This window comes from Streptomyces sp. AC512_CC834, assembly GCF_019049325.1.
In the GTDB taxonomy this organism is placed as follows: Bacteria; Actinomycetota; Actinomycetes; order Streptomycetales; family Streptomycetaceae; genus Streptomyces.
The window spans coordinates 1-112,966 of the sequence record NZ_JAGMUO010000014.1; the positions used below are offsets into that span (position 1 = coordinate 1).

Below are 112,966 nucleotides of genomic sequence, written 5' to 3' on the forward strand. Positions count from 1 at the left end.
TCCCGATCTCCACTCAAGATCAGGTTCGTATGGATGCCACGAAGTGAGTCAGTTTTGATCCGCCGTCAGAGGGTCACGGTTCAAGCGACGCCGACACGTACGGGGACCGCACCGTTTGGCCCGCACCATTTGGTGCGGGCCTCTTCTCGTATCTGGCGGCACGTCTCGCCCCACGGTCCCCAGAAGCCCTCAGCGGCTCTCTCGCGGCCTTGACGGCGTCACATTCGCTCGGTACTCCAAAGACAGGGCACATCCCCCCGTGTGGCCCTTGGAGGTGGCGTATGGCGGCATCGGTCAGGCACGAGACGCGGGCCCTGCTCCGCGCGCATCTGTCGGCCGCGTCGTCATACGGTCACGTGACGCGCCACTGTCCGATCTGTCACCGGCTGTTGCGGCAGGCGCTGGACTCGCCGGCGCCACAGTCTCCGACAGGTCGTCAAGAGGGCGTCGAGGACGGGAGCGCGTCCACGGTGTGAACCCCGCGGGCCCCAACGTCCTTGCCACGCCGACCTCCTGGAGGCCACGCCTCCATTAGCGCACAGGTGCCCGGCCCAACAACCACCGTGCCGTGTGACGGGAGTCACCGCATGAGTTTTGGAAACCGTGGCACTTACGACTCCCCTACAACTGGTCAATTTAATATGTGCAATTGCACCCGGTTCCGCAGTGCTCGCACAGCCCGTCCGACGCCCCTCCCCAGACTCCGACAAGCCCGCTCACAGAACCGGCCGACCTCGCACCACCAGGCACAGGACCGGACACAAAAAGATCGCGCTGGACCCGGCGGAGTCCAGCGCGATCAACGACGCACCTCTGTTGGGGCAGGGACGGCGTCGCTTGGAGCTGTGGTCCGAGCGTCCCGGCAGATTGGGGGACCTGCCGTTTTGCCCGGCTATTCAGTTGTTCAGGCCTCGCTGCGCTGCTGCGGAATGCCCGCGAGCAGAGCGCGGACCTCGGCTTCGCGGTAGCGGCGATGCCCGCCGAGCGTGCGGATCGACGTGAGCTTGCCGGCCTTCGCCCAGCGCGTGACCGTCTTCGGGTCGACGCGGAACATGGTGGCGACCTCAGCCGGGGTCAGCAGCGGCTCGGCATCAGGGGTGCGAGCGGTCATGAGCGGCCTCCTCGGGAGAACCGAACCTTCTCGGTTCATTCCTCTAAATTCTGCACCTTGACCCGCGTTGCCCGAAATGGCGGACGCGAGTCGAGTCGGTTATAGGACGAACGGCTTGTCCTCGGCACTACAACTACACCATCTGTCCAGCCGCGTCGGCCAAACCGATGGAATTGCCCTCCCAGGTGTTCATCAGCGACGGAAGCCGATGGACCATGCCATAGCGGACAGTCACGCCCCTGTGACGATCAGTCACAGGGTGATCAGGGGTCACTCGACCTGCCATCAGACCCCCCAAAGCGTGCAATGCTGAGATTCCGCCCACAGTGCATCACAGCAGGACGGAAGGAGCCCTCCCCGGGCTCCTTGTCCTATTTTGGCATGAGGAGGGGGAAGGGGCGCAAGAGTGATGTACGTGCGGTCCGTCACGCTTGACGCATACGCCCGGAACGGGACCTACGTCCCTTGTCGACATGACATCAGCCCACACCGAACGAGTGTCTGAGCGGAAGACGAAACCCCACATCGGGCGGTACGTCAAACGTCAGTTCGCGGACCGCCGGTCCCGGACCGCCCGCCAGCGCTCGACCAGCCGCCCGTAGGCCGCCCCCGCCGCCGCCCCGTCGCCGTGGCGCAGCGCCTCGATTCCCTCGGCCACGTCCGCCGCGGAGTGGTCGGCCTCCAGCTCGCCCGCGGGCAGGGCGTGCACCAGTCCGCCGTAGTCCAGCTCCACCAGGGAGCGCGGGTGGAACTCCTCCAGCCAACGCCCCACGTCCACCAGGCCGTCGATGAGCGGCCCCTCGTCCACGGCCTCCCGCAGGGCCCGCAGCCCCCGGGCCACCCGCCGGCGGGCCTGCACCATCGGCGTCCGGTAGCGCAGCACCGGCGCGGCCGACCCCGCACCCTCGCCGCCCCGGTCGTACTCCCGCTCGTCGTCGGAGACCAGCACGAACCAGTTGATCGGCACCTGCCAGGTGGCCGTGCGGATCCAGGGGCGGGCGTCCGGGTTTCGCTCCAGCCAGCGCTCGTAGTCCTGCGAGGTCTGACGGCGTACGACCGGGGGGATCAGGGCGTCCAGAACGGGGTCCGGGAAGTCCTCGGCCAGTTCTTCCAGGGCCTGCCAGCCGCGCAGCCGGGTCCGCCAGGGGCAGACGCAGACCACGCCGTCGACCTCCGTCACGAAGGCGTCGGCGCTCTCGTGCACCGGCACCGCCACGGGCGGGGTGGGCAGCAGGTCGGCCAGGGAGCGGCGGAGTTCCTCCTGGTAGGAGGGCCGGTCCGGGCGGCGGGCGTAACGGGACCAGTGGGCGCGCTCCTCGTCGGGGAAGGCGGCCAGCGGTTCGTACACACGCAGGTACGCCGCGTACGGGACGATCACCGAGGACACCTTGGGCACGCCTGCTTCCCTCCCCCGCGCACCGACGCGAAAACCTGTGGAAACCCGTGGAAACGGATCACAAAAGCGCGAGAATCTCTGCGAATCGTCGCACGCCCGTACTCCGTGCGGAGGTGATCCTCGGCACTGTGCGGCGGGCGGGCACCACCAGGCTCTAATCTCGTGCCACAGTCCCCGCCACCCGCACGGGAACTGCCGCCCATCGCCGCAACTACACAGGAGTCACCACCGTGACCGACGTAACCGGCGCACCTGCTGATGTACTGCACACCCTGTTCCACTCGGACCAGGGGGGTCATGAGCAAGTCGTGCTCTGCCAGGACCGTGCCAGCGGTCTCAAGGCCGTCATCGCCATCCACTCCACCGACCTGGGCCCCGCGCTCGGCGGTACCCGCTTCTACCCGTACGCGAGCGAGGCGGAGGCCGTCGCCGACGCGCTGAACCTCGCGCGCGGGATGTCGTACAAGAACGCCATGGCCGGTCTCGACCACGGCGGCGGCAAGGCCGTGATCATCGGTGATCCGGAGCAGATCAAGAGCGAGGAACTGCTCCTCGCCTACGGCCGGTTCGTCGCCTCGCTCGGCGGCCGTTACGTCACCGCCTGCGACGTCGGCACCTACGTCGCCGACATGGACGTCGTGGCCCGCGAGTGCCGCTGGACGACCGGGCGCTCCCCGGAGAACGGCGGCGCGGGCGACTCCTCCGTCCTCACCTCCTTCGGCGTCTACCAGGGCATGCGGGCCGCCGCCCAGCACCTGTGGGGCGACCCGACGCTGCGCGACCGCACCGTCGGCATCGCGGGCGTCGGCAAGGTCGGCCACCACCTGGTCGAGCACCTGCTCGCCGAGGGCGCCCACGTGGTCGTGACCGATGTACGGGGGGACGTCGTACGGGCCGTCACCGAGCGGCACCCGTCGGTGGTCGCCGTCGCCGACACCGACGCGCTGATCCGGGTGGAGAACCTGGACATCTACGCGCCCTGCGCGCTCGGCGGGGCACTGAACGACGACACGGTGCCGGTACTGACCGCCAAGGTGGTGTGCGGCGCGGCCAACAACCAGCTCGCCCACCCGGGCGTGGAGAAGGACCTCGCCGACCGCGGGATCCTCTACGCGCCGGACTACGTGGTGAACGCCGGCGGCGTCATCCAGGTCGCCGACGAGCTGCACGGCTTCGACTTCGACCGGTGCAAGGGGAAGGCCGCGAAGATCTACGACACCACGCTGGCCATATTCGCACGTGCGAAGGAGGACGGTATTCCGCCGGCCGCGGCGGCCGACCGGATCGCCGAGCAGCGGATGGCGGAGGCACGCCCCCGGCGGTGATCGGCGGGACCGCACAGGTCCCTGCAGGGGGCTCACAGGGGTCCTCGCAGGTTTGACCGGTACCCGTCGGGGGGCAGTTGGAGAGAACTCTCACTTCCCCGGCGGGTCGACCGTCGAAAGGTGGTTAAAATCGCCGTTGACCAGCGAGGACGGGGCGCCTCGAGGGTCCTGGGCGTGGCCACGTCCTACGGGCGACGTACCGTATGGGCGTGGGCTCAGGTACCGTGGAAGCCCTACGGACCGGTCTCTCCACGGAGAGCCCGTTCCGGACCATGAACGCGTGTCAAGACTCTGGGGCCGTCGAGCCCCGTCGTTGAGGGGGTCGAGCCATGGGGCGCGGCCGGGCCAAGGCCAAGCAGACGAAGGTCGCCCGCCAGCTGAAGTACAACAGCGGTGGGACTGATCTCTCCCGCCTGGCCGAGGAGCTGGGCGCATCGCCGGCGAATTCGCAACCGCCGAATGGCGAGCAATTCGAGGACGATGAGCAAGACGATGACGTGTACGCGAAGTACGCCGACCTCTATGAGGACGACGACGAGGACGAGGACGGCCAGTCCCCGCAACAGCGACGCGGCGCTTGACCTTGCACTGAGCACCTTCCCGGTCGGTGGCATCTGTCACCGACCGGGTTCTGTGCTACCCGCAGGTCTCGGACGCGGCTGAGTCTCGGACTGCCAGGTCTCAGACGGCCGCAGGTCTCAGACGGCGTAGTCGCCCACCAGCGCCGCGCCGGTCTCGTGGTCGCCGCGGTCGGTGATCTCGCCGGCCACCCAGGCGTCCACGCCGCGGTCGGCGAGGGTCGTCAGGGCCACGTCCGTGGACTCCTCGGGCACGATGGCGATCATGCCCACGCCCATGTTGAGGGTCTTCTCCAGCTCCAGGCGCTCGACCCGGCCGGTCCGGCCGACGAGGTCGAAGATCGCGCCCGGGGCCCAGGTGGAGCGGTCGACCACGGCGTGCAGACCGTCGGGGATCACGCGGGCCAGGTTGGCCGCGAGCCCGCCGCCGGTGACGTGGCTGAAGGCGTGGACCTCGGCGGTGCGGATGAGGGCCAGGCAGTCCAGGGAGTAGATCTTGGTCGGCTCCAGCAGTTCCTCGCCCAGGGTGCGGCCCAGGCCGTCCAGGTGGGTGTCGAGCGCCAGGCCGCCCTCGTTCAGCAGGACGTGGCGGACGAGCGAGTACCCGTTCGAGTGAAGCCCGGAGGACGCCATGGCGATCACCGCGTCACCCGTACGGATGCGATCCGGGCCGAGCAGCCGGTCGGCCTCCACGACGCCCGTACCGGCGCCGGCGACGTCGAAGTCGTCCGCGCCCAGCAGGCCCGGGTGCTCGGCCGTCTCGCCGCCCACCAGGGCGCACCCGGCCAGCACACAGCCCTCGGCGATGCCCTTGACGATCGCGGCGACACGCTCGGGGTGGACCTTGCCGACGCAGATGTAGTCGGTCATGAAGAGCGGCTCGGCGCCGCACACCACGATGTCGTCCATGACCATGGCGACCAGGTCGTGGCCGATGGTGTCGTAGACGCCGAGCTGCCGGGCGATGTCGACCTTGGTGCCCACGCCGTCGGTGGCGGAGGCGAGCAGCGGGCGCTCGTAGTTCTTGAGGGCGGAGGCGTCGAAGAGGCCGGCGAAGCCGCCGAGGCCGCCGAGGACCTCGGGGCGCCGGGTCTTCCTGACCCATTCCTTCATCAGTTCGACGGCGCGGTCGCCCGCCTCGATGTCGACGCCGGCGGCTGCGTAGCTGGCACCAGTTGTGTCAGGCATGACGATGAGAACCTTCGTGTCGTACGGCAAGGCAGGGAGGCAAGGAGGCCAGGGAGGCGAACGGGGGCGACGAGGCGGTCGAAGCGGGCGGGTCGGGCGAGGCGGGCGGCTACGGGCGACGGATGGCGTCGGCGGCGGCCGTACCGGCGGGCCCGGCGGCCAGCTCGGTCTCCAGGAGCTGCTTGCCGAGCAGCTCGGGGTCGGGAAGCTCCATCGGGTACTCCCCGTCGAAGCAGGCGCGGCACAGGTTCGGCTTGGGGATGGTGGTCGCTTCGATCATGCCGTCGATGGAGATGTACGCCAGGGAGTCGGCGCCCATCGAGTTGCCGATCTCCTCGACGCTCATGCCGTTGGCGATGAGCTCGGCGCGGGTGGCGAAGTCGATGCCGAAGAAGCAGGGCCACTTCACGGGCGGGGACGAGATCCGGATGTGGATCTCGGCGGCGCCGGCCTCGCGGAGCATGCGGACCAGGGCCCGCTGGGTGTTGCCGCGGACGATGGAGTCGTCCACGACGACCAGCCGCTTGCCCTTGATGACTTCCTTGAGGGGGTTCAGCTTCAGTCGGATGCCGAGCTGGCGGATGGTCTGTGAGGGTTGGATGAAGGTGCGGCCGACGTAGGCGTTCTTCACCAGGCCGTTGCCGAAGGGGATGCCGGAGGCCTCGGCGTAACCGATGGCGGCGGGGGTGCCGGACTCCGGGGTCGCTATGACGAGATCGGCCTCCGCGGGGGCCTCCTTCGCCAGCTTGCGGCCCATCTCGACGCGCGAGAGGTAGACGTTGCGGCCGGCGATGTCGGTGTCCGGGCGGGCCAGGTACACGTACTCGAAGACACAGCCCTTGGGCTTCGCTTCTGCGAATCGGGAAGTTCGCAGCCCGTTCTCGTCGATGGCGACGAACTCGCCCGGCTCGATCTCGCGGACGTAGGAGGCGCCGCAGATGTCGAGCGCGGCGGACTCGGAGGCGACCACCCAGCCGCGCTCGAGGCGGCCGAGGACCAGCGGGCGGATGCCCTGCGGGTCACGGGCGGCGTAGAGGGTGTACTCGTCCATGAAGACGAGGCTGAAGGCGCCGCGCACCTGGGGCAGCACCTTGCCGGCCGCCTCCTCGACGGTCAGCGGCTTGCCGTCGTCGTCGACCTGGCCCGCGAGCAGCGCGGTGATCAGGTCGGTGTCGTTGGTCGCCGCGACCCGGGGGGAGCGGCCGTCCTGCTTGGGCAGGTCGGCGACCAGCTCGGCGAGCTGGGCGGTGTTGACGAGGTTGCCGTTGTGCCCGAGCGCGATGGAACCCTGCGCGGTGGCACGGAACGTCGGCTGGGCGTTCTCCCAGACGGAGGCTCCGGTGGTCGAGTAGCGGGCGTGACCGACCGCGATGTGACCCTGGAGCGAACCGAGCGAGGTCTCGTCGAAGACCTGGGAAACCAGGCCCATGTCCTTGAAGACGAGGATCTTGGAGCCGTTGCTGACCGCGATTCCCGCGGATTCCTGGCCCCGATGCTGGAGGGCGTAGAGCCCGAAGTAGGAGAGTTTTGCGACCTCTTCGCCAGGAGCCCAGACACCGAAGACGCCGCATGCGTCCTGGGGGCCCTTCTCGCCGGGAAGCAGATCGTGATTGAGTCGACCGTCACCACGTGGCACGCCACCGAGTGTAGGCGAGATCGACCACTGGTCCGAATTGGGGATATCGGCTCACGATCGGATCACTGGTCGGCGACGGCCCGGACGGTGGCACCGTCTTCGCTGGTCAGCGTGAGGGTTTCATGATCGATCCGGTACTCGACCGGACCGTCGAAGAGGCCCAGCATCCGCTTCTCGGCGTCCATGAGTGAGCCTTCGCACATCATTCGGGTGGTGGCCGGGGCGCCGAGGGTGATACGTCCGTCGCTGACCGTGGCCCTGGCGTTGACGTGGTTGCAGGGGAGGCGGCCGGAGACGGTCCTGGCGTCCTGGTCGAAGGTGAGGTGGGCGCGGCCCCGGTGGCCCGGGGTGGTCACCGTCCACTTCGTTCCGAACAGGGACGCGTCCGCCGGCCTGCTCAGCCGGACGGTGTCGCCGTCGGCGGTGGTGAGGGTCAGCTTCTCTCCCTCGTCCTCGCCCTCGTGCTTGTCCTCGTGCTTCGTGGTGAGCGGGCCGGTGGTGAGGGTGCGGCCGAGGGACTTCTCGAAGTCGACGGGGGTGTTCTCGCAGGCCTTCTCGGTGAACATGCCGTCACTGAGCCGGACGCTCCCGCCGTCGACGTCGGCACGGGCGCTGAAGGTGTTGCAGCCGGTGCTGCCCACCGCCTCGCCGGTGTCGTCGATACGGACCTGCGCCGCGTCCGGCGCCTGGTGGGTGGTGCCGTCGACGGTGACGCTGTCGATGCTCCACCGGACGCCGGTGATCGACTGCCCGTCCGAGCCCACGGAGGCGCTACCGGTGTCGTCGGCCCTCTCGCTGCCGCAGGCCGCGGCGAGCGGGACGAGCGCGACGACGGCCGCCACGGTCAGGGTCATGCTGCGCTGCTGCTTCTGCTGCTTCTGTTGCTTCCGCCTGTACATGGCGATTCGACGGAGACGGGGAAGATGCGGTTCCGTCCGTTTGCCCCTCGGCTCTCCCCTCAGCTCAGCAGGGGCAACAGCTCTCCCAGGTCGGCCCGCTCCCCGCTCGCGCTCACCTTGGCCGCGGCCACGGCGTCCTTCCAGGCCAGCCGTCCGCCGGCCAGCCGGACCCAGGTCAGCGGGTCGGTCTCGACGACGTTGGACGGGGTGCCCCGGGTGTGCCGGGGCCCTTCCACGCACTGCACGACCGCGTACGGCGGGATCCGCACCTCCGTCGAGCCGCCGGGCGCCTTCACGGCGAGCGCGTCGGCCAGCAGCCGGGTCGCGGCGGCCAGGGCCTGCCGGTCGTACGGGATGTCGAGGCCGGGCACGGCGGCGTTCAGGTCGTCGGTGTGCACGACCAGCTCGACGGTGCGGGTGACGACGTAGTCGGCCAGCGGCAGGGCGCCCGCGCTGGTGGGGAGCAGCCGACTGCCGGGGGAGTTGTCGAGGCGTTCGGTGAAGCGCCGCTCGACCTCGGACAGGTGGCCGTCGAGGTCGGAGTGTTCGGCGGCCAGCCGGCGGGCGGTCCCGGCGATGGCGTCCGCGTCGGCTGCGATGGCGAACGGCCAGTCGAGCAGCCGCCCGTCCTGCCGCACGGGCTCGGGTTCCCCGAGCAGCCGGTCCACGGCGGTCAGCGCCGTCCCGACGTGCGCGACCAGCTCCCGCACCGTCCAGTCCCCTAGCCGCGTCGGCAGCGCGAGCTGCTCGGGGGTGAGGGTGCGGACGGCCGCCCGTACGTTGCCGAACTGGGCGAGGACGGCGGTGCGGGTCCGGGCGGGGTCGTAGCTGCGGGGGCGCCTTCTGGCCGGGGGCATGGGGTGAGCCTATGCGGGCGTGGCGGTCGGCGAGGGCGTCTCCATGATCTCGCCGTTGCGCGGGACGCCGATGCCGCGCCAGGTGAAGGGGATGCCCCGGGCGGTGTCCGGGTCGGGGCCGTCCATGAGCTGGAAGTGCACGTGCGGCTCGGTGGAGTTGCCGGAGTTGCCGCACCGGGCGAGGACCTGGCCGGCGTGGACCCGGTCGCCCTCGCGGACGGCGAAGGAGCCGCGCCGGACGTGGGCGTACAGGGCGTGGGTGCCGTCGCCGAGGTCGAGGACGAGGTGGTTGCCGACGATGCGGCGGGCGCCGGCCATCTCCCGCGCCGAGCCCTCGACGAGCATCAGGTACAGCAGCGCGGGCAGCGAATTGCGGCTCAGGTGGTCGCGCTGGCCGTCGTCGACCCGTACGACCGTGCCGTCGGCCACCGCGAGGAGCGGGGCGCCGAACGCCGGGAAGTCGGGGTTGCGGCGGGCGAGTGGCCACAGCACGCGGAAGCCGGGGCGGGCGCCGGGCTCCGGTTCGGCGACGAGGTCGATGGCGAAGGTCTGGCCGTAGGCGTGGACGCCGTGGCTCGGGGTGCGGCTGGCGGGACTGTTCAGCGCGGACCAGCGGCCGGACACGGGCGGGGCGACCTCTACGGGCTCGCGGGTCTTGCCGGACGCGTTCGGGGCGCCGCCGTTCCACCGGTTGACCACGGTGATCAGGACGTAGGCCAGGACCAGCGGCACGAGGACGCACCACCACGGATACCCCGGGTCGAAGAGGACACTGACGGCCACCAGAGCGAGAAAGGCGACTTGCAGCACCCGGAAGGTGATCATGGCGAGCTTGCGTACGGACATCGTTCCCCCTTGATCGTGACGGTTCCGTGGGTCGTGACGTTCCCGGTCAGTTCCGGGCCGTCGACAGCGCCACCAGCAGCGGTACGACCCGCCCCGGCGGCACCTCGTGGCGGCCCCGGCCGGTCGTGTGCAGCCAGCCCGCGCCGGTGAGCTGGCGCAGATGGTGGTAGATCTGGCCCGTCGTGCCCATCCCGTCCAGCTCCGCCAGCTCGGCGGCGGTGCGCCGACCGCCGAGGACCTCGCGCAACAGCCGCAGCCGCACGGGATGACCGAGCGCGGCGAACACCTCGGCGGACTCCGCCCAGTCGGCGTCCATCAGTCCTTCGGTGAGCGCCCCGTGCTGCCAGCCGTACCGCTCCCCGGTCGGCAGCCGTACCGAGCCGGTGAACAGGACACCTCCGTCCGCCGCGCCCAGCTCGGCGAGCTGTTCCTTCAGCCCCTCCAGGGCCCAGAAGTCACCCTCACCGGGTCGGGGAGCCGGCCGGTCCCCGGCTTCCTCCAGTGCCGCCAGCCGCCGTTCGAGATCGGCGACGCGTTGTTCCAGTTGCTCCACTCTTTCGAGATTACGTAACTACGTAATCCCGCGCAAGGTCTGGGATCGCCCGGAAACACTGGCATCCCGCCTGGAAGGAAGAGCGACATGCCGGTTATGCCTGAGCACACGTCTCAGATGTTGGTGGAGGAGTTCGAAACGATCGCCTCTGGCGCTCCCGAAACCGTGACGTTGGAGTTCGTCAACGGACGGATCGGGGTCAAGAGGCCGTCCGACGGCAGTCACGGCACCATCGTGTCCTGGCTGACCAAGCGCTGTATTCAGGCCCGGCCCGACCTGGACCTGTACCAGACACAAGGCCTCCGCGTCGACGCGTACCGCCAGAGCAGGGCACGGCCGGACGCCGTGCTCGCGCCCGAGGCCCACTTCGCGGGGTATGGCGAATGGGCCGACCCGGCCGGAGCGCTCATGGTCGTCGAGGTCACCTCGTACGACTCGGACACGGACCGGCGGGACCGTCGCAAGAAGCCGGCCGCATACGGCGAGGCGGGAATTCCCGTGTACCTCCTGATCGACCGGGACTCCTGCACGGTCACCGTGCACAGCAGCCCGGACCGGCGAGTCGGTGGCTACCGGGACGTCCGCGTCGCGAAGTTCGGCGAGACGGTGGCGCTCCCCGATCCGGTGGGCATCGAGCTCGACACGGAGATCCTCAAGAACTACGTGCGCTGAAACGACGAGGTCGAACGACGAGGTCCCGCCCGGAAACAACCGGACGGGACCTCGGACTCTCAGGGACCGGCGACTACGCGAGCAGCGCCGGGATCGTCCCCTCGTGGGCCTCGCGCAGCTCGGTCAGGGGCAGGGAGAACTCGCCCTGGACCTCCACCGCGTCCCCGTCCACGACACCGATGCGGGTGACGGGCAGGCCGCGGGCGCCGCACATGTCGTTGAAGCGGAGCTCCTCCGAGCGCGGGACGGCGACGACCGCGCGGCCCGCCGACTCCGAGAACAGGAAGGTGAAGGCGTCGAGCCCGTCCGGTACGACCAGACGCGCGCCCTTGCCGCCGAGCAGCGCCGACTCGACGACCGCCTGGACCAGACCGCCGTCGGACAGGTCGTGCGCGGAGTCGATCATGCCGTCGCGGGAGGCGGAGATCAGGATCTCGCCGAGCAGGCGCTCGCGCTCCAGGTCGACCTTGGGCGGCAGGCCGCCGAGGTGGTCGTGGACGACCTGGGACCAGGCCGAGCCGCCGAACTCCTCACGGGTGTCACCGAGGAGGTAGAGCAGTTGGCCCTCCTCCTGGAAGGCGACCGGCGTGCGGCGGGCCACGTCGTCGATGACGCCGAGGACCGCGACCACCGGGGTGGGGTGGATGGCGGCCTCGCCGGTCTGGTTGTAGAGCGAGACGTTGCCGCCGGTCACCGGAGTGCCGAGCTGGAGGCAGCCGTCGGCCAGGCCGCGCACGGCCTCCGCGAACTGCCACATGACCGCCGGGTCCTCCGGCGAGCCGAAGTTCAGGCAGTCGGAGACGGCGAGGGGCTTCGCACCGGTCGTCGCGACGTTCCGGTAGGCCTCCGCCAGCGCAAGCTGCGCGCCCGCGTACGGGTCGAGCTTGGCGTAGCGGCCGTTGCCGTCGGTGGCGATGGCGACACCGAGGCCGGACTCCTCGTCCACGCGGATCATGCCCGAGTCCTCGGGCTGGGCGAGCACGGTGTTGCCCTGCACGAAGTGGTCGTACTGCTGGGTGATCCACTGCTTGGACGCCTGGTTCGGCGACCCGACCAGCTTCAGGACCTGGTCCTTGAGCTGCTCACTCGTCTCCGGCCGCGGCAGCTTGTTCGCGTCGTCGGCCTGGAGGGCGTCCTGCCAGTCCGGACGGGCCAGGGGGCGCTCGTAGACCGGGCCGTCGTGGGCGACGGTGCGCGGGTCGACGTCGACGATCCTGCCGCCGTGCCAGAAGATCTCCAGGCGGTCGCCGTCGGTGACCTCACCGATGACGGTGGCGATGACGTCCCACTTGTCGCAGATCTCGAGGAAGCGGTCGACCTTCCCCGGCTCGACGACCGCGCACATGCGTTCCTGCGACTCGCTCATGAGGATTTCCTCGGGAGACAGGGTCGAGTCGCGCAGGGGTACGTCGTCCAGGGTGACGCGCATGCCGCCGGAGCCGTTGGACGCCAGCTCGGACGTGGCGCAGGACAGGCCCGCCGCGCCGAGGTCCTGGATGCCGACGACCAGCTTCTCGGCGAACGCCTCCAGGGTGCACTCGATGAGGAGCTTCTCCTGGAAGGGGTCGCCGACCTGGACGGCGGGGCGCTTGGACGGCTTCGCGTCGTCGAAGGTCTCGCTCGCCAGGATCGACGCGCCGCCGATGCCGTCGCCGCCGGTGCGGGCGCCGTACAGGATGACCTTGTTGCCCGCGCCGGACGCCTTCGCGAGGTGGATGTCCTCGTGCCGCATGACGCCGATGGCACCGGCGTTGACCAGCGGGTTGCCCTGGTAGCAGGCGTCGAAGACGACTTCGCCGCCGATGTTGGGCAGGCCCAGGCAGTTGCCGTAGCCGCCGATGCCGGCGACGACGCCGGGCAGGACGCGCTTGGTGTCGGGGTGGTCGGCGGCGCCGAAGCGCAGCGGGTCGACCACGGCGACCGGACGGGCGCCCATGGCGATGATGTCGCGGACGATGCCGCCGACGCCCGTGGCCGCGCCCTGGTAGGGCTCGACGTACGACGGGTGGTTGTGCGACTCGACCTTGAAGGTGACCGCGTAGCCCTGGCCGACGTCGACCACACCGGCGTTCTCGCCGATGCCGACGAGCATCGCTTCGGACTCGGGGGCCTTCTCGCCGAACTGGCGCAGGTGGACCTTGCTGCTCTTGTACGAGCAGTGCTCGGACCACATGACGGAGTACATGGCGAGTTCCGCGCCGGTCGGGCGGCGGCCGAGGATCTCCACCACCCGCTCGTACTCGTCCTTCTTCAGGCCCAGCTCGGCCCAGGGCAGCTCGACGTCGGGGGTCGCGGTCGCGTGCTCGACCGTGTCCAGAGGCGTCCGGCTCATGCGTTGACCAGCTTCTTGAGGATCGAGGTGAAGAACGGCAGGCCGTCGGTACGGCCCGTACCGATCAGCGACTCGACGGCGTGCTCGGGGTGCGGCATGAGCCCGACGACGTTCCCGGCGGCGTTGGTGATGCCGGCGATGTCGTTGAGCGAGCCGTTGGGGTTCATGTCCAGGTACCGGAAGGCGACCCGGCCCTCGGCCTCCAGCTCGTCCAGCGTGTGCCGGTCGGCGACGTAGCGGCCGTCCATGTTCTTCAGCGGGATGTGGATCTCCTGGCCGGCGGTGTAGTCGCTGGTCCAGGACGTGTCCGCGTTCTCCACCCGCAGCTTCTGGTCGCGGCAGATGAAGTGCAGGTGGTCGTTGCCCAGCATGGCGCCCGGCAGCAGGTGGGCCTCCGTGAGGATCTGGAAGCCGTTGCAGATGCCGAGCACCGGGAGACCGGCCTTCGCCTGGTCGATGACGGTGTCCATCACCGGCGAGAAGCGCGAGATGGCACCGGCGCGCAGATAATCGCCGTACGAGAATCCGCCGCACAGCACCACGGCGTCGACCTGCTTGAGATCCTTGTCCTTGTGCCAGAGAGCGACGGGTTCTGCGCCGGCGACGCGGATCGCGCGCTGCGTGTCCCGGTCGTCCAGACTGCCGGGGAAAGTGACGACGCCAATACGAGCGGTCACTTCACGGCCCCCGCGACCACGTCTTCGGACTCGACCTTGACGGTGAAGTCCTCGATCACGGTGTTGGCGAGGAAGGATTCCGCAAGATCACGGATGCGGGCGAGGGTGGCGTCGTCGACCGGCCCGTCCACTTCCAGTTCGAATCGCTTTCCCTGACGGACGTCCGAGATCCCTTCGAAACCCAGTCGCGGCAGTGCGCGCTGCACCGCCTGGCCCTGGGGGTCGAGGATCTCCGGCTTGAGCATGACGTCGACTACGACGCGTGCCACTGGCACTCCCGGTGTGTGGTGCTGAGCAGGTTCCTTCAGACTACCCGCCCAAAATTTCTACGCGCGTAACCTTGGAGGAAACTACGTGACCCCAGTCACGATTCCGCATCGAGAGGAGATCGAGGGGAGGCGGTCACGAAAAACTTCGGGAAAGATCCCGGATCGAGCGTGGGACACCTATTGCGCGACGGACACGCCAGGAGATTTAGTCGGTCTTCCCATTGCAATGCCGGGCACTGTACAAATGAAATGTCATTAGCCGATACTTTGCCCAATTACAGGCGAACAGTCGGCATCATCGCGGCGTCCCGGCACGTTCGGGCACGTCATCGCGGAGATGCCGCACGAAGGGACCGATATTCGTGGCGCAGCGTGTCGTGGTCACTCTCTTTGACGACATCGACGGCTCGGAAGCGGCGGAGACGATCGCCTTCGGAGTCGACGGCCGGACGTACGAGATCGACCTGAACGAAACCAATGCCCGGAAACTGCGCAAGGCGCTCGAGCCGTACGTCTCGGCCGGCCGCAAGCGCTCCCGCTCCGGCAAGACGTACCGGCAGACGGAGGTCACCCCCGCCCCGGCGGCGGTCCGGGCCTGGGCCCAGGCGAACAAGATGGACGTGCCCGCGCGGGGCCGGATCCCGAAGAAGGTGTACGAGGCGTTCGCCGAGGCCCGGTGAGCCGCTCGGCGAGCCTCTCGGTGACCGATCGGTGAACCGCTCGGTGAGCCTCACGACGTGACCGGGGCCGACGGACGCTCAGCCGCCCCTCGCGGCAACCGACTTGCGCAGCACCCAGGGTGATCAGCTAAAGTCTGGAGCACGCCGAGGGGCGAGGCCGAAAAGGCCCAGCTCACGGAACATGCGGGTGTAGTTCAGTAGTAGAACATCCCCCTTCCAGGGGGAAGGCGCAGTGTGCAATTCCTGTCACCCGCTCTGCATCGCCGTACCGATGGTCCGATTGGATCAGGTAGGCTGGTGCTCGCACCGATCGGTGAAGGCCGGTCGGGGGCAATGCGGACGTAGCTCAGTTGGTAGAGCGCAACCTTGCCAAGGTTGAGGTCGCGAGTTCGAACCTCGTCGTCCGCTCGGGAATCAGACCCCGGTCCTCAGGACCGGGGTCTTTTCGTGCTCCCGAACCTGAGCGTCCGGCAGCCCGACCGCCCGGCCCTGACATTTGTCATGCGGGGTGATGACGGGCCGCACTGTCGGCGGGCCCCGTGTGCCGGAAGGCTTGAGGCATGCACTCAAACGGACACGAACACGTGATTGAGGTCACCGACCTGCGGCGTGTGTACGGGGGCGGGTTCGAGGCCGTACGCGGAATCGGCTTCTCCGTGCGCCGCGGCGAGGTCTTCGCCCTGCTCGGCACCAACGGCGCCGGCAAGACGTCGACGGTCGAACTGCTGGAGGGCCTCGCCGCTCCGGCCGGCGGCCGGGTGCGCGTCCTCGGACACGACCCGTACACCGAGCGGGCCGCCGTACGCCCCCGCACCGGCGTCATGCTCCAGGAGGGCGGCTTCCCGTCCGAGCTGACCGTCGCCGAGACCGCGCGGATGTGGGCGGGGTGCGTGAGCGGGGCCCGCCCGCCGGCGGAGGTACTGGGGCTGGTCGGGCTCGAGTCGAAGACCGACACCCGCGTCAAACAGCTTTCCGGCGGCCAGCGGCGCCGCCTGGACCTGGCGCTCGCGCTGCTCGGCGATCCCGAGGTGCTCTTCCTCGACGAGCCCAGCACCGGACTGGACGCCGAAGGCCGCCGCGACACCTGGGAGTTGGTGAGCGCGCTGCGCGACCGGGGCACCACCGTGCTGCTGACCACGCACTATCTGGAGGAGGCAGAGCACCTCGCCGACCGGCTCGCGATCATGCACGAGGGCCGGATCGCCGCGACCGGCACCCCGGCCGAGGTGACCGCCGCCCAGCCGTCCCGGATCTCCTTCGAACTGCCCGCAGGCTACTTCGTGGGCGACCTGCCGCCGCTCGGCGAACTGGGCGTCAGCGACCACGAGGTCGACGGCCGGATGATCAAGCTGCGCACCCGCGAACTCCAGCGCGCGGCCACCGGACTGCTGGTGTGGGCCGGACAGACCGGGGTGGAGCTGCGCCGCCTGGACGTGCGTTCGGCGTCCCTGGAGGAGGCCTTCCTCAGCATCGCCAAGGAGGTGTCCGCGAGGACGGCCGACGGGACGACGAAGACGGAGAAGGACACGGAGCAGGACACCGGGAAGAACACGGAGAAGGAGCACGCGGCATGAGCGCCACGGACGCCACGGACACACAAGCCCGCACGAAGCGCGCCGCCGCCGGTGTCGCGACCACCACGCCGATGAGCCGCATGACCGCCCTCGCCCGCGCCGAACTGACCCTGCTCGGGCGGAACAAGGGCACCGTCTTCGCCGCGCTGTTCATCCCTTTCGTGATGCCGTTCAGCGTGCGGGCGGGAGCCAAGGAGATCGACCTCGCCGGGGCCGGGCTGACCATCGGCACGCTCGTGCTGCCCGCCGCGATCGGCTTCTCCCTGCTGTTCGCCGTCTACTCGGCCCTCGTCGGCGTCTTCGTCGTCCGGCGTGAGGAACTCGTCCTGAAGCGGCTGCGCACCGGAGAGCTGCGGGACGTGGAGATCCTCGGCGGATCCGCCCTGCCGGCCGTCCTCAGCGGGCTCGTACAGTCCCTGCTGCTCGCCGTGGGCTGCGCGGTCCTGCTGGACCTGCCCGCGCCGTCGGCACTCCATCTGGCCGTCGTCGGCCTGCTGCTGGGCCTGGTGATGTGCGCCGCGCTCGCGGCGGCCACCGCGAGCTTCACCAAGACCGGTGAGAGTGCGCAGGTCACGCCGCTGCCGTTCACGTTCGTCTCGATGCTCGGCTCCGGCCTGTTCTTCCCGCTGGACCTGCTTCCCGACCGGCTCGCCGCCCTCTGCGAGCTGCTGCCGCTGACGCCCGTGATCACCCTGGTGCGCGGCGGCTGGACCGGCGACCTGTCCGGCGCCGAGGCGATGGGCGCCACGGCGACGGCGGTGGCCTGGACCGTTCTCGCGGTGTTTGCTGTACGACGGTGGTTCCGCTGGGAGCCACGGCACTGAGGCACGGGACGAGTGGGAGCGGCGGACGGATGCGCGGGCCGGACGGATGGTGGCGGGTCAAGAGCACGCCGGAGAAGGTGGAGACGTACACGCGGTGGTCGTTCCACTTCTTCGGGGTGAGCGAGATCGCCGGCATCGGACTGTCGACCTACAGTCAGACGGGTGCGCGACTCGCGACGGTGCTGTCCCTGCTGGTCATCACGCATGCCGTGATGTGCATGGTGACCGCCTCACGGGCGCTGGACTGGACCCTCGGACGCCGTGCGCAGCCGGTGCGGGAGCTGTGGGGGCTCGGTGCCGTCACCGCGGTCCTGGCGACCGTCGCGATCGCCATCGCGGAGCACGGCCCCGGGGGTACGGACGTCGACGGCGCGGCCGCCAGCGTCTTCGCGGGAGTGCAGGTCTTCGGCGTCGGCGTCCTGGTGCTCGGTGTGCACCGCCGGCGACGGCACGTCATCGCCCTGGTCGGCGGATTCGCGGCGGGTGCGGGAGTCGTGTCGTTCGCGGTCGGCATGCCGTGGCTCGCCGCACTGATCATGTCGTGCGTCCTGCTGGCGGCCGGGGCGTTCATCGCCTTCACCGCGGTGTTCTCCTTCTGGCTGCTCAACGCGGTCTACGCGCTCGACGACGCCAAGGAGACCCGGGCCAGGCTCGCCGTCGCCGAGGAACGGCTGCGGTTCGGCCGGGATCTGCACGACGTGATGGGGCGGAACCTGGCGGTGATCGCGCTCAAGAGCGAGCTGGCCGTCCAGCTTTCCCGGCGCGGACGGCCCGAGGCGGTGGAGCAGATGATCGAGGTGCAGCGCATCGCCCAGGAGTCGCAGCGTGAGGTACGGGACGTCGTACGCGGCTACCGGGAGGCCGCCCTGGAGGTCGAACTGGCCGGCGCCCGGGGTGTGCTCTCGGCGGCCGGCATCGTCTCGGAGGTCACCGGCGAGACGGCCGGCCTGCCCGCCGAGGTGCAGTCGGCGCTCGGCTGGGTGGTGCGGGAGGCGACCACGAACGTGCTGCGGCACGGGGACGCGAAGAAGGTCACCGTGATGGTGCGGATGTCGGAGGGGCGTGTAGTGCTGACGGTGGAGAACGACGGGGTGGCGGAGCCGACCGGGAAAGACCCCGTGGCGGGCCCGGACGGCTCGGGCGGATCGGCCGGCTCTGGCGGCTCGGGCGGCTCTGGCCTTGCGGGGCTGCGGGAGCGGCTGTCCGCCGTGGACGGCACGCTGGAGGCGGGCATCGCGGGCAAGGGCGTGTTCCGGCTGACGGCCGAGGTGCCGCTGCCCGCCCCCGCGGCCGGGGCCGCGCTGGAGGTCGCGTCGTGACGGCGACCGTGCGCGTACTGCTCGCCGACGACGAGCACCTCATCCGCGGAGCGCTGGCGGCCCTGCTGTCCCTGGAGGACGACCTGGTCGTGGTCGCCGAGGCGGCCACCGGCCCGGAGGCGCTGGCGATGGCGCGGGCGCACGCGCCGGACGTCGCCGTACTGGATCTCCAGATGCCCGGCGCCGACGGTGTGAAGGTCGCCACATCCCTGCGGACCGAGCTGCCCGCCTGCCGGGTGCTGATCGTGACCAGTCACGGCCGCCCCGGGCACCTGAAGCGGGCGCTCGCGGCGGGGGTGCGCGGGTTCGTCCCCAAGACGACCAGCGCCCAGCGACTCGCCGAGCTGATCCGAACGGTCCACGCCGGAAACCGGTACGTCGACCCCGAGTTGGCCGCCGACGCGATCTCCGCCGGTGACTCGCCGCTGACCGCTCGCGAGGCCGAAGTGCTGGAGCACGCCGCCGACGGGGCGCCCGTCGCGGAGATCGCCGAGCGTGCCGCGCTCGCCGAGGGGACCGTACGGAACTACCTGTCGTCGGCCGCGAGCAAGCTGGGAGCGGAGAACCGGCACGCGGCGGTGCGGCTCGCGCGGGAGCGGGGTTGGGTATAGTGGATGGCGCGCCACGGCGACGTCCCCGACGAAGTCCACGACGAAGCCCGCGCGCAGTGCGAACGTAGCTCAGTTGGTAGAGCGCAACCTTGCCAAGGTTGAGGTCGCGAGTTCGAACCTCGTCGTTCGCTCCGTGTGAGAAGCCCCCGGCTCCGGATGAATCCGGCCGGGGGCTTCTTCGTGTTCGCTCGGCTCGCCCGGCTCACCTGACTCGCCTTGGCGTGCCTACGACCAGCTCAGGCCGGTCAGGCGCTCGTAGGCCTCCACGTACTTGGCGCGGGTGGCGTCCACGACCTGCTGCGGCAGCGCCGGCGGCGGCTGTTCGCTCCCGCGGTCCCAGCCGGACTCGGGCGAGGTCAGCCAGTCCCGCACGAACTGCTTGTCGTACGACGGCTGCGCGCGGCCCGGCTGCCACTGGTCGGCCGGCCAGAAGCGGGAGGAGTCCGGGGTGAGGACCTCGTCGGCGAGGACGAGGTCCTCACCGCTCCCGCCCGCGAAGCCGAACTCGAACTTCGTGTCCGCGAGGATGACGCCGCGGTCGCGGGCGATGTCGCGGGCGCGCGCGTACACGGCGAGGGTCGCCTGGCGCAGGGCGGCGGCGGTGTCGGCGCCGACCTGGCGGGCGACCTCCTCGTAGGAGACGTTCTCGTCGTGCTCGCCGACCTCGGCCTTGGTGGCCGGGGTGAAGATCGGGGCGGGCAGCTCCGAGCCGTCGATGAGGCCCTCGGGCAGGGCGAGGCCGCACACGGTGCGGGTCTCTTCGTACTCGGCGAGCCCCGAGCCGGTGAGGTAGCCGCGGGCCACGCACTCCACGGGGACCATCCGCAGCGACTTGCAGACCAGCGCGCGGCCCTCCCAGTCGGCGGGGGCGCCGTCGGGCAGCTCGGTGCTCAGGACGTGGTTCGGTGCCAGGTCGGCGAGCTGGTCGAACCACCACAGGGAGAGCTGGGTGAGGACGCGGCCCTTGTCGGGGATCTCGGTCGGCAGCACCCAGTCGTAGGCGGACATGCGGTCGCTGGCGACCATCACGAGGTCGCCCGCCTCGTTCCGGTACAGCTCGCGCACCTTGCCGGTGTGCAGATGCACCAGACCCGGAACCTGGATCGGCTCGGGCTTTTCGACGAATCCGGACACGGTTCCTCCCCGTGGTTCTGTCTAGTACGTCGATTGTCCCGTACGTCGGGAGGAGGGCGGCGAGCGGGGCAGTCGGTGTGCGGGGTCAGTCCCGTTTGCAGATGCGGTCCAGGAGGTTGGCGGTGGCGCGCTGGACGCGCGGGTCGACGTGGCCGGGGCGGTCCAGGGCGGGGGACCAGGCGAAGGTTCCGGAAGCGAAGACCCAGGCGCCGGACGGGGCCCGGTACAGCGACGTCTCCTGGTGGCGCCGGGCGCCGTCCACGTCGGTGTACGGGGAGTGGGCGAGCAGGACCCGCTCGTCGTGCCCGGGGAGCGCGGTGCGCGGGAAGTAGCGGTCGGCCTCGCCCGCCACCAGGTCCTCGATCGCGTCGCCCTCGTGCGCTCCGGTGGCCTCCCAGAGCCAGTGGCCGGCGTTGCGGACGATCATGGGGTGCGGTTCGGGGACGCGGCCGGCGTACTGGACGCCGAGCAGTTGCTGCTCGGCGCGGTCGATCTCCCGCCACAGCGCGGGCCGGCCGGGTCCCCTGCGTTTGCGGCAGGTCAGCAGGCGGTCGGGGGCGCCGGACGGGGAGGGCGCCAGCTCCACCTGCCAGTACATGGTGTTGGCGGAGAGGAAGACCAGGGACGTGCCCTGCTCGCGGGCGAGTTCCGCGGTGCGGCGCATGGCCGTGGACCAGTACTCGTCGTGGCCGGGGAAGACCAGGCCCCGGTAGCGGGCCGGGTCGATGCGGCCGGAGTGCAGGTCGCGGGCGTCGGCGTAGGCGAGGTCGTAGCCGTAGCGCTCGGCGAAGCGGATGAAGTCGTAGGCGTGGCCCACATGCAGGGGCAGGCCCGCGCCCGCGTACGGGCGGTCGAAGGAGACGGTCGTCGCGGCGTCCGCCTCGCCCAGCAGGCGGCCCTCCTCGTCCCAGGCGTGGTAGAGGCTGGCGCCGGTGCGGCCGTCCTCGGGATAGAGGTTGTACGCCTGCCAGGTGACGTCCGGCAGGAGGAGGAGCAGGTCGGCCGGGTGGCTGTCGCGGACCGTGAAGGGGACGTGGGAGCGGTAGCCGTCGGCGGTGGTGAGGACGGCCACGTACGCGCCGATGTTCCAGTACGTGGGGATCTGGAGCCGCCAGGACAGCCACCAGTGGTGACAGGAGACCGTGCGGTCGGCCGTGAGCGGCGGCGGCTGGACGATGCCGGACAGGCGGGGACTGGTGGTGATCTTGGCGGCGCCGTCACCGCCGTAGTGGCCGATCCGGTAGACGTCGACGCTGAACTCCTGCGGCGGATCGACGGTGACGTGGAAGTCGATCGCCTCGCCGGGCGCGGCGGCTCCGGTCGCGGTGAAGCCCTTGATCTGGCGGCGGACGTCGTCGGCGGCGCGGGGGCCGCCGCCGGTGCCGGGGTGCCCGTCCGGGTCCTGGCCGGTGGCGTCCTGGTCCGCGTACCAGGCGACCACCTGGCCGGTGTCTCCGAAGTACGTCTCACCGCCGCGCAGCCACGGGACGGGCCCCTGTCCGAAGGGGTCCGTCACGGCATGCGCGAGTGCTCCCGACTCCCAGCGGCGGATCTGCTCGGGCCCCATGGGACAGTCCCCTCCCTCGTGCCCCCGTGGTCGTGCGTATGACGAACGCCCTTGCCATGTGCGCGATCGGTCCCAGCACATCACATTTCGCACGCGCGCTGTCACTGTTCGTTGCGAAGTGGCCGAAAGTGGAATGGGAGGATCCGATTCCCTCCGGCGCGAGGGGTCAGACCAGGCGCACCGGCTTTTCCGGACGAACGCCGAGTTCGGTCATCCAGGTGCGCAGCGGGCCCGGGTCGCCGGTCTCGACGAGGCTGAGCACGCTGGGGGCCAGGTCCGCGGCGCGGGCGCCGTTGAACAGGAGCGACGGTCCGTCGAGCCAGTCCAGGCCCGGCGCCGCGCCCGCGGTGTCCATCGCCGCGCAGCACACCATCGCCGTGATGTGCGCGGTGAGGATCTCGCGGCCGGTGCGCGGGGGCTGCAACGGGAGGAGGGGAAGCGCCCGGTCGTCCCAGAGAGCGGCGTCCGGCCCGGCCGACGGTCCCGGGGCGGACGGGGCCCCGACGCCGGCGGGCCGCGCCCTCGCCTCCTCGCGGGCCAACTGCGCACTGAGCCCGGCGGCGAGAGCCGCGCCACGGTCCGTGGTACCGGCCAGGTCGTCCTCGTCCTCGTCGTCGGCAGACGCGTCGGCGTCGGCGGACTCGGGGGCGTCGGCGAGGGCGGGGGTGCGGTGGTCGGGGTGGTCTTCGCCGGGACGGGCCGCGTGGGCGAGGGTGCGGTGGTCGGCGGAGGCGTCTTGGTCGCCGTGCGACGGGTGCGGGGCGCCGGTGCCAGCGTCCGGGGCGCCAGTGCCGGCATCAGTGCCGCTCCCGGGCTCGGTCCCGGTTGCGGTCTCCGCCCCGGTCGGTGTCTCCGACCCGGGCCCGCTCCCGGCCTCTACTCCGGTCGGGATCCCAGACCCGGCCTTGGTCCCGGGCTCGGTGTCGGCATCGGCATCGGCATCGGCATCGGCATCGGCATCGGCATCGGTCCAGGCCCTATTGCCCGCCCCTGCCTCAATCCGCGTCCCCGTCTCTGTCCCCGTACCAGCACCAGCACCAGCACCAGCACCAGCCTCGGCTTCGGCTTCGGCTTCGGTCGTGGTCCCGGGAACAGTCGCCGGGGAAACGTCGGGCACCGCGGGGTCCGGGGTCGTGAGGTGGTCCAGGACGCGGGCCAGGGTCGGGCCGTCCGTGCCCGGTGCGGCGGTGCGGCGGACGCCCAGGGTGTCCAGGACGCGGTGCAGGCGGGCCGCGTCCGTGCGCCAGGTCCGGTCGACGACCTCCTCGGGGTACTCGTCCCAGCCCACCGGCGACCAGTCCGGACCGGCCTCGGCGGGCCCGCCGTGGAAGAGGCGCGCGGCGAGGAGCGAGACCGCCTCGTCCATCGACCCGGGCTCCTCCAGCAGGTCGCAGGCGGGACGCTCGCCCAGGCGGGAGGCGAAGCCCTCGGCCAGGCGGTCGCGGCGGGACAGCTCCGTGAGGGCGGCGACGACGCCCACGTCCAGCCGGGAGGGCCAGCGGCCCATCCGCCAGGCGGGCAGCGCCACCCGGGTCAGCAGCCGGTCCCAGCCCGCGTAGGCGAGCCCGACCTGCTCCTGCGCGACGATCCGCAGACCGTAGTCCACAGCCTGTGCACGCTCGGCGGCCGCCACCGCGACCCCGCGCTCCATCTCGGCCGCATGACCGCGACAACTGCGCAGCAGAAGCCGGGACACCCAGCCGAGGCCCGCGCACGCCACGCGGGACAGCGGGTCGCGCCGGCCCGCCGAGGCCACCGCCACGGCGGCGTCCAGGCCCCGTATGAAGCGCCGGGCGGCGGCTATGTCGGGGTGTGCCGAGGGTCCCGTACCGGCGACGACCGGGGCGAGGACGGCGCGCAGCTCGCCCACCCGCATCCACCACAGGAAGGGGGAGCCGATGACCAGGACGGGCGCGGCGGCACTCCGGCGCCGGGCGGGTCCGTCCAGGCCGGCCAGGTCGTCGTGCTTCTCCTCGGGCGGCGGGCCGTGGGCCGGATGGGTACGGTCCTCCAGCCAACTGTCGCAGTCCGGGGTGAGGGCTATCGCGGAGGGGGCGGGGACGTCGAGCCGGTCGGCCAGGTCGCGCACCATCCGGTAGAGGTCCGGCGCGGACTCCTCGGCGATCGTGACCGTGGGCGTCACGGCGGGCCGGGAGCGGGCCACGACCAGGGCGACTGCGGCGGCGGCCGGCAGCACGAGCAGCGCGAGGACGGCCACGGCCCAGCGCAGGACGTCCCAGCCCCCGCCCGCGAGGTGCCCGGTGGAACCGCCGACGAGAAGGATCACGGCGGCGGCAGCGGGCAGCAGGGCCACGGCCAGCGCACGGCTGCGGACGCGCAGCACCGCCAGCGCCCGGGAACGCGCGGCCTGCACACCCATCTCCACACCACCGATAGCGGTCACGGCGGACCTCACCCCCTCATCGCTGTCCTGCCTGTCCTGCCTGTCCTGCCTGCCCTGCCTGTCCTGTCTGCCCTGTCTGTCCTGGACCGTCCTGCTGTTTCTTCTGGTCTTCCGCTCTTGCTCACTCCCCCCACTGTGGCACCCGGCACTGACATCGCAATGCCGGTGGGCCAAGTGCCGGAACGCTTGCGCGGCACCATAGTTGGGGCCCTCGCGCCCGTCAGCCGTATGGCCCATCGGTCACTCGATGGAATGGCTTTGGGGAAAGGTGGAGACGGACAGCAAGGGTCAGGCCCCGGTTCCTGAGACGGAGCCGGGGCCTGTCGCGTTCGGTGCGGAACGGGTGTTCAGGGAGTCCAGGGAGTCAGAGGACCCCTTTGGTCACGCGCCCGCCGCCTGCGCCGCGATGTCGGTGCGGTGCTGCGAGCCGTCCAGGCCGATGCGGGCGACGGCCCGGTAGGCGCGGTCGCGCGCCTCGGTGAGGTCGGCACCGGTGGCCGTGACGGACAGGACGCGCCCACCGGCGCTGACCACGGCGTCGCCCTCGGCCCGGGTGCCGGCGTGCAGGACGTAGGCGTGCGGGGCGTCCTTGGCAGCCACCTCGTCGAGGCCGGTGATCGGGTCGCCGGTGCGCGGGGTGCCGGGGTAGTTGTGGGAGGCGACGACCACGGTGACGGCCGCCTCGTCGCTCCAGCGCAGCGGCTCGAGGTCGGCGAGGTTGCCGGTGGCGGCTGCCATCAGCAGGCCGGCCAGCGGGGTCTTCAGACGGGCCAGTACGACCTGGGTCTCGGGGTCGCCGAAACGGGCGTTGAACTCGATCACGCGCACCCCGCGCGAGGTGATCGCGAGACCGGCGTACAGCAGTCCGGAGAACGGGGTGCCGCGGCGGCGCATCTCGTCGACGGTCGGCTGGAGCACGCTCTGCACGACCTCGTCGACCAGCTTGGGGTCGGCCCAGGGCAGCGGCGAGTACGCGCCCATGCCGCCGGTGTTGGGGCCCTCGTCGCCGTCGAGGGCGCGCTTGAAGTCCTGGGCGGGCTGGAGGGGGCGCACGTTCTCGCCGTCGGTGACGGCGAAGAGGGAGACCTCGGGGCCGTCCAGAAACTCCTCGATGACCACGCGGTCGCAGGCTGCCGCGTGCGTCCGGGCCGCCTCGACGTCGTCGGTGACGACGACGCCCTTGCCGGCGGCCAGCCCGTCGTCCTTGACGACGTAGGGGGCACCGAAGGCGGCGAGGGCCGCGTCGACCTCGGCGGGGTTCGTGCAGACGTAGGAGCGGGCCGTGGGTACACCGGCGCCGGCCATGACGTCCTTGGCGAAGGCCTTGGAGCCCTCCAGCCGGGCGGCCTCGCCCGAGGGACCGAAGACCGGGATGCCCGCCTCGCGTACGGCGTCGGCGACCCCGGCGACCAGGGGCACCTCCGGGCCGACCACGACCAGCCCGGCGCCGAGCTCTGTGGCCAGCGCGGTGACGGCCGCGCCGTCGAGGGCGTCGACCTGGTGCAGTTCGGCGACCTCGGCGATACCGGCGTTGCCGGGTGCGCAGTGCAGCGCGGTGACGTCGGGGTCGAGGGACAGGGAACGGCACAGGGCGTGTTCGCGGGCGCCGCCGCCGATGACAAGGACCTTCACGGGGGTCAGCCTAATGGGAACGGGCCGATGCGCTTTGTGCGGGCTTCCGAAGGCCCGGGGCGCGGCGGCTTGTGGCTTTCTCCAGTACGAGCGGTACGAGCGGTACGGGCACTACGAGCAGCACGGGGGAAACGCCCCGCCCCGCGCTGCCCCCGCCCCGTCTACTCGTGCGCGATCTCCTCGACCACCGTCGCGCCCAGCTCCCGTACCAGCAGTTCCCTGCCGGAGAGGGCGGTCTCGTCGAGGTCCGGGTCGTCGTCCTCGGGGATGTCGTCCTCGGGGGAGACCGGGCGCGGCTCGGGCGCCGAGGGGCGAGGCGCGGGGGCGGTCTCCGGGGCCGGTGCGGACGGCGCGGAGGGCTGGGCGGCGGGCGCGGGCGTTGAGGGCCTCGGTGCGGGCGCACCGCCCCCGAAGCCGCCGCCTCCTCCACCACCGAAGCCGCCGCCGCCGGATCCGCCCTGGCCACCGGAGGGGCCGGCGGGCGGCGGGGGTGCCGAACCGCCGGAGGGGTCGACCACCGCGTCGATCTTCCACTGCACGTTGAACTGCTCGGCCAGGGCCTGCCGCAGCACGTCCTCGCTGCCACTGCTCACGAAGTTGTCGCGAGCCCCGGCGTTGACGAAGCCGATCTGGAGTGAGGTGCCGTCGAAGCCGGTCACCTGGGCGTTCTGGCTGAGCAGGATCCAGGTGAACCGGCGCCGGTTCTTGACCGCCTCCAGGATGTTGGGCCAGATCGTGCGGGGGTCGACCCCGGCGCCGCCCGGCGGTGGCGGCGGAGAGGCGGGTGCGGGGGCGGCAGCGGCCGGCGCGGGTGCCGGGGCAGCGGCCGGAGCCGCGGTGGGCCCGGGCGCGTCCGGCGTCCGGGGCTGTCCACCGCCCGCCGACGCCGCTGTGGGCCACCCGCCGGGCCGACGCCCGCCACCCGCGGGAGCCGCGGTCGGCCAGGCACCCGGCGCGGGCGCCGACGGAGGCGCCGCGGCGGGCGGCGCGCTCGGCGTGGGCGCGGCATCAGGCCGCACGCCGCTGGTGGGACTGCCGCTTTCGTCAGAGTCGGGGGCGAGACCGGGACGGGAACCGGCACCGGCAATCGCATCGGAGGACGGTCCACCCCCCTGCCCGCCCACCGGAACACCGCCACCGCCGCCAGCTCCGACACCGGCACCGGCATCGCCACCGGAATTCCGGACCGCCGCCCGGGCCGCGGCGGGCCCGCCACCCGACGGAACCGGGGCCGGAGCCGCGGCGGGCGGAACCGGAGCGGCCGCTGCCGCCGCACCCCCCGCCCCGGCATGCGCCTCGGGCCCGGGCACGTACCCCATGGCAGGCGCACCCGCGCCCGCCGAGAACTGCACCCCGCGCTCGATCCGGTCCAGGCGGGCCATCACCGAACGCTCGTCGCCGTACGCGGCGGGCAGCATCACGCGCGCGCAGATCAGCTCCATCTGAAGGCGCGGCGAGTGGGCGCCGCGCATCTCGGTGAGCCCCTCGTTGACGATGTCGGCGGCGCGGCTCAGCTCGGCGGCGCCGAAGGAGCGGGCCTGGGCCTGCATCCGCTCGACCACGTCGGCGGGGGCGTCGATGAGCCCCTTCTCCGCGGCGTCGGGAACGGCGGCGAGGATCACCAGGTCCCGGAGGCGCTCCAGCAGGTCGGTGACGAAGCGCCGCGGGTCGTTGCCGCCCTCGATGACCCGGTCCACGACCTCGAAGGCGGCCGAGCCGTCCCCCGAGACGAACGACTCGACGACGGAGTCGAGCAGCGAGCCGTCCGTGTAGCCGAGCAGAGAGGTCGTCATGTCGTACGTCACACCGTCGGCACCGGCGCCCGCGAGCAACTGGTCCATGACGGACATGGAGTCACGCACGGACCCCGCACCGGCCCGTACGACCAGCGGCAGCACACCCTCCTCGACCGCGATGCCCTCCCTGCCGCACACCTCGGCGAGGTAGTCGCGCAGGGTGCCGGGCGGCACGAGCCGGAAGGGGTAGTGGTGGGTCCGCGACCGGATGGTCCCGATGACCTTCTCGGGCTCGGTGGTCGCGAAGATGAACTTCAGATGCTCCGGGGGCTCCTCGACGACCTTCAGCAGGGCGTTGAAGCCCTGCGGGGAGACCATGTGGGCCTCGTCGATGATGTAGATCTTGTACCGGCTGGAGGCGGGCCCGAAGAACGCCTTCTCGCGCAGGTCACGGGCGTCGTCCACGCCACCGTGCGAAGCGGCGTCGATCTCGATGACGTCGATCGACCCCGGCCCGTTCCTGGCGAGGTCCTGGCACGACTGGCACTCGCCGCAGGGGGTCGGCGTGGGTCCCTGCTCGCAGTTCAGACACCGCGCCAGGATCCGGGCGCTGGTCGTCTTGCCGCAGCCGCGCGGACCGCTGAACAGGTACGCGTGATTGACCCGGTTGTTCCGCAGCGCCTGCTGCAGCGGGTCGGTGACATGCCCCTGCCCGATGACCTCGGCGAAGGACTCCGGGCGGTAACGGCGGTAGAGCGCGAGAGACGACACGCATACGAGGTTATAGGCGACCGCTGACAACCGGACCGCCCGCAAAGGAGACGCCCCCCACGCACCCGCCAGAGCCGACCTACCCTTGCTGCCTTCCGGCCCTGGGGGAGTTCAGTCAGATAGCGCCGCGTGAGGGGCTGGGCCACACGTTACCCGATGTCGGGCCCTCAGAACGAGTTCGCAAGCACTCCCCGGCGTCATGTAATGTTCTCGGCGGAGGATTCGCCTAGTGGCCTAGGGCGCACGCTTGGAAAGCGTGTTGGGGGCAACCCCTCACGAGTTCGAATCTCGTATCCTCCGCCAGTGCCTCACCGGGCACGATGTCGAAGGGCCTCCTGGAAACAGGGGGCCCTTCGACGTTGTCCCTGCCTCCTTGAGCATCGGATCGGTCACGTGCAGGTACCGCGCCCCGCATCCTGGCGGCGCCGCCCGGCTCCCAACCCATGATCAGGTCGATCGTGAGTCGGACGGTTATCGACCTGGACGACGACCTGGACGACGGCCTGGTCGCGGACGTGGCCAAAGCCCTCGGGACGAGAACCAAGAAGGAGACGGTCAACACCGCTCTTCGCGAGGTGCTGGAGAGTCGGCGTCGCGCCCTGGCTCTCGCCCGGCTGCGAGCCGCGCCGGGGACGGCGCATTCGATCTGGAGCTGTTCGAGAACAAGGGGAACTACCGCTGGTGAACGCGGCCCAGTACGGCTGGGACCAGGCGGCAGCCGTCGGGCTCATCGCCGCCTGCCCGATCACCGAGCTCGAGTTCTTCTACAGCGCCCGGTCGGCCGCCGACAGGGCGCGCGGCATCGAGGACATGCGACTGATCTTCGGTTGGGTTCCCGTCGACGACCGGGCCTACGACCGCGCCTGGCAGGACCAGGAAGCTCTCCGAACAGGGAAGGCATAGCAGTGCGGGTGCGGTGGATCTCGTCGTCGCCGCGACCGGCCGAGTTGCAAGGGCTCACCTCACCCTCCTGCACCGCGACCACGACTTCGCCTGCATCGCGGCAGTGACCGGCCAGGCTCTCCAGTGGCCAAGTTCGCGGTGGGGCCCTTGGGACTGCCTCTCTCACGAGATGCGGTTGGCCAATCCCGTAGCGGTCGGTGTTTGGACAGTCTGTCCCGGCGACGTTGACGGTTTCCGGTCAAGCGTCACGTCGACGGCCGGGTGAGTTTGAGGGCCACGGCGTCGAGGACCCATTCCAGGCCGGTCTCGAACGATGTCTCGGCGTCCACGTCCGTGCCGTCGTACACGGCCTTGGCCAGCGCCGGGAAGCGGCCAGTGGCCAGCATCCTCGTCACATGCGGTCCGGAGGCCCGCTGCCACTCGTGCTTGGACAAGCCTGTGGCGCGCTCGGCCCGCAGATTCGCGATCTCGCGCCTGATCGCGCCGATGAAGTAGGCGCTGACAGTCTCCACCGCGCGCATGACGGTGTCGACGTCGGCGAGGCCGTCGAAGGCGGTCAGCGTGGCCTCGGTCACGGCAAGGCCGTTCGGACCCATGGCCGGGCGGCCGCCGAGCAGGTCGGCCAGCCATTCGTGACGGAGAGAGGCCTGCCTGGTGCGCCGGGCGAGGGTGCGCGACGCCTCCCGCCAGTCACCGGGCTGCTCCTCGGGGCGGATCTCGGCCTGGACCACGTCCACCATGAGGTCGAACAGCTCCTCCTTGGTGGAGATGTATCTGTACAGCCGCATCGGGCCGGCGTCCAGGCGGGCCGCGACCTTGCGCACCGACACCGCGGCAAGACCGCCTTCGTCGGCCAGTGCGATGGCGGCCTCGACGATCCGCTCCCGGTCGAGCGGCACGGGTTGAGTCGGCGGCTCCGGCCGGTCCCACACAGTCATAGGGATACCGTACCGTTGCGATACATCGTATTCATGCAATACGGTGTATCGACATGAGACATCGCATCGCAGTGGTCGGGGGCGGTCCCGCCGGCCTTGCCTTCGCCCGCGTCCTGCACCGTCATGGTCACCCGGTCACCGTCCTCGAACGCGATGCCGCCCGTGACGCCCGCCCCCCGGGCGGTGTCCTGGACCTGCACGAAGGGCTGGGGCAGCTCGCGCTGGACAAGGCGGGGCTGCTGGCGGAGTTCCGGGCGCTGTCCCGTCCCGAGGGGCAGGCCATGCGCATCCTGGACACGGACGGGACCGTCCTGCGCGACTGGCAACCCGACCCGGACGACCGGGCCAATCCCGAGATCGACCGCGGGCAGCTCCGTGACCTGCTGCTCGGCCCTCTCGACGTCCAGTGGGGTCGGGGCGTGACGCAGGTGGTGCCGGGGACCCGGGATGGCGTACTGGTCCACTTCGCGGACGGGCGGCAGGAGGCGTTCGACCTCGTGGTCGGCGCGGACGGCGCCTGGTCCCGGATCCGCCCGGCGGTCTCCTCGGCGACACCGCAGTACACCGGCGTCACCCATGTCGAGACCTCCCTCGACGACGTCGACACCCGCCACCCCGACCTCGCCCGGCTGATCGGCGACGGTTCCATGGCCGTGTACGGCGTGAACCGGGGTCTCGTCGCCCAGCGCAACAGCGGCGGCCACGTCAAGGTGTACGCCAAGTTCCGCGCGCCGCTGGACTGGCACACGAACCTGGACCTGGCCGACGTCGAGGCCGTGCGCTCGAGCCTGCTGGCTCTGTTCGACGGCTGGGCCGATCCCGTCCTCAACCTCCTCCGCCACGGCACCGCTTTCGTACACCGCCCGCTCTACGTACTGCCCGTGTCCCACACCTGGACCCACGTCTTCGGGGTGACGCTACTGGGCGACGCCGCCCATCTGATGCCCCCCTTGGGGGCGGGCGCGAACCTCGCGATGCTGGAAGGGGCCGAACTCGCCGAGTCCATCGCCACCGGCCCCGAGGATCTGGACGAAACCGTCCGCGCCTTCGAGGAACAGATGTGGGCACGGGCCGGCAAGTGGGCGAAGATCACGACGGCCGGCCTGGAACGCCTCGTGAGTCCGGACCCCGCCGAAGCCCTCGCCCTCTTCGACCAGGTCCAGCCGTCCTGACCGCCGAGCGCGAGAACACTGGCAGGCGCCCCTCCAGGACGCCCCTGACCGACACCGCCCCCACGAGCGAACGGTCCTTGCGCACCCGCAGTCGATCCTGCCGCTGCGCCTGGTCAAGGCGGGTGTGGGGCGCGGTCTCCGAGGTGCGCGGCGTGGGGGGCGCCGGATGTCTGGGGTCGCGCTGTGAATGACGGGGCGGGGCGGGGCGGTCCGCCCGCTGCCGCTCGGTCCGTGTCCGTGTCTGCGTCTGTCTTCGTGTCCGTGTCCGTGGCGGACGGGCTTCAGGTGAGCAGGGAACCGCCTCGGCGCGCATGGCGGAAGAGCAGCCGGTAGCCGGCCAGGCCCAGTGCGAGCCAGCACAGTCCGGCGAGTGCGGCGCGTCCGGCCGCGTACGCCGTCGGGCCGAGTCCCGCGCCCGCCTCGAGCAGATGCAGGGCGGACAGTCCATGGGTGGCCGGAAGCGTCTGGGCGACGGCCTGGACCGGGCCCGGCCAGAAGTGCACCGGGGTGATCGCGCCGCAGAGCACCGTGGTGGCCATCGTGCCGAGCGAACCGATCATGTTGTTGGCCAAGGGGACCAGCAGGGTGACGGCGCCCATCACCAGCGCCACGCAGTACGTCGCGAGCGTGGTCAGCAGCACCAGCAGCACGGCCAGGGGCACCTGCGCCGGCGTCCACGAGGTCCCGAAGAGCGGCGACAGGGTGAACAGCACGATCGAGCTGCTCACCACGCCGGACAGCGGCCAGCACAGGCTGCGTCCCCAGAAGAAGCAGCCGGGCTCGACGGGCGACGCGGCGAGCAGCGGCAGCGTTCCCAGCAGGATGTCGCGTACCGCCGTGGAGGCGCCCTGCATCGCCTGGAGCACACCGACCAGCAGCGAGGCGCCGATCACGACGTGCACCACGTACGCGGGGTCGCCCACGAGCGTGGCCAGTTGGCTGAAGAACAGCACCTGGCACAGCAGCCGCACCAGCCAGCCGCCGAGCCAGGTCCGCCAGGTGTAGAAGGACTTGAAGTCCTCGGTGGTCACCACGATGCCCTGGCGGACCGCGCCCGCGGCGGCGACGAGACGGCCCGTCGGCGTCCCGCCGCCGCCTCCCCCGTGTGGTCGGATGCCGGTCACATGTCACCGGCCAGCGTGCCCAGTTCCCGCGCCCGGCGCAGGAACCGCGTCAGGACCACCGCGCCGACCGCCAGCATCAGTACACCGAGCAGCAGCATCGCCCCCAGGCGTGGCAGGGCGTACGGCACCGGCGCCGGGTCGGCCGCGTCCCGCAGCAGCTCCGCCGCCCACGCCAGGTAACTCAGCCGGCTGACCGCTTCCAGCGGGCCGGGCAGCTTCGACGCGGGGACCAGCACACCGCTCAGCAGCAGGACCGGGTAGACCATCGCGTTGCCCAGGGCGAAGGCGCCCGGCCGGGTCACGAACAGCGCCGTGACGACGGTCGCGGCCGCCGCCGCACCCGCCGCCGCCAGCGTCAGGGCGGCCATGAACACCACCGGGTGCGGCATCGGCATCCAGTAGCCGAAGACGCCTCCGGCCACCAGCAGCACCAGGCCGAAGGCGGGCAGGGTCAGCAGCATGACGCCGCAGAGCCGACCGAAGACCAGCAGCGGGAAGGAGGCGGGGGCGGCGACCAGCGCCTCCATCCGGCCGTCCTCCTTGTCCTCGTAGACCAGGTCGGTGGAGAAGATCAACGAGCAGGTCCACATCGTCATCAGGGTGGGCGCGACGACGGCATACGTGCTGAGGTCGCCCCGGCCGCTGAACTCCATCACCGACATCAGCACCAGCGTCTGGAACGGCGCGATGTTCAGCGCGTCGTAGGTGCTGGTGTCCCGCCGCATGGCCACCCACTGGAAGCGCACCCCGGCCACGAAGCCGGACCGGGCAGCCTCCAGGGTGACGGTCACCGGCCGACCGCCATGCCCCGGCGGCGGCCGATGAGGTGGAGATACGCCTCCTCCAGCAAGGGCCGGTTGCGCGCGATGTCGGTGACGCCCTCCTGGACCAGCAGCAGCATCACGGCGCGTGTCGCCTCGGGCGTCTCGGTCTCGATCCGGGTGACGTCCTGTTCGACCGCGGTCACCGCCGCCACTCCGGGCAGCGTCCCGACCCGCTCCCGCAGCGGATCGGGCAGCCCGCGGGCGTCCAACCGCTCGTAGGAGGTGACGAGTTCACCCACTGTCTCGGGGCTCGCGGTCAGGGTCAGCTTCCCGTTGTCGAGGAACGAGACACGGTCGCTGAGGGCGGCGGCCTCCGCCATGTCGTGCGTGGTCATCAGGACGGTGTGCCCGCCGGACCGCAACTCCCGTACCAGGGCACGGAAGTCGTGGGCGGCGACCGGGTCCATGCCCACGGTCGGCTCGTCCAGGATCAGCACGCCGGGGGCGCAGACCAGACCGCGCGCCAGGTGCAGTCGCTGCTTCATGCCCCGCGAATAGCCCTGGACCCGCTCGTCGGCCCGGTCGGCGAGCCCCACCCGCTCCAGCAACTGGTCCACCCGGTCACGGCGGACGCCGCGCCGCAGCCCGTACAGCGAGGCCCACAGGTCCAGGTTCTGCCGGGCGGTGAGCCGCGGGTACAGGCCGCGATCGCCGCCGAAGACGATCCCGATCAGCCGCTTGACCTCCCCCGCCTGCCGGACGACATCCCGCCCGAGCACGGCGACGCTGCCGGACGAGGGCAGCAGCACCGTGGACAGGATCCGGCACAGCGTCGTCTTGCCCGCACCGTTCGGACCGAGCAGCCCGTGCACCTCGCCGTGCGCGACGGTCAGGTTCACGGTGTCGAGCGCGCACAGGTCCTCCGACCGCCCCTTGCGCGGATACCGCCGGGAAAGCTCCCGGATCTCGATGGCGTTCGCGTTCGCGTTCGCGTTCCCGGTCACCGGGCGCCCCCGTGCGCGCCGGTCGGCAGGTCCAGCACCATGATGTGCGACACCGGTCCGTCGTCGGCCTGCCGCCAGTGACCGACCTGGCGGTAGCCCCAGGCGGCATAGGCGGCCCGTGCGGGGGCCGCCTCCGCCTCGGACCGGACGGCCAGCGTGACGCGCTCGACGCCCAGGCCCTCCCGGAGCCGGTCGTGAACACGGGCCGCGACACCCTGCCTGCGCCAGTCGGGGCGTACGCCCAACTCGACGACGGCCAGCGTGCGCTCACCGGTCTCCGACGCGAACTCCGCGGTTGTCTCCTCGTCCATCGCCTTCCACCAGCCGGTGTCCGACGGCAGCGGATAGCCGAAGGCGTAGCCCACGGGAGCGTCGCCGCAGCGGGCCACGACGAGCCGGGCCCGCGGGAGGAGGATCTCCTGCGCGAACCGGTCCAGGAACTCGGCGATCTCCTTCGGGCCCTCGCGGTAGGGCGGTTCGACCCAGATCTCCTTGTACATCGGCAACACGAGATCGAGGTGCACGGCACACTCCAGCCCGTCCCACCGCTCCACCGTGATCGCCGGCTCTCCCGCCATCCCGCTCCCCCTCCCGTCCACTGCCACCAGCCGGTTCTTTACTGCGCCTCTTTACGGCGTCCCGCTAAGTCGTCGGTTCAGGACCGGCCCGGCCCAACGGGGACGGACCTGCCAGACCGCTCACCGATACGCAGCCCGCCCTTGATACCGACGGCGGCCTTGGGGGTGGTGGTGGCTGGGTGCGGGGTGGCGCGGCGACGGGTGCCGATGCCGGGGCCGACCTTCAGCGTGGCGGGGCGGGGGGCGGGCCTGCGGGTGCCGATGCTCGGGGCATTGCCTTTCAGCGTGGCGGGGCGACGGACAGGCGCGCGGGTGCCGATGCTGGGACCGTTTTTGGCGGTGGCGAGGTGGCGGACAGCCCTGCGGGTACCGACGCTCGGCCCGGTCTTCAACATGGCGGGACGCCGCACAAGCCTGCGGGTGCCGATGCTGGGGCCACCCTTCAGCGTGGCGGGGCGACGGACAGGCGTGCGGTTGTCGACGCTGGGACCGTTTTTGGCGGTGGCGAGGTGGCGGACAGCCCTGCGGGAGCCGACGCTCGGGCCGCCGCCCTTCAGCGTGGCGGGACGCCGCACAGGCCTGCGTGTGCCTACGGCCGGGCCGCTCTTCAGCGTGGCGGGACGCCGCACAGCCCTGCGGTTGTCGATGGTCGGGCCGCCCTTCAACGTGGTGGGGTCGAGGGCGGGTGTGTCCAGGGCAGGGAGCGTGGTGGCCGGGGCCGGGGTCATGAGCGTGATCATGTGTGCGGTCCTTTCGATTTCGACGTCGAAGCGGTTCCAGCACTGCGGCGGACGGGGCAGAGGTGGACGGCCGGGCCGGTTTCCCCTGGCAGCGACGGGGACGGCGGGACGTCCGGCAACCCTGCGCCTCGTTGCCTGCGCCACCCTTCTCGGTGACGGCTCACGCATCGTGCACCGACGGCACGCGGTCGGGAACCCGGAACGTTATAGGGCGCGCCCAGCCACGCCCGCTCCCGCCCGCTACCGCTCGATCCGTATCCGTCGCGTCTCGCTCACCTGGTCGATCTCCGACACCCGGACCGTCGTCTTCATCGTCCAGACGCCGGGGAGCGGGAGGGTGAGGGTGTTGGCGCTCCAGTAGCCGCCCCGGTCGACGAGTTCCGCCTCGATGGGGCCCACGTCCTTGTCGGGCAGGGTGAAGGAGAGACGCAGTTCGGGTACGGCGGCCAGGCTGCCGTCGGGGCCGAAGACGACGGCCTGTACCGCGTTGTCACCGGTACGGCCGGGGTCCAGGGTGATCTGGACCGTGCCGCGGCCGGAGGTGCCGACCTCGAAGGGGATCGTGGTGACCGACGCGGGCAGCACTCCGCCCGCCGGAGCGGCCCGCGCCGCCTCGTCCGCCGCCCGGCCGGGCGGGGTGCTGGTCAGCACGGTCGTGACCACGAGGACGACGGCGGCGACGGCTGCCTCGACCAGGACGGAACGGCGCAACCCGCGCCGGAGGGCTGCCCCGGCGGCGGGCGGATCCGACACGGGCAGATCCGGTTCGGACGGTGCCGGCGCCGGGGCGGGTGGGCCGTCGGCCGACACCGACACCGACACCGGCACGGGCTCCGGGGACCGCTCGCGCGCACTGTCCCGGTCCCGGTCCCGTTCCCGAACGCGCGTCTCCGCCGTCACCAGCGCCGCCGTCCACCTCCGGGACACCGCCGCCGCGGCCAGCAGTACGGCCACCAAGGCCAACTTGACCAGCAGCAGCCTGCCGTACGTCGATCCGGTGAGCGCCTGCCAGGAGCCGAGGCCGCGCCAGGACTGGTAGACGCCGGTGACGACCAGGACGGTCACGGAGGCGAAGGCGATCCGGGAGAAGCGGGCGACCGTGGCCGCGTCCGGGGTGGAGCGCAGGGTGGCCAGCAGGGCCACGAGACCGCCGAGCCAGACCGCGGTGGCCAGCAGATGCAGCACGGCGGACGTCATCGCGACCGGCACCTGTATCCCGGCCGAGGCGTGCTCGGCGGCGGCCCAGGTCAGGGCGAGGCCGACCGCCAGTACGGCGCCCACCGCGGCGAGGAGGAGCGGGGTGCGCGCCCGGTCACGGTCCACCCGGGCCGCACGTACCAGGAACAGCGCGACCGGCGCGAGCAGTGCCAGTCTGACCAGCAGCAGGATGCCGGGGCGGGTCGTGAGGGTGTCGCCCAGCGCGCCCGCGTCCAGGGCCGCCGACGGTCCCGTCCCCGCCTCGTACGGGGCACGCAGCACCAGCAGGGCGACGGTGGCCCCCAGCAGGGTCCACCAGCCCGCGACCAGCGGCCGGCGCAGCGCGACGGGGTCCGGCGGGCGGCACAGGGCGACGAAGGCGGCGATGCCGATGAGCAGGGCCGCGGCGAGGTAGGAGAGATAGCGGGCGATCTTGTGGAGGGCCGCGGTCAGCGGGTCCTCCGTAGGACCGGGGTCCACGGGCACGGCCGTCTGCGACGGCTTGCCCACGGAGAAGGTGAAGGCGCCCGAGACGGGGTGGCTGTCGGCCGACACCACCCGCCAGGCCACCGTGTACGTGCCCTCGTCCAGCCCGCCCGGCAGCGCGACCCGGGCCGTGTCGGACCGTCCGTCCGCGCGCCCGGCCTCCTCCGTGTGGACCCGGTGGCCGCCGGGGTCCAGGACGCGGAAGGAGTCGTCGCGCAGGCCGACGGACTCGCTGAACGTCAGGGTGACGTGGCGGGGGGCCCGCTGGAGGACGGTTCCGTCCTCGGGGTCGGTGGAGCTGAGGGCGGCGTGGGCGGACGCCGGTCCCGTGCCGCCGAGGAGGAGCAGGACCAGCACGGTGCCCAGCAGCACCAGCCGCTGAACTCCCCGCCGGTCCCGGTCCCGCCCCCGCCCTCGCTGCCGGTCCCGTTCACCCCCTCGCTCCCGGGCTCCAGCGCGCGCACCGCCACCACACCTCACGTCGCATCTCCGTCGTCGGGACCCACTGCCTCGGGGATACGTACGGACGCGGGGGCCGCCCCGCTCACCCGCGCGCCCGGCGGCTCCTCACCACGACGGGCGTGCCGTCACCCCGCCGTCCACCACCAGGTCGTGGCCGGTGACCCAGGACGCCAGCCGCGAGGCGAGGAACACGCACGCGTCGCCCACGTCCTCCGGGCGCCCGAGCCGTCCCGTCGGCGCCGCCCGCCGCCACCGCCGTACCCCCTCCGGCCAGGCCTCGGCGAGCCCCTCCCGGTCGACGAGGCCGGGCGAGACGGAGTTGACCCGGACACCCCACGGGCCGTACTCCAGGGCCGCCGACCGGGCGTGCATCACGACCGCCGCCTTGGAGGCGCTGTAGTGCGCGTGGGCGGGAGCGGGGGCGCCCGCCTCGATCGAGGCGATGTGCGTGACCGTGCCACCGCCGTCCTGGGCCCGCATGATCCCGGCGGCGGCCTGCGTGCACGCGAAGACGCCGGTGAGGTTGGTGTCCACCACCGCCCGCCACTCCGCCGCCGTCATGCCGGGCAGCTCCCGCAGCGGCTGCACGCCCGCGTTGTTGACCAGCGCCGTGAGCCGTCCGCCGCCCCAGTCGGCGGCCTGCTCGACCAGGCCCCGGCAGGCGTCCTCGTCGGTGAGGTCGGCCCGTAGGACCGTGGCTCTTCCCCCGCGCTCCCGGACGCGTTCAGCCACCTCCCGCGCCGCCGCCACCGCCGTACGGCAGTGCAGCGCGACCGCCGCGCCCTCCTCGGCGAACCGCAGGGCGATCCCCCGGCCGATGCCGCCGCCCGCGCCGGTGACCAGGGCGACCTGACCTTCGAGGAGGCGGGTGGGCGGGCTCATTGGCGGGGGCGAGGGCGGGGGCGGGGTCATGGACGGCACAGTTCCACGATCCGCGCGGCCTCGGCCGGGTAGCGCGCCGTGAGGTCGGCGGCGGCGCCGTGCTCGTAGTCCCCGTAGGTGAATCCGGGTGCCATCGTGCAGCCGAAGAACGACCACGCGCCGCCCTCGGCCACCCGGCCGCCCATCCAGGTCCCGGCCGGCACGGTGAACTGCACGTGCTGCCCGCCGAGGACGTCCGGTCCCAGCACGGCCGTACGCGCGCCGCCGTCCGGGGCGAGGAGCAGCAGCTCCAGCGGGTCGCCGAGGTAGAAGTGCCAGACCTCGTCGGTGGGCAGCCGGTGCAGGGCGGAGAAGTCGCCCGGGCGGGCGGTGAGCAGGGCGACGACGGCCGAGCCCGCCGGGCGTCCGTCCGGGCGCTCGGGGCCCGCCCAGGTACGTCTGAACAGGCCTCCCTCACGGGGGATGGGCTCCAGCCCGTAGTGCGTGATCAGGTCCTCGGCGGTCGGCGGGGAAGTCACCCGGCGAACGCTACCTCCCGGCGGAGGAACGCGAGTTGCGCCTTCTTCTCCGGCAGGTGCACGTCCGGCAGGTCGACCTCGGGCAGGACGACCGCCGGTCCGGCGGTGAAGCCCTGCTTGAGGAAGCGGGCGATCGCCTTCTCGTTGTCCACGTCCGGGTCGACCACGATCCGCGTCCGGTCCAGGCCCAGCAGGACGTACGCCATGAGGGCCGCCGCCAGCGCGGCCGTCCAGCCGGGCCGCGCGCCCCCGGTTCCTGCGGGGGCGAGCAGCAGGTGGACGCCGATGTCGCCGGGTTCGACGTCGTAGCACTCGCTCACCCGGTCGGCCCCCGGGTCGTAGGTCTGGAGCAGGGCGACCGGCTCGCCGTCCTTGACGACCAGGAAGGCGTGGTGGGTGTCGAGCGTGTCCATGTGGGCGTAGATCCCGGCAACCTGATCCCGTGTCAGTCCGTTCATGCCCCAGAAGGCGGCCCGCTCCTCGCTCACCCAGCGATGGATCACCGCCGCGTCCGTGGCGGCGTCGAGGGCGAGGACGCGGACGGTGCCGAAGCCCTCGAGGTACTGCTCGTGGACGGGGGCGCGGTCGGCGTACGGGGGCGTGTGCCGGTCAGACATCGGATTCCTTCGTGAGCCGGGTGAAGTCGGTGATCACCGGGACGAGTTCGCCGTCGAGCCACAGGGGCTGCTGGTCGCGGTGGTGGGGTGAGCCCGGGACGCCCGAGGCGCCGTGCGGCACCACCCAGCGGCTGTTCGCGCGGTCGGCCAGGTCCCAGACGTACCGGGCGGCCGGCCCGCGTGCGGCGCGGTCGGTGAGGCCGGGCACGGCGGAGGTGCACAGCACGCAGTCGTGGTCGCCGGAGAGGCCGGGCTCCGCCGCGCGGGAGCCGCTGTCCGGCAGCGCCCGCCAGGGGGCCAGGCGGTGCGTGTCCCCCCACGTGCCGACGGGCGGTCGCGCGGCGACCTCCTCCAGCGCGGCGCGGACCGTCGCGGCGCGGTCGATGCCGTAGAGGTGCTCCGCGCGCAGCAGGTGCTCCAGGGCGTGGCCGACGCGCGGTACGAGCGCCAGCCACGGCAGCAGCACCTCGGGGTACGCGGGCGGCACGGACGCCGCGGCGAGGACAGGGTGCGCCGCGAGACCGCGTACGACCGCTGCGCGCACGGCCGCGTACACCGCCGCGTCGGTGCTGTCGGCGTCCATGCGCCGGTCCCAGGCGAGAAGGCGGTCGCGGAGGGCGGCGGCCCCGGGGGTCAGGTCGGTCCGGTCGGTCCGGTCGGTCCGGTCGGTGAGGTCGGTCAGGTCGGTCAGGTCGGTCAGGTCGGTCAGGTCGGTCAGGGCCGTGAGGTGGTCCAGCAGGGGGCCCGCCGAACCGAGGTGGGTGTCCGTGTGGATCGCGGGCATGTCCGCCGCCGACCAGCGCTCCTTCTCCGCGAGCAGGGCGGCGATGCGGTCGGCGCGGTGCGGCGGGGCGAACTCGACGCCGAGCGGGGTGGCCGGGCCGCGCTGGTTTGCCATCACGGCGACGCCTGCGGTGAGTCCGGCGCGGGGCGGGGTGTGCCAGCCGGTCCACTCGTGGCCGCGTTCCCAGGCGGGCACCGGGCGCAGGCCGTTGGCGGCGGGGCGCACGGGTACGCGCCCCGCGACCCGGTGCAGCAGCCCGCCCTCGGTGTCGGCGGCCTGCACGACGTTGACCGGCTCGGCCCACGCGTCCAGGGCGCGGTCCACGTCGGCGACCCGGCGGGCCCGCAGCAGCGGCAGCAGGGCGCCGAAGCCGAGGTCGGCGGTGACGCGGGGCGGGTAGCGCAGGCTGAGGGCGGCCGGGGTGCCGTCGTCGAGGCCCTCGGGACCGCCGGCGATCACCGGGCCCCGGTCGGTCTCGATGACCTCGACCTCGACGATCTCCTCCCCCGAGTTACCCAGACCCTCCGAGTCCCCCGCGACCCGGATCAGCTCCGTGTGCCGGGCCGCGCGGTGCCAGGTGCCGTCGGGGCCGAGCGCCTCCACACCGGCGCCGGTGCGGCGCAGTCGTTCGCGGTACAGGTCCTGGTAGTCGGCCATGGCGTTGGTGATGGCCCAGGCGACCGTGCCGGTGTGGCCGAAGTGGGCGACGCCGGGAACGCCGGGCACGGCGAGGCCGACGACGTCGAACTCCGGGCAGGACAGGTGGATCTGCTGGTAGACGCCGGGGTCCTCGATGAAGCGGTGCGGGTCGCCCGCGATGACCGCGTGTCCGGTCGTGGTCCGCTCGCCGCTCACCAGCCAGCCGTTGCTGCCCGCCGTGCCGGGGCCGTCGGCGGCGAAGAGGGCGACGGCCTCCGGGCCGAGGTGCGCGGTGATGTGCTCGCGCCAGAGCTTGGCGGGGAAGCCCGCGAAGAGGATGTGCGTGGCGAGCCAGACACCGAGCGGGGTCCAGGGCTCCCAGCGGCCGGGGGCGAGGCCGGTGCGCGCGAACTCGGGGGCGGGTCCACCGTCTCCCGGCCCTTGGACCGGCCCCTCGGTCGGCCCGTCGACCGGCCCGTCGACCGGCACCTCGGTCGGCACCTCGGCCAGCACCTCGTTCACGCCGTCGACGTACGCCCGTACCCAGGCGGCCGTCTCCGGGTCCTTCTCCTCCAGGGCGGTGAAGCAGCGGCGTGCGGTGTCCGCGAGCCGGGCGCGGCGGGCGAGGCGGTCCCAGGACAGGGCCCCGGGTCCGAGGAAGGACGCGGAGGTGCCCTGGGCGCGGTGCCGCTCGACCTCCAGTTGCCAGGCGCGGTCGCGGGCGGTCACCCGGCCCTGGGCGCGGGCGAGTTCGTGCGGGGTGTCCGCGCGCAGGTGCGGGATCCCCCAGGCGTCGCGGTAGGTCTCGGCGCTCACCCCTGTGCCTCCACTTTCCTTTAGGTTAGGCTCACCTAAGTTCTTGTACGTGGTGGCCGAATAGTACGTGAAGGGTGAAGAAATCATGGGGCAGGGGCGGGGTTGGGAGGGCGCGGTCCTCAAGCTGATGCGCGCGAAGGACTTCGAGTTCACCGTGACGCACACCGAGGACGTGACGCCGCACTACCGGCGGCTACGCCTGAGCGACGGCGGCATGCTGGCGGCGACCGGCGTCCACCCCACGATGTGGGTGCGGCTGTGGTTCGACAACGCGGGCAAGCCGCACCAGCGGGGGTACACGCTGGTCGACCCGGACCCGGCGGCCGGCACCTTCGGCATGGAGTTCGCCCTGCACGAGGGGTGCGCGAGCGAGTGGGCGCGGGCGGCGAAGCCGGGCGACACCATCGAGGCGACGGTCCAGGGCACCGGCTTCGAGGTGCCCGAGCCCCCGCCCTCCCGTGTCTTCGCGATCGCGGACCCGGCGTCCCTGCCCGCCCTCAACTCCCTCCTCGACGCGCTGGGGCCGGTGCCGGCGACCATCTGGTTCGAGGGCGGCACGGACGAGGGGCTGCCCTTCCGCACCGTCCCCGAGCGGCACGAGGTCCACGCGGTTCCGCGCCGGGACGCGGGTGCGCAGTTGGTCGCGCGGGTGAAGGAGGCGCTGCCGGAGCTGCTGCGGTCCACGTCCGAGCCGTTCGTGTGGATCGCCTGCGACACGGCGACCACGCGGGCGCTGGCCTCGTACGTCCGCAAGGAGCTGGGCGTTCCCAAGCAGCGGGTGAACGCGCTGGGGTACTGGCGCGCGAGCTGAGCCCTTACGCGCGATCATCTTGACCATGGACGTCACACTTCACCTCGCCCAGGACCCCGAGGCCGACGAGCTGCTCGGGCGCAGTCCGCTCGCCGCGCTGGTCGGCATGCTGCTCGACCAGCAAGTGCCCATGGAGTGGGCGTTCAAGGGGCCGTCGACCATCGCCCGGCGCATGGGGGCGGAGGACCTGGACGCGCACGACATCGCCGCGTACGACCCGGAGGCGTTCGCCGCACTGCTGTCCGACAAGCCGGCCGTGCACCGCTATCCCGGCTCGATGGCGGGCCGCGTCCAGCAGTTGTGCCGGTACCTCGTCGAGACGTACGACGGTGACGCCGAGGTCGTCTGGCGGGGCGTCTCCACCGGCAAGGAGCTGCTGAAGCGGCTCCAGGAACTGCCGGGCTTCGGCAAGCAGAAGGCCCAGATCTTCCTCGCCCTGCTGGCAAGCAGCTCGACGTCCGTCCCGAGGGGTGGCGCGAGGCCGCGGGCGCGTACGGCGAACCCGACTCCTTCCGGTCCGTCGCGGACATCACGGGGCCGGAGTCCCTGACCAAGGTGCGCGCCCACAAGCAGGAGATGAAGGCCGCGGCGAAGGCCGCCTCCGGCAAGTAGGCGGCCCCCGGTCCGCGGCGGCGCCGGCCCCGCGCGCCCGCACCCCGCACCCCGCACCCCGCACCCCGCACCCCGCACCCGCGTCAGCCCCGTGGACCGTCTCCGGTGGCGGGCGCGTCGCGGGTGCTCGCAGCATGGGGCATGACCGAACCACCTGGCGGGTCCCCCGGAGGGGCGGCGTACGACGACCGCGGTGTGCACGCCCGGCACGGGACGCACACACCGGCCGCCGGACGGCAGGAGCCCGAGCCCGAGCCGGCCTTCGAGGGGCCGCTGCACCTGCTGTCCCGTGCCGCCTGGCAGACCGTGCTGTTCACCGGTGTCGCCTCGCTGATCCTGGGCGTGCTGGTCCTGGCCTGGCCGGGCGCCTCGCTGCTCGCCGCAGGCGTGCTCTTCGGCCTCTACCTCGTCATCAGCGGCATCCTTCAGTTGGCCGCCGCCTTCGGCACGCACCGCAGGACCTCGCTGCGGGTGCTGGCCTTCATCAGCGGCGCCGTGTCGATCCTGCTGGGTCTGTTCTGCTTCCGCGGCCCGTTGCAGTCGGTGCTGCTGCTCGCGCTGTGGATCGGCATCGGCTGGCTGTTCCGCGGCGTCACGCAGATCGTGGCGGCCGTGCACGACCCCGCGATGCCCGCGCGCGGCTGGCACATCTTCCTCGGCGTGGTCACCGTCGTCGCCGGCGTCGTCATGATCGACTCGCCGGTCGAGTCGGCCACCGTTCTGATGCTGGTCGGCGGCTGGTGGCTCGTCGTGGTCGGCGTCGTCGAGATCGTCACGTCCGTGCGGCTGCGCGGGCGTACGCATGAGGTGCCCCGCACCCCGTGAACGGGCGCCGCCCGCCCTTCCCTACGCCGAGCGAGCGGTTCTCGTCGCCGGCGCGATGGACGGCGTACGCCGGGCGGGGACACGACTGACGTGACACCCGCACCGCACGCCCCTGCCACCACCCGCGCCGCCCGCGCCCTCCGTGCCGCGCGCGCCGGACGCGGAGCGCGCGGAGAGCGCGGAGAGCGCGGGGGAGGCGAGGGAGGCGGGGCACGCGGAGAACGCGAGGGACGCGGGGGACGGGGACGCGGGGGACGCGCCGCGCTCGGGGGACACGAGGGACCCGGCGCGCGCGGGGGACGCCGCGGCGCCTGGCTGCGGGTCCTGATCGTGCTGCTGCTCGTCCTGATCGTGCCCGGCACGCACGTGACGGCGCAGGCGGCGCCGGTCCCGCCGGTGGCCGGTGTGGGCGGCGCGGGCGGCGCGGGCGGCGCGGGCGGCGCGGCGGGGGAGTACGACCACCTCGACACCGCCCTGCGCTCGCCCGCCCGCGGCGGCCGGCGTGCCGCCGTGGTCCGGCCGGCTCCGGCATCCTCCGTGGCAGGCCGTCGCCGCCGTGTCCGCTTCCCTTCGGTCCTCGTTCCGACCGGGTCGCCGCCCTCCTCGCGCGGCCCGCGCTCCGTGGTGCTGCGCTGCTGACCGCGCCGGACCGGTCCGCCGGTCCCGCCCGAACAGGGACACCACGCGACACCACGCGATACACGGAACCAGGAACGCGGAACGAGGAACCACCATGCCCAACGACCCCTACGCCGTCCTGCGCGCCCTCCTGCGCGCCGAGGCCGCCCGCCGCACCCCCAAGCCCGGCACCGCCCCGCAGGCCGCGGGCGAACAGCGGCTCCCCACCCGGGAACGGAGGCGTGGCTGACGGGAGGGTCCGGACGGCGGAGGCGGGTCACGCACCGTCTCCGCCGCGGGCGGAAGACCCTCGCGGTCACCCGTCCCACAGACCTCACCGTCGCCCGTCCCGCAGGCCCGGTCCCGATTGATCCCGTTTCCGGCGTCATTTCCGGCGCCGCACTCCGGCGCCATGGCTGCGCCCGCAACGTCCGGGCCGGTAGGCTTTCCGTGTGATCTTCAAGCGCATCGGAAACGGCCGGCCGTACCCCGACCACGGCCGGGAAAGCACCCGGCAGTGGGCGGACGTCGCGCCGCGCCCGGTCCGCCTCGATCAGCTCGTGACGACCAAGGGCCAGCTCGACCTGGAGACGCTCCTGGCCGAGGACTCCACCTTCTACGGCGACCTCTTCGCGCACGTCGTGAAGTGGCAGGGCGATCTGTACCTGGAGGACGGGCTGCACCGCGCGGTGCGGGCCGCACTCCAGCAGCGCCAGGTGCTGCACGCCCGGGTCCTCGAACTCGACTGACCGGACCACGACGGCCCCAGACGGCCCCAATCAGCCCCCGGCGGAGCTCCCGGTTGACCCTTTCGGGTTGCCTTGCACCGAACCACGGAACGTCGACTGATCATCTAATAGGCATCGCCGCTCCAGCGCACTACGCTGCGCCCATGAGCATGCTGACTCCTCCCGGCATGGGTGGCCAGTACAAGATCACGGGGGACAAGTACCCGCGGATGCGCCCGGCACGACGACGCGGCAGGATCGCGTTCGTCGCCGTCGCCTGTGTCACCGTTCTCGGCGTGCTCGGCTGGGGCACGCTGCAGCTCATCGACGTCTTCACCGGCGGCGACAAGGCCTCGGCGGCCGGCGCTGCGGGCTGTGCCACCACCGCGAAGGCGAGCGCCTCGCCCGCGGCCGTGGTGCTGCCGAAGCCGGGTCAGGTCACCGTCAACGTACTCAACGCGACCACCCGCAGCGGCCTGGCGCAGAAGACCGCCGACGAGCTGAAGAAGCGCGGCTTCCGCGTGGGCGACGTGAGCAACGCCCCCAAGGAGTACGACAAGAAGGTCGACGGCACGGGTCTCCTGCTCGGCCCGGCCGCCGCCCTGAAGAGTTCGCTCCCCGTGCTCGGCACCCAGGTGCCCGGCGCCGAACACCGCACCGACGCGGCCCGCAAGGGCGCCGCCGTCGATCTGATCATCGGCAAGGGCTTCAAGGGGCTGGCGAAGCCGGCGGACGCCGACGCGGCGCTGGCCCGGTTGAGCGCGCCGAAGGCGACGCCCGCCGCGGAGAAGAAGAGCTGCTGACCGGCCCTCCGGGGGCGGCTGTGAGCAGCCCGGGGGTGGCTACTCGGCCGCCCCGTACATCCGGTCGCCCGCGTCGCCCAGGCCCGGCACGATGTAACCCTGCTCGTTCAGGCGCTCGTCGACCGAGGCGGTCACGACCGTCACGGGGGTGCCGGCCAGCTCGCGTTCCATGAGTTCGACGCCCTCGGGAGCGGCGAGCAGCACCACGGCCGTCACGTCGTCGGCGCCGCGCTTGATCAGCTCCCGGATCGACGCGACCAGGGTGCCGCCGGTGGCCAGCATCGGGTCCAGGACGTACACCTGACGCCCGGAGAGGTCGTCCGGCATGCGCGTGGCGTAGGTGGAGGCCTGGAGCGTCTCCTCGTCGCGCACCATGCCGAGGAAGCCCACCTCGGCGGTCGGCAGCAGCCGGACCATGCCCTCGAGCATGCCGAGGCCGGCCCGCAGGATCGGCACCACCAGCGGACGCGGGTGGGAGAGCTTGACGCCGGTGGTCTGCGAGACCGGCGTGCGGATGTCGACCTGTTCGGTGCGCACGTCGCGCGTGGCCTCGTAGGCGAGCAGGGTGACCAGCTCGTCGGCGAGACGGCGGAAGGTCGCGGAGTCGGTGCGCTGGTCGCGCAGCGTGGTGAGCTTGTGGGCGACCAGGGGGTGGTCGACGACGTGGAGACGCATGTCCACCACAGTAACCGGGCCCCGAGACACCGGCGTCCCCGCGGCGGGCAAGCCCCGGGCGGCGGCTCCACTCGTTCGCGGGCGTCAAACCACCCGGCCGGGGGAAGGTGGGAGGGACGGACGCTGGGTGGTGAGACTGTGCCTGACCGGGACTTCCACAAGATGCCGTTCCCCGGCGCGGAGCGGGGTACGGGCCGCGGGACGCAACCGAGTACAGATCCGGACCGCGATCCGGAGCCGGTGCGCGATCCCGCTCCGGGCCGCGCACCGGCTCGGGACCGCGATCCCGCTCGGGACCGTGATCCGGCTCCGGCTCCGGTGCGCGATCCGGAACCGGTGCGCGAGGCCGAACGGCGCCGACGCCGGGCGCAGTTCCTGCGGGACCTCGCGGAGGCCCGGGAGTTGCGGGACCGCGTCCAGCCGCGTCGCGCCAAGACCGCCCGGCTGCGGCACGCGATGCGCATGCGCACCTTCCGCTGGTAGCTCCCCCGGGCCAACTCTCTGACCCGCCCGGGGAAGATCGCGCGCCGCGCCGACGTTGGCGAAGACGGACATACGTGGGGACGGCGAGAATCCGCGTACGATCCGCACGTGGTGGCGACGAAGGCGCTGCTGGGCGGCGGTCCGGGGCCCTGCTTTCCGGACGCCGGTCAAAACCGCCGGACACAGGGCGCGGAAGACGTCCCCTGAGCGCCTTGTTTCTGCCACGATTCCGAGTGGGTGGGGCTCGGAGCACCGCTCCCCCGCCCGTAGCCTCCGCCGGGGGGATCCCCAACCGGCACGTCTATGACCAGTGGGAGAGTCACGGTGTACTTCGCCGCACTGCTCGCGCGCACCGAAGACGGGTGGGAAGCGAGCGACAGAGAGCTCGACGATGTGGAAACCCTGTCGGATCTGGCCGACCTGGCCCGGGAGGCCTCTCCCGACGACGACACGGTGCTCGTACTGATCGAGCAGGAGGACGCGTGGTTCGGAGTCGTCCGGGTGGACGGCGAGGAGGATCCCCGCATCTATGTCTCCGACGCCGCCGCGGCCGCCCGCAGCAGCTACGGCGAGATCCTGCTCACCGACGAGTTGCTCGGCCGGGAGCCCGGTGACGACGGCGACGACCTCGACGCCCTCGACCTCGACGGCACGGAGGACGGTGAGTCCGACGACGAGGCCGACGACGGTGACGGGGCCGACGGCGGTGACGCGGCCGCCGGTTCGGGCGAGGCCGTGCCGCACGGGCCGGTCGGCGACGCCGAGGTCCTCGACGACCTCGGCGTGAGCGAGAAGGAGCTGCGCTCGATGTCCGGGGACGCGGTCGGGGAGATCGCCGAGGCCCTGGGCGCCTCCGACGTCCTGGAGACCGTCCGCTGACCGCGCCGGCCGAGGAGGATCCCGAGGGAGCACCGCCCGACCCGGTGCGCGACCGGTGGCGGGCCGCGATGTGGCTCGCCCTGGCCGAGGCCGGGCGGGCCGTGCGGGGCGGGGACGTCCCCGTCGGCGCCGTCGTGCTGGCGCCGGACGGCGGCACCGTGCTGTCCGCCGGGCACAACGAACGCGAGGCCACCGGCGACCCGACGGCCCACGCCGAGGTCCTCGCGATCCGGCGGGCGGCCGCCGGACTGGGGGAGTGGCGGCTGACCGGCTGCACGCTCGTCGTCACCCTCGAGCCGTGCACGATGTGCGCGGGCGCGCTCGTCCAGTCCCGCGTCGACCGCGTCGTCTACGGCGCCCGCGACGACAAGGCGGGCGCGGCGGGGTCCCTGTGGGACGTCGTGCGCGACCGGCGCCTCAACCACCGTCCCGAGGTGATCGAGGGCGTTCTCGCGGACGACTGCGCCCGCCTGCTCACGGACTTCTTCCGCGACCGCTGACACCGCCGGAGACACCGCCCAACACCGCGCGGAGGGCTGCTCGGGGCGTCCCCACGACCGTCGAATACCGATTTCAAACCATGCCGCACCGTGCTGTAAGGTCTCTCTCGGTAGCGTGTCCGAGCGGCCGAAGGAGCTCGCCTCGAAAGCGAGTGTGGCGCAAGTCACCGTGGGTTCAAATCCCACCGCTACCGCTTTGGAAGGGCTCCGTCGAAAGACGGGGCCCTTCGTGCGATCATGAGCGGTCGAAGGCGTGAGTCGAAGGGACAGGGGAGGCCGCGGTGGCGGTGAACTCGAAGAAGATCGCCGTCTATGTGCTCGTGGTCTTCGTGCTGTATGTGATCATCACGGATCCGGAGAAGGCCGCCGACTACGTCCAGATAGGTTTCGAGGGCATATCCGACGCGGCGAGCTCCGTCGGCGACTTCATGACCTGGGCCGCCAACGGAGGAGAGTGACGAGATGATCCGCCACCTGGTGCTGTTCAAGCTGAACGACGGCGTCGGGCGCGACGACCCGCGCGTGATCGAGGGCGTCGAGGCCTTCCGGGCGCTGGGCGGCCGGATCGAGGAGCTGCGCGTGTGGGAGTGCGCCTGGAACATCAGCGACCGCCCCATCGCCTACGACTTCGCCATCAACTCGGCGGTGGACGACGCCGACGCCCTGGGGCGCTACCTCGGGCATCCGGCGCACCAGGCGGGCGTCGCGCTGTGGCGGGAGTTCGCCACCTGGGTGATCGCCGACTACGAGTTCTAGTACGACCGGACGCTCCGGCCCGTGCCTGTGGCCCCGCACCTGACCGGTGCGGGGCCGTTCTGCGTTCACTCAACACGACCTTATGCGGTGCTTGCACACAGTGGACATGTCTTGTGATGCTATGACCGCTTTTGACAGATGAGTTGACGGAAGAGTTGACAGATCACGAGGTGGAGTTGACCGTGCCGGCCAGTACTGCGCCTCAAGCCCCGCCCGCGCCGCCCGCGCCGCCCGCCCAGGCCCAGGAGACCCCGGACCCGGCCCCGGCCCCGGCTCCGGATCCGGCCTCGGCCCCCGCACCGCAGCGCAGCCGGGGTGCGGACACCCGGGCCCTGACCCAGGTGCTCTTCGGCGAGCTGAAGGGCCTCACGCCGGGTACGCCGGAGCACGACCGGGTGCGCGCGGCGCTCATCGAGGCCAACCTCCCGCTGGTGCGCTACGCCGCCGCCCGTTTCCGCTCGCGCAACGAGCCGATGGAGGACGTCGTCCAGGTCGGCACCATCGGGCTCATCAACGCCATCGACCGCTTCGACCCCGAGCGGGGCGTGCAGTTCCCGACGTTCGCGATGCCGACCGTCGTCGGCGAGATCAAGCGGTACTTCCGCGACAACGTCCGCACGGTGCACGTACCGCGCCGGCTGCACGAGCTGTGGGTGCAGGTCAACAGCGCCACCGAGGACCTCACGACCGCCTTCGGGCGCTCCCCGACGACCGCCGAGATCGCCGAGCGCCTGCGCATCACCGAGGAGGAGGTGCTGTCCTGCATCGAGGCGGGGCGGTCGTACCACGCCACCTCGCTGGAGGCCGCCCAGGAGGGCGACGGGCTGCCCGGGCTGCTCGACCGGCTCGGCTACGAGGACCCCGCGCTCGACGGGGTCGAGCACCGGGATCTCGTGCGGCACCTGCTCGTCCAGCTCCCGGAACGGGAGCAGCGGATTCTGCTGCTGCGCTATTACAGCAATCTGACCCAGTCGCAGATCAGCGCGGAACTCGGCGTCTCCCAGATGCACGTCTCGCGGCTACTGGCGCGTAGTTTCCAGCGGTTGAGGTCCGCGAACCGGATCGACGCGTAACCTCGACACGCCTCGACACGCCTCGACACGGACTCGAGACGGAGTCGAAAGCGCGAGCGAGGGGTCACCGGGGAGAGCGAATCGCTCACCAGGGCCGTTGCGGGCGGAATCGGCCCGAAAGACCGTCAGACCCCCTGTTTCCAGGGGCTATTCGCATCTCGGATGTCGACATGTCACTACAGCGCGTTGCCGACATGTGACATTCTGCCGGAGACGCGTTTGCCGGAGCCCCGGCTCCGGTATTCAGGTGAAGGCTGCGTTCCCGGCGTGGGAGCGTGTGCCGTGACCGTCCCGCGACCCAAAGGGGGTGGCATGTCCGCAGAACAGGGCAGCTCGAAGGTGCTTGCGCTCGCGGAGAGCGAGACCGCGCCCGACACGATCGAGGCGCTCGGCCCCGTCGGCCCGATCGGTCCCATCGGCTCCGTCGATGACGAACCGGCCGCCGAAGCCGTACCGAACCTCGACGCCGTGCCGGCCCAGACCCTTCCGGCCACGGAGGCCATCGACACCCGCACCCTGTCCCGCTCCCTGTTCCTGCGGCTCGCCGCCCTCGACCAGGACAGCCCCGAGCGCGCCTACGTCCGGGACACCCTGATCGAGCTCAATCTCCCGCTGGTGCGCTACGCCGCCGCGCGTTTCCGCTCCCGCAACGAGCCGATGGAGGACATCGTCCAGGTCGGCACCATCGGCCTGATCAAGGCGATCGACCGCTTCGACTGCGAACGGGGCGTGGAGTTCCCGACGTTCGCGATGCCGACGGTGGTCGGGGAGATCAAGCGCTTCTTCCGCGACACCTCGTGGTCGGTGCGCGTCCCGCGCCGCCTCCAGGAGCTGCGCCTGGCCCTGACGAAGGCCAGCGACGAGCTGTCCCAGAAGCTGGACCGCTCCCCCACGGTCGGCGAGTTGGCCACCGTGCTGGGCGTGACCGAGGAGGACGTCGTCGACGGCCTCGCGGTCGGCAACGCCTACACCGCCTCCTCGCTGGACTCCCCGGCCCCGGAGGACGACGGCGGCGAGGGTTCGCTGGCGGACCGCCTGGGCTACGAGGACACGGCGCTGGAGGGCGTGGAGTACCGCGAGTCCCTCAAGCCGCTGCTGGCCAAGCTGCCGCCCCGGGAGCGCCGGATCATCATGCTGCGCTTCTTCGCCAACATGACCCAGTCGCAGATCGGCGAGGAGGTCGGCATCTCGCAGATGCACGTCTCCCGGCTGCTGACCCGGACCCTGTCGCAGTTGCGCGAGGGCCTCATCTCCGACTGATCCGGTGGGCCGTGGGTCATGGGCCGCGGCCTGCTGCCCGCGGCCCGCTGCCCACGGCCGTCGTCACGACAGCCCGGTGGCCGCCGCGGCACCTCGGGGGTGCCGCGGCGGTCGCCGGGCTGCGCGCATTCCGGTACCCGGCCCGAACCGCCGAACCGCCGGACGGCCCCAGGCGTGCCCTAGCCGAGCGCCAGCCAGGCCACGGCCGCGACGACGATCACGGCGGCCACGATGCCGACGATCAGGCCGACGCGCGGCCCGGAGGAGGCGGCGGGGGCCGCCGGCCGGGTCTGCGGGGCTTCGTCGACGAACGCGCGGAACATCTGGGTGCTGCCTGCGGGGTCGTTGGTGCCCTGGGGGCCCTGGGGGCCCTGGTTGTTAGCCATGGGCCGAGACACTAGCGAATCCGCGGGTGCGGCCCAAGTGCGGGGCTCCCGACGCCCCTTGCCCCCGACCACCACCTACCACCTGCACGTTTACTTTCGCAATACTTGCCTTTGCCAACTTTTTATGCCGCGATGACCGTTTTTGTTTGCCTGTAGCAACCAACCGAACTTATGGTTGCCCTAAGCAACGAATCGGGAGGTGCGCATGGCCGAGAAGGCGCAGTACGAGGAGCTGATCCGCCAGTTCAGCGCCTTCGGCGCCGTGAAACGGGAGATGGGACGGCTGCTGCCGTCCGACTGTCCCGGTGGGTCCGTCGCCGTACTGACACTGCTCGGCCGCCACGGGGACATGCGCATGAGCAAGCTCGCGGAGCTGCTCGCGGTGGACATGTCGGTGACCAGCCGCCACGTCGCCCACGGCGCCGAACGGGGTTGGGTCGAACGCTTCCCCGACCCCGCGGACAAGCGCTCGCGCATCCTGCGCCTGACGCCCGCCGGGCAGGACCAGCTCGACGACATCGCCGAGCGGACCACCCAGCTTCTCTCCCACCGCCTGAGCGACTGGTCCGACGACGAGGTCGGCCAGCTCTCCCGGCTCATGGCCCGCCTCAGGGCCAGCTTCGACGACTGCCGGGCCCCCGCGGCCCGGCCTCCCGCACTGTCCGGGGACGAACAGTCCACCCGTACACCCGCGATCACCACGTAAGTAAAGGAAGTCCATGGCAACGACCACACCAGCCGGTGTGCGGGCTCATGCCAAGCACGGGGGAGGCTCCTCCGGAGACGCTCCGATGACGCACCGGCAGATCATGGAGGCACTGTCCGGGCTGCTGCTCGGCATGTTCTGCGCGATCCTGTCCTCCACCATCGTCACCAACGCCCTGCCCGAGATCATCGGCGACCTCGGTGGCGGCCAGAGCGCCTACACCTGGGTCGTCACCGCCTCGCTGCTGACGATGACCGCCTCCACCCCCCTGTGGGGCAAGCTCGCGGACCTGTTCAGCAAGAAGGCCCTGGTCCAGATAGCCCTGGTCGTCTTCGTCATCGGCTCCGTCGTGGCCGGTACGGCGCAGAACGCGGGGATGCTGATCACCGCGCGCGGCATCCAGGGCCTGGGCGCCGGCGGTCTGTCCGCCCTGGCGCAGATCATCATGGCCGCGATGATCGCCCCGCGTGAGCGCGGGCGCTACTCCGGCTACCTCGGCGCCACCTTCGCCGTCGCCACCGTCGGCGGTCCGCTGCTCGGCGGTGTCATCACCGACACGAGCTGGCTCGGCTGGCGCTGGTGCCTCTACGTCGGCGTGCCCTTCGCGATCCTCGCGCTGATCGTGCTGCAGAAGACGCTGCACCTGCCCGTGGTCAAGCGGAAGGTCAAGGTCGACTGGGCCGGCGCCTTCTTCGTCACCGCGGCCGTCAGCCTGCTGCTCGTCTGGGTCACCTTCGCCGACGACAAGTACTCCTGGATGTCCTGGCAGACCGGCGCCATGGTCGGCGGCGCGCTCGTGCTGGCGCTGCTCTTCCTCCTCGTCGAGTCGAAGGCCAGCGAGCCGATCATCCCGCTGCGCCTGTTCAAGAACCGCACCATCACGCTGGCCTCGCTGGCCTCGCTGTTCGTCGGTATCGCGATGTTCGCGGGCACCGTCTACTTCAGCCAGTACTTCCAACTGGCCCGGGGCAAGTCCCCGACCATGTCGGGTGTCATGACGATCCCGATGATCGGCGGCCTGTTCCTCTCGTCCACGGCCTCCGGCATCATCATCACCAAGACCGGCAAGTGGAAGCGCTGGCTGGTGTCCGGCGGCGTGCTGCTGACGGCGGGCCTGGGTCTGCTCAGCACCATGCGCTACGACACCCCGTACTGGCACATCGGCATCTTCATGGCGCTGATGGGTCTCGGCGTCGGCATGATGATGCAGAACCTGGTGCTCTGCACGCAGAACCAGGTGGCCCCGGGCGACCTGGGCTCCGCGTCCTCCACGGTCACCTTCTTCCGCTCCCTCGGCGGTGCGGTGGGCGTCTCGGTGCTCGGCTCCGTGATGTCCAGCCGGATCAGCAACTACGCCTCCGACAGCATCGGGCAACTGGGGCCCGAGGACCGGATGGCGGCAGGCAAGGCCCTGGGCTCCGGGCAGATCCCCGACATGGACCTGCTCCCCGCACCCATCCGCACCTGGCTGGAGAGCGCCTACGGGCACGGCATCGCCGACATCTTCCTGTACGTCGCACCGGTCGCGTTCCTCGCCATCGTGGTGACGCTGTTCATCAAGGAGGTCCCGCTGCGCACCAAGGGCGCCCTCGCCCAGGCGGCGGAGTCCTCGGCCGAGGCCGCACCGCCGGTCGCGGGCACTCCCGCGGAGGCCGTCCGCGTCGCCGACGAGCCTGCTCTGGCCGGTGCGACGGCGGCCGCTTCGGCCACGCCCTCCGGTGCCCCTTCCCCAGCTATGTCGGCCAAGTCGGCCATGTCGTCCACCGCGGACATATCGACGATCCCGGACACGTCGGTCGCCTCGGCGACGCGGGCGGCCTCCCCGGTCGCCGAACCGGCCGCCACGCAACGGCTCGCCGCCGTGGCCACGGCAACCGGCTCCGGTGAGCCGCAGGCACCCGTCTCCGCCGGCATCGCGGTCCGCGGCTTCGTCCGCGGCGCCGAGTCCGCGCCGGTCCCGCAGGCCGCCGTCACGCTGATCTCGCTGGCCGGCCGCCAACTGGGCCGCTCGGTCGCCCAGGGCGACGGCTCCTACGCCCTCGACGCGCCGAGCGCGGGGTCGTACGTCCTGATCGCCTCCGCCGACGGCTTCCAGCCGCAGGCCTCCACGATCGTCGTGAACGACGAGCCGGTCGCCTACGACATCCTGCTCAGCGGCACCAGCGGGCTCACCGGCCTGGTCCGGGCCGTGGACAGCGGGCTGCCGGTCAAGGACGCGATGGTGATCGTGACCGATGTCCGCGGTGACCTGCTGGCCAGCGCGGCCACCGGGGAGCAGGGCGAGTTCGCCCTCACCGAGCTGGTGCCGGGCACGGTGACCGTCGCGGTCAACGCCGCCGGCTACCGGCCGCGCGCCCTGCCGCTGGAGGTCGGCGGCACCGGCGTCACCCGCGTCGAGGTCGACCTCCAGGCCGGCGCGCAGGTCCAGGGCGTCGTGCGGGCTCCGCACGGTCCGCTGGCCGACGCCCGCGTCACGCTGGTCGACGCCGCCGGGAACGTGGTCGGCACGGCCACCACCGGCACGGACGGGGCGTACGCCTTCACCGACCTGGACGCCGGTGAGTACACCGTCATCGCGACCGGCTACCCGCCGGTGGCCACCGCCCTGACGGTCGCGGGCCCCGGTGCCGACGGCCACGACATCGAGCTCGCCCACCCCGGCGAGTAGCACGGCCCCGGCCCGTGGTGGCGTGCGCGCTCTGAGCGGAGGTGCGCCCGCCCACCACGGGCCGGTTTCTTTACGACCGCTTCATTAACGACCGCTTCATTAACGACGGCTTCTGTACGGCCGCTTCTATACGACCATTTTCTGAGCTTTTGCAGGGAGAAAACGGGATGGGACTGACCGCGAGGATCCGAACGCGGGACGGATGGGCCGTGTCGCACGCGGTCGTCACGGTGACCGACATGACGGGCGCGCAGGTGCTGCGCGCCGAGGCGGACACCGAGGGCGCCGTGCGGGACACCACGGCGTTGCCGCCCGGGGCGTACACCGTCATCGTCACCGCGGTCGGCTACGCGCCCGCCGCCTCCAGCGCGATCGTCACCGCGAGCGGCCGGGCCGAGGTCGGCACGGTGACGCTGGCCCGGCAGGGCGGTACCGAACTGCCGCCGCCGGGGCCGTGGACGGTCGACCCGGCGCACTCCGCCGTGGCCGCCGTCGCCCAGCACCTCGGGATCTCCAGTGTGCGCGGCCGCTTCACCGACTTCGCCGCCACGGTCGAGATCGCGCCGGACGACGTCACCAAGTCCCGGGTGGAGGCGGTGATCCGGGCGGCCTCCATCGACACCGGCAACGGCATGCGCGACACCCACCTGCGCTCGGCGGACTTCCTGGACGTCGAGCGCTACCCGGAGATCACCTACCGCTCCACCGCGGTGAGCGAGGCCGGTCCCGACCGCTGGACCGTCCACGGCGAGCTGGGCCTGCACGGGGTCGTCCGCGAGGTCGACCTGGACCTGGCCTACCTCGGCACCGGCGCCGACCCCTGGGGCGGCACCCGGGCGGCCTTCCGGGCCACGACGGAACTGCACCGCGAGGACTTCGCGATGAACTACAACCAGGTCGTCCAGGCCGGCATCGCCGCCATCGGGACGACACTCAGGGTCGAGCTGGACATCCAGGCGGTCCAGGGGGAGTCACTGCCCGCCGCGTGAGGCGCCGCCGGACGCCCGGTCCACCAACCCGGCACACAGGTCCCGGAGCTTGACGTTCCGGTCCTGTGAGGCCCGGCGCAACCGCTCCATGGCCCGGTGGGCGTCGATCCGCTCCCGGGCCATCAGCATGCCGACCGCCTGGTCGATGACGCCGCGGGAGAGCAGGGCGGTGCGCACGTCGGCCGCCGAGGCCTGCTGCCGTTCGATGCGCAGCGCCTCGTTCACCGCCTCCGCGGCCCGCTCCGCGAAGGCGCGGGCCGCGTCCAGTGCGGCGGCCAGGGAGTCGGGCTCGAGGCCGTAGAGGTTGAGCGCGGCGCCCGTCTCGCCCTCGACGGCCAGCGGCAGCGCCAGCACACAGCGCACACCGGTGGCCAGCGCATACTCCGTGTACGCGGGCCAGCGGGACTCGGCCGCCAGGTCGGGGGCGTACTGCGCGCTGCCCGTCTCGGCGGCGTCCACACAGGGGCCCGAGCCGTTCTCGTACTGCCGCAGGTCCAGGCCGCCGGGCAGGCCGGAGCTGCCCGCCAGGGTCATCAGCCGGTCGGCGCGGCGCACCGTGACCGAGCAGGCGGTGGCGCCGGGCACCTGCACGACCGCCCGGTCGGTCAGATCGCGCAGCAGGGTGTCGAGACCCCGGCTGCGCGCCATGGCGTGGTCAAGCGTGTCCGTGGTCCGCGAGGTCATGCCCGTACGGATGTCCCGTCACCGCTCGCCCACTCCTCGGCCCCCCGCGCCGTCCTTCACACCGTCCTTCGCGCTGTCCGCCGTGTCGACGATGCGGCGGGCCAGGTCACGCAGCTTCACGTTCTCCCGCTGGGAGGCCTTCACCAGGGACTCGAAGGCCCCGGCCGCGTCGATGTCCAGGCGCTCCATGAGGATGCCGGTGGCCTGGCCGATCAGGTCCCGGGTACGCATGGCCTCGGTGAGCTGCTCACGCACGGTCGCCGAGTCCAGGGCGAGGGCGACGTGCGCGGTGAACAGCCGGCCGATGCGGGTGGCGTCCTCGTCGAAGGCCTGCGGTTTGCGCGCGTACGCGGTCAGCACGGTCAGGCGGCGCCGGTCGGCGCGCAGCCGCAGGGACAGCGCCGAGCGCAGACCGAGACCGGCGAGGATGTTGCCGCCGCCGTCGGCCTCGCTGTCGTCCGTCCGCACCACGGGCGTGGTCCACAGGTGCTCCCAGTCCGGGTGCGGCTCCCGCCCCCCGTGCCGGGGCTCGGCCGCGAACCGTACGGCCTCGTCGGTCCAGGCGAGCGTGCGCAGCCGGCCGCCGCGCTGGACCTCCGCGATGCCCGCGTGCTCCGCGCCGGGCAGCAGGCGCACCGCCAGCCCCACCGCGGTGCTCAGGGTGTCGTCCGGGGCGCCCGCACCGTGCAGGTGCCGGGCCGCCGCCGTCAGGGCGTCGGCCAGCTCGAAACCAGCCAGAAAACGCGGCAAATCAGTAAATTCGGACGCAGCCACCACGAACCTCTTCGGCATGCGCGGCCAAACGGCCGTGCGCAGGAGAGCTCCGCAGCACATTCCCGACTGCGAGCACAGGACGAATAGCACTTTAGCTGCTTGGTTGCGTGCCGGTGACGCCCGGCCGAAGGACCGGGCGGGCGCCTTTCGCACCGCCCCGCCGCGTGGTGGAATGGGCACGGGTCAGGAAGCGGCCCGGCCGGAAGCCCGACGGACGTCTGTCAGGTGAGTGCTGTGACCTTCCCTCCCCAGCCCTGCGAGCCGTGCGAGCCGTGTGATCCACCCGGCCGCGCCGTGCTCGCCATGCCCAGCGACATCGACTTCTGCAACGCCGCGGGGCTGCTGCCCCTGATCACGGCCGCCGTGGACCAGCACGTGGACCAGCACTCCGACGACCTGCGCCTCCTCGTCCTGGACCTCACCGCGACCCGCTTCATGGACTCCCAGGGCGTCCGTCTCATCGTCGCGGTGCGCCGCCGTCTGCCCGGCCACACCCGGCTGCGGGTGGTGGCCGCCCCGAAGGGCGTACCGAGCCGCGTCCTGGAGCTGACCGGCCTGCGCCGCGACGTGCCGGTGTACGACAACCTCGCGGAGGCGCTGCGTGAGGAGAGCCGGGACGGCTCAGAGCGGGACGGCGGAGAGCGGGAATGCGGCCTAGGCTGACGGCATGGCACCGAACATCGCGACGAACACCCGTGTCTCCCTCGACGAGTTGCTGGACTTCGTACGCCCCCGGCACCGGGCGATCCTGCTGACCCGGCGGGCCGACGGCAGCCCCCAGGGATCGCCGCTGACCTGCGGCGTCGACGACTCCGGCCGGATCGTCCTCTCCACCTACCCCGAGCGGGCCAAGACGCGCAACGCGCGCCGCGACCCGCGGGTCAGCCTCATCGTGCTCAGCGACGAGTGGAACGGCCCCTGGGTCCAGCTCGACGGCACGGCCGAGGTCATCGACTCCCCCGACTCCGTGGAGCCGCTCGTGGAGTACTTCCGCAACATCTCCGGCGAGCACCCGGACTGGGACGAGTACCGGCAGGCCATGATCAAGCAGGGCAAGTCCATCGTCCGGGTGACACCCGAGAAGTGGGGGCCGGTGGCGACCGGCGGCTTCCCGGCGCACCTGACGACGGACGACTGAGGCCGGGTCAGCCCCGTTCGACCATCGCCTCGATGCCCGCCACGAGCAGGTCGAGGGCGAACTCGAAGTCCCGGTCCAGCATCTCCGCGACGGTGTCGCCGCCGCGGGCCGCCATGATCTCCCGGGCGTCCTCGATGACGCCCCCGGTGTCCGGCACCTCGGTCACCGCGTTCATCGAGTCCTGGAAGTACTCGTCCGCGCTCAGGCCGGTGTCCGCCACCCGGGCGAGGAAGCGGCCCTCGATCGTGCCGTAGCCGTGGACGAACTGGAAGACGGCGGCGATGGCGCCGGTCACGCGGTGCGCGGGCAACCCGCTGCGGCGTACGACGCTCTGCACCGACCGGGAGAAGGCCAGCGCGTTGGGCCCGATGTTGAGGTAGGTGCCGGCCAGCCGGGACAGCCAGAGGTGGCGCACCAGCAGCGCTCGGTTCTCCCGGGCCAGCGCGCGCAGTTGCCCGCGCCAGTCCTGGCCGGCCTCCGGGTCGGGGTGGCCGAGCTCGCCGAACACGGCGTCCAGGGCGAGTTCGAGCAGCTCGTCCTTGGTGTCGACGTACCAGTACACGGACATCGCGGTGACGTTCAGCTCGGCGGCCAGGCGGCGCATGGAGAACCCGGCCAGGCCCTCGGCGTCCAGCAGGCCGACGGTGGCCTCGGTGATCCGCTCCCGGTCGAGACCGGACGGCTGCCCGCCGCGCCGCCGACTGCGTCGCCCCTCACCCGCCAGCCAGACACTCGCCCGGGGGCCCTGCCGCCCTGCCTTCGCCATGCGCGCCTACCTCGCTCTCACCATCACCGGTCATGCTAGGCGCCCCGAAAGGGGCGCGGGGCGTGACACCGTGCGGCTCCGCCGTGCGGGCGCGACCAGCCACAACGAGCCAGTCGCGCCGTCGCGCCCTGCTCCGTCCGGGTCAGCTCGTCGGCTGGGTGAGGTCGTAGAAGGTGGCCGAACCGACGGTCACCTCCTTGTAGTTGTCCTCGACCCAGGAGGTGATCTGCGACGAGGTGCCGGAGTCGCCGCCCATGCCGCCGCCTCCCGTACCGCCGCCGATGAAGTAGTGGATCCTGCCGTCCGCCACGTACTTCTTGAACTGGGCCAGGGTCGGCGACGGGTCCGTGCCGTTGAAGCCGCCGATCGCCATCACCGGGTCACCGGTGCTGAGCTGGTAGCTCGCGGCGTTCTGGGAGCCGATCGCGGCGGCGACCCAGGTGTAGTCCTCGGCGTCGGCCTCCAGCAGCTTCTTGGCCTCGGCGTCGACCTGGGCGCCGTTGAGGAGACCGCCCATGCCGCCACCGCCCATGCCTCCGCCGGCACCCATGCGGCCGCCTTCACCGGTCGTGCCGTTCGTGCCGTTCTGGCCGTTCTGGCCGTTCTGCGGTGCCTGGCCGTTCGGGGCCGACTGGCCGTTCTGACCAGGGGCGCCGCCAGGGAAACCGCCGGTGCCGGGCGCGCCCTGGCCCTGACCTTGCCCCTGACCCTGGCCCTGACCCTGACCAGGTGCGTTCCCGCCGCCCGGGAAGCCGCCGCCTCCGGGGCCACCGCCTCGGCCGCCGCCGCCCGGGCCGCCCATCATGCTCGCGCCGGACGGACCGGCCGTGACGATGGAGCCGCTGTGCCCCTCACGCACGGTGCTCAGCGTGTACGCGGTGGGCGCGGCCAGGGACGCCACGAGGCCGAGACCCGCCGCCGCGAGGGCGGTCCGCCGCCCCAGCCGGCCGGCGAAGACGAGCCCGAGCGCGGCGGCCAGACCGCCGACCAGGACCAGCCACTTCAGCCAGGGCAGGTAGTCGGGCGTACGGCCCAGCAGCACGTACCCCCAGGCCGCGCTCGCCGTGACGGCGGCGGCGAGGGCGAGCGAGACCCAGATCCGCTCGCGCCGTTCCCACAACGCCGCGGCGCCCATGCCGATGACGGCCGCCAGATAGGGCGCGAGCGCGACCGTGTAGTACTGGTGGAAGATGCCGGCCATGTAGCTGAAGACGGCCGTGGTCATCAGCAGCGAACCGCCCCAGACCAGGAGGGACGCGCGGGTGGCGTCCGTACGGCCGCCGCGCCGCATGGCGACGAGCCCCGCGACGAGCAGGATCAGGGCGGCCGGGAGCAGCCAGGAGATCTGGCCGCCGATCTCGGAGTTGAACATCCGGTCCCAGCCGGTCTCGCCCCACTGCCCGCCGCCACCGCCACCCATGCCGCCACCGCCACCGCCGACGCTGCCGGTCTCCTCGCCGTTGAGCCGGCCGAGGCCGTTGTAGCCGAAGGTCAGCTCCAGGAAGCTGTTGTTCTGCGAGCCGCCGATGTACGGGCGGGACGACGCCGGCCACAGCTCCACGACCGCGACCCACCAGCCGCCGGAGACGACGATCGCGGCGGTCGCCAGCGCCAGTTGGCCCAGTCGCCTCTTCAGTCGGACCGGCGCGCAGACGCCGTAGACCAGGGCCAGCGGAGGCAGGATCAGGAAGGCCTGGAGGGTCTTCGCCAGGAACGCGCAGCCGATCGCGACGCCCGCCCACACCAGCCACTTGGTCCGGCCGTCCTCCAGCGCCCGTACGACGAGGTAGCAGGTGACGGACATCAGCAGCGCAAGGAGCGCGTCCGGGTTGTTGAACCGGAACATCAGCGCCGCGACCGGCGTGAGCGCCAGGACGGCGCCCGCGATCAACCCGGCGGCGGGGCTGAACCGGCGGCGCACGGCGGCGTACACGACGGCGACCGTCGCGACGCCCATCAGCACCTCGGGGACGAGGATCGACCAGGAGGAGAGACCGAAGATCCTGACCGCCAGCGCCATCGGCCACAGCGCGGCCGGGGGCTTGTCGACGGTGATGGCGTTGCCGGCGTCGAGCGAGCCGAAGAAGAACGCCTTCCAGGACTCGCTGCCCGCCTGCACGGCCGCCGAGTAGAAGGAGTTGGCGTAGCCGGAGGCGCTCAGGTTGTAGAGGTAGAGCAGGGTGGTGGCCAGCAGCAGGCCGAGGAAGGCCGGGCGCACCCAGCGGGGGTCCTCCGGGCGGCCCCGCCACAGTCCGCGGAGCCGGAGCCGGGTCTGCCCAGCGGCCTGCCGGGCGGCCTGCCGGTGGGAGGGGTGCGCCGACGAGGCCGGCGTACCCCCGTCCTCGCGGTCGGCGGGACGCGTGTCGTCCACGTCCCCCGTCCGGTCGTCGTGCGTGTCGTGGGTGTCGTGCGTGTCGTGCGTGTCGTGCGTGTGCGTCGTCATCGTCCGTCCATCGGGTCGGTGTCGGCGGAGCGCACCGGTTGCAGCCGCAGGGTCGCGTCGCTCCAGTGGTGGTAGGGGTCCGGGTGCCGAGGGGCCGGCGCGTCGGTGATCAGCGGCACGTCAATCGCGGGCTGCACGTCCCGCTCGGGCTGCAGGTCCCGCTCGGGCGCCGCGTCCGGGAACACCCAGGCGCGGAAGAGCAGGAAGCGCAGCACGGTGGCCGCGAGGTTGGCGGCGATCAGTACCGCCAGCTCGGTGGAGTGGTCCGGGTCGGCCGTCGCCGCGTTCAGGGCGGCGAGCGAACCGCTGGTCAGGACGAGACCGATGCCCCAGACGACCAGCCCCTGCGCCTGGTGCCGCACCGCGCCGCCCCGGCCCCGCACCCCGAAGGTGAGCCGCCGGTTGGCGGCGGTGTTGGCGACCGCCGAGACCAGCAGCGCGAGCGCGTTGGCGAGCTGGGAGCCGGCGAAGAGCCGGAAGCCGCTGTAGAGCAGCAGGTAGAAGAGAGTGGACAGGACGCCGACGACACAGAAGCCGACGAGTTGCCGGGCCAGCCCCTGCGGTACGTCCTTCAGGTCGCGGTCGCGCGGGTCGTCACCGAAGGGCCGGGCCAGCCGGTCCAGGGGCAGCGAACCGGTGGCCAGTGCCTTGCCGACCCGCCACACGCCCTTGAGGTCCTCGGTCGCGGTCTTCACGATGTGCACGGTGGAGTCGGGGTCGTCGACCCAGTCGACCGGCACCTCGTGGATCCGGCACCCGGCGCGCTCGGCGAGCACGAGCATCTCGGTGTCGAAGAACCAGCCGGTGTCCTCCACCAGCGGCAGCAGCACCCGGGCCACGTCGCGGCGGATCGCCTTGAAGCCGCACTGGGCGTCGGAGAAGCGGGCCTGGAGGGAGCCGCGCAGGATGAGGTTGTAGGTGCGGGAGATGAACTCCCGCTTGGCCCCGCGCACCACCCGCGAGCTGCGGGCGAGCCGCGAGCCGATCGCGAGGTCCGAGTGGCCGGAGATCAGCGGCGCCACCAGCGGCAGCAGCGCGTTCAGGTCGGTGGACAGGTCCACGTCCATGTAGGCCAGGACCGGGGCGTCCGAGGCCGACCAGACGGCCCGCAGGGCCCGGCCCCGCCCCTTCTGCTCCAGCCGGACGGACCTGACCCGGTCGAGGTCCGCCGCCAGCCGGGACGCGACGTGCCCGGTGGCGTCCGTGGAGGCGTTGTCCGCGACCGTGATGCGGAAGGCGTAGGGGAACGTCCGCGTGAGGTGCTCGTGCAGTCTCAGGACGCACGGCCTCAGGTCCTTCTCCTCGTTGTAGACGGGGATCACTACGTCCAGGACAGGCGTACCGGCTCCTGCGGCCGGGAGATGCTCCCGCGCCGGCAGGGAGCCGGGAGAAGAGTCGGTTCGCATGCGACCGACTCTTCTCAAGTCCCCTGTCGCACCCGTGTGGTGAGACTGTGCTGTGCCTGTGAGTGCGTCTGTGAGTGCGCCAGTGCGCCGGCCTGGTCGTGAACCGGGTCGTGAACCTGGTCGTGAACAGCAGGAAGATGCACGGTGAACACCGTCCGACCGGGCTCGCTGTCGACGGTCACGCCACCGCCGTGGGCGGTCGTCACGGCCTGCACGATGGCGAGCCCGAGGCCCGTCGAGCCGGTCGCGCGGGAGCGCGCGGAGTCGCCGCGCGCGAACCGTTCGAAGACGCGCGGCAGCAACTCGGCCGGGATCCCCGGCCCGTTGTCCGTCACGTCCACGCACAGCCACGCCCCGCTCCGTCGCACGCGCGCGGTGACGGTCGTACCGGGCGGCGTGTGGTTGCGGGCGTTGCCCAGCAGGTTGACCAGCACCTGCTGGAGCCGGGCGGCGTCCGCGGACACCTGCGCCGGTTCGTCGGGCAGGTCGAGGCGCCAGTTGTGGTCGAGGCCGGCCGCGCGGGCGTCGCTGACCGTGTCGACCACGAGCGGTACGAGGTCGGTCTGCGCGAACTCCAGCGGCCGCCCGGCGTCCAGGCGGGCCAGCAGCAGCAGATCCTCGACCAGCAGGGTCATGCGGCCGGCCTCGGACTCGATGCGGCCCAGCGCGTGCCGGGTGTCGGGGCCGACCTGTTCGCGTCCCCGGCGAGTGAGTTCGGCGTATCCGCGGATGGAGGCGAGGGGGGTGCGCAGTTCGTGGCTGGCGTCCGCGACGAACTGCCGTACCCGCGTCTCGCTCGCCTGCCGTGCGTGCAGGGCTCCGTGCACGTGGTTCAGCATCCGGTTGAGCGCGGAGCCGACCCGGCCGACCTCGGTGTGCGGGTCGCACTCGGCCGCCGGGACGCGTTCGTCGAGGTTCACCTCGCCCGCGTGCAGCGGGAGTTCGGAGACCCGGGTGGCGGTGGCGGCGACCCTGCGCAGGGGGCGGGTGGCGACGCCGACCATGACGGTCCCGGCGAGGGAGGCGGCGATGAGGCCGGCGGCAGTGACGCTGACCTCGACGATGAGCAGCGTGTTGACGGTGACGTCGACGTCGGAGGTGGAGAGGGCGGCGTAGTAGCCGTCGTGGTACTCCACGCGGTAGTCGCCGAGGTCGGCGATCTCGACGGTGTGCGCCTTGCCGTCCCGGGGGACGGAGGCCAGCGCGGCACTCTGGTCCTCGCTGAGGGAGACCGCCGTCGTGCCGCTGAGGTCGGTGGCCTCGTCGTCCTTCTTGCCGTACTTGGCGTCCACGACGACGCCGTCGCGCACCTCGGCGACGATCGTGCCGCGCGGTTGTGGTCCGTGGGTGACGAACTCGTCGAGGTCCATCCCCTGCGGCGCCCCGCCGCCGGGCCCCGGTTCACCGGGCGGCCCGAAGCCGGACACCCGCTTCACGACCTCCTGCACCTGCCCGTCCAACTGCTCGTACAGGTGCGACCGCAACGCCAGCGTCGTCACCGTGCCGATCACCGCGCACACCACCGCGATCAGCGCCACCGACGCGACGACGAGCCGCGTCCGCAGGGTCCGCGGCCGCGGTCGTCGCCGGCGGCTCACGAGACCGCGGGCTTGATCAGGTAACCGGCGCCGCGCCGGGTGTGGATCATCGGCTCGCGCCCTGCGTCGATCTTCCGGCGCAGGTAGGAGATGTACAGCTCGACGACGTTGGCCTGTCCGCCGAAGTCGTAGGACCACACGCGGTCCAGGATCTGCGCCTTGCTCAGCACCCGCCGCGGGTTGCGCATGAGGAAGCGCAGCAGCTCGAACTCGGTGGCGGTGAGGTGGATGCCGTCGCCGCTCCGGGTGACCTCGTGGCTGTCCTCGTCGAGGGTGAGGTCGCCCACGACGAGTACGGAGTCGGAACGCCGGTCGGCGGCGCCCGAACGCCGGATCAGTCCGCGCAGCCGGGCGACGACCTCCTCGAGGCTGAACGGCTTGGTGACGTAGTCGTCCCCGCCCGCGGTCAGCCCCGCGATACGGTCCTCGACCGCGTCCTTGGCGGTCAGGAACAGCACCGGCACGTCCGGCAGGTCGCGGCGCAGCCGCCCCAGCACGCTCAGGCCGTCCATGTCGGGCAGCATCATGTCCAGTACGACGGCGTCGGGCCGGAACTCGCGCGCGGTCTGGACGGCGCCGTGGCCGTCCCCGGCGCTGCGGATCTGCCAGCCCTCGTAGCGCAGGGCCATGGACAGCAGCTCGGTGATGGACAGCTCGTCGTCCACTACAAGCACCCGGACGGGGCTCCCGTCCGGCCTCAGCAGTTCGGTACGCCCCTGGGGCGAGGTCGTGGTCATAGCGGACACGATGGCGGGGCGCTCTGAGAGCACCCTTTCCCCAAGCTGTGATTTCTCTGAGAAACCCACAGGCGCCGCTCGGGCACCGCCCTTCAGGCCTCTCCGGTCAGTCCCTCCGCCGTGAGCGTGAGGTGCCGGACCAGGACCTCGGCCGCGGCGTCGGCGTCACGGGCCAGCGCCGCCTCCTCCAGCCGGCGGTGCTCCTCGACGCCGTCCCGGCCGGGACGGCGGTGCGACGACCAGCGGCGGGCCAGCTCGCTCGCCGTCCACAGCCGGTCGAAGGTGTCCAGCAGTACGGGATTGCCGCAGCCCTCCATCAGGGCGCGGTGGAAGAGCCGGTGCGCCTCGGACCACGCGTCGCTGTAGTACTCGCCCTCGTCCGGCGCGTACACGGGCGTGCGGGACAGCCGGTGGTGGGCGGCGCGCACCCGGGCCTCCCAGTCGACGTCGCCGCGCTCGACGGACATGCGCAGCAGGACCGGTTCGACGGTGCGGCGGGCCTCCGCGATCTCCTGCCAGCGGCGGTCGGAGAAGGCCGGGACGGCGAAGCCGCGGTTGGGCAGCCGGTCGGCGAGCCCGTCGCCGACCACCCGCACGAGGGCCTCGCGCACCACGGCCAGGCTCACGCCCTGCTCCTTGGCGAGGTCCTGCGGCTTGAGGGCGGCACCTGGGGCGTGGTCGCCGCGCATGATCGCGTCCCGCAGGCGTGCGTAGACCTGCTCGGAGAGCATCCGCTTGCCCGTCGGCGGGGGCGGGGTGGTGCCGGTCTGAGTCATGGGGCCAGCATAGACGATCCCTTGAATAATCGATTATAAGTGTTATGGTCGATTACAAAGGTCGCCGCGATCGCCGCGATCGCCGCGGCCGTCCAGCAAGAGCCGTCCAGCAAGGGCCGTCCCACAACGGTCGGCCAAGTCCGAAAGGAACGACGACGCGATGAGCGCCAACAACCCGTTCGCCCGCCTCCCCGAGGCGGCCTCCTTCACCCTCACCAGCACCACCGTCGCCGACGGCGCTCCCTGGCCGGACGCGCAGCACTCCTCCGGCGTCCCCGGCGGCAAGGACGTCTCCCCGCATCTGGCGTGGAGCGGCGCGCCGGAGGGCACCAGGAGCTACGCCGTCACCGTCTACGACCCCGACGCCCCCACCGGGTCCGGCTTCTGGCACTGGGCGGTCGCCGACATCCCCGCCGCCGTCACCGAACTGTCCGAGGGCGCCGGCGACGACACCGGCTCGGGCCTGCCCGAGGCCGCCTTCCAGCTCCCCAACGACGCCCGCGCGGCCCGCTACATAGGCGCCGCCCCGCCGGCCGGGCACGGCCCGCACCGGTACTTCGTCGTGGTGCACGCCCTCGACGTCGAGTCCATCGGCGTCCCGGCCGACGCCACCCCGGCCGTCCTCGGCTTCACCATGGCCGGGCACATCCTCGGCCGCGCGGTCCTGACCGCCACCGCCGAGACTCCCGCCTGATCCACCGCGTGTCCAAGCTCATCGACACCACGGAGATGTACCTCCGCACCGTCCTGGAGCTCGAGGAGGAGGGCGTGGTCCCGCTGCGCGCCCGCATCGCCGAGCACCTGGACCAGAGCGGCCCCACCGTGAGCCAGACCGTCGCCCGCATGGAACGCGACGGACTGCTGCGGATCGCCGCCGACCGGCACCTGGAGCTGACCGACGCGGGCAGGCGGCTGGCGACGCGCGTGATGCGCAAGCACCGGCTCGCGGAGTGCCTGCTCGTCGACGTCATCGGCCTGGAGTGGGAGCAGGTCCACGCCGAGGCCTGCCGCTGGGAGCACGTGATGAGCGAGGCCGTCGAACGCCGCCTGCTGCACCTGCTGCGGCACCCGACCGAGTCGCCCTACGGCAACCCGATCCCGGGCCTGGAGGAACTGGACGGGAGGAGGCGCTCCCTGCCCCCGTGCCCCGGCGGGAACACGGTCAGCCTCAGCGACCTGGTGCTCGGGCCGGACGGTGTCGGCGCGGTCGTCCGGCGCATCGGGGAGCCGGTCCAGACCGACCGCGGGCTGCTGTCCGCCCTGCGGCGGGCCGGGGTGCGGCCCGGCGCGGTCGTGAGCGTCACGCCGTGTCCGGGCGGCGTGACGGTCGGCGGCGTCGGCCGGACCGCCGAACTCCCCACTCGGACCGCCGCCCACGTCTTCGTCGCCCCGCTGTGAACCCGGCCGTCCCACCGGCCGCCCCGTGCGTGACGGAGAGGCACCTCAGCGCCCCGGCAGCCCGAACAGCCGGGCCGCGTTGTCGTGGCAGACGCCGCGCAGCCAGTCGTCCCCCAGCTCCAGCCGCTCCAGCACGTGTAGCTGATGCAGGTAGGGATAGGGGATGTTGGGGAAGTCCGAACCCAGCAGGACGCGGTCGCCGAGGTCCGCCAGCCGGGGCAGCGCACGGCGCGGGAAGGGCGCGAGACGCTCGCTGAAGTCGGTGAACGCCATGGTCGTGTCCAGCCGCACCTCCCCGTACCGCTCGGCGAGGTCGAGAAAGTCCTCGTACTCGGGCATCCCCAGGTGCGCGACGACCAGCCGCAGCCGGGGGTGGCGCGCGAGGACGCGCGCGATCGGCTCGGGGCCGGTGTGCTTGCCGGGCGCCGGTCCCGACCCGCAGTGGATGACGACCGGGACCCCCGCCTCGGCGAGCACCGCCCACGCCGGGTCGAGCAGCTCGTCGGCCGGGTCGTATGCCCCCACCTGCACATGCGCCTTGAAGACCCGCGCCCCCGACTCGACGGCCCGGCGGACATACGTCTCGACGCCCGGCTCGGGGAAGAGGGTGGCGGTGTGCAGGCAGTCGGGCGTCCGGCGGGCGAAGTCCACCGCCCAGTCGTTCAGCCACTGGGCCATGCCCGCCTTGTGCGGATACAGCATGGCGGTGAAGGCCCGCACCCCGAACGCCCGCAGCAGCTCCGCGCGTTCGTCCTCCTCCTTCCGATAGGTGATCGGCCACTCGACCCCGCCGGTCAGCGGTCCGAGGGCGTCGAAGTAGCCCCAGACCTTGCGCAGCACCCGCTCGGGCATGAAGTGCGTGTGCACGTCGACCAGCCCGGGCAGCCCGAGCCCCTCCCAGAACCGGCGGACCTGCCCGGCCTCGTGATCACTCATGCGGCCACGATCGCGCCCCGCGGCCCCGCGAACAAGGGGGGACCGAAGAGGAGAGGCCCGAAGAGGAGAGGCCGAAGGAGGCGGAAGGGAGGGCCGAAGGCGGAGCCGAGGGGAGGGCCCGGAAAGTGCGAGAGCCCGGAAAGTGCGAGGTCAGAGATCAGAGGTCAGAACAGCCCGTCCTGTACTCCGGCCGCTCGTTTGAGCTCCCGCAGGGGCACGGCGCACGGCTCGCCCTCCGCGGACACCAGCTCCCATCCGGTCATCAGCCGTGTGTCGAGCACGACGACGCCGCGCTCCGTCGCCAGCTCCAGATCCGGCCCGGCGGCCGCCACCAGCTCACCCCCGATCGCCCCGCCCGCCACCAGCTCGGCCACCTCCGCCACGGCGGCCCGGCCCGGGTCCGCCCCCTCGAGCCCGAAGACACCCGCGTGGTCGACGGCCCGGAAGGGCTCCGGCGTCAGCGACTCCGGCCAGCCGCCGAGCGCGGCCGCCCGCGCGTGCAACCCGGCGATCTCGGCCGCCCGCTCCGCCGCCGCCCCGGGCAACCCGGCCCGCACCGCGCGCTTGTGGGCGTACGGAATGCGGTCGGGCACGCCCAGCGCGGCCCGCAGCAGCTCCTCGGTCCGGCGCGCGGCCATCAGCGGCCCGCGGCCCAGCCAGCTAAAGCACACGGCCCCCTGCTCCAGCAGCCGCGCGTCCCCCCGTTCATATGCGGTGATCCCGACCTTGACGAGCCCCGGACCGAACCACGCCAGATAGACGCGGTACGGACGCGGATCGTCCGCCATGGTGTCGGCGGCCACGGAGTGGGCCCGGTCCAGCCGCGCGCACTCCTCGCACCGCGCCCCCGTACTCCGCCCCGGCACGCCCGCCCGCAGCGGGCACGCGTGGCCCCGCGCTCCCACACAGGTCCGCACACCCCCCTCGGCGACCCCGAAGGCCACCCGCCTCCCCCGGACCAGCGCACTGCGCCGCCCTCCGACCCACGTCAGCACGGGACCGTCCGCCGCCCACCGCAGCCCCGAGCACTTCCATGCCTGTGCCATCACCGCCGAGAGTAGCGGCCACCTCTGACATCAACCGGGCGGGCACCCACTCGAGGTGAGTGCCCGCCCGGAAGTACCGTATGGGCATGGCAGAAAGTGAAGCGATGTGCCCGGAGCGCCTCGTCATGGAACACATCACCAGCCGCTGGGGCACCCTGGCCCTGATCGCCCTGCTGGACCGCCCGTACCGCTTCAGCGAACTGCGCCGGGAGATCGGCGGGGTCAGCGAGAAGATGCTGGCCCAGACGCTGCGGACCCTGGAGCGCGACGGCCTGGTCCATCGGGACGCCAAGCCCGTGATCCCACCCCGCGTGGACTACTCCCTCACCGGCCTCGGCCGCGAGGCCGCCGAACACGTCCAGGGCCTCGCGCGCTGGACGGAGCGGCGGATGGCGGCGGTCGAGCGGGCCCGCGAGGCGTACGACGCGACGCGGGCGTGACCCACCACCGTCCGGTGGGCCGGCCGTGTCACTGCTTCAGCACGGCCTTCATCACGCTCTTGGCGATGGGTGCGCCGAGCCCGCCACCGGAGATGTCCTCGCGGGAGATGTCCATGTCGGTCGGGTCGATGAACACGGCCACCGCGACGGAGGACCCGTCGTCGTTCTTGCCGTAGGACACGAACCAGCCGTACGGCACCTTTTCGTTCACGTCGACACCACGCTGCGCGGTACCGGTCTTGCCGCCGACGGTGATGCCCTCGATCTGGGCGCGGCGGGCGCTGCCCTCCTTGGCGGTGAACTCCATCATGTCCTGGACCTTCTGCGCGGTCTCGGCGGAGACCGCCTCGCTCATCACCGCGGGCTCGGTCTTCTCCAGGGTGTCGAGGTCCGGGCCCTTGACCTCGTCGACGATGTAGGGCTGCATCACCTTGCCGTCGTTGGCCAGCCCGGCGGTGACCATGGCCATCTGCATCGGCGTACTGGTGAGGCTGCCCTGTCCCATGCCGGTGAGGGCGGTGCCCGGCAGGTCGAGCTCCTCCGGGTAGAGGCTCTTGGTGGCGAGCAGGTCGCCGAAGTCGTCGGAGTAGACGTCCTCGTTGAAGCCGAACTTCTCGGCCGTCTCGCGCATCTTGTCCTGCCCCAGCTCGGCCGCGGCGTCGAGGAAGACGTTGTTGCAGGAGTACTGCATGGCGGTCTTCATCGAGGCCTTGTTGCAGACCGCGTCGCCGGCCTCACTGCTGATCTCGTTGCTGGACTGCGGCAGCGGGTACGGCGAGACGGCGTCGGTGCGGGCGTCGACGTCGGTGACGGCACCGTGCTCCAGCGCGGCGGCCGCGGTGAGGATCTTGAAGGTGGAGCCCGGCGGGTAGGTCTCGCGCAGCGCGCGGTTGGCCAGCGGCTTGTTCTTCTTCTTGCCGAGCGCGACGAAACGGTCGGACTCCTTGAAGGTGTTGCCCGCGAACGCCGACGGATCGTAGGAGGGCGCCGAGACGAGTGCCAGCACCTTGCCGGTCTGCGGATCGAGCGCGACCACGGCCCCCCGCGCGCCCTTCAGGTCGGTCAGCCCGTCCCAGGCGGCCTTCTGCGCCTTCGGGTCGATGGTGGTGACCACCGACCCGGCCCGCCGGCCCTCGCCGCTGACGACGTCGGCGAACCGCTGGAACGCCAGCCGGTCGTCCTTGCCGGTCAGGATGGAGTCGTAGGTCTTCTCCAGCAGCGTCATGCCCTGGGCCTGCGACGCGTATCCCGTCACCGGCGCGTACATCGGCCCGTCGGCGTAGGTGCGCTTGTACTTGAGGTCGGTGCCCTCGGTCTCCTTGGAGCCGGTGACGGCCCGCCCGCCGACGACGATGTCGCCGCGCGGGGTGGCGAACTGCTCGATCTGCACCCGCCGGTTCTTGGTGTCTGAGGCCAGCTCCGGGGCCCGGACGTACTGCAGCCAGTTCACGCGGATCAGCAGGCCGAGCACCAGCAGCCCGCAGAAGATCGCCACGGCCCTCAGGGGCTTGTTCACGGGTGGCCTCCGTGGAGGCTCGGCCGGTCGGATATGAAGACTGGTCCTCGCAACATGCGCTCAGCCTAAGCACAGTTGCGCACAATGATCACGTCGACAGGGAAACGTCGAAGGCCCCGCCGATCACTCGACGGGGCCTTCGCTTCATGTGCACTCGGCAGGATTCGAACCTGCAACCTTCTGATCCGTAGTCAGATGCTCTATCCGTTAAGCTACGAGTGCTCGTCTTGTTCAGTTTTACCGCCGCTCCCGGCCCTTCCGGCCCGCTCGCGGCGACAGGAAGAACATTACATGACTGCCGCCGCCATGTGAAATCCATTGGCCACACCCCTTGTGACCTGCGAAAACGACCACAATGGCATGATGTGCGCACCCCGCCAACACCGAAGCCCCAGCCGTGTGGGCCGGGGCTTCGGTGATCGGTGCGGAGGCGGAGGGATTTGAACCCTCGATGGGCTTTAAAACCCAAACCGCATTAGCAGTGCGGCGCCATAGACCGGACTAGGCGACGCCTCCAGACAACATCACCCTTCGCGTGCGAGCGCGAATGGCGCGTGCCGATGATGACACAGTTGAGCGCGCTGTCACCAATCGACCCCTACGGTACTAGGCGGGCAGGCCACAGGGCAAAGCCCTTACGGCGTACCCAGGGCCTACTCGCGGCCTACTCACGGCGTATCCACGGCGTACCCCACGGCCGGACGCGCAACGTCCGGGCGGCCGGCGCGTTGGTCAGGTCATGTTCCAGGTCACCCGCACCCCCGCCGCCCGCCTCCTCGGCGCCGCCGCCCTGTCCGTCGCCTCGCTCGCCGCCCTCTGCGCCGCGCACCCGGCCGCCGCCGCGGGCCCCGCCGTCCCGGACGGTGATCACCTGACGGTCACCGTCCGCGACGCCGGTGCCGGCGCGGACGGCACGTACGAGCTGTACTGCCACCCCGGCGGCGGCGACCACCCCGACCCGGAGGGCGCCTGCGCCGTCGTCGAGCGCAGCACCCGGTGGGGCGAGGACACCTTCGCGCCGGTGCCCGAGGGCAGCGTCTGCACCATGCAGTACGGCGGCCCGGCCACCGCGCACGTCACCGGCACCTGGGCCGGACGCCCCGTCGACGCGACGTACGACCGCCGCGACGGCTGCGAGATCTCCCGCTGGGACCGCATGGTGCCCCTGCTGCCCGAGGTGGGAGCACCGACGCGGTCCTGACGACCCGGTCCTGGCCACCCTGTCGCGGAGACCCCGTCGCGGGACCGCTCCCAGGGGCCGGTCGCGGGGGTGCGGATGACGGCCGTGGGCGGTTCCCGACGGTTACCGGTCACACGTTCTACGTCACTTCCTCGTGCGACCTCCGTCCCATCCCACGCCGCCCGCCGGGCCCCAACCCTTAGACTCCGTCGCGTGACACGCCGCGGGCCGATTGGCAAGATGGCCCAGGCGGTCGGCAAGTGCGGTAATAGGAGGGAAGCGTCTCGTGAGCAGCAGGCCATCCCGAGGCACTGCTCGCCTCGCAGCCATACTGGACGCGCTGCCCGACGCGTTGGTCCTGGTCAACGCAAACGGCACCGTGGTCAACGCGAACACCATCGCGCTGGAGGCGTTCGAGACGCCCGGCACCGCGCTGGTCGGTCGCGGACTGCTGGATCTGCTGCCGCAGTTCGACTCGCGGCTCATCCCCGGGTCCATGCGGCGGCCGGACCACATCGATCCACGGGCGCGCACCAAGCCGACCCGGATGATCGCCCGGCGCACCGACGGCTCCGAGTTCCCGGTCGAGGTCACCAGCGCCAACCTGGAGACCGGCCAGCAGGCCTACGACACCTACGGCTACACCGGCGACGAACTGCTGATGCTCGTCGTCCGCGACCTCTCCGGCACCGTCGACACCGAGGCCGAGCTGGCCCGTTCGCAGCGGCAGACCGAGATGATCCTGCGGGCCGCCTCCGAGGGCGTCGTGGGCACCGACACCGACGGCCGGATCGTCCTCGTCAACCCGGCCGCCGCCCAGATCCTGGGCTACCGGGCCGGTGAACTCGGCGGCCGTGAACTGCACACCCTCGTCCTGCACTCGCGCGCCGACGGCTCGCCCTTCCCGTACGACGAGTCCCCGCTCGCCGACACCCTGCGCTCCGGGCGCAAGCACCGGGTGCGCGGGCAGGTGGTGTTCGCCAAGAGCGGCGACCAGTTGCCGGTCGACCTGACGACGGCGCCGGTGCGCGACGGCGACCAGCTCGTCGGTGCCGTGATGACCTTCACCGACCGGCGTCCCCACGACGCGCTCGTCAAGGAGCACGAGGAGGCGGCGCAGCGGCAGGCCGAGGAAATGGAGCGGCTCGTCGAGGAGCACGCCTCCGAGCTGACCGCACTGCGTCAGCGGCACGCGAGCGAGCTGGCGGAGCTGCGGGAGCAGCACGCGGAGGAGACCGCCGCGGACGCCGACCGCTACGCGGCCCTCGGCGAGCGGGAGAAGGACCGGTACGAGGCGATCGCCGCCCGGCACGAGCAGTTGCTCACCCTCCTCGGCGACTCCCTGCGCGGCCCCCTCGACGAGCTGCGCCAGGAGCTGGCCGCGCTGGCGTCGGACGACGCCGGGCAGTTGTGGCCCGAGGCCAACCAGGTGCTGCACCACCTGTCGGCCGGCTACGCGCGCATCACCACCCTCATCGACAACGTCCTCGGCTACCAGCGCCTCGACGTCGGCAACGAGCAGGTCGCCCGTACGAAGGTGATGCTCGACGCCGTCGTCGCCGCCGGTGTCGACGGGGCCGTGGAGCTGATCGGGCCGGGGCGGGTGCAGTTCGCCGTGCACGCGCCGCCCATCGAGGCCGAGGTCGATCCCCGGCTGCTGGCCACCGCGCTCGCCCATCTCGTCGCGGACGTCGCGGGCGTCGACGCCACCGGCAACTCGCCGGTGTCGGCGACGGGCGGCTACCTGGACAACACCGTCGTGGTCGCGGCGGCGCAGCGCGGCGAGGTCGTACGCATCGAGGTGCGCGGACCGTACGCCGGGGGAGACCCGGTGCACGAGCCGATCGTGCGCGGGATCGTGCGGGCGCACGGTGGCGTGCTGCAGACACACGAGGTGCCGGGCATGAGCGGCAGCGCGTACGTGCTGGAGGTGCCGATCGGTGGCGGGGCGGGGGCGGTCGCGGCCCAGGCCGCCCAGCTCGCCCTGGGCGCCGGGGTCGCCGTTCACGGCGACGACGGTGCCGCAGGGGTCTCGGGGGTCGCGGAGGTCGCGGAGGTCGTGGGTACGGACAACGCCGTGGCCGTGCGGGCGCCGGCGCACGGGGGCGGGCGGCGGCGGGCTCGGCGGGCGTCCGTCGACGCGTTCCTGGAGAGCGAGGTCGCGGGAGCGCCGGACGCGGGCGGTGCCGAGCCGGAGGCGGAGAACGCCGCACCGACCGGGCGGCGCAGGCGACGCGCGGCCCAGGCTCAGCAGGCTCAGGAGCAGCTCGCTCAGGAGCAGGCCGCCCAAGGACAGACCGCCCCGGGACAAGCCGTCCCCGGACAGGCCGCCCATGGACAGGCCGTGGCCTCCGCCCCGCTCCCGGTGCCCGCGCAGGCGGGGCCGGGCGAGGGCGCCGGGTCGGGTGGTACGGGGCGGCGGCGCGGGCGGCCCGCGGAGTCCGCCGGTGCCGAGGTCGCCGGGGCCGAAGTCGCCGGGGTGCCCCAGGGGCCGCTCGGCGGGGTGTCCGAGGGCGCCGTCGTCATGGCCGGCGAGCACGGCGGAGGGGCCGCGGCGTCCAACACCGGTCTGGGTGGGGCCGTACCGCCGCAGGGCGTGCCCGCGCCCGCCGGCCGAGGTGCCGGACAGGACGGCGGGGAGCAGCAGGCGCTGCCTCCGGCGCTGCCCGCGCAGGCCGGCGCGTCGGATCCGGCCGACGCGGACCGGCCGACGGGGCGCCGACGCCGCGCCCTGGCCTCCGCGAACGAACGCGCCGCCGCACAGGAGGCGGCCCCGCGCCAGGTGTTCGCCCTGCCCCCCGCCGACACCGACGCCGACGCCGACCGGCCGTCCGACGGGACGACGGAGGCACCAGGGACTCCTGGGGCTCCCGTGGCCGCGCCCACGGGAGCGGCGCAGGGGCAGGTTGGCCGGGCCCAGGTGCCCGGACCGGCCGTTCCCGGTGACGCCCTGGGCGACGCCGGCCGTCACGACGCCGTACCGCACGACCAGGCCGACGACCACACGCCGCCGCAGCCGCATCCGGCCGAGGCGCCCACCGGACGCCGCCGCCGGGCCGGAGCCACCCGGCCGACCGAGGAATCGGTGCCGGGGCAGGGCCGACCGGCACAGAACGCTCCCGCGCAGAACGCTCCGGCGCAGGGCACCCCGGTTCAAGGGGCGCCGCCGGTGCAGGGAGCCCCCGTGCCCGCGCAGCACACCGCCGGCCGGGGTGTACCCGCCCCGGCCGCCCAGACCACCCGGGCCGCGGGTGCGGAGGCAGGCGCCGACACCGCGCCGCCCTCCGCTGCCGCCGGTCAGCCCGCCCCCGCCCCGCAGTCGTGGCCCGCCACCGCGGACACGCAGGGCGCCGGCACCCCCGTACCGCCCGCCGCACCGGCATCCGCACCTGCGGCCCCCGCACCCGCGCCTGCACAGGGCGTCCCCGCCTCCACGCCGAGCCGGGGCACCCCGCTGCCGCCCGAGAACGCGCCCGCCCCCCGCGCGGCGCAGCCCCTGCCCGCCGAGGCGTCCGCACCCGTCGACCCGAACTCGACCCAGGGGCGGGCGATCAGCGTGCGGACCCTGGGCCAGGGCGTGCCGTTCAACCGGCAGGCGGTCCAGGTGCAGCAGTCGTCGGCCCTGCCCGCCGCCCCGCCGCCGTCGGCCACACCCGCCCCGCACCAGCCGGGCGTCGGCGGCCGACGCCGCAAGCTGGGTACGCCGCCCGACCCGGCCGCCGCCCGCCCGGAGCAGTCGGCCCGCCCGCACCCGTCCGCCGAGCAGCCGCCCACCGCGCAGCCGAAGAAGCAGTCCCAGCCGCAGCCCCAAGAGCAGGAGCAGGAGCAGCAGTCGTCGGTCGGCGGTCAGCGACGGATCGCGCCGGTCACCGAGGGCGCCGGACGGTCGTACGCCATAGGGGCACCGGACCGGAACGCGGCCGAGGGACCCGAACCGCTGGACGGGCCCGGCGGGGCCGTGGAGGTGGCGGACCCGCCGCGTCCGCAGCCGATGGACGACGAACTGCCGCCGGAGCCGCTGGACAATCCGCGGCGGCTGCTGGTGTGGCCCGCGCCGGACGTCTCCACGCAGCAGGCGCTCAGTGACCGCGGCTACCGGCCGGTGATCGTGCACTCGCGCGAGGAGGTCGACGCGCAGATCGCGGCGTTCCCCGCCGCGCTGTTCGTCGACCCGCTGACCGGGCCGATCACGCGCACGGCACTCCAGTCGCTGCGGCAGGCGGCGGTGGCGGCCGAGGTTCCGGTGCTGGTCACGGCCGGGCTCGGACAGGCCTCGCGGGACGCCGCCTACGGCGCCGATCCGGCCGTACTGCTGAAGGCGCTCGCGCCCCGGGACAGCGAGCAGCATCCGCCGCGCGTACTGCTGATCGAGGAGCACGCGGAGATCGCGCTGGCGCTGACCGCGACGCTGGAACGGCGCGGGATGCAGGTGGCGCGGGCGGCGAGCGACGCCGACGCGGTGACGCTGGCGGGGCAGTTCCGGCCGAACCTGGTCGTGATGGACCTGATGCGGGTGCAGCGCGGGCAGGAGGGCGCGGCCGGGATCGTCGACTGGTTGCGTGCCAACGGGCAGCTCAACCGCACCCCGCTCGTCGTCTACACCGCCGCCGTCGACCAGGCGGACCTGCCGCGGCTGGCCTCGGGCGAGACGGTGCTGTTCCTGGCGGAGCGTTCCACCAGCGGCGAGGTGCAGGCCCGGATCGTCGAGCTGCTCTCCCGGATCGGGACCAACTGACGCTCCGGCGACCCGCTCCGACGCCCCGCTCCGGCGTCCCGCTCCTACGCCCGGGCGCTACCCGTCGACGATCCTGCGCGCCGCCTTCTTGATCGAGGCGCGCAGACGGTCGGCGTCGGTGTCCTCGCCGCCGACCAGGATGCGATGCATCTGGGGCACGACGACCGCCCAGTTGGCCATCGCGACCAGCAGGAACAGCAGGTCGGACGCCGGGATCGCGTCGGTGACCACGCCGCGCTCCTGGCCGTCCCGCACGGCGGCGACCTTGCGGGCGTAGTGGGCCTGGCGTTCGGCCTCGTGGGGCAGCTCGGCGGTGCCGTACTCCATGCCCTCCCAGAAGAGGAGGCGCAGCAGCTCGGGGTGGGCGGCGTGGTAGTCCAGCAGGCGGTCGACCCAGCCCTCGATGTCGTCCGGGTCGACGGGGACCGAGATCGCGAGGTCGAGCATCTTCTTCTCGAGGACGGACGCGAACAGCTCGCTCTTGTTGCCGTAGTAGGCGTAGATCAGTTGCTTGTTCGCCTTGGCCTCCGCCGCGATGCGGTCGATGCGCGCGCCGGCGATGCCGTGGCGGGCGAACTCCGCGACCGCCGCCTCGAAGATCCGGGCTTTGGTGGCCTCGGGGTCTCTTGCTGCCATGAGGCCAGGGTAGCGGGACGGACCCGGTAACCAACTATTTGGTTGACACGGATCGGGAATGCGGGCCAGACTCCGGGAGTTCTTCCAACCAACCAGTTAGTTGCTAGTTGTCAGTGCGCTCGAAGGAGTGGCTCCGCTCATGCCGTCACCGTCGCCACCGCCGTCATCGTCCGCAACCACGCGGACCGGAACCGCCGGGATATCTGTAATTTCTGGGACACCTGGGATACCTCGGACACCCGAGACACCCGAGACACCCGAGACACCTGGGACACCTGGGACCGGGCCGTCCGGCGCCGCCGCCGCCCGGCTCTTCCTCCCCCTGATCGCCCTCTGCACCGCCGTGACGGCCGCCAACATCTACCTCGCGGCGCCCCTGCTCCCCCTCATCGCCCACGACATGGGCTCCACCCCCTCGGGGGTCGCCTGGCTCGCCTCGGTCGCGCAGCTCGGATACGCGGCCGGCCTGCTCTTCTTCGCCCCGCTCGGGGACACCGTGAACCGGCGCCGCCTGGTCGCCGCCCTCTCACTGGTCGCCACGGCGGCCCTGCTCGCCGCCGCCGCGTCGGCCGGGACCGGCGCGCTCGCGGGCGCCGTCCTGGTCGCCTCGGCCGCGACCGTCGTACCGCAGCTCCTGGTCCCGCTGGTCGCCCGGCGCGCCCCCGCCGACCGCCGGGCCCGGCATGTCGCGGCCGTCATCGCGGGCCTGTTCACCGGCGTCGTGGCGGCCCGGGTGCTCGGCGGTCTCGCCGGGCAGGCCTTCGGCTGGCGCGCGGTGTTCGTGGGCGCCGCCGTACTGACCGCCGTACTGGGCCTTGCGACCGCGTACATCCTGCCCGTGGAGCGGCGGCAGCGGCGGGGCGGTCCGCTGTTCGCGGGGCTCGTCGCGATACCGGGCGTGGTGCGCCACTCGCCCGACCTGTGGCGGGCATGCGTGCGCCAGGCGGGGATGTACGGCGCGTGGAGCGCCCTGTGGACCTCGCTCGCGCTGCTCCTGGCGAGCGACGACGGGTACGGCATGACCACCGCGGCGGCCGGGCTGTTCGGCCTGTTCGGGCTCGCGGCGAGTGTGGTCGCGCCGCTCGCGGGCGGCCTGGTCGACCGGTTCGGCGCCGCCAGGGTCGTACGGTCCGCGTATCTGCTGGCCGCGCTGTCGCTGCCGCTGTTCTGGCTGGGCGGGCAGGCGATGGCGGCCCTGTGCGCGGCGGCCGTCCTGGTACACGCCGCCCTGGTCGCCTCCCACGTCGCCAACCAGACCCTCGCCCTGACCACCACCTCCGCCCCAGCCACCGCCAACACGGCGTACGTCGTCGCCGGCTTCGCGGGCGGCGCGCTGGCCTCGGCCCTCGCGGGACCCGCGTTCGGCCACTGGGGCTGGGGCGGCGTGTGCGCGGTGGCGGGGGTGTGGCTGGTGCTGGGGTGGTCGGCCACGGCGGTGCGGACACGGTAGGCACGCGGACACGGGGGCGCCGGGTGGGTGCGGATCCCCACCCGGCGCCCCCGCCCCGTGCGCGCCTCGGTCCTGCCCGCCTCGGCCGTACGGTCAGAGGCGGGTGATGTCCGTGATGTCCAGCCCGCCGTCGGCGTACTGCCTGCGAAGCACCTTCTTGTCGAACTTGCCGACGCTGGTCTTCGGCACCGTCTCGATGACCGTCCAGCGCTCCGGGAGCTGCCACTTGGCGATCTTGCCGTCCTCGGCGAGGAAGGTGCGCAGGGCGGTGAAGTCGGCGGTGGCGCCCTCCCGCAGGACGACGGTGGCCAGCGGACGCTCGCCCCACTTGTCGTCGGGGACGGCGACCACGGCGGCCTCGGCGACGTCCGGGTGGGACATCAGCGCGTTCTCCAGCTCGACGGAGGAGATCCACTCCCCGCCGGACTTGATGACGTCCTTGGCCCGGTCGGTGAGGGTGAGGAAGCCGTCGGGGGAGATCGTGCCGACGTCACCGGTCTTCAGCCAGCCGTCCTCGCTGAACTTGTCGGCGGGACGCATCGGCTCGGCCCCGGGACCGTTGTAGTAGGCGCCGGCGATCCAGTTGCCGCGCACCTCCAGCTCACCCGCGGACTCGCCGTCCCAGGGCAGGCGCTCGCCGCCGGGACCGGTGAGGCGGGCCTCGACGCCGACCGGGAAGCGGCCCTGGGTGAGCCGGTACGCGAACTCCTCCGGCGTCCCGACCGCGCGGGCCGGCGGCCGGGCGATCGTGCCCAGCGGGGAGGTCTCCGTCATGCCCCAGGCGTGGCAGACCCGCATGCCGAGCGCGTCGAAGGCCTCCATCAGCGACGGGGGACAGGCGGAGCCGCCGATGGTGACCTGGGTGAGGGAGGAGACGTCCCGGGGCTTCGCGGTCAGCTCGGCGAGCAGCCCCTGCCAGATGGTGGGGACGGCGGCGGCGTGCGTGGGCCGCTCGCTCTCGATCATCGCGGCGAGCGGGGCCGGCTGGAGGAAGCGGTCCGGCATCAGCATGTTGACGCCGGTCATGAAGGTGGCGTGCGGCAGTCCCCAGGCGTTGACGTGGAACTGCGGGACCACGACCAGCGAGGTGTCCTCGTCGGTCAGGCCCATCGACTGGGCCATGTTGACCTGCATGGAGTGCAGGTAGATGGAGCGGTGGCTGTAGACCACGCCCTTGGGGTCCCCGGTGGTGCCGGAGGTGTAGCACATGGCGGCCGCGGCACGCTCGTCCAGCTCGGGCCAGTCGTACGTGGTGGGCTTCCGGGCGATCAGGTCCTCGTACTCGTGCACCTGGACGGCGGCCCCGTCCAGCAGCGTGCGGTCGCCGGGCCCGGTGACGACGACGTGCTCGACCGTCTTGAGGTGCGGCAGCAGCGGGGCGAGCAGCGGGAGCAGGGAGCCGTTGGCGATCACGACGCGGTCGGCCGCGTGGTTCACGATCCAGGCGAGCTGCTCGGGCGGAAGGCGGAGATTGAGGGTGTGGAGGATCGCGCCCATCGAGGGGATCGCGAAGTAGGCCTCGACATGCTCGGCGTTGTTCCACATGAGGGTCGCCACGCGTTCGTCGTCGCCGACGGCGAGGTCCTCACGCAGGGCGTGCGCGAGCTGGGCGGCGCGGGCGCCGATCTCGGCGAAGGAACGGCGGTGCGGCTCGTCCTCACCGGTCCAGGTGGTCACCTGCGAACTGCCGTGGATCGTCGACCCGTGGGTCAGGATCCTCGATATCAGCAGCGGTACATCCTGCATCGTGCTCAGCACGGTGTCCTCCCGGGGCGACATTGCCTACGCGGCGGTAAGGGTTGCGCTGATTCTGCGCACATACCGCGCGGTATGTCACTAGTCCCGGGTGATCGATCAGTACGAGTTGCCCGTCGGAGTGCGGATCGGCGTCATCCACCGAAGCACCCAAAGACTTTCATTACCGAACAATCCCCAGCTCAGGGTCCTCGCGGAGCTTGCCGAGCGCCCGGGACACCGCCGACTTCACCGTGCCCACGGAAACTCCGAGCACTTCGGCCGTCCGGGCCTCGCTGAGGTCCTCGTAGTACCTGAGGACGACCATCGCACGCTGTCGGGCCGGCAGCTTCATGATCGCCCGCCACATCGCGTCGTGCAGGGCCTGCCGCTCCGCCGGGTCGTCGGCGCCGGGCACGGGATCCGGCTCGGGCAGCTCGTCGCAGGCGAACTCGTCCACCTTGCGCTTGCGCCACTGCGACGTCCGGGTGTTCAGCAGCGCCCGGCGCACATAGCCGTCCAGCGCGCGATGGTCCTCGATGCGCTCCCAGGCCACGTACGTCTTGGTGAGCGCGGTCTGCAGCAGATCCTCCGCGTCGCTCGGGTTCGCGGTGAGCGACCGGGCGGTACGCAGCAGCACCGGCTGGCGGGCCTTCACGTACGACGAGAACGACGCGTACGAGAAGGCCTGCTTCCGTGCTGCGGCCACGGCCGGTGAGATGGCCGGCGCCGTGGCCCGTGCCGTGGCCCGTGCCGTGGCTGTGGCGGCGTTCGAAGCGCTGGTGCAGACGGGTGTGGTCATGACTCAACGCTATGAGCGAGAGGGCGCCCGGCGGATCGGCCGCAGGTCCCGAAGCCGAGTCCGCCTCAGGTTGTAGGGGTGGTGTTGGCCCCACCTCCTGTAGGTGGACGAGGGGAGGAGCCGTACTGCGGGTCAACCCCTGAGGGCTCCCCTGACGTCTCCCCCGAGGGCTCCCCGGGGGCCAGCCGGCGAGACAGTCCGCCGGCGAGAGCCAGACGGGAGCCAGGCGAGCCTCAGACAGGAACCAGACGGGGAGTCGGACAGGAGCCAGACGGGGAGCCAGACGGGGAGTCATACAGGACCCAAACGGGAGCCAAAGGCACGAAAACGCCTGCGCGGCGGTACCGAAGCACCGCCACCCAGACGCACTGCGACCCCATGAAGCACACCCGCACAAGGACCCGGGGGCCGGCGCGGCAGCGCACCCGCGCCGGCCCCTCAGCTCACCACCACAGCGGGGAGAAGCTGATGGCCACGTTCTCGTTGCCCTGATTGATCGCCGTGAACGCGGAGCCGTCGACCTGCGCGGTGTTGCTCTGGTTCGAGGCCCCCGAGCCGACCGCCTGCTGCTGCGTGGTGGACGAGTTGCCGTTGTTGTCGTCGCCGACGCCGCTGCCGAGGATGCCGGCGTTGGCGCTGGCGGCGGTCGCGTTCGATCCGTCGTCCGCGAAGGCGCCGTTGTCCGCCGTGGCCACGCCACCGAAGAGAGCGGCGGCGAGCGGAAGTGCGGCGACGGCGGCGACGACACGGGCGGTACGGATGCTTGCCATGTTGTTCCTCCAGAACAAGTGCGCACCGGCTTCAGCCGACAACGCGAGAAGTACCTGAACCTGCGTGAACTAGAGCTTGTGCCAAGGCAGTTGGCCGACCGCCTCGACGCTGTGCACGACGTCGCGTGATCAGACTTGCCCACCGGCCCCCCGGCGAACCACCCCGTAAGCCCTGATTCGCCCTCAAGCGTGAGGACAAGTCGATAAACCCCTTTGCTTCCCTTCCGTACCAGCTCGGGGCAGCAAGGACAGCTCCACCCCAAGCGCCGCAAGAGGCGAAGCGTTCCGCCACTTTTTTCGCCCACCCCGCTCCCCCGGCGCGTCGCGCTCACCCACTCTTCCCTTTCTCGAACATGCGTACGAAAATAGACCCATGGCCACCACCGACCGGCAGGCCACGACGCTGGCCCTCGCACACGCCCTGTCCGCCGCGGAACGCGGACTGGCCGTCATCCCCCTGGCCCGGACGAAGCTCCCGGCCCTGCGCTCCCCCCACCGCGACGCCCCGGCACTGCAGCCGTTCACCTGCCACGGCGAGTGCGGCCGCTTCGGCCACGGTGTCCACGACGCCTCCACCGACCCGGCCCGCATCCGCGCCCTCTTCGCCGCCGCCCCCTGGGCCACGGGCTACGGCATCGCCTGCGGCCTGCCCCCGCACTACTTGATCGGCGTTGACCTGGACACGAAGTCGGAGACGGACTCCTCGGCCGCCCTGCGTGAACTGGCCCTGCGCCACCTGTTCACGATCCCGCCCACGGTCGTCGTCGTGACTCCCAGCGGAGGCCGCCACCTGTGGCTGACGGGACCGCCCGGCCACGTCGTCCCCAACTCGGCCGGCCGCCTCGCCCCCGGCATCGACATCCGGGGCGCCGGCGGCTACCTGGTCGGCCCCGGCTCCCGCACCCGCCACGGCGCCTACACGACCGCCCCCGGTACGTCCCACCTGCCCCCGGCGGCCTGCCCGCCCGCGCTCCTGCGCCTGCTGCTCCCGCCGCCCGTCCGGCGTACCGGAGGCGGGACGGTGGCGGGCGGACGGGGCCTGGTCCAGTTCGTCCTCACCGCCCACGAGGGCCAGCGCAACACCCGCCTCTTCTGGGCGGCCTGCCGCGCCTACGAGAACGGCATCGGCCCGGAGCTGCTCGCCCCCCTGCTGGAAGCCGCCCGGACCACCGGCCTGACCGAACACGAGGCCCGCGCGACGATCGCGTCGGCGGCCCGCATGACGGGCCACCGCCCCTGACCGACGCCGCACGCCCCTGACCGAAGCCGCACGCCATTGCCGCCCGCCCCACCCGGCACGAACCCGAAAGCCCCCGATGCACGACCGCCCCAAAGCACCGACCATGTCGCTGACCCGGGTCGTCCTGACCTCCGGCCGCAGCGTCGACCTGGCCGAACTGCGCCTCACGCCGACCTACGGCGGCATGCCGGAGGGCTACCCGTGCCGCCCCGTCAACGACCTGCGCATCAAGACACTCCTGCACACCGCCGCCGGGATGTCCCCCACCACCCCGGTACACCTGATCCCGCCACCCCGCGCGTACCCGGACCAGTACGCGGGCGCTTTCGGCCCCGTCGAGACACTCCCGCGCGTCGCCTGCGTGGGCCGTTTCTCCTCCACGCCCCTGACCCCGGCCAACGACCCGGTCCGCTACCGCTCCGGCCTGACCGTCATCTGGTTCCAGCCCACCTCCCGCATACCGGACACCTACGACACGGAACCCGCCCTGCGTGACGTCGACTGGGCGGCACTGGCCCGGGACTACGAGTTCGGGGACATCTCGGACCGGCCTTACCCGTCAGGCCCTTGACCGGGCTCCGCTTCAACGGAGGATGGGGGGAAGAGAGCGGGGCGACACAGAACACTTCAGCCGGCTGAGCGGGTGCGGCCGCCCAACGAGACGGCCTCTCAGGACGAAGGCCGTACCGCCCCGCCCTCCCCTTCTTCATCCTTGCGCCACGCCCGGACACCCAGCTCCCCGGTAGTGCCCAGGTCGAGGTGCGGCGCGACCGTCACGGCGTCGGCGCCGGCCTCGGCCCGGACCCTGACGTACGGCACGGTCACCGCCTCCCCGAACTGAGTGGTGTTGCGCCACGCCAGGCCCGACACGGCGGACTCACCCGGCCGCAGGGTCACCGGCCCGGGGGGCCCGTCGTCCCCGCCCGCCATGGGGATGCCGTCGGTACCGCGAAGGATCTCGATCCCGTCCACCGGCTGCCGCTCCGCGTCGAGCAACTGCAGCACCGGATAACCCTCCAGGGAGTAGGTCCGAGTGCCGCAGTTCTCCAAATGCAGCCCCACGACACGCAGCCCCATGGCCGCGTCACCCCGGTCGGCGGTCAGCCGCAGCCCGGACGGCGGGCACGTACCGGCGGCCGCCGGCGCCTCGTCAGAGGGCACCCGCTCCACATCGAGAATCCTCACCTGCCCGGTGCCGCGCCCGCCACGGCCCGGGTACCCGACGTGCTCGAGAGTCCGCCGCACGGTCCGCCCCGCCCCCACGGACGCCACCGTCTCCTCGACGTTCGACATCGCCCTGCCCCGGTCGTCCATCAGGGAGAAGGTGATGGTGTACGTGAAGGGCTCGGCATCCAGATTGGTCACCTCATACGCGACGACACACGAGCCCACACCGGCCGATGCCCCCACCCCCGGAAGACTCTCCGCCGTAACGGACACCCCGGGCCGCTCACTCGCCCCGCCACTGGGAGACGCACTCCCCCCGGCGCCTGCCCCGTCCCGCTCGACCATCCCGACGACCCGCACCCCGTCCCGCTCGGCACCGGCGGTGGATGTGACGTCGGGGACGGAAGTGCCCTCGTCGGTGGCAAGGCCCCCACACCGACTGTCCGCCTCTCCGCCGGCCTCCGCCTCCGATGCGCCGGTCTGGGTACCACAGGCACCCAGCAGAAGACTGACCACGAGAGCACCGGAGACCGCAAGCGGCGCACGGAGCTGGGGAATTAGCATTCCCCCACCCCACCAGCCCCACCCCACTTCGACCGTGACGGAAGCCACACCTCCGGTCACAGCCCCGTCACAGGCCAACGGCCCCCGACCGGATACCTGGTCGAGGACCGTCAATCACCGCGGTGGGTGTGGGATTTGAACCCACGGTGACATCGCTGCCACGACGGTTTTCAAGACCGTTCCCTTAGGCCGCTCGGGCAACCCACCCCTGCGCCGTCCCGCCTGGGGCGGAGCGGGTACAGCCTACCGGCCTCGCTCGCTGGGTGGGGCTCCTGGTCCGCGCGGGGGCTGTCCGGTTCGTGCGTCCGCAGGGGTGGGTGGGCGGCGGAGGCTCAGGGGCTTCGAGGAGGGGAGGCGACCGCCCAGGCTGCCTCGATCATCGGAAAGATCTCGTCCAGCGCGGCCTCCGGGGCGGGCGCCTCGCGGGCCAGTGAGTAGGCGTCGATCACGAATCTGGCGATCGTGCGGCCGGCCGTCGGGCTCAGTGTGAGGCCGGGGTCGGCGGTGATGGCCGTGGCCAACGCGTCCGCGTGGCGCAGGCGCATCGACTCGTCGTACTTCCGCAGGGCGGGTGACGTGTCGATCATGCGCCAGATCGGGGCGGCGCCGTCCGCCGTGCAATGGCGCACCAGGGCCAGGATCTCGCGGCGCAGTGCGGGGATGAGCGGCTCGTGCGGCGCACGGGCGGTGACCGCCTGCGTGAGGCGTTGTTCGAAGTCCTCGTCCTGCTCGAACACCAGGGCCTCTTTCGAGGCGAAGTGGGAGAAGAGCGTGGTGACGGCCACGTCGGCCTCGGCGGCCACGTCACGGATGCCGACCGCGTCGTACCCGCGTTCCAGGAAGAGCCGCAGCGCGGTGTCGGCGATCTTCTGACGGGTCGCGGCCTTCTTGCGTTCACGGCGTCCGGACTGCACGGTCATGGCCGCAGGCTATCAGGTACGAAAGTGTAACCGTTATTAAAAGCTAACCGTTAGTGTTACGGTCGAGCGCATGAAGAAAGTGAGCTTCGCCGAGTTCGGCGGTCCGGACGTTCTGCATCTCATCGACGCCGAGGAGCCCCACCCGGGCCCCGGCCGGGTACGCATCGCGGTGCGCGCGGCGGGTGTGAATCCCGTCGACTGGCGGGTCCGTGAGGGCCAGGTCCTGGGGGCCCATCCGATCGAGTTGCCCGCCGGGGTCGGGCTGGACGCCGCCGGGGTGGTGGACGAGGTCGGTGAGGGCGTCGAGGGGGTCGAGGTCGGTGATCACGTGTTCGGCGAAGGGGCGAGCACCTATGCCGAGTTCGCCGTGCTGTCGGCCTGGGCCCGTATGCCCGAGGGCCTGACGTTCGAGGAGGCGGCCGGGTACCCCTCCGTGGTGGAGACCGCGCTGCGGATCATCCGCGAGGTCGGTGTGCGGGCCGGGCAGACGCTGCTGGTCAGCGGGGCGTCCGGGGGAGTCGGATCGGCGGTGCTGCAGATCGCCCGCGACCGCGGGATCACGGTGATCGGCACGGCCGGTGCCGCGAACCAGGAGTATCTGCGCGGCCTGGGTGCCGTCGCGACGACGTACGGCGAGGGCTGGGTCGAGCGGGTGCGGCGGCTCGGCCGTGTCGACGCGGCCCTGGATCTGGCCGGCTCGGGGGTGATCCGCGAGCTCGTCGGGCTGACCGGGGATCCGCGGAAGGTCGTCACCATCGCCGATCTCGGTGCGCCGGAGTTCGGCGTCCGGTTCTCCGGCGTGGCCGGAAGCGTGCCGGCGGCGCTCGCCGAGGCCGTCGGCCTGATCGCGCGGGGCAAGCTGCACATCCCGGTCGAGAAGTCGTACGCGCTCGGCGAGGCCGCCGCGGCGCACATCGACAGCCAGGCCGGTCACACGCGCGGGCGGCGGGTCGTCGTCGTCTGAGCCGGCTACGAACCGGGACCGGGACCGGGACGGGGCCCTGAAGCGAAACGGTCCGGCGACGCTCGCTCCGCGTTGCCGCCCGCCGGACGCACGTCACCACCGGGGCGGACCCCGGTGGTGACGTGAATGGATGGTGGACGAGGGATCAGTCGTCGCCGATCTTGGAGCCCAGGGTGACCTTGGCCGTGTGCTCCTTGCCGCCGCGCTCGTAGGTGACCGTGACCTCGTCGCCGGGCTTGTGGGTCCAGATCTCGCCGATCAGGGTCGGGCCGCTGTCGATCACCCGGTCGTCGAGCTTCGTGATGACGTCACCGGGCTTGAGGCCCGCGTCGTCGGCGGGACCGCCCTGCTCGACCGGGTCGGAGCCGCCCACGCCCTGCTCGGTGAGCTTGGCGCCGCTGGTCGTCTGCTCCAGGGAGACGGAGGCGCCGATCTTCGCGTACACCGGCTTGCCGGTCTCGATCAGTTGCTTGGCGACGAACTCGGCCTGGTTCACGGGGATGGCGAAGCCCAGACCGATCGAACCGGCCTGGCCGGTGCCGAAGCCGCCGTTGCTCGTGGACTGGATCGCGGAGTTGATCCCGATGACGTTGCCCTGGGCGTCCAGCAGCGGGCCGCCGGAGTTGCCCGGGTTGATCGACGCGTCGGTCTGCAGGGCGCTCATGTAGGACGACTTGCTGTCGGCGCTGCCGTCGCTGGAGGCCACGGGGCGGTTCTTGGCGCTGATGATGCCCGTGGTCACCGTGTTGGACAGGCCGAAGGGGGCGCCGATGGCGATCGTCGAGTCGCCGACCGCCACCTTGTCGGAGTCGCCGAGGGGGAGGGGATTCAGGTCCGACGGGGCGTTCTCGAGTTTGATGACCGCGACGTCGTAGCCCTGGGCGTGGCCGACCACCGTGGCCTCGTACTTCTTGCCGTTGGGGAAGGTCGCGCTGAGCTTGCCGCCGTCGACCGCCTCCGCCACCACGTGGTTGTTGGTGACGATGTGGCCTTCCTTGTCGAAGACGAAGCCGGTGCCGGTGCCGCCCTCGCCGTTGCTTCCCTCGGCCTGGATGGTGACCGTGCTGGGCAGCGCCTTGGCGGCCACGCCGGCCACGGTGCCAGCGTCGCGCTTGACGGAGCCGCCGGTGTCGGAGGCGGAGACCGTGGTAGAGCCGCCGTCGTCGTTGTTCTTGGCCAGGGTGTAGCCGAGACCGCCGCCCAGACCGCCCGCGACCAGCGCGGCGATCAGGACACCGGCGACCAGGCCGCCACGGCCGCGGCCCGATTTCGGGGCGGGCGGCTGGTACGAGGCTCCCCAGCCGCCGCCCGAACCGTCACCGGAGCCCTCACCGAAGCCGTCACCGCCGCCTGCACCGCCGTACGTCGGGGGCGGGGTCGACGCCGAGGTCGGGGCCGCGGTCGAGGTCGGCGTGCCCGGCGGCGGGGGCGGGGGCCAGGAGGCGTCGGGAGCCGGGGATCCCTGCGGGACCTCGCCCCCCTGCGGTGCCGCGTGTCCCTGCGGCGCGGTCGGGGCCTGGGCGGGGGGAGCCGCCGGGGCCTCGGGTGCGGAGGCGGGGGCTTGGTGCGGGGCGTGCGGGGCGGGGGGCTGGGCGGAGGCAGCGGGAGCATCCACCGGCACTGGAGGTGCGGACGGGGCCGGGGGTACCGCGGTGCCCTCGTTCTCGGTGCTCACAGCTTTTCTCCTCGTTCCACGGCTGTTTGTCGCTCACCCTGGTCGCGCTCAGCAGCGCTCACACGCTGCTCCACGGTCCGGCGCGATGCGGATGTGCTGGTGCTGTTGTATGCCATCAGCTTTTCCCACGGGCCGTCAGAGCACCATAAGCGGTTGCTGTGCGTCTCCGACCGTCCTTTATATGGGTTATCCAAGACTAAACGGACGTGCTGCCGATTCCGTCGATGGCACGTCTACCCACCCGCGGTGGCACCATGACGCGGTGACCCACGCACGACAGCACCGGATTCAGGTCGTCGCCCACCGCGGAGCCTCCGAGGAGGCCCCCGAGCACACGCTGGCCGCGTACCGGAAGGCGATCGAGGACGGGGCGGACGCGCTGGAGTGCGATGTGCGCCTGACCGCCGACGGCCACCTCGTCTGCGTCCACGACTGGCGCGTCAACCGTACGTCGAACGGCCGCGGCGCGGTGTCCGCGCTGGAGCTCGCCGATCTGGCCGCACTGGACTTCGGCGCCCGCCGGACCCGGGAGTTCTGGCGGACGCGCGACGAGCAGCCCGACTGGGAGCACCGGCCCGAGGACCGGGAGGAGACCTCCGTCCTGACCCTGGAGCGGCTGCTCCAGCTCGTCTCCGACGCGGGGCGCCGGGTGGAGCTGGCCATCGAGACCAAGCATCCGACGCGCTGGGCGGGACAGGTGGAGGAGCGGCTGCTGCTGCTTCTGAAGCGCTTCGGGCTCGACGCCCCCGCCTCGGCCGAGGACTCCCCGGTGCGTGTGATGAGCTTCTCGGCCCGCTCGCTGCACCGGGTGCGGGCCGCCTCGCCGACGCTGCCGACGGTCTACCTGATGCAGTTCGTCTCGCCCCGGCTGCGCGACGGGCGCCTGCCCGCGGGTGTCCGGATCGCGGGCCCCTCGATCCGGATCGTGCGCAATCACCCCGCCTACATCGAGCGTCTGAAGCGGGCCGGTCACCAGGTGCACGTGTGGACGGTGAACGAGACCGCCGACGTGGATCTCTGCGCCGGCCTGGGCGTCGACGCCATCATCACCAACCGGCCGCGCGCCGTCCTGGACCACCTCGGCCGCCGGCCGGGCCGCTGATTCGTCCGCAGACCTTGACCCGGCGTGCCTGCCGCATTCTCCGGTCTCGGCCGCACCGACCATCCCGACCACACCGACCAAATCCGGCCATGCGATTACGGGGAGTGCTCCGGCGCGTTCGGTACGTGTTCGACCGTGTCGAATGCGTCACCATGCGGGGATCGGCCGGTTTCCGGCTCAGGGCGATGGGGCATCCACACCGTGGCGTGGGGCAAAGGAGGTCTCGGGGGTGGCGTTGGTGGTGGCACAGGAGGTGCCCACGTCGTCGAGCATGGCCGTGCCCCATGGCCCTGCGGGCGTGGGGGAAGCGAGACACCGCATGCGTGATCAGTTGCGCGGAGGCGGCGTGGCGGAATCGGTCATCGACGACGCTGTACTGGTCCTTTCCGAACTGTTGAGCAACGCGTGCAAGCACGGCCGTCCGCTGGGCGACGTGCCCGCCGGGGACGGCGACGTCCGCGCCGCGTGGCAGGTGGACGCGGGTGGCCGGCTGCTGGTGGAGGTCACGGACGGTGGCGGCCCGACCCGCCCGGCTCCGGCGACGCCCTCGGTCACCGCGCACGGCGGCCGCGGGCTGAACATCATCACGGCACTCGCCGACGACTGGGGCGTACGGGACGACGCGCGCGGAGAGGTCACGGTCTGGGTCGTCGTCCACGACGACGTGCACGACCCGGACGCCGGGCACCGGCGCGACGACTTCGCCCGGATCTCGGCGCCGGCGGTGTCGGAGATTCCCGGCCTGGACTTCGCGGACGCCTTCGACGACCTGGGCTGACCCGGCGGCCCGCCCGCCGGGAGGCCGGGGCGAGTTGTCCACAGGCGGCCCGTCGTCCACAGGGTCCCGTGGGCCGGGGTGGGAACGGCTAGGCTCGCGCCCGTACGAGTCGAGCCGTAACCGGGAGACACCCACGATGGCCAAGAAGCGACCCCAGACGAAGGCCAAGCGGCCCCAGCTCGACGATGCCGAGGTCCCGGTCGTCGGCGCCCGTGAGCCCTGCCCCTGCGGCAGCGGCCGCCGGTACAAGGCATGCCACGGCCGGTCCGCGGCCCAGGCCACGACCGCGCTGGTGCAGCGCCCGTTCGAGGGGCTGCCCGGCGAGTGCGACTGGGTGGCGCTGCGGGAGCTGGTGCCCGCGGCCACGGTCGGGCTGACCCTGCGGGACGGCCTGCCCGAGGGCGTCCCGTCCGTCATGCTGGCCACGGTGCTGCCGATGGCCTGGCCCGCCCTGCGCCGCGACGACGGCTCGGTCCTGCTCGGCCTGCAGAACGACACGGCGTCGGGCGACATCAGCCGCGACCTCGCCGACACCCTCGCCCAGGCGCTGAGCGCCCCGCCGGGCACCCCGGTGCAGGGCAGGCGCGCGCCGGCCGACGGTCCGCGGCTCCAGGACCTGCTCGCGCCCGAGGGGGCGTTCGAGCCGGAGGTGCACGCGGGCTTCGAGTTCTGGGTCCCGGACCCGGACAACGCCACGCCGGAGGTGACCGCCTCCCTGGAGCGGGCCAACGCCGCGGCCATTCCGACCGTCCGGCTGCGGAGCGTGGACGCCGCCTACTGGTGCGAGACGCCGGACAAGAACCACCTGCGCTGGGTCATGCCGCACGAGGAGGAGCGGCTTCTGGACGCTCTTGCCCGGCTGCACGCCGCGGGCCGGTCGTCCCTCGGCGAGGGCACCCGCCTCGTCGGCTCCTTCCGCGCTCACGGGCTCACCGTGCCGGTGTGGGACCTGCCGAGCGAGGTCACCGCGCAGGACATCGAGAAGCCCGCCGCCGAGTTCGCCGAGCGGCTCGCCGAGGCCCTGGCCACGGATGCTCCGCTCACCCACGACGAGCGCCGGGCGCGCGGCGGCCTGACCAACCGGCAGGTCACCCTCAGTTGACCTCCGCAGACATCAACTGACATCAACTGACCTCAACTGACCTCAACTGACCTCAGCAGGCATCACTGACGCACGGCCGCCGAAGCCGCTCAGGCTGACCGACCGGTCAGCCTGAGCGGCGGGCCGTGGACAGGTGACTCCGGTCACAACTCCCGGCGGGGACAAGCCAGTCGGTGACCGGAAAACAGGAGATCGAATTTGCTAACCGCCGATCTCTTGTTACCGTTCGAGTAGCCCGGTTGCTGGTGCATCCCCCGTCGCCAGCAACCGGGTCTTTCCATGCGCCCGGTCGCACACGCACCGCAGTCGCGCGTCAACTCTCCATCTGCGCAGGTGAGTTGCCTTCACCGTCTCCGCCGCTCCGGGCAGCGCCGTGACTCGCCCCGCTCTCGGCCTAACCGGCGTTCCCGGTGTTCCCGTCGCCTCCGGAATTCCCGTTGCTTCTTCCGGAACTCCCGTCGCTTCCGGCACTCCCGGCGCTCGCGTCACTCCCGCTTTCGCTGTTTCCGCTCCCGTTCCCGCTTCCGCTTCCGCTTCCACTGTTCCCGCTACCGCTGTTCCCGTTGCTCCCGGTGCGCAGCAGAAGCGGTCCGTACCCGGCCCGGCTCGTGAACTCCGCGACCGCGGTGTACCCAGCCAACCCGCCCCGGGTTCGTTCCGGCGGCGTCTCGCAGGTGCCCGGCGCGTCCTCGGCGCTCACCGCACAGCGCATCCGCACGCTGCGCCCTTCGGGCCCCATGAGGCTCAGCACGGCCTCGAGCGGGCCGCCGGTGGCGTTGCGGTAGTAGGTCCGCGCCCAGGTCTCCGTGGACCGGGCCAGGACACAGGTCTGCGCCTCGACACCCGCGGGCGAGGTGAGTTCGGGACCGCAGCGCGCGGCCAGGGCAGGGCCGGGCGGCAGTGGGGAACGGGCGGGCGCAGCCCCGGCCTCAGCGCGGTCGGACCCCTCGGACGCTGCCTCGCCCTCACCGCCCCGCGAGAGGAGGGGGACGGCTGCGGGAGCCTTCGCGTCCGTGTCGCCCGAGGGCCCGGCGGACGCCACGGCGAACGGCAGTACGACCGCGCACACCACGACACCCGCGAGCCCGTACAGGCGGATCCGCCGACGATCCGGCCTGCCGCGATCCGGCCCGACACGGCACGGCCCGACGCGGTGCGGCCCGACGACGCGGTGCTTCCCAGCATGAAGCGGCATGGGGCGGACGATAACGACCGGCGGCGGGCGCGGACTTCCGCGCGCGCCGAACACCCCTACAACTCGGGCGCGCTCACACCCGTACGAGTGAGGGCGTCGACCACCGCGTCCACCACGGCCTCCACGTCGGGCACCCAGGGTGAGGCGGAGCCGGGCAGCGGCGCCCGTTCCCAGCGGACGGCGCCGGCGCCGGTCTCGGACGGGGGCAGCGCGAGGTAGCCGCCCTCGCCGTGGAAGCGCAGGGAGCCGGGGACGAAGTCCTTGGCGTAGAGCAGCTCGCCCAACTGCTCCATGGAGTACGGCCTGACCAGCAGCGCCCAGCGGGTGGGCGAGGCGACGACCGGGCCGAGCCGCAGCCCGGCACGGTCGAGCGCGGCCAGGGCGTGGGCGGCCGGCAGCGCGGGCAGGGAGACGGCGCACGGGGCGCTGCCCCCGGTGGCCAGGACGATCGGCGCGGTGGGCCGGTTGGTCCACCACCAGCGCACCATGCGCTCATTGGTGGTGGCCGCGAGGAGACCGGGGTCGAAGGGATGCGCGCCCGGCACCGTGCACTCGGGGTCGGGGCATGCGCAGCGCGACCGCGCCCGCGGGTCGGCCGCCGCGCCCGGGAGTACGGGCCACTGCCATTGTGTCGCGTAGGTCAGAGCCGCGCCGATCAGCTCAGGCCGCCCGTCGTCGTGCTGGGACAAGGGCCTGCGTAGCCTTCCGAGGATCTCGCGCATGAGCGCTCGTTCCTTTCCGTTGCACGCCTGGCAACACCGTGGTCACTTCACACCATGTGTCGATCACTTCGCTGTGCGTTGCTGGTGGCGCATCACACCCCTGCCGAGGAGCGACCCCACGGGAGACCATGGGAAACACCTCTGCCAAGGGCAAGGGAAACCCCTGTGGGTCGAGCACTGACTGCGTCCGTGACGGTTCCGACCACACTGCGTCTGTCAAAAGCATGGGCGTGGCGCGGGGGTGGCGAAGTCTGGCGTTTTGCCGTCGCGCGTATTTCTCTCCGCCTCCGCCACGGGAGGATGGGGCACGGTCGTCGGTGGATAGGACGCCCGGGTCCGTCGCCAGGTTCCAGGTGGCCCCCAACCACGCCTGGCCTTCTCCGAGTACGTACCCATCACGACCGCTGTGACGCTCCGTGAAGCACCCCCAGTCGACCGCAACAAGGCGTCCTCTGGGGCAGTTTCAAGCCAATTTCGCTTTTGCGCAAGAGGTAGGGAAGGAGGCCGCTCGCACCTCATGGACACCAGGAATCCCGGCAGGACAATGCTGGACATCTCCTTACGAGTGCGTGTACATGTGGAGACACTGCTGGCGGCGCAGAATGACATGGGGGTTTGCGATGCTTTTGAGCAGTAAGTGCCGGTCGGGAGGCCGGACGCCATGAACGCCCCGCACCCTGCGAAAGTGGCCGGAATCGATCCAGCGGTTCCGACCCCCGCACACACTGTCGCGTCCACGGCCACGGGTACCTCCCCGGCGGCCACACCAAACACCACGGACGCCACAGCCGTTACAGGCGCCTCGGACGCCTCAGGCGCTCCTTGCGCCGCCCCCGGTGCCCTGCTCCAGGACCGCCTCGCCGGCTGGATCTCGGACCTCACGACCCTGCACGAACTGACCGAGCGCCTGGTCAGGACGGACACCCTCTCCGACGGCCTCCAGGAACTGCTGAGTGCCGGAGCCGCCCTGGTGGGCGCCCGGCGCGGGCTCGTCGTCCTGGAACCGGCCGACGGACTCGGCCCCGACACCACCATCGGCCTCGGGCTCGCCCGCGCCGACCTCGGCCACATCGAGACCGTGCCCCGAAGTTCCCTGTCCTACGGGCGGATTCTGGACGGAACGGCGGCCGGTCCAGACGGAACGGCGACCGGTGAGGGCGGGATCGCCGAGCCCGACCTGCTCGCCGAGAAGAGCCTCGACCCCCGACACCGCGAGGTCGCGAGGCGCCTCGGCTACGCCGCCAGTTACGCGCTCCCCCTGTCCGCCGAGGGCACCGGGCGCCTCGGCGCCGCCGTATGGCTCTACGACGAGCCCGCCGAACCGGATGAGCGCCGCCGCCACCTCGCCGGTCTGTACGTCCGGTACGCCGCACAGCACCTGACCCGCCTCCTCGAGGTCGAGCGCACCCGCACGTCCCTCGCGACGATGGCCGAGGAGCTGCTGCCCTCCCGCCTGCCCCGGGTGCCCGGCGTGCAGCTCGCCGCCCGGCACCGCACCGGTCCCCTCGGCGGCGGCGACTGGTACGACGCGCTGCCGCTGCCGGACGCCGCCCTCGGTCTCGCCGTCGGCTCCGTCACCGGGTCGGGGCCGAGCGCGGTCGCGGCGATGGGGCGGCTGCGCGCTTCGCTGCGGGCGTACGCCGTGATGGAGGGCGAGGACCCGGTCGCCGTCCTGTCCGACCTGGAGCTGCTGCTGCGGCTCACCGAGCCCGCCCGCTCGGCCACGGCCCTGTTCGGCTACTGCGAGCCCGCGCTGCGCCGGATCACCCTGGCCGGCGCCGGACACAGCCCGCCGCTGCTGATCGGCCGGCGGCGCACGGAGTTCGTCGAGACCTCCGTCTCCGCGCCGCTCGGCATGCTCGCCTGCTGGGAGGCGCCCAGCGTGGAGCTCCAGGCCGAGCCCGGAGAGACGGTTCTGCTGTACACCGACGGGCTGCTGCACCGCACCGGCGACCCGGCCGACCGCGCCTTCGCCCGGCTGCACGCGGCGGCGGCCGGCGTACCCCGGGCCGAGCGCCGCGACCCGGACGCCGTCGCCGAGCACGTCCTGCGCACCGTACTGCCGGACGGCAAGGCGGAGGCGGACTCCGAGGAGGACGTCGTTCTGCTGGCGGTCCGGTTCGAATAACGACCCGGTTCGGACAGCCGCCCGGTTCGGACAACGACCCGTACGGACGACGGCCTGGTTCGAATAGCGGGCACTTACGCCCCGCGCGTCCCGCATAACGGACAGTGACGCCTCCGTGTAACAGGCCCTTCGGCCCTGGGCCCCCTTCCGTACGACCGTACGATGGGGGGTGGTCCAGTGCCGTATCGAGGAGGATGACGTGGCGGAGGAGCTCACCCCGGCAGTATCTGATCTTGCTGCTGACGCAGCGGGCGCGGAGAACCCGGAGAACCCGGAGACAGAGACCGAGGAGCCCAGCAAGCAGCGCAAGAACGGCCTGTACCCGGGCGTGTCCGACGAGCTGGCCGAGAACATGAAGTCCGGCTGGGCCGACACGGAGCTGCACGGCCTGGAGCCCATCGCCCAGGCCGCGGAGACCGCCACCCGCCGCGCCGCCCTGTCCGCCCGCTTCCCGGGCGAGCGCCTGGTGATCCCCGCGGGCAACCTCAAGACCCGCTCGAACGACACGGAGTACTCCTTCCGCGCCTCGGTCGAGTACGCGTACCTCACCGGCAACCAGACAGAGGACGGCGTCCTGGTCCTGGAGCCCAAGGGCGACGGCCACACCGCGACGATCTACCTCCTGCCGCGCTCGGACCGTGAGAACGGCGAGTTCTGGCTGAACGGGCAGGGCGAGCTGTGGGTCGGCCGCCGCCACTCCCTCACCGAGGCCGGGCAGCTCTACGGCATCCCCGCCTCCGACGTCCGCGAACTGGCCGACAGCCTGAGCGAGGCCACCGGCCCGGTGCGCGTCGTGCGCGGCTACGACGCCGGCATCGAGGCCGCCCTGACCGACAAGGTCACCGCAGAGCGCGACGAGGAACTGCGGGTCTTCCTCTCCGAGGCCCGCCTGGTCAAGGACGAGTTCGAGATCGGCGAGCTGCAGAAGGCCGTCGACTCCACCGTGCGCGGCTTCGAGGACGTCGTGAAGGTCCTCGACAAGGCCGAGGCGACGTCCGAGCGCTACATCGAAGGGACCTTCTTCCTGCGCGCGCGCGTGGAGGGCAACGACGTCGGCTACGGCTCCATCTGCGCCGCGGGACCGCACGCCTGCACCCTGCACTGGGTCCGCAACGACGGCCCGGTCCGCTCCGGCGACCTCCTGCTGCTCGACGCGGGCGTGGAGACGCACACGTACTACACGGCGGACGTCACGCGCACGCTGCCGATCAACGGCCGCTACAGCGAGCTGCAGAAGAAGATCTACGACGCCGTGTACGACTCCCAGGAGGCCGGCATCGCGGCGGTGAAGCCGGGCGCCAAGTACCGCGACTTCCACGACGCGTCCCAGCGTGTGCTGGCCGAGCGGCTCGTCGAGTGGGGCCTGGTCGAGGGCCCCGTCGAGCGGGTGCTGGAGCTCGGTCTGCAGCGCCGCTGGACGCTGCACGGCACCGGTCACATGCTCGGCCTGGACGTCCACGACTGCGCCTCCGCACGCGTGGAGTCCTACGTCGACGGCACGCTGGAGCCCGGCATGGTCCTCACCGTCGAGCCCGGCCTCTACTTCCAGGCCGACGACCTGACCGTGCCCGAGGAGTACCGGGGCATCGGCGTGCGCATCGAGGACGACATCCTCGTCACCGCCGACGGCAACCGGAACCTGTCCGCCGGCCTGCCGCGCCGGTCGGACGAGGTCGAGGAGTGGATGGCCGCGCTGAAGGGCTGACCCGCGTTTCGACGGCCGGGCACACCACGCGGGTGCCCGGCCGTCGGCGTGCTCGCGGGGATGCCCCCGTTCACACGGCCACCAGCGGGGCGTCCTCACGCCACTTGAGGATCTTGTCGAAGCTCACCACGGCACCGGCCCGCCCCGGCGCACTGCCGATGTGGACGTGGTCGGCGAGTTCCCGGATGAGACACAGACCGCGGCCGCTCTCGGCCTCCACGGGCGCCGGGCGGGCCACACCCTGCGGCCGGCCCGCAGCGGCGGCGGGGAAACCGGGGCCCGTGTCGGCGACCTCGATACGGCACCGCTCGCCGTCGAGATAGGCCGTGACGCGGTACGCCTCCGTGGGTCCGCCGGACCCGTCGTCGCCACCGTGCTCGACGGCGTTCGCACAGGCCTCGCTCAGCGCGACGGAGAGATCGAAGGAGATGTCGGGGTCGACGCCCGCGGTCTCCATGGTGCCGATCAGCAGGCGACGGGCCAGGGGCACGCTCGCAGCCTCGCGCCGCAAATGGAGTGACCACCAGATGCTCATGCTCCAGCCTCCCGGCCGCGGCTCGACATACCGTTACGTATTGCCCCGCACACCCCGGTGTAAGCCCGCTTTCCCCGTGACACCGCTCATCTGGCGGATGCGTCCCTGCCGCCGATCGGTGTATGTGCGGCGCCTCGCGCCATGAGGTGATCTTCCGGCGCCTTCCCTGCTCTTTCCGGCGCCTTCCATCCTCTTTCCTCCTCTTCCGGGTCGTACGGCATCTTGTGGACCTGCCGTACGGCGCGGGGGGCGTCAGTGCGATGATGAGGCCGCCATGACTGCCCCCCACCCGCCAACGGCGCGCTCCGGGAACGACCTCCGGATCCTGCGGGCCGCGGTGTTCGCCGCGGTCTGCGTCGTGCTGGCCGCGGCGGGGCACACCCTCGCCTCCTGCGCCACCGTTCCGCTGTGGTCGCTGGGCACGGGATTCCTCGGGGCGGTCCTGGTCGCCGTGCCCCTCGCCGGACGACGGCGCTCACTGCCCGGCATCGTGGTGCTGCTCACCGTCGGACAGACCGCGCTGCACGCCCTGTTCGGACTGGGCCAGCACGGCACCGCCGCGGCTACCGCTTCCGCCGCGGCCACCGCTTCCGGTACGGCCGTCGCGTCCACCGGCGGGCCGGGCGCGTTGACCGACGCGTCTTTGGTCCAGCAGGCGGCGCGGCTGGTCTGCGGGACCACCGCGGCGGCGATCAGCCCGACCCAGGCCCAACGCATCCTCACCGACGCGCGGATCTCCCCGGACGTGCACACCGGCGCGACGCACCACCCCGCCGACGCCCTGTCCACCGCCGACGCCTCCGCCTCGCTGCTGCCGTCCCTGCCGATGCTGCTCGGCCACGTCCTCGCGGCCCTGGCCGCCGGCTGGCTGCTGCGACGCGGGGACCTGGCCCTGGCCCGGCTCCTCGAACTGTCGGCGCACTCGGCCCACTCGATGGCCGAGGCGGCGTTCGTACGCGCCCTGCGCGCGGCGCTCTCCCTGGTGCGCACCCTGAACGCCGGGCTCGTCGGCGCCCCCGGTAACGGCCCGCGTCCGCCGCACACCGCCCTGTCGGCGCCGCCGCGGCCCCGTACGACCGCACTCCAGCACACGGTGATCAGGCGCGGCCCGCCCGGCGACACGTTCGCCCTCGCCGCCTGACACGACGCGACACCATCCGCTTTGGGGAGGGGCCGCCGTCGTGCGGCACGCGCGCGTGCGCGCATTCCTCCCGTCACTCGTCACCGGCTCAGCACCGGTGCCCACTCGAAGCGGAGTACTCCGTCCATGAAGGCTTCCCGTATCGCCGCCGCCGGCGCCGTCTCCGGCATCGCCGTCCTCGCCCTGTCCGCCCCCGCGTTCGCGCACGTCAGCGTGCAGCCGGAGGGCACGGCCGCCAAGGGCGGCTACGCGGTCGTCGACTTCAAGGTCCCCAACGAACGCGACAACGCCTCCACCACCAAGCTGGAGGTCAACTTCCCCACCGACCACCCGCTGGCGTCCGTGATGCCGGAGCCGGTCCCCGGCTGGAAGGCCGAGGTCACCAAGTCCAAGCCGGCCAAGCCGCTGGAGTCGCACGGCAAGCAGCTCACCGAGGTGGTCACCAAGGTGACCTGGACCGCCGATGGTGAGGGCATCAAGCCCGGCTTCTTCCAGAAGTTCCCGGTCTCCGTCGGCGCGCTGCCCGAGGACGCCGACCAACTGGTGTTCAAGGCGATCCAGACGTACTCCAACAAGGAGGTCGTGCGCTGGATCGAGGTGCCGCAGGAGGGCCAGGAGGAGCCCGAGACCCCGGCGCCCGTGCTCGAGCTGGCCGCCGCCGAGGAAGACGCCCACGGCGCCTCGGGCTCGGCCGACGCGAAGGGCGACGACACCGAGGCGGCCGCGCAGAACACCGCCGCCGACGCCTCCTCGTCGGACTCCGGCTCGGGCGACGGCAGCGACACCACCGCCCGGGTCCTCGGCATCGTCGGCATCGTCGTCGGTGCGGCGGGCGTCGCGTACGGCGTACTGGCCGGCCGCAGGCGCGGCTCCGGCGCCTCGGCGTAACAGCGCCCGCGCCGGTGCGTCGGCGTGACCTTGCCGACGCATCCTCTCGTCCGGTGCGCGCCGGGCATCCTCCGTCGGTCCGACGGAGCCCCGGCGCGCACCGGAGCACCTCACATCTGGGACATTTTTCTATGCGCAAGAAGACGTTCGCCGCGGCCGCCCTGCTCGCCGCCGCCTCCCTGACCCTCTCCGCCTGCGGCAGCGGCGCCGACAGCGACAAGCCCGTGACCGTGGTCTCCGAGGACAACAGCCAGCAGGCCGCCACCGTCCTCGACAAGCCCTTCGAGAAGCCCGACCTGGTCCTCACGGACACCCGGGGCAAGAAGTACGACCTCCGCGAGCAGACCGCCGGCAAGCCCACCCTGATCTACTTCGGCTACACCCACTGCCCCGACGTCTGCCCCCTGACCATGAACAACATCGCCGTGGCCAAGAAGCAGCTCTCCCAGGCCGAGCAGGACAAGCTCCGCGTCGTGTTCGTCAGCACCGACCCGGAGCGCGACACCCCGGCCGCACTCGGCAAGTGGCTCAAGGGCATCGACTCGCAGATCGTCGGTCTGACCGGCGACTTCGACACCGTCCAGGCCGGCGCCCGCACCCTCGGCATCTCGATCGATCCGCCGACCAAGGACAAGGACGGCAAGATCATCTCGACGCACGGCACCCAGGTCGTCGCCTTCTCCCCGAAGTCCGACGCGGGCTACGTCCTCTACGGCGAGGACGCCACGGTCGACGACTACACCAAGGACCTCCCCAAGCTCATCAAGGGGGAGAACCCGTGAGGCGGCCGACGGGAGGACCGGTGCGGGGCCGCCCCGTCCTCGCCGCCGTCGCGGTGATCGGCGCCCTGGCCCTCTCGGGCTGCGGCGGATCGGACTCCGACTCCGACTCCCCGGCCGCCGGTGCCGAACTCTCCGTCGGCGCCGCCTACATACCGCAGCCGGTCTCCGACTCGATGGCGGCCGGATTCCTCACCATCACCAACAAGGGCGACGCGGCCGACGAACTCACCTCCGTCACGAGCGAGGCCGGCGACGTCACCGTGCACGAAACCGTCGACGGGACCATGAAGCAGGTCGAGCGCCTCGAGGTCCCCGCCCACGGTCAACTCGTGTTCAAGAGCGGCGGAAACCACCTGATGTTCGAGAAGCTGAAGCAACAGCCGAAGCGGGGACAGTCCGTCGCCGTCGAACTGCACTTCGCCCACTCCGACCCCGTCACGGTCAAGCTGCCCGTGAAGGCGGCCACGTACCAGCCCACGACCGGACACTCCGAACACTCCGGACACTCCGGACACTGAGGGAGGGGACACCTTGACGCAGACCATCGCCCCGCGCGTCCGGACCCTGGTGCTGCTGCTCCTGGCCGCGGCCTGCGCACTGCTGGCCGGTGCCGGACCGGCCTCCGCGCACGCCGCGCTCACCGGAAGCGACCCCCGGCAAGGGGTGGTGGTCGACAAGGCTCCGGCCCAGGTGTCGCTCACCTTCTCCGAGTCGGTCTCCATGGACGACGACTCGCTGCGCGTCCTCGATCCCAAGGGCAAGCGCGTCGACGACGGCGCACCGTCCGGCACGGGCGGCACAACCTACTCCGTGAAACTGCACACCGGGCTCCCCAACGGCACGTACACGGTGACCTACCAGGTCGTGTCCGCCGACAGCCACCCGGTCGCCGGCGCCTACACCTTCTCCGTCGGCGCCCCGTCCAAGACCTCCGTCTCCGTCACCGGCCAGGAGGCGGGCGGCGGGTTCGTCGGAGGGCTGTACGGCTTCGGCCGGTACGTGTCGTACGCCGGGTTCGCCGTCCTGGTGGGCGGCGCCGCCTTCGTGCTGGCCTGCTGGTCGCGCGGCTCCGGGGTACGGGTCGTGCAGCGGGTCGTCGTCTCCGGCTGGCTCGCGCTGACCGCCGCCACCCTCCTGCTCCTCCTGCTGCGCGGCTCCTACACCAGCTCCGGCAAGGCCGCCGACGTCTTCGACCTGAGCCTGCTCGGCGAGGTGCTGCAGACCAAGGCCGGCGCCGCGCTGGTCTCCCGGCTGCTGCTGCTCGCGGCGGCCGCGCTGTTCATCGCCGTGCTCTTCGGCGCGTACGACAAACGGGAGGACGAGGAGAAGCGGGACCTCACCTTCGGGCTCGCGGTCGGCGGAAGCGTCGTGGCCGCGGGCCTCGCGGCGACCTGGGCGATGTCCGAGCACGCCTCCGTCGGTCTCCAGGCCGGCCTCGCCATGCCGGTCGACGTCGTCCACCTGATAGCCGTCGCCACCTGGCTCGGCGGACTCGTCGCCCTGCTCGCCGCCCTGTATCGCGGCCCCGCGGACACCCCGGTCCCCGACGACGCCGTACGCCGGTTCTCGCGCATCGCCTTCGGCAGTGTCATCGCCCTGGTGGCGACCGGCACCTACCAGTCCTGGCGCCAGCTCGGCTCCTGGACGGCCTTCACCGACACCCGGTACGGCCAGCTCCTCCTCGTCAAGATCGGGCTCGTGGCGGTACTCGTCGGCGTCGCCTACTTCTCGCGACGGTGGACGGCCCAGTTGGCACAGGCGGTGCCCGCCGTCGCCCGGCAGCGTGCCGCCGAGACCTCGTCCGGGAAGGTGAAAGTCCCCGAGAAGGCCTCCGGTACTGGAAAGGGTTCCAGCACCGCGACGGCCTCCGACGCCGGGAAAGGCTCCGGCACGGGGAAGGGATCCGGCGCTGGGAAGGGCTCCGGCACGGGGAAGGGATCCGGCGGCTCCCAGCGTGCCGCCCAGCTCGCCCGGCAGCGCGCGGCCGTGGACGCCGCCCGGCAGAAGCAGCACCGGGACGCCGACCCGCACCGCTTCGGACTGCGCCGCTCCGTGCTCGCCGAAGCGGGCGTCGCCGTCGTCCTGCTCGCCGTCACCACCGTCCTGACCCAGACCGAGCCGGGCCGGACCGAGGAGGAGGCCAAGGCCTCGGGCCCGTCCTCCACCGCCACCTCCGCGCCCTCCGCGCCCTCCACCGGCGCGGTGACGCTGGACATGCCCTTCGACACCGGCAGCCAGAACGGCAAGGGCGTCGTACGGGTCGAACTCGACCCCGCCCGGGTCGGCGCCAACGACATGCACCTCTACGTCGAGCGCCCGGACGGTACCGCCTTCGACATCCCCGAGGTGAAGGTGGCCTTCACCCAGGAGGCCAAGGACATCGGGCCCCTGCCCGTCGTCCCCGACCACATCACCACCGGACACTGGTCGGCGAGCGGAGTGCAGATCCCGATGGCCGGTGACTGGGAAGTCGCCGTGACCGTACGGACCTCCGACATCGACCAGGTCACCATCTCCAAGAACGCGCAGATCGGCTGAACCGCACCATGGCTGACCAGTCCATTCCGGAGGCCCGAAACCCCGAGGCGACCCGCGGGACGCCCGGCGGCCCCGGGCCGCTCGACCCCGAGAACACCACCGCCCGCACGGGCGTCTCGCGAAGGCGACTCCTCGGCACCGCCGGTGCCACCGGGCTCGTCCTCGGCGCGGCCGGCGGCGCCGCGGGCTACGCGGCCGCGCCCTCCTCCGCCGCCACCCCTCTCACCTCGCTCGGCAGCGAGCAGGCGATGTTTCACGGGAAACATCAGCCCGGCATCACCACCGCCATGCAGGCCTGCGGCCACCTCGTCGCCTTCGACCTCGCGGCGGGCGCCGGGCGCAAGGAGGCCACCGCACTGCTGCGCCGCTGGTCCGACACAGCCCGGCGGCTGATGGCGGGCGAGCCCGCCGGAACCCGTGACACGGACGTGGCCCGGGACGCCGGCCCCTCCTCGCTGACCGTCACCTTCGGATTCGGGCACTCCTTCTTCGGCCGTACCGGCCTGGACAGGCAGCGTCCGGTCGCACTCGACCCGCTCCCCGACTTCTCCTCCGACCACCTCGACAAGAACCGCAGCAACGGCGACCTCTGGGTGCAGATCGGCGCCGACGACGCGCTGGTGGCCTTCCACGCCCTGCGCGCGATCCAGCAGGACGCCGGGACGGCCGCCCGCCTCCGCTGGCAGATGAACGGCTTCAACCGTTCACCGGGCGCCACCGCCCACCCCATGACGGCCCGCAACCTCATGGGCCAGGTCGACGGCACCCGCAACCCGAAGCCCGCCGAGCCCGACTTCGACAAGCGGATCTTCGTCCCCGAACAGCCGGGGAAGGGCGGACAAGCCTGGATGGCGAACGGCTCCTACGTCGTCGTACGCCGTATCCGCATGCTCCTCGACGACTGGGAGCAGCTCTCGGTCAAGGCCCAGGAGGACGTCATCGGCCGCCGCAAGGCCGACGGGGCACCGCTGTCCGGGGGGTCCGAGACGACCGAGATGGACCTGGAGAAGACGGACGGGGCCGGCAAGCTCGTCGTACCGATCAACGCCCACGCCCGCATCACCCGCCCCGACCAGAACGGCGGCGCTGCCCTGGTCCGCCGGCCCTTCTCGTACCACGACGGCTTCGACGCCGACGGTGTCCCGGACGCCGGCCTGCTCTTCATCTGCTGGCAGGCCGATCCGCTGCGGGGCTTCGTGCCCGTGCAGCGCAAACTGGACCGGGGCGACGCGCTGTCGCAGTTCATCCGGCACGAGGCGAGCGGCCTGTTCGCGGTGCCGGGCGGGGCGGCGGAGGGAGAATACGTGGGGCAGCCGCTGCTGGAGGGGTGAAACCGGCGGCGAGTCACCCCGGGGAGGGGGCTTGGACGAGACGCGTGGGCCGGGTCCCGCCGGGCCCATTAGGGTGAGTACATGCCAGCCAGTTACGCGTATCTCGGCCCTGAAGGCACCTTCACCGAAGTCGCCCTGCGCACACTTCCGGAGACGGCGACCCGGGAGCTGGTCCCCTACGTGTCCGTCCAGTCCGCGCTCGACGCGGTGCGCACCGGCGAGGCCGAGGCCGCGTTCGTGCCGATCGAGAACTCCGTGGAGGGCGGCATCACCACCACCCTCGACGAGCTGGTCGCCGGCCAGCCGCTGATGATCTACCGCGAGGTGCTGCTGTCCATCACCTTCGCGCTGCTGGTCCGCCCCGGCACCAAGTTGTCGGACATCAAGACGGTCACCGCCCACCCGGCCGCCCAGCCCCAGGTCCGCAACTGGCTCAAGGCACACCTCCCGGACGTCGCCTGGGAGTCCGCCGCCTCCAACGCGGACGGCGCCCGCCTGGTGCAGGAGGGGCGGTACGACGCGGCCTTCGCCGGTGAGTTCGCCGCGGAGCGCTACGGCCTGGAGGTGCTGGAAGCCGACATCCACGACGCGGAGAACGCCCAGACGCGCTTCGTGCTGGTGGGCCGCCCGGCGCGGCCCGCGGCTCCGACCGGCGCGGACAAGACGTCCGTCGTGCTCTGGCAGCGGGACGACCACCCTGGTGGCCTGCGCGATCTGCTGGGCGAGTTCGCCACCCGGGGTGTCAACCTGATGCTGCTCCAGTCCCGGCCCACGGGCGCCGGGATCGGCAACTACTGCTTCTGCATCGACGCCGAGGGGCACATCACCGACCGCCGGGTGGCCGACGCGCTGATGGGCCTGAAACGGTCCTGCCTCCAGGTGCGCTACCTCGGGTCGTATCCGCGGGCGGAGGTCGAGCCGGCGGACGTGGACGCGCTGCGGCCGGGTACCTCGGACGAGGCGTTCGTGGCGGCGGCGGACTGGGTGGCGCGCTGCCAGGACGGCCGGTTCTGACAGCCGTTAGCCACCGGAGCCATCAGAGCCCCAGAGCCGTCGAAGCCGGCCAGTCGTACCTGCCGATTTTCCTTGTCCACAGGAGTTATCCACAGGTCTGCTTCTCGACCTGGGGACAAGTCGACAACGAAGCGGTATTCGGTCGACAAATCCCCCTACAGCCCTTTACTTCCTCCACAGGGCCCCAGGTCACCCTTCGTCCACCTGTTTCTTGACCCCCATACTCCGGAGCGACACCGGATGCCCCGTTTCCACTCGAAAGTGGACGTGCGGAGGGTTTGGGCGGGCCGCCTCCCGCAATTTGGAATGATCACTTCCGTCAGTCCACAGATCTTTCACACAGCCTGTGGATAACTTTTCCGGGCTGTGGGTTCCTGTGGACAGCGCACCCTCAAGTCCCGTTCTCCACAAGGAAATCCGGTCAACCCAGCGTCCGTACACTGCCTCGTTCCAGGGATTCGGCCTCTTTTCATTGACGCAGGGGACACAAAGGGCAATATCCGCATAACGGAACGTGAGACCCGTGTGCGGCAAAAGTGAGTCGAGACCCATGACCGCACACCGGTAGCCTTGGCCACGTGATTGACCTTCGCCTGCTCCGTGAGGACCCCGACCGTGTGCGCGCGTCGCAGCGCGCCCGTGGAGAGGACGTCGCGCTCGTCGACTCCCTCCTGTCCGCCGACGAGCGGCGCAGGTCGTCCGGCGTCCGCTTCGACGAACTGCGCGCCGAGCAGAAGGGCCTCGGCAAGCTGATCGGCAAGGCCTCCGGAGACGAGAAGGCCGCGCTGCTCAAGCGGGCCGAGCAGCTCAAGACCGACGTCAAGGCCGCCGACGCCGAGCGCGACGCGGCCGACACCGAGACCCAGGAGCTGCTCCAGCGGCTCGGCAACCTCGTCCACCCCGACGTGCCCGTCGGCGGCGAGGAGGACTTCGTCACGCTGGAGACGCACGGCACGCACCGCGACTTCGCGGCCGAGGGCTTCGAGCCGCGGGACCACCTCGAGCTGGGCCAGCGACTCGGCGCCATCGACGTCGAGCGCGGCGCCAAGGTGTCCGGCTCGCGCTTCTACTTCCTGACCGGCGTCGGCGCGCTCCTGGAGCTCGCCCTGGTCAACGCGGCGATCGCGCAGGCCACGGCGGCCGGCTTCACGCCGATGCTGACCCCGGCCCTGGTGCGCCCGCAGTCGATGGCCGGCACCGGCTTCCTCGGCCAGGCCGCCCAGGACGTCTACCACCTCGACAAGGACGACCTGTACCTGGTCGGCACGTCCGAGGTACCGCTGGCGGCCTACCACATGGACGAGATCCTGGATGCCGACCGCCTGCCGCTGCGCTACGCCGGCTTCTCGCCCTGCTTCCGCCGCGAGGCCGGCTCGCACGGCAAGGACACCCGGGGCATCTTCCGCGTGCACCAGTTCGACAAGGTCGAGATGTTCTCCTACGTCCTCCCCGAGGACTCGCGGGCCGAGCACCAGCGCCTGCTGGAGTGGGAGAAGCAGTGGCTGACGTCGCTGGAACTGCCGTTCCGGGTGATCGACGTCGCCTCGGCCGACCTGGGCTCCTCGGCGGCGCGCAAGTACGACTGCGAGGCGTGGATCCCGACGCAGGGCAAGTACCGCGAGCTGACCTCGACCTCGGACTGCACCGAGTTCCAGTCCCGCCGGCTGTCGATCCGCGTCCGCGAGGACAAGAAGGTGCGCCCGCTGGCCACCCTCAACGGCACGCTGTGCGCCGTACCGCGCACCATCGTGGCGCTCCTGGAGAACCATCAGCAGGCCGACGGCTCGGTGCGCGTGCCCGAGGTGCTGCGCCCGTACCTGGGCGGCCGGGAGGTCCTGGAACCGGTGACCAAGTGACTGACACCGGCACCGACACCGGCACTGAGGGGGTCTCCGACTCCGGTTCGGCCGGTGGTTTCCCGTACCGGCTAATCGCGACGGACCTCGACGGCACGCTGCTGCACAGCGACGACACGGTCTCGCGGCGCACCCGGGATGCGCTCGCCGCGGCCACCGCGGCGGGCGCGGCCCACATCGTGGTCACCGGGCGGGGCGTGCCGTGGACCCGGCACATCCTGGACGACCTCGGTTACGAGGGGCTGGCCGTCTGCGGTCAGGGCGCGCAGGTCTACCACGCCGGGGAGCACCGGCTGCTGACCTCGGTGACCCTGGACCGACAACTGGCCGGGGTGGCGCTGGCCAAGATCGAGGCGGAGACCGGTCCGCTGTATCTGGCGGCGAGCCGCGACGGTCTGGACGGCGACGTCCTGGTCGGCCCCGGCTACGCGGTCGGGGGCGATCTTCCGGCGGTGCCGTTCACCGACTCCTCGGACCTGTGGGCGGCTCCGCTGAACAAGATCTACATCCAGCATCCGACCCTGTCGGACGACGAGCTGGCCGAGGCCGCCCGCCGCACCGCGGGCGGCTTCGTCACGGTGACCATGGCCGGAGCCGGCATAGTCGAGCTGCTCCCCCTCGGCCTGTCCAAGGCCACCGGCCTGTCACTGGCGGCCCGGCGGCTCGGGCTGAAGGCCGCGGACACGATCGCGTTCGGCGACATGCCCAACGACGTCCCGATGTTCGGCTGGGCGGCCCGGGGCGTGGCGATGGCCAACGCGCACGAGGAGCTGAAGGCGGTGGCCGACGAGGTGACGTCCTCCAACGACGAGGACGGCATCGCGGTCGTGCTGGAGCGGCTGGCGGCCTGATCCCGGTCCCCAAGCCCCCGGAAGGCCGGGGCCAGGGGCTCCGGCCGCACGGTCCGGACGGCGTCGGCGTCCCCGTCGGTCGGCCCACGCGAGGCGTCTCGCGTGCTCGAAGCGGCCGCCCGATTTCGCCGGCGCCGTCCGGCCTTCGTGCATCCCCCACAGTGCCGTCGCGGAAAGCCGGGCGCCACCGATTAAAAGCGGACGTACTCCGCGGGGGGCGCCGTGTCAGCCCCGACGCCACCTGCGGCGTCGGCTCTTGCTGAAGAACCATCCGGCGGGTGGCTCGTCGGAGCGCCACGGCTGCGGCTCCGGCTTCTCGCGGCTCCAGCGGGCGGCGAGCATCCGGGCGCGGGCCGAGGGCTCGGAGGTCCCGGCGTCCCGTATGAACTCCTCGTCCAGGACGAGGCCGTCCCAGGCCTCGTCCCCGGCGCCGCCGGTAGTGCCTTCGGTGGTGCCGTTCACAGCGCCGCCCTCCGGCTGTCCCCGGTCGTCCGACCTCGGTGTCCGACCCACCATCCCGGTCCTCCCAGTCCTGCGTCCCCCGTGACTTCCCCGTGCATTTCGGTGCATTCCCCGGCCCAGTGTGCACGGGCCGGGGTGAAGGCCCCGTCAGGTCCGGGTCCTGCTCACTCCTCCCCGGCGAGCGTCAGCGACCGCAGCTTCTGGCCGGCGTACCAGGTGGCGAGCACGGTCACCCCTACGAGCAGCACCGTCGCGGTCGGCAGGCCGACGTCGGAGGTGACCAGGTTCCCGTCGGCGACCTTCTGGGCCACCGCCAGCGACCACTGCTGCACGCTCAGCGTGCGGGCGCCCGGTACCAGGGAGCCGAACAGGGCCTCCCAGACGAGGGCGTAGACGAGCCCGAAGACCACCGCGTGCCGGGACACCGTGCCCAGCAGCAGGAACAGCGCGGCGTAGGCGATGGAGGCGACCAGCGCGGCGATCGTGTAGGCGATGGCGACCTGCTGGCCGTTGCCGTTGAGAATCAGCCCGGCGAGCAGGGTGGGCACGGCGGAGAAGACCATCGTCACGGCTATGGCGACGATCAGCTTGGTGAAGATGATCGTGGGCCGCTTGATCGGCTTGGACAGCAGGTACACCACCGAGCCGTCGTCGATCTCGGGGCCGATGGCGCCGGTGCCGGCGATGACGCCGATGATCGGCACCATGGTGGCGAGGGCGAACCCGCCCAGCACGTCCGCCGCGGTCTGGTCGTCGGCTCCGGCAAGCGCGCGCACCGCGACGGCGATGACGAGCAGCAGCAGGGGGAGCGCGCCCAGGATGAGGGCCCGGCGGCGGCCGAGCAGGGCTCGGTAGGTGAGCCGGGCGACTGTGGGGTCGTACATTCTTCGGCCTCCTACGCCGCGACGAGATACGAGAAGACGGACTCGAGGGACTCGTCGGACGGCGAGACCGTGAGCAGCCGGATGCCGTGGTCGCGGGCGACCTTGGGCAGCAGGGTCGTGAACCGGCCGAAGTCGACGGCCTGGACGCGCAGTGCGCCCTCGGCGAGGTCGACCTCGATGCCGGACGTCGACGGGTCGGCGATCAGCGCTGCCGCGAGGGCCCGGTCGTCGCTGGAACGCACCAGGTAGCGGTGCGGCCGGTCGGTCATCAGACGGCGGATCTTGCGGAAGTCGCCGCTGGCCGCGTGGCGCCCGGCGACGATGACCTCGATGTGCCAGGCGAGTTGTTCGACCTCTTCGAGGATGTGCGAGGAGAACAGCACCGTGCGGCCCTCGTCGCCCATGCGCCGCAGCAGGTCCATCAACTGCATGCGCTGGCGCGGGTCCATACCGTTGAACGGCTCGTCGAGCAGCAGCAGCGAGGGCTGGTGGACGAGGGCGGAGGCCATCTTCACGCGCTGGCGCATGCCCTTGGAGTACGTGGCGATCTTCCGGTCCTGCGCATACGCCATCTCCACCGTGGCGAGCGCCTCGTCGGCCGCCTTGGCGCCCAGGCCGTGCAGTTCGGCGTTGGCGAGGACGAACTCGCGGCCGGTGAGGAAGTCGTACATCGCCTCGCGCTCGGGGACGACGCCGATGTGCTTGTAGATGGCCTCGTTGCGCCAGACCGTCTGTCCGTCGAGGGTGACGGTGCCGGTGGAGGGGGCGAGGAAGCCGCCCATCATGTTGATGAGGGTGGACTTTCCCGCTCCGTTGGGGCCGAGCAGGCCGGTGACGCCGGGGCCGATCGTCATGGTGATGTCGTTGACGGCGACCACGTTGCCGAACCAGCGGGAGACGTGGTCGATGTTCAGCGTGGTCACAGTCCCACCTTCGTGTAGCGGCGAACCAGCAGGCCGTAGGCGCCGGCGATCAGGCCCAGGGTGACGAGGACGTAGACCGCGCCCTCACCGTTGCTCGGGCCGACCCCGCCGGGGAAGGCCGAGGTGGCGCCCAGGAAGGCGGACTGCACTCCGTCGATGAGGGTGATCGGCGAGAACAGGCCGATCCAGGCGACGGCGCCGGAGCTGCCCTGGACGTCCGCGATGGCCTGGAGCGTGGAGACCGCGCCATAGCTGATGGTGAGGACGGCGATGACGGCCGCGATGCCGAAGCCGCGGCGCGGGGTGACCGCCGCGACGACCAGGCCGAGACCGGCGAAGAGCAGCGAGAGCAGTGCCACGGAGACGAGTCCCTGTGCGAACCCCTTGGTCTGGTCCGCGAAATCGAGTTTGGCCAGCAGCGCGCCCACGTAGAGCACCAGCAGGGGTGCGGCGGTGAGAATGAACAGGGCGGAGGCCAGCGACGCGTACTTGGCGCGGACGTAGTCGGCGGTCTCGATCGGCCGGGAGAAGTACAGCGGGACGGTTT

At 72.1% G+C, this 112,966-nt stretch carries 104 protein-coding genes, 8 tRNA genes, 1 other RNA gene and 3 pseudogenes (1 of these 116 cut by a window edge); 59 read left to right on the forward strand and 57 right to left on the reverse strand.

The window, feature by feature from the left end; genetic code table 11:
• Positions 1-281 precede the first annotated feature (281 nt).
• Positions 282-476, forward strand: a complete 195-nt coding sequence (locus tag KUM40_RS41000; RefSeq protein WP_254394532.1) for a DUF6274 family protein — start codon at positions 282-284, stop codon at positions 474-476.
• Between the two features lie 428 nt (positions 477-904).
• On the opposite strand, the gene bldC is transcribed toward KUM40_RS41000, so the two are convergent.
• The gene (gene bldC / locus KUM40_RS04010; RefSeq protein WP_003949541.1) at positions 905-1,111 is read right to left on the reverse strand and encodes a developmental transcriptional regulator BldC; all 207 of its coding nucleotides are present in this window, start codon (positions 1,109-1,111) and stop codon (positions 905-907) included.
• Between the two features lie 544 nt (positions 1,112-1,655).
• The gene (locus KUM40_RS04015) at positions 1,656-2,507 is read right to left on the reverse strand and encodes a hypothetical protein (protein ID WP_217162885.1); all 852 of its coding nucleotides are present in this window, start codon (positions 2,505-2,507) and stop codon (positions 1,656-1,658) included.
• A gap of 230 nt (positions 2,508-2,737) precedes the next feature.
• Between KUM40_RS04015 and KUM40_RS04020 the strand changes: the two genes are divergently transcribed.
• Together KUM40_RS04020 and KUM40_RS04025 are read left to right on the forward strand one after the other, a co-directional pair.
• Positions 2,738-3,832: a Glu/Leu/Phe/Val dehydrogenase dimerization domain-containing protein gene (locus KUM40_RS04020; protein WP_217162887.1), complete on the forward strand. Its 1,095-nt coding sequence runs from the start codon at positions 2,738-2,740 to the stop codon at positions 3,830-3,832.
• Between the two features lie 329 nt (positions 3,833-4,161).
• Positions 4,162-4,413: a DUF3073 domain-containing protein gene (locus KUM40_RS04025; protein ID WP_217162888.1), complete on the forward strand. Its 252-nt coding sequence runs from the start codon at positions 4,162-4,164 to the stop codon at positions 4,411-4,413.
• 117 nt (positions 4,414-4,530) lie between these two features.
• On the opposite strand, the gene purM is transcribed toward KUM40_RS04025, so the two are convergent.
• The 6 genes from purM to KUM40_RS04055 all read right to left on the reverse strand — a co-directional run bounded on the left by purM (position 4,531) and on the right by KUM40_RS04055 (position 10,389).
• Positions 4,531-5,598, reverse strand: a complete 1,068-nt coding sequence (gene purM / locus KUM40_RS04030; protein ID WP_217162889.1) for a phosphoribosylformylglycinamidine cyclo-ligase — start codon at positions 5,596-5,598, stop codon at positions 4,531-4,533.
• Between the two features lie 109 nt (positions 5,599-5,707).
• A complete protein-coding gene (gene purF, locus KUM40_RS04035; protein ID WP_217162890.1) occupies positions 5,708-7,234 on the reverse strand; it encodes an amidophosphoribosyltransferase in 1,527 nt (508 codons plus the stop codon).
• A gap of 62 nt (positions 7,235-7,296) precedes the next feature.
• Complete coding sequence (locus KUM40_RS04040; protein ID WP_254394533.1) at positions 7,297-8,133, reverse strand: META domain-containing protein; 837 nt, start codon at positions 8,131-8,133, stop codon at positions 7,297-7,299.
• Between the two features lie 59 nt (positions 8,134-8,192).
• On the reverse strand, positions 8,193-8,990 hold the full coding sequence (locus KUM40_RS04045) for a sterol carrier family protein (protein WP_217162891.1): 798 nt from the start codon (positions 8,988-8,990) through the stop codon (positions 8,193-8,195).
• 9 nt (positions 8,991-8,999) lie between these two features.
• On the reverse strand, positions 9,000-9,836 hold the full coding sequence (locus KUM40_RS04050) for a M23 family metallopeptidase (RefSeq protein ID WP_217162893.1): 837 nt from the start codon (positions 9,834-9,836) through the stop codon (positions 9,000-9,002).
• A gap of 46 nt (positions 9,837-9,882) precedes the next feature.
• Positions 9,883-10,389: a helix-turn-helix transcriptional regulator gene (locus tag KUM40_RS04055; protein WP_217162895.1), complete on the reverse strand. Its 507-nt coding sequence runs from the start codon at positions 10,387-10,389 to the stop codon at positions 9,883-9,885.
• Between the two features lie 87 nt (positions 10,390-10,476).
• Here KUM40_RS04055 and KUM40_RS04060 point away from each other — a divergent pair, with 87 nt between their 5' ends.
• Complete coding sequence (locus KUM40_RS04060) at positions 10,477-11,061, forward strand: Uma2 family endonuclease (protein WP_217162897.1); 585 nt, start codon at positions 10,477-10,479, stop codon at positions 11,059-11,061.
• Between the two features lie 73 nt (positions 11,062-11,134).
• On the opposite strand, the gene purL is transcribed toward KUM40_RS04060, so the two are convergent.
• Genes purL through purS form a run of 3 tightly spaced genes read right to left on the reverse strand, consistent with a single transcriptional unit; the run spans position 11,135 to position 14,339 of the window.
• Entirely contained in the window at positions 11,135-13,393 is a 2,259-nt protein-coding gene (gene purL / locus KUM40_RS04065) for a phosphoribosylformylglycinamidine synthase subunit PurL (protein WP_217162899.1), read from the reverse strand.
• Positions 13,390-14,070, reverse strand: a complete 681-nt coding sequence (gene purQ / locus KUM40_RS04070; RefSeq protein ID WP_217162901.1) for a phosphoribosylformylglycinamidine synthase subunit PurQ — start codon at positions 14,068-14,070, stop codon at positions 13,390-13,392. Before purQ ends, purL begins: the two co-directional genes overlap by 4 nt.
• Positions 14,067-14,339: a phosphoribosylformylglycinamidine synthase subunit PurS gene (purS, locus tag KUM40_RS04075; RefSeq protein ID WP_217162906.1), complete on the reverse strand. Its 273-nt coding sequence runs from the start codon at positions 14,337-14,339 to the stop codon at positions 14,067-14,069. Before purS ends, purQ begins: the two co-directional genes overlap by 4 nt.
• Before the next feature lie 362 nt (positions 14,340-14,701).
• Here purS and KUM40_RS04080 point away from each other — a divergent pair, with 362 nt between their 5' ends.
• The 8 genes from KUM40_RS04080 (at position 14,702) to KUM40_RS04115 (ending at position 19,478) form a co-directional block, all read left to right on the forward strand.
• Entirely contained in the window at positions 14,702-15,019 is a 318-nt protein-coding gene (locus tag KUM40_RS04080) for an Lsr2 family protein (RefSeq protein WP_217162908.1), read from the forward strand.
• 183 nt (positions 15,020-15,202) lie between these two features.
• A tRNA-Gly gene (locus KUM40_RS04085) sits at positions 15,203-15,274 on the forward strand.
• Positions 15,275-15,354: 80 nt separating this feature from the next.
• Positions 15,355-15,427, forward strand: a tRNA-Gly gene (locus tag KUM40_RS04090).
• A 152-nt stretch (positions 15,428-15,579) separates the two neighbouring features.
• Positions 15,580-16,593, forward strand: a complete 1,014-nt coding sequence (locus KUM40_RS04095; protein WP_217162910.1) for an ABC transporter ATP-binding protein — start codon at positions 15,580-15,582, stop codon at positions 16,591-16,593.
• 71 nt (positions 16,594-16,664) lie between these two features.
• A complete protein-coding gene (locus tag KUM40_RS04100) occupies positions 16,665-17,417 on the forward strand; it encodes an ABC transporter permease (protein WP_374227344.1) in 753 nt (250 codons plus the stop codon).
• A 29-nt stretch (positions 17,418-17,446) separates the two neighbouring features.
• A complete protein-coding gene (locus KUM40_RS04105) occupies positions 17,447-18,736 on the forward strand; it encodes a sensor histidine kinase (protein WP_217162914.1) in 1,290 nt (429 codons plus the stop codon).
• Entirely contained in the window at positions 18,733-19,347 is a 615-nt protein-coding gene (locus tag KUM40_RS04110) for a response regulator transcription factor (protein WP_217162916.1), read from the forward strand. The genes KUM40_RS04105 and KUM40_RS04110 overlap by 4 nt, the downstream gene beginning before the upstream one ends.
• Positions 19,348-19,405: 58 nt before the next feature.
• Positions 19,406-19,478: transfer RNA gene (locus tag KUM40_RS04115), tRNA-Gly, on the forward strand.
• Positions 19,479-19,572: 94 nt separating this feature from the next.
• Here the strand turns inward: KUM40_RS04115 and KUM40_RS04120 are convergent.
• From KUM40_RS04120 to ffs, 6 genes are all read right to left on the reverse strand, one after another.
• A complete protein-coding gene (locus KUM40_RS04120; RefSeq protein WP_217162918.1) occupies positions 19,573-20,481 on the reverse strand; it encodes a phosphoribosylaminoimidazolesuccinocarboxamide synthase in 909 nt (302 codons plus the stop codon).
• An 85-nt stretch (positions 20,482-20,566) separates the two neighbouring features.
• Positions 20,567-22,048 (reverse strand): N,N-dimethylformamidase beta subunit family domain-containing protein, encoded by a 1,482-nt coding sequence (locus KUM40_RS04125; protein WP_217162920.1) that lies wholly within the window; start codon positions 22,046-22,048, stop codon positions 20,567-20,569.
• Positions 22,049-22,214: 166 nt separating this feature from the next.
• On the reverse strand, positions 22,215-24,428 hold the full coding sequence (locus KUM40_RS04130) for a hypothetical protein (protein WP_254394568.1): 2,214 nt from the start codon (positions 24,426-24,428) through the stop codon (positions 22,215-22,217).
• 405 nt (positions 24,429-24,833) lie between these two features.
• The gene (purD, locus tag KUM40_RS04135; protein ID WP_217162923.1) at positions 24,834-26,084 is read right to left on the reverse strand and encodes a phosphoribosylamine--glycine ligase; all 1,251 of its coding nucleotides are present in this window, start codon (positions 26,082-26,084) and stop codon (positions 24,834-24,836) included.
• Between the two features lie 161 nt (positions 26,085-26,245).
• A complete protein-coding gene (locus KUM40_RS04140) occupies positions 26,246-28,591 on the reverse strand; it encodes a DNA polymerase III subunit gamma and tau (protein WP_217162924.1) in 2,346 nt (781 codons plus the stop codon).
• Between the two features lie 45 nt (positions 28,592-28,636).
• Positions 28,637-28,733: signal recognition particle sRNA small type (gene ffs / locus KUM40_RS04145), an RNA gene on the reverse strand.
• A gap of 73 nt (positions 28,734-28,806) precedes the next feature.
• Here ffs and KUM40_RS04150 point away from each other — a divergent pair.
• From KUM40_RS04150 to KUM40_RS04160, 3 genes and pseudogenes are all read left to right on the forward strand, one after another.
• Positions 28,807-28,894: transfer RNA gene (locus KUM40_RS04150), tRNA-Ser, on the forward strand.
• A 155-nt stretch (positions 28,895-29,049) separates the two neighbouring features.
• Positions 29,050-29,276, forward strand: a pseudogene (locus KUM40_RS04155) (type II toxin-antitoxin system VapB family antitoxin).
• Positions 29,231-29,621, forward strand: a pseudogene (locus KUM40_RS04160) (VapC toxin family PIN domain ribonuclease); the annotation flags it as partial. The pseudogenes KUM40_RS04155 and KUM40_RS04160, both read left to right, overlap by 46 nt.
• A gap of 118 nt (positions 29,622-29,739) precedes the next feature.
• Here the strand turns inward: KUM40_RS04160 and KUM40_RS04165 are convergent.
• A complete protein-coding gene (locus KUM40_RS04165; protein ID WP_217162925.1) occupies positions 29,740-30,432 on the reverse strand; it encodes a TetR/AcrR family transcriptional regulator in 693 nt (230 codons plus the stop codon).
• A 53-nt stretch (positions 30,433-30,485) separates the two neighbouring features.
• Between KUM40_RS04165 and KUM40_RS04170 the strand changes: the two genes are divergently transcribed.
• Positions 30,486-31,604, forward strand: a complete 1,119-nt coding sequence (locus KUM40_RS04170; RefSeq protein ID WP_217162926.1) for an NAD(P)/FAD-dependent oxidoreductase — start codon at positions 30,486-30,488, stop codon at positions 31,602-31,604.
• A 281-nt stretch (positions 31,605-31,885) separates the two neighbouring features.
• Here the strand turns inward: KUM40_RS04170 and KUM40_RS04175 are convergent, their stop codons facing one another.
• The 10 genes from KUM40_RS04175 to KUM40_RS04220 form a co-directional block, all read right to left on the reverse strand.
• A complete protein-coding gene (locus KUM40_RS04175; protein ID WP_217162927.1) occupies positions 31,886-32,728 on the reverse strand; it encodes an ABC transporter permease in 843 nt (280 codons plus the stop codon).
• Positions 32,725-33,519 (reverse strand): ABC transporter permease, encoded by a 795-nt coding sequence (locus KUM40_RS04180; RefSeq protein WP_217162929.1) that lies wholly within the window; start codon positions 33,517-33,519, stop codon positions 32,725-32,727. The genes KUM40_RS04175 and KUM40_RS04180 overlap by 4 nt, the downstream gene beginning before the upstream one ends.
• Complete coding sequence (locus KUM40_RS04185; protein WP_217162931.1) at positions 33,516-34,496, reverse strand: ABC transporter ATP-binding protein; 981 nt, start codon at positions 34,494-34,496, stop codon at positions 33,516-33,518. Before KUM40_RS04185 ends, KUM40_RS04180 begins: the two co-directional genes overlap by 4 nt.
• Complete coding sequence (locus KUM40_RS04190; RefSeq protein ID WP_217162933.1) at positions 34,493-35,074, reverse strand: GNAT family N-acetyltransferase; 582 nt, start codon at positions 35,072-35,074, stop codon at positions 34,493-34,495. Before KUM40_RS04190 ends, KUM40_RS04185 begins: the two co-directional genes overlap by 4 nt.
• Positions 35,075-35,151: 77 nt before the next feature.
• Entirely contained in the window at positions 35,152-35,814 is a 663-nt protein-coding gene (locus KUM40_RS04195) for a hypothetical protein (protein WP_217162934.1), read from the reverse strand.
• Between the two features lie 240 nt (positions 35,815-36,054).
• The gene (locus KUM40_RS04200; RefSeq protein WP_217162936.1) at positions 36,055-37,869 is read right to left on the reverse strand and encodes a copper resistance protein CopC; all 1,815 of its coding nucleotides are present in this window, start codon (positions 37,867-37,869) and stop codon (positions 36,055-36,057) included.
• Between the two features lie 195 nt (positions 37,870-38,064).
• Complete coding sequence (locus KUM40_RS04205) at positions 38,065-38,871, reverse strand: SDR family NAD(P)-dependent oxidoreductase (protein ID WP_374227339.1); 807 nt, start codon at positions 38,869-38,871, stop codon at positions 38,065-38,067.
• Positions 38,868-39,359: a cupin domain-containing protein gene (locus KUM40_RS04210; protein ID WP_217162938.1), complete on the reverse strand. Its 492-nt coding sequence runs from the start codon at positions 39,357-39,359 to the stop codon at positions 38,868-38,870. Before KUM40_RS04210 ends, KUM40_RS04205 begins: the two co-directional genes overlap by 4 nt.
• Positions 39,356-39,976, reverse strand: a complete 621-nt coding sequence (locus tag KUM40_RS04215; RefSeq protein ID WP_217162940.1) for a GNAT family N-acetyltransferase — start codon at positions 39,974-39,976, stop codon at positions 39,356-39,358. The genes KUM40_RS04210 and KUM40_RS04215 overlap by 4 nt, the downstream gene beginning before the upstream one ends.
• Positions 39,969-42,215 carry a penicillin acylase family protein gene (locus KUM40_RS04220; RefSeq protein ID WP_217162943.1) on the reverse strand — a complete coding sequence of 749 codons (2,247 nt, stop codon included), beginning with the start codon at positions 42,213-42,215 and terminating at the stop codon, positions 39,969-39,971. Before KUM40_RS04220 ends, KUM40_RS04215 begins: the two co-directional genes overlap by 8 nt.
• Positions 42,216-42,300: 85 nt before the next feature.
• Here KUM40_RS04220 and KUM40_RS04225 point away from each other — a divergent pair, with 85 nt between their 5' ends.
• The 7 genes and pseudogenes from KUM40_RS04225 (at position 42,301) to KUM40_RS04250 (ending at position 46,612) form a co-directional block, all read left to right on the forward strand.
• Positions 42,301-43,026: a siderophore-interacting protein gene (locus KUM40_RS04225; protein ID WP_217162945.1), complete on the forward strand. Its 726-nt coding sequence runs from the start codon at positions 42,301-42,303 to the stop codon at positions 43,024-43,026.
• A gap of 25 nt (positions 43,027-43,051) precedes the next feature.
• Positions 43,052-43,638, forward strand: a pseudogene (locus tag KUM40_RS04230) (HhH-GPD-type base excision DNA repair protein).
• A gap of 141 nt (positions 43,639-43,779) precedes the next feature.
• Positions 43,780-44,463, forward strand: a complete 684-nt coding sequence (locus tag KUM40_RS04235; protein WP_217162949.1) for an HdeD family acid-resistance protein — start codon at positions 43,780-43,782, stop codon at positions 44,461-44,463.
• Between the two features lie 90 nt (positions 44,464-44,553).
• The gene (locus KUM40_RS41005) at positions 44,554-45,102 is read left to right on the forward strand and encodes a hypothetical protein (protein ID WP_254394536.1); all 549 of its coding nucleotides are present in this window, start codon (positions 44,554-44,556) and stop codon (positions 45,100-45,102) included.
• 94 nt (positions 45,103-45,196) lie between these two features.
• Complete coding sequence (locus KUM40_RS42050; protein ID WP_302180798.1) at positions 45,197-45,331, forward strand: hypothetical protein; 135 nt, start codon at positions 45,197-45,199, stop codon at positions 45,329-45,331.
• Between the two features lie 202 nt (positions 45,332-45,533).
• On the forward strand, positions 45,534-45,830 hold the full coding sequence (locus KUM40_RS04245; RefSeq protein ID WP_003999914.1) for a type II toxin-antitoxin system VapB family antitoxin: 297 nt from the start codon (positions 45,534-45,536) through the stop codon (positions 45,828-45,830).
• A 167-nt stretch (positions 45,831-45,997) separates the two neighbouring features.
• The gene (locus KUM40_RS04250) at positions 45,998-46,612 is read left to right on the forward strand and encodes a LytR C-terminal domain-containing protein (protein ID WP_217163576.1); all 615 of its coding nucleotides are present in this window, start codon (positions 45,998-46,000) and stop codon (positions 46,610-46,612) included.
• Between the two features lie 39 nt (positions 46,613-46,651).
• On the opposite strand, the gene upp is transcribed toward KUM40_RS04250, so the two are convergent.
• Positions 46,652-47,287 carry a uracil phosphoribosyltransferase gene (gene upp / locus KUM40_RS04255; protein WP_217162952.1) on the reverse strand — a complete coding sequence of 212 codons (636 nt, stop codon included), beginning with the start codon at positions 47,285-47,287 and terminating at the stop codon, positions 46,652-46,654.
• A 336-nt stretch (positions 47,288-47,623) separates the two neighbouring features.
• Between upp and KUM40_RS04260 the strand changes: the two genes are divergently transcribed.
• The 8 genes from KUM40_RS04260 to KUM40_RS04295 all read left to right on the forward strand — a co-directional run bounded on the left by KUM40_RS04260 (position 47,624) and on the right by KUM40_RS04295 (position 52,238).
• Positions 47,624-47,770 (forward strand): hypothetical protein, encoded by a 147-nt coding sequence (locus tag KUM40_RS04260; protein ID WP_217163628.1) that lies wholly within the window; start codon positions 47,624-47,626, stop codon positions 47,768-47,770.
• Positions 47,771-48,094: 324 nt separating this feature from the next.
• Positions 48,095-48,649 (forward strand): hypothetical protein, encoded by a 555-nt coding sequence (locus tag KUM40_RS04265; protein ID WP_217163578.1) that lies wholly within the window; start codon positions 48,095-48,097, stop codon positions 48,647-48,649.
• Positions 48,650-48,717: 68 nt separating this feature from the next.
• Entirely contained in the window at positions 48,718-49,149 is a 432-nt protein-coding gene (gene tadA / locus KUM40_RS04270) for a tRNA adenosine(34) deaminase TadA (protein WP_254394576.1), read from the forward strand.
• Positions 49,150-49,258: 109 nt separating this feature from the next.
• Positions 49,259-49,343, forward strand: a tRNA-Ser gene (locus tag KUM40_RS04275).
• A gap of 87 nt (positions 49,344-49,430) precedes the next feature.
• Positions 49,431-49,607: a hypothetical protein gene (locus KUM40_RS04280; protein ID WP_217162955.1), complete on the forward strand. Its 177-nt coding sequence runs from the start codon at positions 49,431-49,433 to the stop codon at positions 49,605-49,607.
• Between the two features lie 4 nt (positions 49,608-49,611).
• On the forward strand, positions 49,612-49,905 hold the full coding sequence (locus KUM40_RS04285) for a Dabb family protein (protein WP_217162957.1): 294 nt from the start codon (positions 49,612-49,614) through the stop codon (positions 49,903-49,905).
• Between the two features lie 182 nt (positions 49,906-50,087).
• Positions 50,088-50,978: an RNA polymerase sigma factor SigF gene (locus KUM40_RS04290; protein WP_217162960.1), complete on the forward strand. Its 891-nt coding sequence runs from the start codon at positions 50,088-50,090 to the stop codon at positions 50,976-50,978.
• Positions 50,979-51,290: 312 nt separating this feature from the next.
• Positions 51,291-52,238, forward strand: a complete 948-nt coding sequence (locus KUM40_RS04295; RefSeq protein WP_217162962.1) for an RNA polymerase sigma factor SigF — start codon at positions 51,291-51,293, stop codon at positions 52,236-52,238.
• Between the two features lie 179 nt (positions 52,239-52,417).
• Here KUM40_RS04295 and KUM40_RS04300 read toward each other — a convergent pair whose 3' ends face one another.
• A complete protein-coding gene (locus tag KUM40_RS04300) occupies positions 52,418-52,624 on the reverse strand; it encodes a hypothetical protein (protein ID WP_217162966.1) in 207 nt (68 codons plus the stop codon).
• Between the two features lie 205 nt (positions 52,625-52,829).
• Here KUM40_RS04300 and KUM40_RS04305 point away from each other — a divergent pair, with 205 nt between their 5' ends.
• The 3 genes from KUM40_RS04305 to KUM40_RS04315 all read left to right on the forward strand — a co-directional run bounded on the left by KUM40_RS04305 (position 52,830) and on the right by KUM40_RS04315 (position 56,987).
• Entirely contained in the window at positions 52,830-53,330 is a 501-nt protein-coding gene (locus KUM40_RS04305; protein ID WP_217162969.1) for a MarR family winged helix-turn-helix transcriptional regulator, read from the forward strand.
• Positions 53,331-53,343: 13 nt separating this feature from the next.
• A complete protein-coding gene (locus tag KUM40_RS04310) occupies positions 53,344-55,998 on the forward strand; it encodes an MFS transporter (RefSeq protein ID WP_217162971.1) in 2,655 nt (884 codons plus the stop codon).
• Positions 55,999-56,165: 167 nt separating this feature from the next.
• Positions 56,166-56,987, forward strand: a complete 822-nt coding sequence (locus tag KUM40_RS04315; protein WP_217162974.1) for a YceI family protein — start codon at positions 56,166-56,168, stop codon at positions 56,985-56,987.
• Here the strand turns inward: KUM40_RS04315 and KUM40_RS04320 are convergent.
• Complete coding sequence (locus tag KUM40_RS04320) at positions 56,970-57,671, reverse strand: GAF and ANTAR domain-containing protein (RefSeq protein ID WP_217162976.1); 702 nt, start codon at positions 57,669-57,671, stop codon at positions 56,970-56,972. The two genes, KUM40_RS04315 and KUM40_RS04320, sit on opposite strands and share 18 nt — an antisense overlap.
• An 18-nt stretch (positions 57,672-57,689) precedes the next feature.
• Positions 57,690-58,463, reverse strand: coding sequence for an ANTAR domain-containing protein (locus KUM40_RS04325; protein ID WP_217162979.1), 774 nt, complete (start codon positions 58,461-58,463; stop codon positions 57,690-57,692).
• A 216-nt stretch (positions 58,464-58,679) separates the two neighbouring features.
• On the opposite strand from KUM40_RS04325, the gene KUM40_RS04330 reads away from it, so the two are divergent.
• Positions 58,680-59,108: an STAS domain-containing protein gene (locus KUM40_RS04330; RefSeq protein ID WP_217162981.1), complete on the forward strand. Its 429-nt coding sequence runs from the start codon at positions 58,680-58,682 to the stop codon at positions 59,106-59,108.
• 4 nt (positions 59,109-59,112) lie between these two features.
• Positions 59,113-59,583 carry a PPOX class F420-dependent oxidoreductase gene (locus KUM40_RS04335; protein ID WP_217162983.1) on the forward strand — a complete coding sequence of 157 codons (471 nt, stop codon included), beginning with the start codon at positions 59,113-59,115 and terminating at the stop codon, positions 59,581-59,583.
• Positions 59,584-59,590: 7 nt separating this feature from the next.
• Here KUM40_RS04335 and KUM40_RS04340 read toward each other — a convergent pair whose 3' ends face one another.
• The 6 genes from KUM40_RS04340 to KUM40_RS04365 form a co-directional block, all read right to left on the reverse strand.
• Positions 59,591-60,349: a TetR/AcrR family transcriptional regulator gene (locus tag KUM40_RS04340; RefSeq protein WP_217162987.1), complete on the reverse strand. Its 759-nt coding sequence runs from the start codon at positions 60,347-60,349 to the stop codon at positions 59,591-59,593.
• A gap of 142 nt (positions 60,350-60,491) precedes the next feature.
• On the reverse strand, positions 60,492-62,792 hold the full coding sequence (locus KUM40_RS04345; protein WP_254394540.1) for a glycosyltransferase family 39 protein: 2,301 nt from the start codon (positions 62,790-62,792) through the stop codon (positions 60,492-60,494).
• Positions 62,789-64,198 (reverse strand): bifunctional glycosyltransferase family 2/GtrA family protein, encoded by a 1,410-nt coding sequence (locus KUM40_RS04350; protein ID WP_217162996.1) that lies wholly within the window; start codon positions 64,196-64,198, stop codon positions 62,789-62,791. The genes KUM40_RS04345 and KUM40_RS04350 overlap by 4 nt, the downstream gene beginning before the upstream one ends.
• A 14-nt stretch (positions 64,199-64,212) precedes the next feature.
• Entirely contained in the window at positions 64,213-65,796 is a 1,584-nt protein-coding gene (locus KUM40_RS04355) for a HAMP domain-containing sensor histidine kinase (protein ID WP_217162999.1), read from the reverse strand.
• On the reverse strand, positions 65,793-66,533 hold the full coding sequence (locus KUM40_RS04360; protein WP_217163001.1) for a response regulator transcription factor: 741 nt from the start codon (positions 66,531-66,533) through the stop codon (positions 65,793-65,795). The genes KUM40_RS04355 and KUM40_RS04360 overlap by 4 nt, the downstream gene beginning before the upstream one ends.
• 92 nt (positions 66,534-66,625) lie before the next feature.
• Complete coding sequence (locus KUM40_RS04365; RefSeq protein ID WP_217163003.1) at positions 66,626-67,309, reverse strand: GntR family transcriptional regulator; 684 nt, start codon at positions 67,307-67,309, stop codon at positions 66,626-66,628.
• A 160-nt stretch (positions 67,310-67,469) separates the two neighbouring features.
• Between KUM40_RS04365 and KUM40_RS04370 the strand changes: the two genes are divergently transcribed.
• Positions 67,470-68,003: a YbhB/YbcL family Raf kinase inhibitor-like protein gene (locus tag KUM40_RS04370; RefSeq protein ID WP_217163006.1), complete on the forward strand. Its 534-nt coding sequence runs from the start codon at positions 67,470-67,472 to the stop codon at positions 68,001-68,003.
• Positions 68,004-68,011: 8 nt separating this feature from the next.
• The gene (locus KUM40_RS04375; RefSeq protein WP_217163018.1) at positions 68,012-68,707 is read left to right on the forward strand and encodes a metal-dependent transcriptional regulator; all 696 of its coding nucleotides are present in this window, start codon (positions 68,012-68,014) and stop codon (positions 68,705-68,707) included.
• Positions 68,708-68,752: 45 nt separating this feature from the next.
• On the opposite strand, the gene KUM40_RS04380 is transcribed toward KUM40_RS04375, so the two are convergent.
• Together KUM40_RS04380 and KUM40_RS04385 are read right to left on the reverse strand one after the other, a co-directional pair.
• Positions 68,753-69,643 carry an amidohydrolase family protein gene (locus tag KUM40_RS04380; protein ID WP_217163022.1) on the reverse strand — a complete coding sequence of 297 codons (891 nt, stop codon included), beginning with the start codon at positions 69,641-69,643 and terminating at the stop codon, positions 68,753-68,755.
• Between the two features lie 164 nt (positions 69,644-69,807).
• Positions 69,808-70,689, reverse strand: a complete 882-nt coding sequence (locus KUM40_RS04385) for a DUF2797 domain-containing protein (RefSeq protein ID WP_217163025.1) — start codon at positions 70,687-70,689, stop codon at positions 69,808-69,810.
• 80 nt (positions 70,690-70,769) lie between these two features.
• Here KUM40_RS04385 and KUM40_RS04390 point away from each other — a divergent pair, with 80 nt between their 5' ends.
• On the forward strand, positions 70,770-71,129 hold the full coding sequence (locus KUM40_RS04390) for a helix-turn-helix domain-containing protein (RefSeq protein WP_217163027.1): 360 nt from the start codon (positions 70,770-70,772) through the stop codon (positions 71,127-71,129).
• A 28-nt stretch (positions 71,130-71,157) separates the two neighbouring features.
• On the opposite strand, the gene KUM40_RS04395 is transcribed toward KUM40_RS04390, so the two are convergent.
• The 3 genes from KUM40_RS04395 to KUM40_RS04405 form a co-directional block, all read right to left on the reverse strand.
• The gene (locus KUM40_RS04395) at positions 71,158-72,645 is read right to left on the reverse strand and encodes a penicillin-binding protein 2 (protein ID WP_217163030.1); all 1,488 of its coding nucleotides are present in this window, start codon (positions 72,643-72,645) and stop codon (positions 71,158-71,160) included.
• Positions 72,646-72,794: 149 nt separating this feature from the next.
• Positions 72,795-72,867: transfer RNA gene (locus KUM40_RS04400), tRNA-Arg, on the reverse strand.
• A 203-nt stretch (positions 72,868-73,070) separates the two neighbouring features.
• Positions 73,071-73,161 (reverse strand) — tRNA-Ser (locus KUM40_RS04405).
• 223 nt (positions 73,162-73,384) lie between these two features.
• Here KUM40_RS04405 and KUM40_RS04410 point away from each other — a divergent pair.
• The gene (locus KUM40_RS04410) at positions 73,385-73,846 is read left to right on the forward strand and encodes an SSI family serine proteinase inhibitor (RefSeq protein WP_217163032.1); all 462 of its coding nucleotides are present in this window, start codon (positions 73,385-73,387) and stop codon (positions 73,844-73,846) included.
• A gap of 265 nt (positions 73,847-74,111) precedes the next feature.
• Entirely contained in the window at positions 74,112-78,560 is a 4,449-nt protein-coding gene (locus tag KUM40_RS04415; RefSeq protein WP_217163035.1) for a PAS domain-containing protein, read from the forward strand.
• A 57-nt stretch (positions 78,561-78,617) separates the two neighbouring features.
• Here KUM40_RS04415 and KUM40_RS04420 read toward each other — a convergent pair whose 3' ends face one another.
• Positions 78,618-79,196: a TetR family transcriptional regulator gene (locus tag KUM40_RS04420; RefSeq protein WP_217163038.1), complete on the reverse strand. Its 579-nt coding sequence runs from the start codon at positions 79,194-79,196 to the stop codon at positions 78,618-78,620.
• A gap of 226 nt (positions 79,197-79,422) precedes the next feature.
• Between KUM40_RS04420 and KUM40_RS04425 the strand changes: the two genes are divergently transcribed.
• Positions 79,423-80,646: an MFS transporter gene (locus KUM40_RS04425; protein WP_374227345.1), complete on the forward strand. Its 1,224-nt coding sequence runs from the start codon at positions 79,423-79,425 to the stop codon at positions 80,644-80,646.
• A gap of 93 nt (positions 80,647-80,739) precedes the next feature.
• Here KUM40_RS04425 and KUM40_RS04430 read toward each other — a convergent pair whose 3' ends face one another.
• The 3 genes from KUM40_RS04430 to KUM40_RS04440 form a co-directional block, all read right to left on the reverse strand.
• Positions 80,740-82,425 (reverse strand): long-chain fatty acid--CoA ligase, encoded by a 1,686-nt coding sequence (locus KUM40_RS04430; RefSeq protein WP_217163042.1) that lies wholly within the window; start codon positions 82,423-82,425, stop codon positions 80,740-80,742.
• Positions 82,426-82,564: 139 nt separating this feature from the next.
• Positions 82,565-83,182, reverse strand: coding sequence for a SigE family RNA polymerase sigma factor (locus tag KUM40_RS04435; protein ID WP_217163044.1), 618 nt, complete (start codon positions 83,180-83,182; stop codon positions 82,565-82,567).
• Between the two features lie 443 nt (positions 83,183-83,625).
• Positions 83,626-83,952 carry a hypothetical protein gene (locus KUM40_RS04440; RefSeq protein WP_217163046.1) on the reverse strand — a complete coding sequence of 109 codons (327 nt, stop codon included), beginning with the start codon at positions 83,950-83,952 and terminating at the stop codon, positions 83,626-83,628.
• Between the two features lie 373 nt (positions 83,953-84,325).
• On the opposite strand from KUM40_RS04440, the gene KUM40_RS04445 reads away from it, so the two are divergent.
• Positions 84,326-85,192: a bifunctional DNA primase/polymerase gene (locus KUM40_RS04445; protein WP_217163048.1), complete on the forward strand. Its 867-nt coding sequence runs from the start codon at positions 84,326-84,328 to the stop codon at positions 85,190-85,192.
• A gap of 76 nt (positions 85,193-85,268) precedes the next feature.
• Positions 85,269-85,763 (forward strand): hypothetical protein, encoded by a 495-nt coding sequence (locus tag KUM40_RS04450; RefSeq protein WP_217163049.1) that lies wholly within the window; start codon positions 85,269-85,271, stop codon positions 85,761-85,763.
• Positions 85,764-85,861: 98 nt separating this feature from the next.
• Here KUM40_RS04450 and KUM40_RS41010 read toward each other — a convergent pair whose 3' ends face one another.
• From KUM40_RS41010 to KUM40_RS04465, 3 genes are all read right to left on the reverse strand, one after another.
• Entirely contained in the window at positions 85,862-86,923 is a 1,062-nt protein-coding gene (locus KUM40_RS41010; RefSeq protein ID WP_217163051.1) for a DUF4232 domain-containing protein, read from the reverse strand.
• Positions 86,924-87,043: 120 nt separating this feature from the next.
• Positions 87,044-87,130, reverse strand: a tRNA-Ser gene (locus tag KUM40_RS04460).
• Positions 87,131-87,255: 125 nt separating this feature from the next.
• Complete coding sequence (locus KUM40_RS04465; protein ID WP_217163053.1) at positions 87,256-87,843, reverse strand: TetR/AcrR family transcriptional regulator; 588 nt, start codon at positions 87,841-87,843, stop codon at positions 87,256-87,258.
• A gap of 70 nt (positions 87,844-87,913) precedes the next feature.
• Here KUM40_RS04465 and KUM40_RS04470 point away from each other — a divergent pair, with 70 nt between their 5' ends.
• A complete protein-coding gene (locus tag KUM40_RS04470) occupies positions 87,914-88,807 on the forward strand; it encodes an NADP-dependent oxidoreductase (RefSeq protein WP_217163054.1) in 894 nt (297 codons plus the stop codon).
• A 145-nt stretch (positions 88,808-88,952) separates the two neighbouring features.
• Here KUM40_RS04470 and KUM40_RS04475 read toward each other — a convergent pair whose 3' ends face one another.
• Positions 88,953-90,482 carry a S1C family serine protease gene (locus KUM40_RS04475; protein ID WP_217163056.1) on the reverse strand — a complete coding sequence of 510 codons (1,530 nt, stop codon included), beginning with the start codon at positions 90,480-90,482 and terminating at the stop codon, positions 88,953-88,955.
• Positions 90,483-90,744: 262 nt separating this feature from the next.
• Between KUM40_RS04475 and KUM40_RS04480 the strand changes: the two genes are divergently transcribed.
• The 3 genes from KUM40_RS04480 to KUM40_RS04490 all read left to right on the forward strand — a co-directional run bounded on the left by KUM40_RS04480 (position 90,745) and on the right by KUM40_RS04490 (position 93,464).
• Positions 90,745-91,584, forward strand: coding sequence for a glycerophosphodiester phosphodiesterase (locus tag KUM40_RS04480; protein ID WP_217163058.1), 840 nt, complete (start codon positions 90,745-90,747; stop codon positions 91,582-91,584).
• 142 nt (positions 91,585-91,726) lie between these two features.
• Positions 91,727-92,362: an ATP-binding protein gene (locus tag KUM40_RS04485; protein WP_217163059.1), complete on the forward strand. Its 636-nt coding sequence runs from the start codon at positions 91,727-91,729 to the stop codon at positions 92,360-92,362.
• 136 nt (positions 92,363-92,498) lie between these two features.
• On the forward strand, positions 92,499-93,464 hold the full coding sequence (locus KUM40_RS04490; RefSeq protein ID WP_217163061.1) for a DUF5926 family protein: 966 nt from the start codon (positions 92,499-92,501) through the stop codon (positions 93,462-93,464).
• A gap of 1,251 nt (positions 93,465-94,715) precedes the next feature.
• Here KUM40_RS04490 and KUM40_RS04495 read toward each other — a convergent pair.
• Complete coding sequence (locus KUM40_RS04495) at positions 94,716-95,381, reverse strand: bifunctional DNA primase/polymerase (protein ID WP_217163063.1); 666 nt, start codon at positions 95,379-95,381, stop codon at positions 94,716-94,718.
• 661 nt (positions 95,382-96,042) lie between these two features.
• On the opposite strand from KUM40_RS04495, the gene KUM40_RS04500 reads away from it, so the two are divergent.
• Positions 96,043-97,509, forward strand: coding sequence for a PP2C family protein-serine/threonine phosphatase (locus tag KUM40_RS04500; RefSeq protein WP_217163070.1), 1,467 nt, complete (start codon positions 96,043-96,045; stop codon positions 97,507-97,509).
• A 199-nt stretch (positions 97,510-97,708) separates the two neighbouring features.
• Positions 97,709-99,214 (forward strand): aminopeptidase P family protein, encoded by a 1,506-nt coding sequence (locus tag KUM40_RS04505; protein WP_217163072.1) that lies wholly within the window; start codon positions 97,709-97,711, stop codon positions 99,212-99,214.
• A 70-nt stretch (positions 99,215-99,284) separates the two neighbouring features.
• Here KUM40_RS04505 and KUM40_RS04510 read toward each other — a convergent pair whose 3' ends face one another.
• Positions 99,285-99,749, reverse strand: coding sequence for an ATP-binding protein (locus KUM40_RS04510; protein ID WP_217163074.1), 465 nt, complete (start codon positions 99,747-99,749; stop codon positions 99,285-99,287).
• 274 nt (positions 99,750-100,023) lie between these two features.
• On the opposite strand from KUM40_RS04510, the gene KUM40_RS04515 reads away from it, so the two are divergent.
• From KUM40_RS04515 to KUM40_RS04555, 9 genes are all read left to right on the forward strand, one after another.
• Positions 100,024-100,890, forward strand: a complete 867-nt coding sequence (locus KUM40_RS04515) for a hypothetical protein (RefSeq protein WP_217163075.1) — start codon at positions 100,024-100,026, stop codon at positions 100,888-100,890.
• Between the two features lie 126 nt (positions 100,891-101,016).
• Positions 101,017-101,778 carry a YcnI family protein gene (locus KUM40_RS04520; RefSeq protein WP_217163077.1) on the forward strand — a complete coding sequence of 254 codons (762 nt, stop codon included), beginning with the start codon at positions 101,017-101,019 and terminating at the stop codon, positions 101,776-101,778.
• 131 nt (positions 101,779-101,909) lie between these two features.
• On the forward strand, positions 101,910-102,560 hold the full coding sequence (locus KUM40_RS04525; RefSeq protein WP_217163079.1) for an SCO family protein: 651 nt from the start codon (positions 101,910-101,912) through the stop codon (positions 102,558-102,560).
• Positions 102,557-103,078 (forward strand): copper chaperone PCu(A)C, encoded by a 522-nt coding sequence (locus KUM40_RS04530; protein WP_308401057.1) that lies wholly within the window; start codon positions 102,557-102,559, stop codon positions 103,076-103,078. Before KUM40_RS04525 ends, KUM40_RS04530 begins: the two co-directional genes overlap by 4 nt.
• A gap of 13 nt (positions 103,079-103,091) precedes the next feature.
• Complete coding sequence (locus tag KUM40_RS04535; RefSeq protein WP_217163081.1) at positions 103,092-105,098, forward strand: copper resistance CopC/CopD family protein; 2,007 nt, start codon at positions 103,092-103,094, stop codon at positions 105,096-105,098.
• Positions 105,099-105,106: 8 nt separating this feature from the next.
• Entirely contained in the window at positions 105,107-106,429 is a 1,323-nt protein-coding gene (gene efeB / locus KUM40_RS04540) for an iron uptake transporter deferrochelatase/peroxidase subunit (protein WP_217163083.1), read from the forward strand.
• An 81-nt stretch (positions 106,430-106,510) separates the two neighbouring features.
• On the forward strand, positions 106,511-107,443 hold the full coding sequence (gene pheA, locus KUM40_RS04545; RefSeq protein ID WP_217163085.1) for a prephenate dehydratase: 933 nt from the start codon (positions 106,511-106,513) through the stop codon (positions 107,441-107,443).
• A 578-nt stretch (positions 107,444-108,021) separates the two neighbouring features.
• Positions 108,022-109,299 carry a serine--tRNA ligase gene (gene serS / locus KUM40_RS04550; RefSeq protein ID WP_217163087.1) on the forward strand — a complete coding sequence of 426 codons (1,278 nt, stop codon included), beginning with the start codon at positions 108,022-108,024 and terminating at the stop codon, positions 109,297-109,299.
• Positions 109,296-110,150, forward strand: coding sequence for an HAD family hydrolase (locus KUM40_RS04555; protein WP_217163089.1), 855 nt, complete (start codon positions 109,296-109,298; stop codon positions 110,148-110,150). Before serS ends, KUM40_RS04555 begins: the two co-directional genes overlap by 4 nt.
• 225 nt (positions 110,151-110,375) lie before the next feature.
• On the opposite strand, the gene KUM40_RS04560 is transcribed toward KUM40_RS04555, so the two are convergent.
• The 4 genes from KUM40_RS04560 to KUM40_RS04575 form a co-directional block, all read right to left on the reverse strand.
• Entirely contained in the window at positions 110,376-110,612 is a 237-nt protein-coding gene (locus KUM40_RS04560) for a hypothetical protein (protein WP_217163091.1), read from the reverse strand.
• Between the two features lie 164 nt (positions 110,613-110,776).
• The gene (locus KUM40_RS04565) at positions 110,777-111,496 is read right to left on the reverse strand and encodes an ABC transporter permease subunit (protein ID WP_217163092.1); all 720 of its coding nucleotides are present in this window, start codon (positions 111,494-111,496) and stop codon (positions 110,777-110,779) included.
• Between the two features lie 11 nt (positions 111,497-111,507).
• Entirely contained in the window at positions 111,508-112,419 is a 912-nt protein-coding gene (locus tag KUM40_RS04570; RefSeq protein ID WP_217163094.1) for an ABC transporter ATP-binding protein, read from the reverse strand.
• Positions 112,416-112,966, reverse strand: partial view of an ABC transporter permease gene (locus tag KUM40_RS04575; protein WP_217163096.1) — the 3' portion only. The gene runs 358 nt beyond the window's last position; only the last 551 of its 909 coding nucleotides appear in the window; its start codon lies off the right edge, out of view — the gene reads right to left on this strand; the stop codon is at positions 112,416-112,418. Before KUM40_RS04575 ends, KUM40_RS04570 begins: the two co-directional genes overlap by 4 nt.

Coding starts and splice junctions, on each gene's coding strand:
- KUM40_RS41000 (WP_254394532.1), top strand. CDS start 282: ATGGCGGCATCGGTCAGGCACGAGACGCGGGCCCTGCTCCGCGCGCAT.
- bldC (WP_003949541.1), bottom strand. CDS start 1,111: ATGACCGCTCGCACCCCTGATGCCGAGCCGCTGCTGACCCCGGCTGAG.
- KUM40_RS04025 (WP_217162888.1), top strand. CDS start 4,162: ATGGGGCGCGGCCGGGCCAAGGCCAAGCAGACGAAGGTCGCCCGCCAG.
- purM (WP_217162889.1), bottom strand. CDS start 5,598: ATGCCTGACACAACTGGTGCCAGCTACGCAGCCGCCGGCGTCGACATC.
- KUM40_RS04040 (WP_254394533.1), bottom strand. CDS start 8,133: ATGTACAGGCGGAAGCAACAGAAGCAGCAGAAGCAGCAGCGCAGCATG.
- KUM40_RS04045 (WP_217162891.1), bottom strand. CDS start 8,990: ATGCCCCCGGCCAGAAGGCGCCCCCGCAGCTACGACCCCGCCCGGACC.
- KUM40_RS04050 (WP_217162893.1), bottom strand. CDS start 9,836: ATGTCCGTACGCAAGCTCGCCATGATCACCTTCCGGGTGCTGCAAGTC.
- KUM40_RS04060 (WP_217162897.1), top strand. CDS start 10,477: ATGCCGGTTATGCCTGAGCACACGTCTCAGATGTTGGTGGAGGAGTTC.
- purL (WP_217162899.1), bottom strand. CDS start 13,393: ATGAGCCGGACGCCTCTGGACACGGTCGAGCACGCGACCGCGACCCCC.
- KUM40_RS04095 (WP_217162910.1), top strand. CDS start 15,580: ATGCACTCAAACGGACACGAACACGTGATTGAGGTCACCGACCTGCGG.
- KUM40_RS04100 (WP_374227344.1), top strand. CDS start 16,665: ATGAGCCGCATGACCGCCCTCGCCCGCGCCGAACTGACCCTGCTCGGG.
- KUM40_RS04105 (WP_217162914.1), top strand. CDS start 17,447: ATGCGCGGGCCGGACGGATGGTGGCGGGTCAAGAGCACGCCGGAGAAG.
- KUM40_RS04125 (WP_217162920.1), bottom strand. CDS start 22,048: ATGGGGCCCGAGCAGATCCGCCGCTGGGAGTCGGGAGCACTCGCGCAT.
- KUM40_RS04130 (WP_254394568.1), bottom strand. CDS start 24,428: ATGGGTGTGCAGGCCGCGCGTTCCCGGGCGCTGGCGGTGCTGCGCGTC.
- KUM40_RS04165 (WP_217162925.1), bottom strand. CDS start 30,432: ATGACTGTGTGGGACCGGCCGGAGCCGCCGACTCAACCCGTGCCGCTC.
- KUM40_RS04170 (WP_217162926.1), top strand. CDS start 30,486: ATGAGACATCGCATCGCAGTGGTCGGGGGCGGTCCCGCCGGCCTTGCC.
- KUM40_RS04190 (WP_217162933.1), bottom strand. CDS start 35,074: ATGGCGGGAGAGCCGGCGATCACGGTGGAGCGGTGGGACGGGCTGGAG.
- KUM40_RS04195 (WP_217162934.1), bottom strand. CDS start 35,814: ATGATCACGCTCATGACCCCGGCCCCGGCCACCACGCTCCCTGCCCTG.
- KUM40_RS04205 (WP_374227339.1), bottom strand. CDS start 38,871: ATGACCCCGCCCCCGCCCTCGCCCCCGCCAATGAGCCCGCCCACCCGC.
- KUM40_RS04215 (WP_217162940.1), bottom strand. CDS start 39,976: ATGTCTGACCGGCACACGCCCCCGTACGCCGACCGCGCCCCCGTCCAC.
- KUM40_RS04225 (WP_217162945.1), top strand. CDS start 42,301: ATGGGGCAGGGGCGGGGTTGGGAGGGCGCGGTCCTCAAGCTGATGCGC.
- KUM40_RS04235 (WP_217162949.1), top strand. CDS start 43,780: ATGACCGAACCACCTGGCGGGTCCCCCGGAGGGGCGGCGTACGACGAC.
- KUM40_RS42050 (WP_302180798.1), top strand. CDS start 45,197: ATGCCCAACGACCCCTACGCCGTCCTGCGCGCCCTCCTGCGCGCCGAG.
- KUM40_RS04250 (WP_217163576.1), top strand. CDS start 45,998: ATGGGTGGCCAGTACAAGATCACGGGGGACAAGTACCCGCGGATGCGC.
- upp (WP_217162952.1), bottom strand. CDS start 47,287: ATGCGTCTCCACGTCGTCGACCACCCCCTGGTCGCCCACAAGCTCACC.
- tadA (WP_254394576.1), top strand. CDS start 48,718: ATGTGGCTCGCCCTGGCCGAGGCCGGGCGGGCCGTGCGGGGCGGGGAC.
- KUM40_RS04285 (WP_217162957.1), top strand. CDS start 49,612: ATGATCCGCCACCTGGTGCTGTTCAAGCTGAACGACGGCGTCGGGCGC.
- KUM40_RS04295 (WP_217162962.1), top strand. CDS start 51,291: ATGTCCGCAGAACAGGGCAGCTCGAAGGTGCTTGCGCTCGCGGAGAGC.
- KUM40_RS04300 (WP_217162966.1), bottom strand. CDS start 52,624: ATGGCTAACAACCAGGGCCCCCAGGGCCCCCAGGGCACCAACGACCCC.
- KUM40_RS04305 (WP_217162969.1), top strand. CDS start 52,830: ATGGCCGAGAAGGCGCAGTACGAGGAGCTGATCCGCCAGTTCAGCGCC.
- KUM40_RS04310 (WP_217162971.1), top strand. CDS start 53,344: ATGGCAACGACCACACCAGCCGGTGTGCGGGCTCATGCCAAGCACGGG.
- KUM40_RS04315 (WP_217162974.1), top strand. CDS start 56,166: ATGGGACTGACCGCGAGGATCCGAACGCGGGACGGATGGGCCGTGTCG.
- KUM40_RS04320 (WP_217162976.1), bottom strand. CDS start 57,671: ATGACCTCGCGGACCACGGACACGCTTGACCACGCCATGGCGCGCAGC.
- KUM40_RS04325 (WP_217162979.1), bottom strand. CDS start 58,463: ATGCCGAAGAGGTTCGTGGTGGCTGCGTCCGAATTTACTGATTTGCCG.
- KUM40_RS04335 (WP_217162983.1), top strand. CDS start 59,113: ATGGCACCGAACATCGCGACGAACACCCGTGTCTCCCTCGACGAGTTG.
- KUM40_RS04340 (WP_217162987.1), bottom strand. CDS start 60,349: ATGGCGAAGGCAGGGCGGCAGGGCCCCCGGGCGAGTGTCTGGCTGGCG.
- KUM40_RS04345 (WP_254394540.1), bottom strand. CDS start 62,792: ATGACGACGCACACGCACGACACGCACGACACGCACGACACCCACGAC.
- KUM40_RS04350 (WP_217162996.1), bottom strand. CDS start 64,198: ATGCGAACCGACTCTTCTCCCGGCTCCCTGCCGGCGCGGGAGCATCTC.
- KUM40_RS04360 (WP_217163001.1), bottom strand. CDS start 66,533: ATGACCACGACCTCGCCCCAGGGGCGTACCGAACTGCTGAGGCCGGAC.
- KUM40_RS04365 (WP_217163003.1), bottom strand. CDS start 67,309: ATGACTCAGACCGGCACCACCCCGCCCCCGCCGACGGGCAAGCGGATG.
- KUM40_RS04370 (WP_217163006.1), top strand. CDS start 67,470: ATGAGCGCCAACAACCCGTTCGCCCGCCTCCCCGAGGCGGCCTCCTTC.
- KUM40_RS04380 (WP_217163022.1), bottom strand. CDS start 69,643: ATGAGTGATCACGAGGCCGGGCAGGTCCGCCGGTTCTGGGAGGGGCTC.
- KUM40_RS04385 (WP_217163025.1), bottom strand. CDS start 70,689: ATGGCACAGGCATGGAAGTGCTCGGGGCTGCGGTGGGCGGCGGACGGT.
- KUM40_RS04390 (WP_217163027.1), top strand. CDS start 70,770: ATGGGCATGGCAGAAAGTGAAGCGATGTGCCCGGAGCGCCTCGTCATG.
- KUM40_RS04410 (WP_217163032.1), top strand. CDS start 73,385: ATGTTCCAGGTCACCCGCACCCCCGCCGCCCGCCTCCTCGGCGCCGCC.
- KUM40_RS04420 (WP_217163038.1), bottom strand. CDS start 79,196: ATGGCAGCAAGAGACCCCGAGGCCACCAAAGCCCGGATCTTCGAGGCG.
- KUM40_RS04430 (WP_217163042.1), bottom strand. CDS start 82,425: ATGTCGCCCCGGGAGGACACCGTGCTGAGCACGATGCAGGATGTACCG.
- KUM40_RS04435 (WP_217163044.1), bottom strand. CDS start 83,182: ATGACCACACCCGTCTGCACCAGCGCTTCGAACGCCGCCACAGCCACG.
- KUM40_RS04440 (WP_217163046.1), bottom strand. CDS start 83,952: ATGGCAAGCATCCGTACCGCCCGTGTCGTCGCCGCCGTCGCCGCACTT.
- KUM40_RS04445 (WP_217163048.1), top strand. CDS start 84,326: ATGGCCACCACCGACCGGCAGGCCACGACGCTGGCCCTCGCACACGCC.
- KUM40_RS04450 (WP_217163049.1), top strand. CDS start 85,269: ATGCACGACCGCCCCAAAGCACCGACCATGTCGCTGACCCGGGTCGTC.
- KUM40_RS41010 (WP_217163051.1), bottom strand. CDS start 86,923: ATGCTAATTCCCCAGCTCCGTGCGCCGCTTGCGGTCTCCGGTGCTCTC.
- KUM40_RS04465 (WP_217163053.1), bottom strand. CDS start 87,843: ATGACCGTGCAGTCCGGACGCCGTGAACGCAAGAAGGCCGCGACCCGT.
- KUM40_RS04470 (WP_217163054.1), top strand. CDS start 87,914: ATGAAGAAAGTGAGCTTCGCCGAGTTCGGCGGTCCGGACGTTCTGCAT.
- KUM40_RS04485 (WP_217163059.1), top strand. CDS start 91,727: ATGCGTCACCATGCGGGGATCGGCCGGTTTCCGGCTCAGGGCGATGGG.
- KUM40_RS04490 (WP_217163061.1), top strand. CDS start 92,499: ATGGCCAAGAAGCGACCCCAGACGAAGGCCAAGCGGCCCCAGCTCGAC.
- KUM40_RS04495 (WP_217163063.1), bottom strand. CDS start 95,381: ATGCGCGAGATCCTCGGAAGGCTACGCAGGCCCTTGTCCCAGCACGAC.
- KUM40_RS04500 (WP_217163070.1), top strand. CDS start 96,043: ATGAACGCCCCGCACCCTGCGAAAGTGGCCGGAATCGATCCAGCGGTT.
- KUM40_RS04510 (WP_217163074.1), bottom strand. CDS start 99,749: ATGAGCATCTGGTGGTCACTCCATTTGCGGCGCGAGGCTGCGAGCGTG.
- KUM40_RS04515 (WP_217163075.1), top strand. CDS start 100,024: ATGACTGCCCCCCACCCGCCAACGGCGCGCTCCGGGAACGACCTCCGG.
- KUM40_RS04520 (WP_217163077.1), top strand. CDS start 101,017: ATGAAGGCTTCCCGTATCGCCGCCGCCGGCGCCGTCTCCGGCATCGCC.
- KUM40_RS04525 (WP_217163079.1), top strand. CDS start 101,910: ATGCGCAAGAAGACGTTCGCCGCGGCCGCCCTGCTCGCCGCCGCCTCC.
- efeB (WP_217163083.1), top strand. CDS start 105,107: ATGGCTGACCAGTCCATTCCGGAGGCCCGAAACCCCGAGGCGACCCGC.
- pheA (WP_217163085.1), top strand. CDS start 106,511: ATGCCAGCCAGTTACGCGTATCTCGGCCCTGAAGGCACCTTCACCGAA.
- KUM40_RS04565 (WP_217163092.1), bottom strand. CDS start 111,496: ATGTACGACCCCACAGTCGCCCGGCTCACCTACCGAGCCCTGCTCGGC.